General features: G+C 48.6%; 109 protein-coding genes and 1 pseudogene (1 of these 110 running past the window's edge). 83 read left to right on the forward strand and 27 right to left on the reverse strand.

Annotated features, from left to right (window positions below; translation table 11 throughout):
- Positions 1–441: 441 nt before the first annotated feature.
- From ybeY to S2091_RS04070, 6 genes are all read right to left on the reverse strand, one after another.
- Complete coding sequence (ybeY, locus tag S2091_RS04045) at positions 442–906, reverse strand: rRNA maturation RNase YbeY (protein WP_105530527.1); 465 nt, start codon at positions 904–906, stop codon at positions 442–444.
- A complete protein-coding gene (locus S2091_RS04050) occupies positions 890–1,957 on the reverse strand; it encodes a PhoH family protein (protein WP_243405311.1) in 1,068 nt (355 codons plus the stop codon). The genes ybeY and S2091_RS04050 overlap by 17 nt, the downstream gene beginning before the upstream one ends.
- 6 nt (positions 1,958–1,963) lie before the next feature.
- Positions 1,964–3,298 carry a tRNA (N6-isopentenyl adenosine(37)-C2)-methylthiotransferase MiaB gene (gene miaB / locus S2091_RS04055; protein WP_105530528.1) on the reverse strand — a complete coding sequence of 445 codons (1,335 nt, stop codon included), beginning with the start codon at positions 3,296–3,298 and terminating at the stop codon, positions 1,964–1,966.
- A gap of 53 nt (positions 3,299–3,351) precedes the next feature.
- Positions 3,352–3,744 (reverse strand): hypothetical protein, encoded by a 393-nt coding sequence (locus S2091_RS04060; protein WP_105530529.1) that lies wholly within the window; start codon positions 3,742–3,744, stop codon positions 3,352–3,354.
- A gap of 304 nt (positions 3,745–4,048) precedes the next feature.
- Complete coding sequence (gene pgi / locus S2091_RS04065; RefSeq protein WP_105530530.1) at positions 4,049–5,701, reverse strand: glucose-6-phosphate isomerase; 1,653 nt, start codon at positions 5,699–5,701, stop codon at positions 4,049–4,051.
- Between the two features lie 65 nt (positions 5,702–5,766).
- Positions 5,767–6,315, reverse strand: coding sequence for a 5-formyltetrahydrofolate cyclo-ligase (locus S2091_RS04070; RefSeq protein WP_165794903.1), 549 nt, complete (start codon positions 6,313–6,315; stop codon positions 5,767–5,769).
- Positions 6,316–6,741: 426 nt separating this feature from the next.
- Between S2091_RS04070 and S2091_RS04075 the strand changes: the two genes are divergently transcribed.
- The 5 genes from S2091_RS04075 (at position 6,742) to S2091_RS04095 (ending at position 13,674) form a co-directional block, all read left to right on the forward strand.
- Positions 6,742–8,688 carry a lytic transglycosylase domain-containing protein gene (locus S2091_RS04075; protein WP_105530532.1) on the forward strand — a complete coding sequence of 649 codons (1,947 nt, stop codon included), beginning with the start codon at positions 6,742–6,744 and terminating at the stop codon, positions 8,686–8,688.
- Positions 8,689–8,743: 55 nt separating this feature from the next.
- Positions 8,744–9,430 carry a glutathione S-transferase family protein gene (locus tag S2091_RS04080; protein WP_243405327.1) on the forward strand — a complete coding sequence of 229 codons (687 nt, stop codon included), beginning with the start codon at positions 8,744–8,746 and terminating at the stop codon, positions 9,428–9,430.
- 126 nt (positions 9,431–9,556) lie between these two features.
- Entirely contained in the window at positions 9,557–10,717 is a 1,161-nt protein-coding gene (locus S2091_RS04085) for a tRNA nucleotidyltransferase/poly(A) polymerase-related protein (RefSeq protein ID WP_105530534.1), read from the forward strand.
- A gap of 26 nt (positions 10,718–10,743) precedes the next feature.
- Entirely contained in the window at positions 10,744–11,376 is a 633-nt protein-coding gene (locus tag S2091_RS04090) for a GNAT family N-acetyltransferase (protein ID WP_105530535.1), read from the forward strand.
- A gap of 348 nt (positions 11,377–11,724) precedes the next feature.
- Entirely contained in the window at positions 11,725–13,674 is a 1,950-nt protein-coding gene (locus S2091_RS04095; RefSeq protein WP_105530536.1) for a sensor domain-containing diguanylate cyclase, read from the forward strand.
- 25 nt (positions 13,675–13,699) lie between these two features.
- Here S2091_RS04095 and S2091_RS04100 read toward each other — a convergent pair whose 3' ends face one another.
- Positions 13,700–14,221 carry an Lrp/AsnC family transcriptional regulator gene (locus S2091_RS04100; protein ID WP_105530537.1) on the reverse strand — a complete coding sequence of 174 codons (522 nt, stop codon included), beginning with the start codon at positions 14,219–14,221 and terminating at the stop codon, positions 13,700–13,702.
- 124 nt (positions 14,222–14,345) lie between these two features.
- On the opposite strand from S2091_RS04100, the gene hppD reads away from it, so the two are divergent.
- The 5 genes from hppD to S2091_RS04120 all read left to right on the forward strand — a co-directional run bounded on the left by hppD (position 14,346) and on the right by S2091_RS04120 (position 18,314).
- Positions 14,346–15,458, forward strand: coding sequence for a 4-hydroxyphenylpyruvate dioxygenase (gene hppD, locus S2091_RS04105; protein WP_105530538.1), 1,113 nt, complete (start codon positions 14,346–14,348; stop codon positions 15,456–15,458).
- 171 nt (positions 15,459–15,629) lie between these two features.
- On the forward strand, positions 15,630–16,502 hold the full coding sequence (phhA, locus tag S2091_RS04110) for a phenylalanine 4-monooxygenase (RefSeq protein ID WP_105530539.1): 873 nt from the start codon (positions 15,630–15,632) through the stop codon (positions 16,500–16,502).
- Positions 16,503–16,607: 105 nt separating this feature from the next.
- Positions 16,608–16,967 (forward strand): hypothetical protein, encoded by a 360-nt coding sequence (locus S2091_RS04115; protein ID WP_105530540.1) that lies wholly within the window; start codon positions 16,608–16,610, stop codon positions 16,965–16,967.
- A gap of 211 nt (positions 16,968–17,178) precedes the next feature.
- Positions 17,179–17,316, forward strand: a complete 138-nt coding sequence (locus S2091_RS23955; protein ID WP_165794904.1) for a hypothetical protein — start codon at positions 17,179–17,181, stop codon at positions 17,314–17,316.
- 281 nt (positions 17,317–17,597) lie between these two features.
- On the forward strand, positions 17,598–18,314 hold the full coding sequence (locus tag S2091_RS04120) for a hypothetical protein (RefSeq protein ID WP_105530541.1): 717 nt from the start codon (positions 17,598–17,600) through the stop codon (positions 18,312–18,314).
- Positions 18,315–18,407: 93 nt separating this feature from the next.
- Here the strand turns inward: S2091_RS04120 and S2091_RS04125 are convergent, their stop codons facing one another.
- Positions 18,408–18,779 (reverse strand): polysaccharide biosynthesis C-terminal domain-containing protein, encoded by a 372-nt coding sequence (locus S2091_RS04125; RefSeq protein WP_105530542.1) that lies wholly within the window; start codon positions 18,777–18,779, stop codon positions 18,408–18,410.
- 947 nt (positions 18,780–19,726) lie between these two features.
- Here S2091_RS04125 and S2091_RS04140 point away from each other — a divergent pair.
- From S2091_RS04140 to S2091_RS04175, 9 genes and pseudogenes are all read left to right on the forward strand, one after another.
- Positions 19,727–20,305 carry a hypothetical protein gene (locus S2091_RS04140; RefSeq protein WP_105530545.1) on the forward strand — a complete coding sequence of 193 codons (579 nt, stop codon included), beginning with the start codon at positions 19,727–19,729 and terminating at the stop codon, positions 20,303–20,305.
- 44 nt (positions 20,306–20,349) lie between these two features.
- Complete coding sequence (locus S2091_RS04145; RefSeq protein ID WP_105530546.1) at positions 20,350–21,741, forward strand: MATE family efflux transporter; 1,392 nt, start codon at positions 20,350–20,352, stop codon at positions 21,739–21,741.
- 101 nt (positions 21,742–21,842) lie between these two features.
- Positions 21,843–22,223, forward strand: a complete 381-nt coding sequence (locus tag S2091_RS04150) for a hypothetical protein (RefSeq protein WP_105530547.1) — start codon at positions 21,843–21,845, stop codon at positions 22,221–22,223.
- 105 nt (positions 22,224–22,328) lie between these two features.
- A pseudogene (locus S2091_RS04155) lies at positions 22,329–22,970 on the forward strand (FMN-binding negative transcriptional regulator).
- A gap of 241 nt (positions 22,971–23,211) precedes the next feature.
- Positions 23,212–23,661, forward strand: a complete 450-nt coding sequence (locus S2091_RS04160; protein ID WP_105530548.1) for a hypothetical protein — start codon at positions 23,212–23,214, stop codon at positions 23,659–23,661.
- 106 nt (positions 23,662–23,767) lie between these two features.
- Entirely contained in the window at positions 23,768–23,971 is a 204-nt protein-coding gene (locus S2091_RS23795; RefSeq protein WP_133166856.1) for a hypothetical protein, read from the forward strand.
- 89 nt (positions 23,972–24,060) lie between these two features.
- The gene (locus tag S2091_RS04165; RefSeq protein ID WP_105530549.1) at positions 24,061–24,978 is read left to right on the forward strand and encodes a hypothetical protein; all 918 of its coding nucleotides are present in this window, start codon (positions 24,061–24,063) and stop codon (positions 24,976–24,978) included.
- Positions 24,979–25,040: 62 nt separating this feature from the next.
- On the forward strand, positions 25,041–25,712 hold the full coding sequence (locus S2091_RS04170) for a LysE family translocator (RefSeq protein WP_105530550.1): 672 nt from the start codon (positions 25,041–25,043) through the stop codon (positions 25,710–25,712).
- A gap of 32 nt (positions 25,713–25,744) precedes the next feature.
- Positions 25,745–26,989: a cation:proton antiporter gene (locus S2091_RS04175; RefSeq protein WP_105530551.1), complete on the forward strand. Its 1,245-nt coding sequence runs from the start codon at positions 25,745–25,747 to the stop codon at positions 26,987–26,989.
- Positions 26,990–27,021: 32 nt separating this feature from the next.
- Here the strand turns inward: S2091_RS04175 and S2091_RS23800 are convergent, their stop codons facing one another.
- Positions 27,022–27,285, reverse strand: a complete 264-nt coding sequence (locus S2091_RS23800; protein ID WP_133166857.1) for a hypothetical protein — start codon at positions 27,283–27,285, stop codon at positions 27,022–27,024.
- A 502-nt stretch (positions 27,286–27,787) separates the two neighbouring features.
- Between S2091_RS23800 and S2091_RS04185 the strand changes: the two genes are divergently transcribed.
- The 21 genes from S2091_RS04185 (at position 27,788) to S2091_RS04285 (ending at position 53,179) form a co-directional block, all read left to right on the forward strand.
- On the forward strand, positions 27,788–31,540 hold the full coding sequence (locus tag S2091_RS04185; protein ID WP_105530553.1) for an EAL domain-containing protein: 3,753 nt from the start codon (positions 27,788–27,790) through the stop codon (positions 31,538–31,540).
- Between the two features lie 147 nt (positions 31,541–31,687).
- The gene (locus tag S2091_RS24415; RefSeq protein ID WP_105530554.1) at positions 31,688–32,785 is read left to right on the forward strand and encodes a hypothetical protein; all 1,098 of its coding nucleotides are present in this window, start codon (positions 31,688–31,690) and stop codon (positions 32,783–32,785) included.
- A 128-nt stretch (positions 32,786–32,913) separates the two neighbouring features.
- Positions 32,914–33,285 carry a VOC family protein gene (locus S2091_RS04195; RefSeq protein ID WP_105530555.1) on the forward strand — a complete coding sequence of 124 codons (372 nt, stop codon included), beginning with the start codon at positions 32,914–32,916 and terminating at the stop codon, positions 33,283–33,285.
- Positions 33,286–33,367: 82 nt separating this feature from the next.
- Complete coding sequence (locus S2091_RS04200; RefSeq protein ID WP_105530556.1) at positions 33,368–34,138, forward strand: substrate-binding periplasmic protein; 771 nt, start codon at positions 33,368–33,370, stop codon at positions 34,136–34,138.
- 24 nt (positions 34,139–34,162) lie between these two features.
- Entirely contained in the window at positions 34,163–34,672 is a 510-nt protein-coding gene (locus S2091_RS04205; protein WP_207769614.1) for a cupin domain-containing protein, read from the forward strand.
- Between the two features lie 16 nt (positions 34,673–34,688).
- Positions 34,689–35,414 (forward strand): substrate-binding periplasmic protein, encoded by a 726-nt coding sequence (locus S2091_RS04210; RefSeq protein WP_165794905.1) that lies wholly within the window; start codon positions 34,689–34,691, stop codon positions 35,412–35,414.
- 73 nt (positions 35,415–35,487) lie between these two features.
- Positions 35,488–35,958, forward strand: coding sequence for a GNAT family N-acetyltransferase (locus S2091_RS04215; RefSeq protein WP_207769615.1), 471 nt, complete (start codon positions 35,488–35,490; stop codon positions 35,956–35,958).
- Positions 35,959–36,113: 155 nt separating this feature from the next.
- Positions 36,114–36,971: a DNA-methyltransferase gene (locus S2091_RS04220; RefSeq protein ID WP_105530786.1), complete on the forward strand. Its 858-nt coding sequence runs from the start codon at positions 36,114–36,116 to the stop codon at positions 36,969–36,971.
- Positions 36,972–37,368: 397 nt separating this feature from the next.
- Entirely contained in the window at positions 37,369–38,106 is a 738-nt protein-coding gene (gene minC, locus S2091_RS04225; protein WP_105530559.1) for a septum site-determining protein MinC, read from the forward strand.
- Between the two features lie 42 nt (positions 38,107–38,148).
- Positions 38,149–38,964: a septum site-determining protein MinD gene (gene minD, locus S2091_RS04230; protein WP_105530560.1), complete on the forward strand. Its 816-nt coding sequence runs from the start codon at positions 38,149–38,151 to the stop codon at positions 38,962–38,964.
- Between the two features lies 1 nt (position 38,965).
- The gene (gene minE / locus S2091_RS04235) at positions 38,966–39,232 is read left to right on the forward strand and encodes a cell division topological specificity factor MinE (RefSeq protein ID WP_105530561.1); all 267 of its coding nucleotides are present in this window, start codon (positions 38,966–38,968) and stop codon (positions 39,230–39,232) included.
- 266 nt (positions 39,233–39,498) lie between these two features.
- Entirely contained in the window at positions 39,499–40,188 is a 690-nt protein-coding gene (locus S2091_RS04240; protein ID WP_105530562.1) for a response regulator transcription factor, read from the forward strand.
- A 43-nt stretch (positions 40,189–40,231) separates the two neighbouring features.
- Positions 40,232–41,893, forward strand: a complete 1,662-nt coding sequence (locus S2091_RS04245; RefSeq protein ID WP_105530563.1) for a FecR domain-containing protein — start codon at positions 40,232–40,234, stop codon at positions 41,891–41,893.
- 21 nt (positions 41,894–41,914) lie between these two features.
- Positions 41,915–44,323 (forward strand): CHASE2 domain-containing protein, encoded by a 2,409-nt coding sequence (locus tag S2091_RS04250; RefSeq protein WP_105530564.1) that lies wholly within the window; start codon positions 41,915–41,917, stop codon positions 44,321–44,323.
- Positions 44,324–44,396: 73 nt separating this feature from the next.
- The gene (gene hemA / locus S2091_RS04255) at positions 44,397–45,674 is read left to right on the forward strand and encodes a glutamyl-tRNA reductase (RefSeq protein WP_105530565.1); all 1,278 of its coding nucleotides are present in this window, start codon (positions 44,397–44,399) and stop codon (positions 45,672–45,674) included.
- 92 nt (positions 45,675–45,766) lie between these two features.
- The gene (gene prfA / locus S2091_RS04260) at positions 45,767–46,846 is read left to right on the forward strand and encodes a peptide chain release factor 1 (protein WP_105530566.1); all 1,080 of its coding nucleotides are present in this window, start codon (positions 45,767–45,769) and stop codon (positions 46,844–46,846) included.
- Positions 46,847–46,900: 54 nt separating this feature from the next.
- Positions 46,901–47,380 carry a disulfide bond formation protein B gene (locus S2091_RS04265; protein WP_105530567.1) on the forward strand — a complete coding sequence of 160 codons (480 nt, stop codon included), beginning with the start codon at positions 46,901–46,903 and terminating at the stop codon, positions 47,378–47,380.
- Positions 47,381–47,565: 185 nt separating this feature from the next.
- Positions 47,566–48,429 (forward strand): peptide chain release factor N(5)-glutamine methyltransferase, encoded by an 864-nt coding sequence (gene prmC, locus S2091_RS04270; protein ID WP_105530568.1) that lies wholly within the window; start codon positions 47,566–47,568, stop codon positions 48,427–48,429.
- 62 nt (positions 48,430–48,491) lie between these two features.
- Entirely contained in the window at positions 48,492–50,780 is a 2,289-nt protein-coding gene (locus S2091_RS04275; protein WP_105530569.1) for a patatin-like phospholipase family protein, read from the forward strand.
- 36 nt (positions 50,781–50,816) lie between these two features.
- A complete protein-coding gene (locus tag S2091_RS04280; protein ID WP_105530570.1) occupies positions 50,817–51,125 on the forward strand; it encodes a GIY-YIG nuclease family protein in 309 nt (102 codons plus the stop codon).
- 311 nt (positions 51,126–51,436) lie between these two features.
- Positions 51,437–53,179 carry a DUF885 domain-containing protein gene (locus S2091_RS04285; RefSeq protein ID WP_105530571.1) on the forward strand — a complete coding sequence of 581 codons (1,743 nt, stop codon included), beginning with the start codon at positions 51,437–51,439 and terminating at the stop codon, positions 53,177–53,179.
- Between the two features lie 110 nt (positions 53,180–53,289).
- Here the strand turns inward: S2091_RS04285 and S2091_RS04290 are convergent, their stop codons facing one another.
- On the reverse strand, positions 53,290–53,565 hold the full coding sequence (locus tag S2091_RS04290; RefSeq protein ID WP_105530572.1) for a type II toxin-antitoxin system RelE/ParE family toxin: 276 nt from the start codon (positions 53,563–53,565) through the stop codon (positions 53,290–53,292).
- Positions 53,565–53,822 (reverse strand): prevent-host-death protein, encoded by a 258-nt coding sequence (locus S2091_RS04295; RefSeq protein WP_105530573.1) that lies wholly within the window; start codon positions 53,820–53,822, stop codon positions 53,565–53,567. Before S2091_RS04295 ends, S2091_RS04290 begins: the two co-directional genes overlap by 1 nt.
- Positions 53,823–54,024: 202 nt before the next feature.
- On the opposite strand from S2091_RS04295, the gene S2091_RS04300 reads away from it, so the two are divergent.
- The 4 genes from S2091_RS04300 to S2091_RS04315 all read left to right on the forward strand — a co-directional run bounded on the left by S2091_RS04300 (position 54,025) and on the right by S2091_RS04315 (position 58,358).
- On the forward strand, positions 54,025–56,376 hold the full coding sequence (locus tag S2091_RS04300; protein ID WP_105530574.1) for a Tex family protein: 2,352 nt from the start codon (positions 54,025–54,027) through the stop codon (positions 56,374–56,376).
- 338 nt (positions 56,377–56,714) lie between these two features.
- Positions 56,715–57,026, forward strand: a complete 312-nt coding sequence (grxD, locus tag S2091_RS04305) for a Grx4 family monothiol glutaredoxin (protein WP_105530575.1) — start codon at positions 56,715–56,717, stop codon at positions 57,024–57,026.
- 22 nt (positions 57,027–57,048) lie between these two features.
- A complete protein-coding gene (locus tag S2091_RS04310; RefSeq protein ID WP_105530576.1) occupies positions 57,049–57,645 on the forward strand; it encodes a UbiX family flavin prenyltransferase in 597 nt (198 codons plus the stop codon).
- Positions 57,646–57,752: 107 nt separating this feature from the next.
- Positions 57,753–58,358 (forward strand): hypothetical protein, encoded by a 606-nt coding sequence (locus tag S2091_RS04315; RefSeq protein ID WP_105530577.1) that lies wholly within the window; start codon positions 57,753–57,755, stop codon positions 58,356–58,358.
- Between the two features lie 10 nt (positions 58,359–58,368).
- Here S2091_RS04315 and S2091_RS04320 read toward each other — a convergent pair whose 3' ends face one another.
- Both S2091_RS04320 and S2091_RS04325 read right to left on the reverse strand, forming a co-directional pair.
- A complete protein-coding gene (locus S2091_RS04320; protein WP_105530578.1) occupies positions 58,369–60,468 on the reverse strand; it encodes a tetratricopeptide repeat-containing diguanylate cyclase in 2,100 nt (699 codons plus the stop codon).
- 39 nt (positions 60,469–60,507) lie between these two features.
- A complete protein-coding gene (locus S2091_RS04325; protein ID WP_105530579.1) occupies positions 60,508–62,598 on the reverse strand; it encodes a tetratricopeptide repeat-containing diguanylate cyclase in 2,091 nt (696 codons plus the stop codon).
- A gap of 463 nt (positions 62,599–63,061) precedes the next feature.
- On the opposite strand from S2091_RS04325, the gene S2091_RS04330 reads away from it, so the two are divergent.
- From S2091_RS04330 to S2091_RS04350, 5 genes are all read left to right on the forward strand, one after another.
- Positions 63,062–63,850, forward strand: a complete 789-nt coding sequence (locus S2091_RS04330) for an ABC transporter substrate-binding protein (protein WP_105530580.1) — start codon at positions 63,062–63,064, stop codon at positions 63,848–63,850.
- The gene (locus S2091_RS04335) at positions 63,847–64,308 is read left to right on the forward strand and encodes an oxidoreductase (protein WP_105530581.1); all 462 of its coding nucleotides are present in this window, start codon (positions 63,847–63,849) and stop codon (positions 64,306–64,308) included. The genes S2091_RS04330 and S2091_RS04335 overlap by 4 nt, the downstream gene beginning before the upstream one ends.
- Positions 64,309–64,425: 117 nt before the next feature.
- Positions 64,426–64,881, forward strand: a complete 456-nt coding sequence (locus S2091_RS04340) for a MarR family winged helix-turn-helix transcriptional regulator (RefSeq protein WP_105530582.1) — start codon at positions 64,426–64,428, stop codon at positions 64,879–64,881.
- 170 nt (positions 64,882–65,051) lie between these two features.
- Positions 65,052–65,477: an organic hydroperoxide resistance protein gene (locus S2091_RS04345; RefSeq protein WP_105530583.1), complete on the forward strand. Its 426-nt coding sequence runs from the start codon at positions 65,052–65,054 to the stop codon at positions 65,475–65,477.
- Between the two features lie 46 nt (positions 65,478–65,523).
- Complete coding sequence (locus tag S2091_RS04350) at positions 65,524–66,537, forward strand: alpha/beta hydrolase (protein ID WP_423828228.1); 1,014 nt, start codon at positions 65,524–65,526, stop codon at positions 66,535–66,537.
- 176 nt (positions 66,538–66,713) lie between these two features.
- Here S2091_RS04350 and S2091_RS04355 read toward each other — a convergent pair whose 3' ends face one another.
- Both S2091_RS04355 and S2091_RS04360 read right to left on the reverse strand, forming a co-directional pair.
- On the reverse strand, positions 66,714–67,256 hold the full coding sequence (locus S2091_RS04355; protein ID WP_105530585.1) for an RBBP9/YdeN family alpha/beta hydrolase: 543 nt from the start codon (positions 67,254–67,256) through the stop codon (positions 66,714–66,716).
- 69 nt (positions 67,257–67,325) lie between these two features.
- The gene (locus tag S2091_RS04360; protein ID WP_165794906.1) at positions 67,326–70,034 is read right to left on the reverse strand and encodes a TonB-dependent receptor; all 2,709 of its coding nucleotides are present in this window, start codon (positions 70,032–70,034) and stop codon (positions 67,326–67,328) included.
- A gap of 434 nt (positions 70,035–70,468) precedes the next feature.
- Here S2091_RS04360 and S2091_RS04365 point away from each other — a divergent pair, with 434 nt between their 5' ends.
- The 6 genes from S2091_RS04365 to S2091_RS04390 all read left to right on the forward strand — a co-directional run bounded on the left by S2091_RS04365 (position 70,469) and on the right by S2091_RS04390 (position 74,588).
- Positions 70,469–70,894, forward strand: coding sequence for a DsrE family protein (locus tag S2091_RS04365; protein WP_105530587.1), 426 nt, complete (start codon positions 70,469–70,471; stop codon positions 70,892–70,894).
- A gap of 215 nt (positions 70,895–71,109) precedes the next feature.
- The gene (locus tag S2091_RS04370) at positions 71,110–71,622 is read left to right on the forward strand and encodes a TlpA family protein disulfide reductase (protein WP_105530588.1); all 513 of its coding nucleotides are present in this window, start codon (positions 71,110–71,112) and stop codon (positions 71,620–71,622) included.
- Positions 71,623–71,682: 60 nt separating this feature from the next.
- Positions 71,683–72,621 carry a DUF1684 domain-containing protein gene (locus S2091_RS04375; RefSeq protein ID WP_165794907.1) on the forward strand — a complete coding sequence of 313 codons (939 nt, stop codon included), beginning with the start codon at positions 71,683–71,685 and terminating at the stop codon, positions 72,619–72,621.
- A gap of 33 nt (positions 72,622–72,654) precedes the next feature.
- Positions 72,655–73,440, forward strand: a complete 786-nt coding sequence (locus tag S2091_RS04380; protein WP_105530590.1) for an energy transducer TonB — start codon at positions 72,655–72,657, stop codon at positions 73,438–73,440.
- 15 nt (positions 73,441–73,455) lie between these two features.
- Entirely contained in the window at positions 73,456–74,178 is a 723-nt protein-coding gene (locus S2091_RS04385; protein WP_105530591.1) for a MotA/TolQ/ExbB proton channel family protein, read from the forward strand.
- Positions 74,178–74,588 (forward strand): ExbD/TolR family protein, encoded by a 411-nt coding sequence (locus S2091_RS04390; RefSeq protein WP_105530592.1) that lies wholly within the window; start codon positions 74,178–74,180, stop codon positions 74,586–74,588. The genes S2091_RS04385 and S2091_RS04390 overlap by 1 nt, the downstream gene beginning before the upstream one ends.
- 106 nt (positions 74,589–74,694) lie before the next feature.
- On the opposite strand, the gene S2091_RS04395 is transcribed toward S2091_RS04390, so the two are convergent.
- Positions 74,695–75,513 carry a HipA domain-containing protein gene (locus S2091_RS04395; RefSeq protein ID WP_133166858.1) on the reverse strand — a complete coding sequence of 273 codons (819 nt, stop codon included), beginning with the start codon at positions 75,511–75,513 and terminating at the stop codon, positions 74,695–74,697.
- 338 nt (positions 75,514–75,851) lie between these two features.
- Between S2091_RS04395 and S2091_RS04400 the strand changes: the two genes are divergently transcribed.
- The 25 genes from S2091_RS04400 to S2091_RS04525 all read left to right on the forward strand — a co-directional run bounded on the left by S2091_RS04400 (position 75,852) and on the right by S2091_RS04525 (position 102,816).
- Positions 75,852–76,034, forward strand: coding sequence for a hypothetical protein (locus tag S2091_RS04400; protein ID WP_105530594.1), 183 nt, complete (start codon positions 75,852–75,854; stop codon positions 76,032–76,034).
- On the forward strand, positions 76,031–77,503 hold the full coding sequence (locus S2091_RS04405; protein WP_105530595.1) for a coniferyl aldehyde dehydrogenase: 1,473 nt from the start codon (positions 76,031–76,033) through the stop codon (positions 77,501–77,503). The genes S2091_RS04400 and S2091_RS04405 overlap by 4 nt, the downstream gene beginning before the upstream one ends.
- 317 nt (positions 77,504–77,820) lie before the next feature.
- Complete coding sequence (locus S2091_RS04410; RefSeq protein ID WP_105530596.1) at positions 77,821–79,599, forward strand: diguanylate cyclase; 1,779 nt, start codon at positions 77,821–77,823, stop codon at positions 79,597–79,599.
- Between the two features lie 86 nt (positions 79,600–79,685).
- Positions 79,686–80,453, forward strand: coding sequence for a VOC family protein (locus S2091_RS04415; RefSeq protein WP_165794908.1), 768 nt, complete (start codon positions 79,686–79,688; stop codon positions 80,451–80,453).
- Between the two features lie 279 nt (positions 80,454–80,732).
- Positions 80,733–81,110: a hypothetical protein gene (locus tag S2091_RS04420; protein ID WP_105530598.1), complete on the forward strand. Its 378-nt coding sequence runs from the start codon at positions 80,733–80,735 to the stop codon at positions 81,108–81,110.
- A 510-nt stretch (positions 81,111–81,620) separates the two neighbouring features.
- On the forward strand, positions 81,621–82,997 hold the full coding sequence (locus S2091_RS04425) for a pyridoxal-phosphate dependent enzyme (protein ID WP_105530599.1): 1,377 nt from the start codon (positions 81,621–81,623) through the stop codon (positions 82,995–82,997).
- A complete protein-coding gene (locus S2091_RS04430; RefSeq protein WP_105530600.1) occupies positions 82,994–84,178 on the forward strand; it encodes a trans-sulfuration enzyme family protein in 1,185 nt (394 codons plus the stop codon). Before S2091_RS04425 ends, S2091_RS04430 begins: the two co-directional genes overlap by 4 nt.
- Positions 84,179–84,938: 760 nt before the next feature.
- Positions 84,939–86,390: a MocR-like pyridoxine biosynthesis transcription factor PdxR gene (gene pdxR / locus S2091_RS04440; protein WP_105530602.1), complete on the forward strand. Its 1,452-nt coding sequence runs from the start codon at positions 84,939–84,941 to the stop codon at positions 86,388–86,390.
- Positions 86,391–86,871: 481 nt separating this feature from the next.
- Positions 86,872–87,312, forward strand: coding sequence for a DoxX family protein (locus S2091_RS04445; protein WP_105530603.1), 441 nt, complete (start codon positions 86,872–86,874; stop codon positions 87,310–87,312).
- Between the two features lie 57 nt (positions 87,313–87,369).
- A complete protein-coding gene (locus S2091_RS04450; RefSeq protein ID WP_105530604.1) occupies positions 87,370–87,801 on the forward strand; it encodes a carboxymuconolactone decarboxylase family protein in 432 nt (143 codons plus the stop codon).
- A gap of 58 nt (positions 87,802–87,859) precedes the next feature.
- Positions 87,860–89,611, forward strand: coding sequence for a class I adenylate-forming enzyme family protein (locus tag S2091_RS04455; protein ID WP_105530605.1), 1,752 nt, complete (start codon positions 87,860–87,862; stop codon positions 89,609–89,611).
- A gap of 16 nt (positions 89,612–89,627) precedes the next feature.
- A complete protein-coding gene (gene paaA / locus S2091_RS04460; RefSeq protein ID WP_105530606.1) occupies positions 89,628–90,587 on the forward strand; it encodes a 1,2-phenylacetyl-CoA epoxidase subunit PaaA in 960 nt (319 codons plus the stop codon).
- Positions 90,580–90,861, forward strand: a complete 282-nt coding sequence (gene paaB / locus S2091_RS04465; RefSeq protein ID WP_105530607.1) for a 1,2-phenylacetyl-CoA epoxidase subunit PaaB — start codon at positions 90,580–90,582, stop codon at positions 90,859–90,861. The genes paaA and paaB overlap by 8 nt, the downstream gene beginning before the upstream one ends.
- Before the next feature lie 47 nt (positions 90,862–90,908).
- Positions 90,909–91,628, forward strand: a complete 720-nt coding sequence (paaC, locus tag S2091_RS04470; protein WP_105530787.1) for a 1,2-phenylacetyl-CoA epoxidase subunit PaaC — start codon at positions 90,909–90,911, stop codon at positions 91,626–91,628.
- The gene (paaD, locus tag S2091_RS04475) at positions 91,622–92,128 is read left to right on the forward strand and encodes a 1,2-phenylacetyl-CoA epoxidase subunit PaaD (RefSeq protein WP_105530608.1); all 507 of its coding nucleotides are present in this window, start codon (positions 91,622–91,624) and stop codon (positions 92,126–92,128) included. Before paaC ends, paaD begins: the two co-directional genes overlap by 7 nt.
- 22 nt (positions 92,129–92,150) lie before the next feature.
- Positions 92,151–93,230 carry a 2Fe-2S iron-sulfur cluster-binding protein gene (locus S2091_RS04480; RefSeq protein WP_105530609.1) on the forward strand — a complete coding sequence of 360 codons (1,080 nt, stop codon included), beginning with the start codon at positions 92,151–92,153 and terminating at the stop codon, positions 93,228–93,230.
- A 53-nt stretch (positions 93,231–93,283) separates the two neighbouring features.
- Complete coding sequence (locus tag S2091_RS04485; RefSeq protein WP_105530610.1) at positions 93,284–94,477, forward strand: MFS transporter; 1,194 nt, start codon at positions 93,284–93,286, stop codon at positions 94,475–94,477.
- 78 nt (positions 94,478–94,555) lie between these two features.
- A complete protein-coding gene (locus S2091_RS24245; RefSeq protein WP_207769619.1) occupies positions 94,556–95,785 on the forward strand; it encodes an iron-containing redox enzyme family protein in 1,230 nt (409 codons plus the stop codon).
- Between the two features lie 64 nt (positions 95,786–95,849).
- Positions 95,850–97,145, forward strand: a complete 1,296-nt coding sequence (locus S2091_RS04495; RefSeq protein WP_105530611.1) for a 3-deoxy-7-phosphoheptulonate synthase — start codon at positions 95,850–95,852, stop codon at positions 97,143–97,145.
- Complete coding sequence (locus S2091_RS04500; protein WP_105530612.1) at positions 97,142–98,704, forward strand: AMP-binding protein; 1,563 nt, start codon at positions 97,142–97,144, stop codon at positions 98,702–98,704. Before S2091_RS04495 ends, S2091_RS04500 begins: the two co-directional genes overlap by 4 nt.
- On the forward strand, positions 98,698–100,254 hold the full coding sequence (locus tag S2091_RS04505) for an anthranilate synthase component I family protein (protein ID WP_105530613.1): 1,557 nt from the start codon (positions 98,698–98,700) through the stop codon (positions 100,252–100,254). The genes S2091_RS04500 and S2091_RS04505 overlap by 7 nt, the downstream gene beginning before the upstream one ends.
- Entirely contained in the window at positions 100,245–100,859 is a 615-nt protein-coding gene (locus S2091_RS04510; RefSeq protein WP_105530614.1) for an anthranilate synthase component II, read from the forward strand. Before S2091_RS04505 ends, S2091_RS04510 begins: the two co-directional genes overlap by 10 nt.
- Positions 100,860–100,926: 67 nt before the next feature.
- Positions 100,927–101,373: an acyl-CoA thioesterase gene (locus tag S2091_RS04515; RefSeq protein ID WP_105530615.1), complete on the forward strand. Its 447-nt coding sequence runs from the start codon at positions 100,927–100,929 to the stop codon at positions 101,371–101,373.
- Positions 101,373–101,762 carry a RidA family protein gene (locus tag S2091_RS04520; protein WP_207769620.1) on the forward strand — a complete coding sequence of 130 codons (390 nt, stop codon included), beginning with the start codon at positions 101,373–101,375 and terminating at the stop codon, positions 101,760–101,762. Before S2091_RS04515 ends, S2091_RS04520 begins: the two co-directional genes overlap by 1 nt.
- 163 nt (positions 101,763–101,925) lie before the next feature.
- Positions 101,926–102,816, forward strand: coding sequence for an alpha/beta fold hydrolase (locus tag S2091_RS04525; RefSeq protein ID WP_105530617.1), 891 nt, complete (start codon positions 101,926–101,928; stop codon positions 102,814–102,816).
- Positions 102,817–102,824: 8 nt separating this feature from the next.
- Here S2091_RS04525 and S2091_RS04530 read toward each other — a convergent pair whose 3' ends face one another.
- From S2091_RS04530 to S2091_RS04540, 3 genes are all read right to left on the reverse strand, one after another.
- On the reverse strand, positions 102,825–103,826 hold the full coding sequence (locus tag S2091_RS04530; protein WP_105530618.1) for an MBL fold metallo-hydrolase: 1,002 nt from the start codon (positions 103,824–103,826) through the stop codon (positions 102,825–102,827).
- Between the two features lie 183 nt (positions 103,827–104,009).
- Complete coding sequence (locus tag S2091_RS04535; RefSeq protein ID WP_105530619.1) at positions 104,010–104,771, reverse strand: LytR/AlgR family response regulator transcription factor; 762 nt, start codon at positions 104,769–104,771, stop codon at positions 104,010–104,012.
- Entirely contained in the window at positions 104,759–105,841 is a 1,083-nt protein-coding gene (locus S2091_RS04540) for a sensor histidine kinase (protein WP_105530620.1), read from the reverse strand. The genes S2091_RS04535 and S2091_RS04540 overlap by 13 nt, the downstream gene beginning before the upstream one ends.
- 411 nt (positions 105,842–106,252) lie before the next feature.
- Here S2091_RS04540 and S2091_RS23805 point away from each other — a divergent pair, with 411 nt between their 5' ends.
- The gene (locus S2091_RS23805; protein ID WP_133166859.1) at positions 106,253–107,218 is read left to right on the forward strand and encodes a collagen-like domain-containing protein; all 966 of its coding nucleotides are present in this window, start codon (positions 106,253–106,255) and stop codon (positions 107,216–107,218) included.
- A 67-nt stretch (positions 107,219–107,285) separates the two neighbouring features.
- Here the strand turns inward: S2091_RS23805 and S2091_RS04555 are convergent, their stop codons facing one another.
- The 5 genes from S2091_RS04555 to S2091_RS04575 all read right to left on the reverse strand — a co-directional run bounded on the left by S2091_RS04555 (position 107,286) and on the right by S2091_RS04575 (position 111,312).
- Complete coding sequence (locus S2091_RS04555; protein WP_133166860.1) at positions 107,286–108,284, reverse strand: COG3904 family protein; 999 nt, start codon at positions 108,282–108,284, stop codon at positions 107,286–107,288.
- A 23-nt stretch (positions 108,285–108,307) separates the two neighbouring features.
- The gene (locus S2091_RS04560; RefSeq protein ID WP_165794909.1) at positions 108,308–108,721 is read right to left on the reverse strand and encodes a response regulator transcription factor; all 414 of its coding nucleotides are present in this window, start codon (positions 108,719–108,721) and stop codon (positions 108,308–108,310) included.
- A 118-nt stretch (positions 108,722–108,839) separates the two neighbouring features.
- On the reverse strand, positions 108,840–109,487 hold the full coding sequence (locus tag S2091_RS04565) for a response regulator (RefSeq protein ID WP_105530624.1): 648 nt from the start codon (positions 109,485–109,487) through the stop codon (positions 108,840–108,842).
- Positions 109,484–110,605 (reverse strand): PAS domain-containing sensor histidine kinase, encoded by a 1,122-nt coding sequence (locus tag S2091_RS04570; RefSeq protein WP_105530625.1) that lies wholly within the window; start codon positions 110,603–110,605, stop codon positions 109,484–109,486. The genes S2091_RS04565 and S2091_RS04570 overlap by 4 nt, the downstream gene beginning before the upstream one ends.
- A gap of 272 nt (positions 110,606–110,877) precedes the next feature.
- Positions 110,878–111,312 carry a helix-turn-helix domain-containing protein gene (locus tag S2091_RS04575; RefSeq protein WP_105530626.1) on the reverse strand — a complete coding sequence of 145 codons (435 nt, stop codon included), beginning with the start codon at positions 111,310–111,312 and terminating at the stop codon, positions 110,878–110,880.
- 94 nt (positions 111,313–111,406) lie between these two features.
- Between S2091_RS04575 and S2091_RS04580 the strand changes: the two genes are divergently transcribed.
- Positions 111,407–112,294: an MFS transporter gene (locus S2091_RS04580; protein WP_105530627.1), complete on the forward strand. Its 888-nt coding sequence runs from the start codon at positions 111,407–111,409 to the stop codon at positions 112,292–112,294.
- Between the two features lie 90 nt (positions 112,295–112,384).
- Here the strand turns inward: S2091_RS04580 and S2091_RS04585 are convergent, their stop codons facing one another.
- Positions 112,385–112,978 (reverse strand): TetR/AcrR family transcriptional regulator, encoded by a 594-nt coding sequence (locus tag S2091_RS04585; protein WP_105530628.1) that lies wholly within the window; start codon positions 112,976–112,978, stop codon positions 112,385–112,387.
- A gap of 128 nt (positions 112,979–113,106) precedes the next feature.
- Here S2091_RS04585 and S2091_RS04590 point away from each other — a divergent pair, with 128 nt between their 5' ends.
- Positions 113,107–114,138 carry an MDR family NADP-dependent oxidoreductase gene (locus S2091_RS04590; protein WP_105530788.1) on the forward strand — a complete coding sequence of 344 codons (1,032 nt, stop codon included), beginning with the start codon at positions 113,107–113,109 and terminating at the stop codon, positions 114,136–114,138.
- A 98-nt stretch (positions 114,139–114,236) separates the two neighbouring features.
- On the opposite strand, the gene S2091_RS04595 is transcribed toward S2091_RS04590, so the two are convergent.
- Both S2091_RS04595 and S2091_RS04600 read right to left on the reverse strand, forming a co-directional pair.
- The gene (locus tag S2091_RS04595) at positions 114,237–114,956 is read right to left on the reverse strand and encodes a hypothetical protein (protein WP_105530629.1); all 720 of its coding nucleotides are present in this window, start codon (positions 114,954–114,956) and stop codon (positions 114,237–114,239) included.
- 204 nt (positions 114,957–115,160) lie between these two features.
- Positions 115,161–115,343 carry the 3' end of a Fic family protein gene (locus S2091_RS04600; RefSeq protein WP_243405312.1) on the reverse strand. The gene runs 945 nt beyond the window's last position, so only the last 183 of its 1,128 coding nucleotides appear in the window; the start codon falls outside the window, past its right edge; the stop codon is at positions 115,161–115,163.

A 115,343-nucleotide genomic window follows, 5' to 3' on the forward strand; every position in this document is an offset into this window, starting at 1 on the left:
AACGTAAGTCCATAGTATTGGCTGTATTCCAGGTCATAATGGCGGCTCCGATTGGACATCATTCTTGATGCCCAATAGTGTTACCTATGTCCTGATACAGGTGTTACCCATGTCTCACGTCTATACACTTCGCCAAAAAAGGTAACCCAAAAAAGGCGACCACGCTATTTCGGAAACCCCGATTATTTTACGAATAAATGGGAAAAGTTCGAAACTCGCTGCGCTCAAACAGCGAACCTTTCTGATCCATTTATTCGTAAAATAACCGGCCGAACTAGAAGTGGGGGTAGGTCAAAAGCAACGTCAAAAGCAACGTCAAGAACAACGTCAAGAACAACGTCAAGAACAACGTCAAGAACAACGTCAAGAACAACGTCAAGAACAACAGCAACACATACAAACTTCAACCATCACCGTGCGCAAAAAGAAAAAGCCGATCCGTTATCGATCTTCACCAGCGTATGGATTATCCACTCCAAGCGTTGCCAAAATCTCCGCCTCCAACCCTTCCATCTCAACCGCCTCCTCCTCATCCTCATGATCATAACCCTGCGCATGCAACACGCCATGAACAATCAAATGCAGCGCATGATCAGTAATAGATTTATGCTGAGCTGAAGCCTCCTGCTGGAGCACATCAGTACAAAGAATAATGTCAGCCTGAGTAGTCTCAGCATCCATATCTTCGGTATAAGCAAAGGTCAACACATTAGTCGCGTAATCTTTACCCCGATATTCACGGTTAAGAGTCTTACCTTCAACCGCATCCACAAACCGCAACGTTAATTCAGCCGGAGCAAACAAAGCCGCTTGCACCGCACTTTTCAACAACGCCTTAGTCAACTGCTTTTGCAAACGTTTATCAGGAAATTGCAGCGTCAATTTCAGTTTAAATTTTTCTGCCATTTTTACTTACCTTAGTTGGCGCAAGGCTAATTGTAGTATTCATTGCCGAAGCATTTTCATAAGCATCAACAATCCGTGCGACCAACGGATGGCGCACCACATCGATGCTACTAAAACGAGTGAAAGCAATCCCGCGCACATCACTTAACACGGTGTTGGCATCAACCAAACCGCTTTTTTGACCGCGCTGTAAATCAATTTGCGTTACGTCGCCGGTAATCACCGCTTTACTACCAAAACCGATGCGGGTTAAGAACATTTTCATTTGTTCCGGCGTGGTGTTTTGTGCTTCATCCAAAATAACAAACGCATGGTTTAACGTGCGGCCGCGCATATAAGCTAACGGGGCAATTTCTATCGCCTGTTTTTCAAACATTTTTTGGGTACGGTCAAAGCCTAATAAATCGTATAAGGCATCATACAAAGGCCGTAAATACGGATCTACTTTTTGCGCTAAATCACCGGGTAAAAAACCTAAACGCTCACCAGCTTCTACTGCAGGGCGGGTTAATACAATACGCTTTACGGCGTCGCGCTCTAATGCATCTACCGCACAGGCCACTGCCAGATACGTCTTACCTGTTCCGGCTGGACCTATACCAAAAGTCACATCATGTTCCATGATGGATTTCAGGTATTCAATTTGATGCGGGGTACGCCCCCGTAAATCAGTGCGACGGGTTTTTAAGATGGGGCTAATAATTTCCGATGGTGCGTGGTTACTAACATCACTAACCTTACTCAAGATGGCTGGCAATGCCGCTGAAGCAGCGCCGCCGCCCTGACTACGTTGTTCGACCAACGCCAGTTGCACTTCATCCACTGAAATGATTTTTTTGTTGGAATTGTAAAATTTTTCCAACAATTCAACGGCTTGCTCCGCGTTGCTGCCACTCACAATAAATTTATCGCCGCGCCGAAATAAAGACACATCCAAGGCCGCAGAAATTTGCCGCAAATTAGCGTCCATCGGGCCGCACAAGGCCGCCAATTTAGTGTTATCTAATGGCTGTTCTGGCGAGAAGGTTAAAACATCGGTCTTATTTTTCACAGATCTTTACACCGCTTCGGTAATAAGCTCGCCGCGCAGCGAGAAGTTGTAACTCTGGGTGATCTTTACATCAACCAATTGACCGATCAATTCTGCTGGACCAGCAAAATTAACCACCCGGTTATTTTCAGTACGGCCTTGTAATTCATTAACATCTTTAACCGTTGGGCATTCCACGAGTACAGTTTGAACACTGCCAATCATCTCGGTGCTGTAACGTTTTACGTTGTCGTTAATCACCGCTTGCAAGCGATGTAAACGCGCCAGTTTTACTTCATGTGGCGTGTCATCTTCCAAATTAGCAGCTGGCGTGCCAGGACGCGGGCTGTAGATAAAACTAAAACTATTATCAAATCCAATGTCGTCGATCAGTTTCATCATGGCTTCAAAATCAGCGTCGGTTTCACCGGGGAAGCCAACGATAAAGTCCGAGGAGATCGACATATTAGGACGCACAGCACGCAAACGACGCAGCACTGATTTATATTCCAGCACGGTATAACCACGCTTCATCGCGGACAAGATTCGGTCTGAGCCGTGTTGTGCGGGCAAATATAAGTGATCCACTATTTTTGGAATCTTAGCGTAGGCGTCAATTAAGCGCTGGGTAAATTCTTTGGGATGACTGGTAATGAAGCGTATCCGTTCAACGCCGGGAATTTCTGCGGTGTATTCAAGCAGCAAGGCAAAATCGGCGATTTCGCCGTCCGCCATAACGCCACGGAAGGCATTCACGTTCTGTCCCAGATAACTGATTTCCTTAACGCCCTGCGCAGCCAAGCCAGCGACTTCGGCCAGCACATCTTCAAACCGGCGAGAAACTTCTTCACCACGCGTGTACGGCACCACACAATAACTGCAATATTTGCTGCAGCCTTCCATGATAGAAACGAAGGCAGTCGGGCCGTCTACTTTGGCCGGTGGCATGTGATCGAATTTTTCAATTTCAGGGAAGCTGATATCGATTTGCGATTTACCGCTAACGCGTTGCTGATCCAGCATTTGCGGCAAACGATGTAAAGTTTGTGGACCAAATACTACGTCAACATAAGGAGCACGTTTAACGATGGCAGCACCTTCTTGCGATGCAACACAACCACCTACGCCAATAATTAATCCTGGGCGTTTGAGCTTTAATTCGCGCAGCCGGCCTAAATCGGAAAAGACTTTTTCCTCGGCTTTTTCACGTACCGAACAGGTGTTGAGCAAGACAACGTCGGCATCTTCCACGTTATCGGTTTTAATCATTCCGTCGGACAGATTGAGGACATCGGCCATTTTGTCCGAATCGTATTGATTCATCTGGCAACCGAAGGTTTTAATAAAGACTTTTTTTTGCATGAGAGGGCTTAAGAAAACGGTGCTAATTACAGAATCTACTGAATTTATATTCGTTAATTTGCGGATGTGGGAGTAGGGCTTGGAAGAGGAGTCGCAGGTTGTGGTCCCGCAGAATATGCCTGTACTTCATCTTTAGTGAGTATCCAAATACGCTCAATTTGGCCTTGGCTATTTTCTTTGTACAAAATTTGCACATCGGGGCCAGATAACGACATTGGCTGGACAATCACATTATGATGATTGCGAATTTGCGCTCCGGCCGTTAATTGGCGCACGTTGCCATCAATAACGATAGCAGGATTGGCTGAGGGGCTAAAGGTACCTAATTTGGCATTGACCGGCAGCGGCCGATCAATAGCGTAACTAGTTGCACTCAACATTAATCCGAGCAAAAATAACCCGAACACAAGCTTGAAATGAGCAAATTTTGAGGTGCTGGCGCGCATACGGAATCCGGAAATTAACGAAGGAAATCAAAAGGTTAAGCGGCGTAGTTTACCATATTCACGGCGTCAATTTAAACTGCTTGCGCTGTGGATGCTTTACTTGCAAGGCACGGATAAATTTTAAAGAGGGAGAGGGCGTCTTCATATACTCCCTCTATTTTTTTAAATTTTTAACGTATTTAATGGGTTTCCCATCGATATAAATTCATTTTTTTAACAGTATATTTTAACAATCGTTATAAATCAGCGCTAATACTACAAAAAAATTAAACTATATGCCGGAGTATTTTAAAAATAAAACTTATCACTTGCCAGCAGCGCGCACCTTAGCAATCAACCCTGCTGTCGAACTGTCATGCGAAGTGGCCGTTGTTCCAGAATGTAAATCACCCTCAATCGCTTTCGCTAACACCTTCCCCAATTCCACGCCCCACTGATCGAAACTGTTAATACCCCAGAAAAACCCCTGCACGGCCACTTTGTGCTCATACAAGGCAATCAGCGCGCCTAAACGCATCGGGCTGAGCTCATCTAGCAAAATCGTATTGCTTGGACGATTACCGGCAAAAATGCGGTGCGGTAGCAATAAGGAAATTTGCTCATCAGACATGCCTTGCGTCTGCATTTCAGTTGTTACTTGCTGCGCAGTTTTACCACGCATTAACGCTTGCGACTGCGCAAAACAATTCGCTAACAACATCAACTGATGCTCTGCCAAATGATGCTGCGGGCGTAATGCGGCAATAAAATCGACCGGCGTAATATCGCTACTTTGATGTAAATGCTGGAAATAAGCGTGTTGGCCATTTGTGCCCACATCCCCCCAAATAATCGGGCCGGTGGCAACATCCACAGTCTGGCCGTGGTGATTAATACGCTTCCCATTACTTTCCATATCCAACTGTTGGAGGTAATTAGGGAAAGCGCGTAAATCATGGTGATAAGCAGCAATCGATAAGCTGCCGCAACCTAATAAGTCACGATTCCAAATACCTAGCATGGCCAATAATATCGGCATGTTTTGCTCGATAGGCGCTTGCTGAAAATGCACATCCATGGCATGCGCACCGTCCAGCAATGCCCGGAAATGAGCAAAGCCAAGTGACAGAGCAATCGGCAACCCAATCGCCGACCAGAGTGAATAACGACCACCTACCCAATCCCAAAATCCAAAGCGATTTTCCGGCGCAATGCCAAACGCTTGCACTGCGGGCTGATTACTGGACACTGCGACAAAATGGCGCGATAAATCGGCGGCACTAAAATGCTGCAAAAACCAGGCACGCGCTGAATGCGCATTGAGCATGGTATCGGCGGTGGTGAAGGTTTTGGATGAAATAATAAACAGCGTACTAGCAGGATTAACCTGACTCAATACCGCATCCAATGCATGTCCGTCGAGGTTCGAAACGAAGTGGCTTTGTATCCCTTGATGGGCAAAACTACGCAATGCCTGGCATACCATTTTAGGGCCAAGATCTGACCCACCGATGCCGATATTCACCACATCGGTGATGACTAAGCCGCTTGCGCCACGCCATACGCCACTGTGAACTTTTTCAACAAAAGCCTGCATTTGCGCTAAAACCATGTGAACTTCGGCGTTAATGTCGATGCCGTCAATGCGTTGCGGGGTATTTGAGGGTGCACGTAAAGCAGTGTGTAAAACGGCACGCTGTTCAGTGAAGTTTATTTTTTCGCCGGAAAACATGGCGTCACGTTGTAACTCCACTTGCTGTTGACGTGCAAAATCGCACAGCAATTCCTTGGTGGTTTCTGTAATTCGGTTTTTAGAATAGTCTAAAAAAACACCCGCAGCAGACAGCGAAAACTGGGTAAAACGATCACTTTGCTGATCAAATAAGTGACTTATTTCCAGCCCTTGCTGATGCATTTGTTGTTGGTGAAGCTGTAATTGCTTGTAGGCGGGGGTATCAGACAGGGGGGTAAAAGACATCACGTCACTTTAAAGATTTAAAAAATAATTCGCAGACTATAGCTGAAGTGCCGCAAATTAAGCAATTAGTAATCGGTAATCATGCTGTCCATTGCTATATCGTGTGGCATTATTTCTAACTCACACAAAGAAATTCGATACGCTATGCCGATGGCTTTGGGTTTTGGCTTTGCCGCCAAAGTACGATCATAAAAGCCGCCGCCATAGCCTAAGCGGTAACCATCGGCGGTGAAACCAACGCAAGGGATAAATAACACTTCGGGCTGCACTACCGGTGCAGTTTCTAAGGGAACTAACACACCGTAGCGGTCTTTCATTAATTCGTCACCCGGCACCCACTCTGAAAAAGTTAAGGCATGATCTTTTACCGGTGCGGATGGTAATGCAAGTTTGACGCCAAGATCGGTTAATAGCGGATACACCCCAAACAAACACGGCTCGGCCTGAATTGGGCTATATATTCCAGCGGTTTTGATGGAATGCGCTTTACACCAGGCAAACACTTGTTCAGCAATTTGCATGTCCCATTTATTTCTTAGTTGCACGCCGATAGAGCGTCTGGCGGCGATCAACGCCGCGCGTTGAGCAGTTCTATTCATATTTTTTATTTTCATATTGCGTCCAAAATTATTTATGCATAGGCGGCATAAACTGTGCGGATCAAGCTTTATATTCCGCTCATCCCTACGGGTTAATTTACGCATTCATCTGAATTAACGGACTATTTCAGCATCAAATTAAAGCTCGCCTGGCATTTTCTATGCTGCACTGCAGCTAAAAATGCTCTGTATTCGATACAGGGAGACATTTATGCAGCGCATGCCTATTGCTGAAATATAGCTCGAAGCATATAGAATTATTTACTCGTCGGCTATGCCCTATTTAGGGCATTTTTAGCTGCTTTCATGCAAATTAATTTGCCAACTCAATTTTTCATGCTAAGCAGTGAGTCACTGAACAACTTATTAATGCTAAAGTCTCTGTTATTCTTGAAGCTACTCCATACAGAGACACCCCACGCATTTTTACCACTTGCCCACATGCCAAAACTAAATATCTGCACCAAGATCCTTGTCTCTTCCTTAACTATGTTGATTATTTCAACAAGTTTTGCCGCGCTAGGTGCCGAACTATCCGGTGATGATCAACGCTTTTTAGCTTTGCGCGATGCAGCATCGAAAGAAGACGGCGCTCGCGCTGTGACCTTAGCTAGCCAGTTATCCTCTTACCCTTTGGCATCATATGTTGATTACTACCAATTAAAAGCCCGTTTACGCAGCGCCAATGAAAGTGAAATTACTGATTTTTTAACACGCTATAACGGCAGCGCTATCGCTGACCGGCTCAGAAATGATTGGCTGATCTTGTTAGGCCGACAAAGTAATTGGGCTATGTTCGATGTGCAATACCCACAATTTGTATTGAATGACGACACCCAACTGAAATGCTATGCCTTGCTTTCCAAATTAAAACAAGGGCAAAACGTAGCCAATGATGCGCGTAATTTGCTGACTTCAGCCAAAGTGTACGGTGAAGGTTGTTATCCCTTATTTAGCAATCTGGTGCAAAGCGAGCAATTTAGCAGTGCCGATATGTGGGCGCAAATTCGCTGGGCGGCAGAGGCAAATTCCACCGCAGTTGCCATCCAGCTAGCAACATTGGTTAATCTCGACAAAACCGCCAAAGCGCTTGATAAAACAGGCAGTAAATTAGAAGCGGAATTTTCAAGACCATTGGCAAAAACAGCCGACGCGCATGAAACCGCTCTGATTTTATTGGGCCGTTTAGCAAAAGCTGATCCCGATAAAGCTGTGGCAGCACTGGCTAAAATCAATCGGAGCTTAACTGACTCTGAACGCGCCGTTGCGTGGGCACAAATTGCCCTCCCCTCGTCACAAAAATTGCTGCCTGAAGCGGCTGATTATTGGAAAAAAGGTGACGATGCAGCGCTGTCATTAGACGGTTACCAGTGGCGGGTGCGCACTGCGTTACGCAATACCGACTGGTCTCGGGTCAAAACCGGCATTGAAGCCATGCCGCCATCGCTGCTATCTGAATCGGCTTGGACATATTGGCTAGGACGCGCTTATATGGCAGAAAATAAACCGGCTCTTGCCCAACCGTTATTTCAGAGTATCGTTAATCAAACTAATTTTTACGGTCAGTTAGCACTCGAAGAAAGTGGCCTGCAAATCACTATTCCAGCAACGACTCCGGTACTACCTGCGGATCTGGCAGCACTATCCAGCAACGCGGGCTTACAACAGTCCTTGCAATTTTTCGGCATGAACTTACGCTTTGAAGGCACCCGCGAATGGAATTGGCAATTGCGTAAAATGTCGGAACGTCAGCTATTAGCGGCCGCCGAATTTGCCCGCCAAAATGACTTATTAGATCGCATGGTCAGCACTTCCGACCGGACTAAAACCATCGTCGATTTTAATCAGCGCTTCCCAACTCCGCACAAAGATGTCATCTCCAAAACCAGCGATGAATTAGGCCTGGATATGGCTTGGGTATATGGCTTAATTCGACAGGAATCGCGCTTTATTTTAGCGGCAAAATCCAGTGCCGGTGCCTCTGGTTTAATGCAAGTTATGCCGGGCACGGCGCGTTATGTCGCAAAAAAACGGAAAATTGATAATTTTGATGCCACTAAAGTCAATGATATTGATACCAATATTGTGCTTGGCACGCATTATCTGAGCATTGTTTTAGCCAATTTAAATGGTTCGCAAGTATTAGCTAGTGCCGGTTACAATGCCGGCCCAAATCGATCACGAGCATGGCGCGCCAGCTTGCCAAAAACAGTCGAAGGTGCCATTTTTGCGGAAACAATTCCCTATCCTGAAACACGTGATTATGTAAAAAATGTATTATCTAACGCTACCTACTATGCGGCTCTTTTCCAACAGACACCGCAGTCATTAAAAGCGCGCCTAGGTAGCATCAGTCCTGCCCCAGACGATCTGACACCATCCAATTAATAGGGTTAACAAGAGAATTAAAATGCAAAACATTGAAAATTCACCGAATACCGATATGGACGCTGAAGTTTCCAGCGTTTTAGAATACGCCAGAAGAGCCGAATTAATTTTAGTGATTGGCAACAAAAATTATTCTTCCTGGTCAATGCGGCCATGGGTGGTTTTGGTAGCTTTTGACATTCCATTCAAAGAAATCCGGATCTTGCTAGATCAGCCGGACACCACATCAAGAATCGCTGAATACTCCTTAGCTGGCCGGGTTCCAGTGCTAATTGATGGCGATCTCACCGTGTGGGATTCTCTGGCGATTTGTGAATATTTGGCCGAACAATACGCCGACAAAAAGCTCTGGCCACACAATGTCGCCGCGCGCGCATCAGCCCGCAGCATTTGCGCAGAAATGCACGGTAGTTTTAATGCATTACGCGCTGCCATGCCGATGGATATTCGCTCTCGCCATCCAGGCGAAGGACGCACCCCGCACGCGCAGGCCGACATTGGCCGGATTACTGAAATTTGGGAAGAATGCTTATCTAAATACGGTCATCATCAATTTTTATTCGGTGAATTTTCGATAGCCGACGCTTACTTTGCGCCGGTTGTGATGCGCTTCCATAGCTATGACGTAGTTTTGGCACCGGCTTTGCAAGCTTATATGGAACGCGTGATTGCTCATCCAGCGGTGGCACGCTGGATACTCGAAGCCAAAGCCGAAATTGAATCTTTACCCGATCACCAATAACACTAAAAATACCGACATGAATAGGACTTACGCAAAATTGTTTCAGCAAGGCACGCCGACGAAGGCAGTACAACGTGTACGACAAGGAGTGGGCAACGCCGCTGAAGCGGTTTTGCGTACGTCCCTATGAAGATTTATCGCGTCGGCGGCGCAGTCCGTGATGCCTTGCTGGGCTTACCAGTTAAAGACATTGATTACCTGGTGCTGGGTTCCACTCCCGAGCAAATGGTCGCGGCCGGATTTACTCCGGTTGGCAAAGATTTTCCGGTCTTTTTACATCCAAAAACTCAGGCCGAATACGCACTGGCACGCACCGAACGTAAAAGCGCGCCGGGCTACCACGGCTTTGTATTTCATTGCGCACCAGACGTCACGATAGAGCAAGATTTACAGCGCCGCGACTTAACGATTAACGCCATGGCAATCGCTGAAGATACCGGCGAAAGTGACGCATTAAATAGTGTCATTATTGATCCATTCGGCGGGCAGAAAGATTTAGCAGAAAAAATATTTCGTCATGTCTCAGCGGCGTTCTCAGAAGACCCAGTACGGATCTTACGGGTTGCGCGCTTTGCTGCACGATTTAACGAATTTACGGTAGCACCGGAAACCATACATTTGATGCGCGCAATGGTCACAGCCGGTGAAGTTGATGCGCTTGTGCCTGAGCGCGTCTGGCAAGAAATTGCGCGCGGATTAATGGAGGCCCAGCCATCACGCATGATGCTGGTATTGCGTGAATCTGGAACGTTGGCGCGCATCATGCCGGAGCTGGATGCAATTTGGGACGACTCAGGATCAGAGTCAGAATTAGGCATGCTACAAATCGTCGATAATACGGCGCAACGTGGACTATCATTAGCAGTGCGCTGGGCGGCGCTGTTATCCGATTTAGCTGGCACCGCCAATTTAGCTCAGCAACTTTGCGCACGCTTAAAAGTGCCCACCGAAGTCCGTGATATCACCTTGATGGCGTTGCGCGAACAAACCCAGATTGAGCTTGCGATAACACTGACAGCCGAAGCTATTGTGCAATTATTTGAACGCTGTGATGCGTTTCGCAGGCCAGCACGATTTATTGAAATGCTGCAAGCGGCCCTTTGCCGTCAAGTTACCTGGCCAGCTCCGCAACTAGCCTATTTAGAACATGCATTAGCGACTGCGCAAGCTGTGCCAAGTGGTCAGATTGCACAAGCTACGGCGCAACTTTTTCCTAAGCAGCCGCAACAAATTGCAAGCGCAATTGCTGCTGCGCGGGTGGATGCAATCCGATACTTTACTGATTAATTTACAGATTAAGAAAGTGAGGGCTTATGAATAATCCTCCATCCAATCATCGCACTGTGCTGGTTAAGGAATTATCTGCACGCCATCGCTCACGCGTTTCACATCATTTTTCATCACTAGATCAACACGACCGAATACTGCGTTTTGGTACGCATTTATCCAATGAATCAATCAGTAACTATGTCAAAGGGATTAATTTTGAATTGGATAAAGTATTTGGCGTCTTCAGTTACAGCTTTCGTTTAGTCGGCGTTGGTCATTTAGCGTTTGTACCGCGCGCTGACCGTCCGTTAGTCGATGGTGTAATTCAAAAAGTGGCAGAATTTGGTGTATCTGTGTCAAGTAATGCACGGGGATTAGGGATAGGCTCCAAGTTGTTTGAGCGGGCAGCAATTCACTGCCGCAACGCCAACGTCACTACCTTGTATATGCACTGCTTAAGCTCAAACCAAACCATGATGCACATCGCAAAAAAAGCAGGCATGGAAATTCATCGTGATTATGGCGAAGCAGATGCTTATTTAACCGTACTGCCCGCCGACCCTGGCAGCGTGATACAAGAAGCCATGCAAGAGCAGGTTGCGAGTCTTGATTACTCGCTGAAAGCAAACACCAGTTCCGTGCTGAATTTTTTAGGGTTTGGTAAAAAGAAGAAATAACAGTGCCAAAATGCTCAAAAACACGTCATTTTTGTGTAATTCCTCTATTTTTAACAAAATTTAACGTATTTAACGATTTTCCATGCGGCAACGTATAGCTTTTTCTATAGTATATTTATAGCCTGATACAAACATTTTGGCATACGCCGTTTATTTGATTTTTATACTAGAGTATTCTGAAAAATAATGTCCACTACGTTGCGATTAACCCGCGCTTAGAGTGAGCCAATAGCAACAGTTTCAGTACTTCCTCAGAATATAAAGAAGGATAATAGACAATTTTATTGAATTAGTGCAACATTGTTTGTGCACGGCTCGCCCAAGCACCCTCGGCAACCCCGCCCATCAATGGCTCCTCTATTAAGTCTTCTTATAGCCTTGAACACCCACCTCAAAAAATACACTTATTCTTTGCGCCAATTTCTAGCGCTACCGTTTCTTGCGCTGTTTTTTTTAATGGTCGCGGTACTGGTCGGCATGTTTTTTTATAACAGCGTGTCGATGGGTCGACAGATGGAGCAGCAGTTAGCGCTGGTTCTGAATGGTCGGGTTAATCTTTATTTAGGTCAAATTTTTTCCGAACCGGTCACCGCTGTCAATACCATTAACCGCTTGTATCGCTCCGGCAAATTAAGGTCAGGCGGAGTGGAAGATCAAGCGCGACAAATCGCCACCGTAATGTCGACCTTGCCAGAACTCACCGTGTTGAACTTTGGTCTTGAAGATGGGCGCCATATTGGCGTCAATCGCAGCCTGAATAACGGCGCGCTGCATACTTCCGTCGTTATGTCTTCAGCAAAACCTTATCGGGATGTGTATTCCGTTACGGAAGATGGACAACGTGATTTATTTATCTTTACTGATCCAAATCCATTTATACCGAGCATGCGGCCGTGGTACCAAAGTGCAGTACAGCATGGCAAAGCATCCTGGTATCCGATTTATCGCTATGTCGCCAGCGAAATTGCCGATGTGATCGGTAATTTCGGCATCGGCTATTCGATGCCTGTGTATGACGAAAAAGGGAAGCTATTTGGCGTCATCAACAGCGATATCGCCTTAGGACAAATTAGTCGCTACCTCAGGTTGTTGCCTTTAGGCGAAGGCGGCGTTGCCTTCATTGCCAATGACCAGAATCAGCTGATTGGCATATCTAACGATACGCCGCTGTTTCGGAAACAGGAAAATGTGAAAGAAGGAGCAACTAACTTACAACTGATTCACTTTAATAATAATGACTCTCCGTTGATCCGTGCAGCAGGAGATCGGTTATTACAAAGCGGCGTAGGTTCCAGCTATTTAAATTTAAATGGCGCGAACTACGTGGAGGATGTACGCGAATTTAAAACCAACAGCGGCCTGACACTAAAGGTCGTGGTATTGCTACCGGAAACGCAATTTTTCCCCGCCATTCAATCTGATATTAAATCCATGCTGATCTTTGTCCTATTCGCCCTGGCGATCGGCGTAGCGCTGGTATTCATCGTCGCATTCCGCCTGAGCAAACCCATGGTGCAAATCACCCACTGGGCCGAACAACTGGCGCAAGGCAATTGGGAGCTATTAAGAAAAACTAATAATAAAGGCATGCGCGATTACCCAATCAAGGAAATTCGACAGTTACGTAAATCCTTTGCCGACATGGCTGCCAGCCTGCACGAAACCGTGGCAACGCTGGAACAGCGGGTCGCCGAGCGCACCGCCGAACTGGAGCTGGTGAATAGCAATTTATCGGAATTAAGTAACACCGATGGACTGACTGGTATACCCAACCGGCGCAAATTTGACGCCGTATTAGCCAACGAATGGAGTCGCGCTACCCGCACAGGGCAACCGTTAGTTCTGGCATTAATTGATATTGACTGGTTTAAAAAATATAACGACCATTACGGCCATTTAGCCGGAGATGATTGCCTGCGCAATGTGGCTAACATTCTCAAAGCTAAAATTCGCCGCAGTAGCGACTTGGTGGCACGTTATGGCGGCGAAGAATTTGCGATTATTGCGCCAGCTATTAATAAAGCCAATGCCGTTGAAATGGCGAATCTTATTTGCAGCACCTTAGCTGAAGCGTGTTTACCGCATGCCATGTCACCGTTTGAGGTCATCACGGCCAGTATCGGGGTTGCGTTAATTGTTCCGACCGTAGAAATTAACCCTGAAACATTAATACAAGCCGCTGACGAAGCGCTCTACCACGCTAAAGATAGCGGGCGAAATCAGGTGATTTGCGCGGAAATTGAAATCGCCGGTGAAGAGCAGTTTTTTGAAACGGAATTTAAATTCGAGCAAAGTTAATGTCACATTATTTATGTAACATTACTTAGCTCGAAATTTGAGTGAGCGGCAAAGCTGTGGTTTCTTTAATCTGACTCAGCGCAAAGCTCGATTTCACATCCAATACCGCCGGATGCCGCAACAAGGTTTCCATCATAAAGCGTGAGAAATGATCCATGTTTTCCACGTGCACACGCAATAAATAATCCATTTCACCGGTCATCGCATAACAGGCCACAATTTCCGGCCATTGCGCCACCGACGCAGCAAAATCAGAGCGCGGGGAACTTGCTGAAGTGGCTCTGCCCAGCGTCGAGGCCGGCGCATCGCTATGCTTTTCAAGCCGCACGTTCACATAGGCCAACAAGCCTAAACCGATTTTGCTGGGATCTAACAACGCCACGTATTGACGTATCACACCAAGTTCTTCCAAGCGCTTAATACGACGCAAACACGGCGAAGAAGACAAGTTAACCCGCTCTGCCACTTCCTGATTACTGAGTCTGCCATCCGCCTGCAAAATGGCCAAAATTTTACGATCAATTTTATCTAAAATCATGATTGGCATTTTTAGCTAATAAAAGCAGATTATACGCATTTAAATTGCTCAAATTCATCATAAAAACAGATATTTTGGAATTTTATAGCGTTTTATGCGGACTATACTGAATGATCTTATACGGGAGACTTTCATGGAATTTAAAGGCTGGGAAAACCCAATGGGGACCGATGGTTTCGAGTTTATCGAATACGCCGCACCCGATCCAAAAGCACTAGGCGCATTGTTTGAGCAAATGGGCTTTATGGCCATTGCACGGCATCGTCATAAAGATGTGACCTTATATCGCCAGGGCGACATCAACTTCATCATCAATGCAGAACCAGATTCATTTGCGCAGCGCTTTGCCCGAAAACATGGCCCTTCAGTTTGCGCATTTGCTTTCCGCGTAAATGACGCAGCAGCAGCCTACAAACGCGCTTTAGAATTAGGCGCATGGGGCTTCGATAATAAAACCGGCCCAATGGAATTGAATGTACCTGCTATCAAAGGTATTGGCGATTCACTGATTTATTTTGTAGATCGTTGGCGCGGTAAGACCGGCGAAGCTGGCGCAATTGGCGACATCAGCATTTACGATGCCGACTTTGTAGCTATTCCAGGTACACCGCTCAACCCGGTTGGTCACGGCTTAACTTACATCGATCATTTAACCCACAATGTACATCGTGGCCGCATGAAGGAATGGGCTGAATTTTACGAAAACTATTTCGGTTTCCGTGAAGTCCGTTACTTTGACATCGAAGGCAAAATGACTGGATTAAAATCCAAGGCAATGACTTCACCCTGCGGAAAAATCCGGATTCCTATTAATGAATCTTCCGATGATAAATCGCAAATCGCTGAATATTTAGACTTGTATCACGGCGAAGGCGTACAACATATTGCGCTTGGTAGTGACGACGTTTACAGCTCAGTTGCCAGCATGAAAAAAGCTGAAGTAGCGTTCCAGGACACTATCGAAACCTACTACGATTTGATTGATCGTCGTTTGCCAGGTCATGGTGAAAACTTAGCCAGACTGCGTGAATTGCGGATTTTGGTCGACGGCACCAGCACTGAAACCAAGCGTGAATTATTACTGCAAATTTTCACACAAACCGTCATTGGCCCTATTTTCTTTGAAATTATTCAACGTAAAGGTGACGAAGGTTTTGGCGAAGGTAATTTCCGTGCCTTGTTTGAATCTATCGAACTCGACCAAATTCGACGTGGTGTTTTAAAAGAAGAACCGGCTAAAGCCTAATTATTTCTTGTCGGATCTGATGTGCATTGCAGACGGTATTTTTCAGGACTTACGAAAAACCGCTCCAGCGGCGTTACGCTCTCCTTGCTGGAACAATTTTGCGTAAGTCCTTTTTCTATTAGAATAGGGTCTGCAATTTTTTTAAATTTAAGCTAAACCAAGACCACAATCATGCAAGATTCAAAATTAGACTTTTTTGCAACCGTAGCTGAAAAATCAGACGGCGCTTCCTTGCGCGGTGACTACGCTGATATTTCTGAAGACTATGTCGTCAAGCAAAACTGGGCAGCTTACACTGCAGAAGAACACGCGTTGTGGCGCAAACTGTATCAACGCCAGGCGGCATTATTGCCAGGTCGTGCCTGTGACGAATTTATCGTTAGCTTAAATGCGCTCCACGCAACAGATGGTATTCCTAATCTGGAAGCCACCTCCAAAGCGCTGTTTGAAGCCACTGGCTGGAGCATTGTTGCGGTTCCCGGACTAATCCCAGAACTGGCATTTTTCACCCATTTAGCTAATCGCCGCTTCCCGATTACGGTCTGGTTGCGCAAGCCGGAAGAATTTGACTATATTGTTGAACCGGATATTTTCCATGACTATTTTGGCCATGTTCCGCTGTTATTCAATCCGATTTTTGCTGACCATATTCAGGAATATGGCAAAGGCGGATTAAAAGCGATGCAACTCGGCGGCTTAGACCAATTGGCACGTTTATATTGGTACACAATTGAATTCGGTTTAATACAAAGCCCTGAAGGCTTGCGCGTATATGGTGCAGGAATTCTGTCCTCTGGCGGTGAACTTACCTATAGCTTAGAACCGTCAAGCAGTCGCCATATTGCGCTGGATGTTGAGCGTTGCATGCGCACACTGTACAAAATAGATTCATATCAAGAAACCTATTTTGTGATTCGCGACTTCAAGCAGTTGTTTGAAGATACAGCTCCCGACTTTACACCAATGTATCAACGCATTAAACAGCAAGAACCGTTGCCAGCCAATAGTTTGCTTGATGGTGAAATTGAATTACTGAATACCTAACTATCCACTAAAAAAGCAACAGTCACGTCAAGAGTCATTTCCATAGGGCAAATTTTGCCTATAATAATATGCGGCAACATTGTGTTGCCGCATCAGGAGATGACCATGAATATCAATTCAAAATCCAATCAAGCAATCGCTATCAACGCTGTCCACGATAATGCACGCCTCGCTAAATATGTTTTAGCTGGCGCTGTCCTTGTATGCGCAGGCATAACTACCTGCCACGCAGCAAACTCCGGTGTCATCACGTTTATGGGAAGTATTGCGACAAATTCATGTTCGCTTTCCAGCGGAAATGTGCCGCAACTCAGTAAATGTGAAGCCCATGTTGCCGCCAGTACCAAAGTAACCAGCTCGACCTTGACGCCGGTAAAAGTGACTGAAACAATCCATACTGACACAGTAAAAAATAGCGATGGGCAAACCGTCCCAAGAAAAATTATTTTTGCAAACTATAGTTAATTACGAAGCTTGGGTGTGAAAACGATGAATACATTCATGCCCAAATTCATTACTTTCGCACATTAAGTTAATCTACATCATGATTGGTTAGCATTAGCTACTCTATGTTTCGTTTCCCATAGGAACCCTAGTGACCTTATGTCTGTAGTCTCATGAAAAAAACAGTCAAAGCACCCTATGAAGCGATTTGTCCAATCAAAGGAAATAAGCAATGTGGCTGAGACAAAAAGATGTTAAACAGAATGATGAAGATGTTTTTATTCAGCAAAGCCCTGTTGCTCCGCTACCTAAGATTTTTTCAATAGATATTGCATTACATCAAGCTAAGTTATTGACAGACTGTAGCTAACTTCCTCCCCTCAGATTGATTCACACTTAAACCGTGCCGCACCAGTAACGGCTCGATTGTCAGGTCACGTCACGATCAATACTCGACACTTTATAGATTTCAAGACATAGCTTGAATTCCACTTTAATTTCTAGCATCAATGATGATGTACTCAACAGCTATCTCAACTTAACACGCAATAAATGCAAATGGGCGCAAGATAGCATTGAATTACTTTGCAAAATTGACATCAATAGTAAAGGGCGACTTATACTAATTGTAATTTTTTGAATAAAATAATTATGAATATTCTTGACTCAGTAAATTACCAACTGGTCTCTCCAAAAAATTTCTCCGCAGAGCAAAAACAGTTTGTTAATAAATTTAAAGAAACTACCTGCTTAATTTCCTCGCAAGCCGACATGATTTTAGGCGCAAAAGATATTCATTCAAGGCATTTTATTTCCACGGATGCCTATGCAAAACTCGTTGCGTTGCCGAACGGGTATGAAATCACCGACAGGTTTGATCGTGACATGCCCTGTGAAGGGACTGCACAGTTTGCTGACTGTTTTATTGAAGAAGATAACGCACTGTTGAATTCGGGCGATTTACATCAAAAGAAATCCACTCTCAATGTGCATGAATATAGTGGTGGAATACAGGCACTTGTATTCAATAAACACATCCTGAAGCACCTCCCCTCTCAGTCAATTTTAGGCACTGTTTATAGCGCACACGAAATTGAAATAACTAACTTTTTTAAGCTTATGCCAAATTACATTGAGGAGTTTGGTATTGGGTGTAGCATCGAAAACGTTACTGGTACATTGAGCGTTGGAGATAAGCTGCTAACAGATTATGAGCATGAAGTCTGTTTTTTAATAATGATGAATTGGGATTTCAAACAAATCGCTAATTTTATGAATAAGCATCGACCAAAACCCAGACTCCGAGTTGCCGATACCATTCACAAATGCAAAAACAGAATTTGCTACAAGCTAGGATTATTTGACTGAAATACTATTTATTTTCGAGATAAATTAATTGATATCGGGATACATCGAAAAATGCCTAAATAATTTTTTAGTCACTTGATCGGCTCTAGTCACTTATAACAAAAAACGATCTTCATTTAAATGGCTTTCGGGGCAGCTAAACATCAACACAAGCTTTGTATTTCCGGTATTTTTTAATTGGTGAAGTGTGTTTTCCTGGACAACAAAAGATTGATGATGGTACACATCAACTTTAGTTAGCGCCTTACTTCCCACATCCACCAATGTCATTTCTCCGCTTCCCTGAATGATGTGGTAGTGCTCATTACCTTTTTTATGGTAATGAGCATTGACTGATTTGCCAGGATCAATAGACGTTAAATACGTACTTAAGAACGCATCCCCCGCAAGCTTGGCAATTTTAATGCCGACAGTTGAGTCATAAATACACGTGTCTAGCGCGGTGTTCCAGTCGGTTAAATTCATTAATAGTGATCCTTAAAAAATAAATGGCCATAGGTCGTTTGGATAGCTGTAGCTGAACTTAGCATAACAAATGAGTAAAAACAATGTGGTTTCATTTTTAGTATTTTCTCTAATTATTTTGAATTTTTCAGGTTCACACTTTATTTTTAATTAAATTCATTCTCACTTTTTCCATTCCGCATTTTATTGCTGCACCGCCCTTATTTTAAAAAACGGTTAGTCCAATTTTGTGGACTAACATTCTTTGCGTAAGTCTCGTAAGCTGCCATAACTTCCAAATTAATTTGAAAGCAGTTGCCAAAGATCGTTTTCAGCGAAAGTGCAATTTGAGTCAAAAATTTAGTCGATGTTTTAACTCCGCGATAAATAACCGTTAAAGCAATTAGTGCGAACGCGGTCAACGTGAACGGAAATTTCCATTGGCAGCATTTTTATCGGAGGTCGTCAGGTGATACATAGTGAGTCAAGTACTTTGAAATCTTCAGTAGGTCCCAAATTGCCGACGGTGTGCATTGCGAACGCAATCGACACGCTTCGTTTGACAATCTTTCGTGCACCTACCGAAGGAGATCGGGAACGCATCCACAACTCCAACTACCCTCAACAGGACCAGGCAGTTTTCTGGCGCCCACTGGACAAGCTAATCGTTTCCGAAAGCCCAATTGTTGGCTTTGACTGGGTTACGCAAATGCTAGGTATCAAGAAGGCGAAGAATATCTGGCCGGAGAATAGTTGTGGATCATTGTTTAAGGACGTTGTCACGAGCAAAAATCTTCAAATGGAGATTTCTGAGTGGTGCGCAGACTCGGGGGGATTCGAGCTGATCGTGCACACAACCACACCAGAAACATGACCTATGTGTGTTCGATGCTGTTTGGGCGGCCAACTGAGTTAATCGGCAATTTTGTACATCCCGCACAAATGCAAGAAACTTGGTATTCATCCCAATGAAGATTACGGCTGATCATGCATGGACTGATGCTCTGACGCAAATAAGTGACCTTGGGCGCGCTCGTGGTGTGGAGGTGTCGCTGCACACACACTTCAATCACCCAACAGAGATTACATCCTTCGTAGTACAGGCATCTAACACGCTCTTTTCACGTGGTGTTATGGTGCGCAACCAGACTGTGCTCTTACGTGGAGTCAACGACAATTCCCAAACACTGGGAATGCTAGTCAAGCGCCTAGGTGACCTACACATCCACCCTTACTATGTCTACTTATGCGATCCTGTATTGGGAATCGAAGACATGCGGGTTGATGTGGCCACAGCTTGCCGTCTAGAGAAAGAAATCCGCGGCTTAACCGCAGGGTACAACATGCCGGCTTTTGTGGTGGACGCGCCAGGTGGTGGCGGAAAACGTCTAGTGCACAGCTATGAAGCTTACAACGCTGATTCTGGTTTGGTTTCATTCGCTGCGCCGGCCGTCAAACGCGGAAAGCTATTTCTTTACCCAGATCCTCTGCACACATTGAGTCCGGCTAATCGTCAGCGATGGTTTGACCCGGAAACGGCACGATAGATGGTGCTGGCCGCTGCACCGGATGCGAACTGGTCGCTTCGTCAATGACCTTTCGGAAGCGTTCAATTTCAGCAGCATCGCACGCTCGTCACTGGGAAGCAATTGCTGATCTCGTGCGAACCTTGGTCATCGGTGCCTTTCCGATCATTAGCTTCTACCTGGCAGAGGTTGCTATGTCGTTGACTGACGCTGCTTTTGTAGGCCATATCTCAAGCAAGGAATTGGCCGCTGTTGGCTTATCAATGGGATCGCTGTTTCCGCTACTGTTTGGTGCCATTGCATTGGTTTCCACCGGTGGGATTTTCGTCGCAGAGGCGCAAGTCAATAAGAATCACTTAGAAGTCAAGAGCTCACTGGATCTGAGTCTGTGGACATGCATTCTCTTCTCGCCGCTGTTAATGTTTGGCGGCGCAATGCTACCAGCATTGTTCGAGATTACGGGGCAGGATTCGTCAATTGTGAATCTCAGCTCGCAATATTTGAACGTTGTTATTTGGAGCATTCCTCCGATTCTTGGTTTTAGTGTCTTTCGAACTTTTGTAGCAGCGCTAAATAAAAACAGTATCGTGTTTAGCGTGAGCCTGGTCGGAGTTGTACTCAACGCAGTACTGAACTACATTCTTGTGTTCGGCAAGTTCGGCGCTCCTGCCTTAGGCATCGTTGGTTCGGCTATCAGTACAACAGTATCATCGGCCATTATGTTGGCTCTCATGGCACTGTATTGCGCACGTCGCCTCGATTATCGTTTTTCTCTATCTACCTACAGTGTAGTTAAAAGTTTTGCTGCGTTAGAGTTACTTCGATTGGGAGGGCCAGCGTTCGGGATTGGATTGATCGAAAGTAGTCAGTTTGGCATCGTGACCATTCTTGCAGGACAGTATGGCGTCAACTTCCTTGCGGCAACAACCATTGCCATTTTTGTCAGTGACCTGTTTATTGTTATTGCGTTGGGTTTGGGGGACCAACTGACCGTCGACATCGCTGCTTTTGCAGCTTCTGGAGATCGCGTCAGTTGCCGCAAGCTCGCTATTGCTGGCATCGGGCTAATGACACTGACGTGTGTTCCGATGGCTGCTGCATGCATTTTCTATCCTAACGTACTTGTAAGTATGTTCTTAGACAGTTCCAATGTGGATGCTGCGTCCGTGTTGAACATCTCTCAAGAGCTCTTGGCTGTACTTGCTGTTTTTCTTTTCGCCGACGGAGCTCAGGTTGTGCTATCACGAAGTTTAAAAGGACTCCGCGACACGCTAGTTCCCATGTGGATAGCTGCGACAGGATATTGGATTGTGGGTATTGGCGGTGGGTGGTGGCTTGCGAATCGCGCGGAATGGGGCGGTATTGGTTTATGGTATGGGCTAGCAGCTGGTCTTACGCTATCGTCCGTTGCGATGGGCTTTCGAATGCACTTCAAAGTTAAATCCACGGAGATTTAAATTCGATATTTTAAAAGTATAGTCGTGCTAATACTATTAGCGCTCTGCCATTACTAATTGAAAGGAAATATCATGTCAAAAACATCGTATTATTCACTTTAATGCTACCCGCTTTTCTCAGTTATGCAGCCGATGACATTGAAGAGGTGAGAACTCAAGCCACAAAACAGTATTTGCAAGAACAAGGCTTAATTTCCGGTTACCTGACCGGCTCCAGTGTCGGCGGCAATGCGCCGATGATGACAATGCAGTCCACGATAGGTAGCGGAATCGGCAAGCCGCTATTTTTCGCTGCGCTTCAGAATAGCTCAGCCGGGCATGCCGTCTTCGCATCGATGCCTATCATTTTATTGATACTTGCCATCTCCGGTGGCGCACGACAGGGGGAAGAGTCTGATCTGGTTCGATACGGCCTACTCATGGTTGGACTCGTCGCTATTGTTATCGTTTTGACGGCGATGGTACTAGTCTTTTATTGTTAACCGAAAATTTCCAGCTAGACGTAGCCGCATGCTTTCTTTTTGCAAACAAGAACATGTTGCGACTGCTTTGCATTTCAATAGTTAGTCTTTCAAGAGGAAAATGCCATGCACGTTCCAAAACACTTTGAAGAGCGAGATATCAGCGTTCTTCACTCACTCATCAGGTCGCACCCTTTGGGTACTTGAGTTACCCAAGCTGACGGTGCATTGATCGTTAACCACATTCCGTTTCTGGTTGACGCGACCCGTGGCGAGTATGGAACTCTTATTGGCCATGTTGCTCGGGCCAATTCGATTTGGAAATCATTTTCGAGTGAGATCGCGTCCGTCATCATTTTTCAAGGACCTCAGGGCTACATCACGCCATCTTGGTATCCGAGCAAACACAGACATGGCAAGGCCGTGCCTACCTGGAACTATACCGTCGTTCACGCCCACGGCATTCCTCGCGCCATTGAAGACAAAGACTGGCTCCTGCAACATGTCACTACGCTAAGCGACCTGTATGAATCAAAACGAGCTATGCCTTGGAGAGTCTCCGATGCACCGTCAGAGTACATCGACTCCATGCTTAATACCATTATTGGCATTGAAATTCCCATCAACGCTGTTGTCGGCCAGTGGAAGATGAGTCAAAACAAACCGTTGTCAGACAAATTGGGCATCATCGAAGGCTTGCATGAGCATGTCGATGAAAATTCGCAGCAGATGGTGGCACTCGTGAAACGGGGCAACCACAAAATTTAGGTAAGTTTTGGTAACCCTCAAGGTACCGGGGGCAAGTTGCTGCACCGGATTTTCTTCCGCATGTAATACGCCATGTTGTTTCAGAAGTTCTGGCGATAATTTCCGGCTATCTGACCGGTTCCGATACATAGTTCCAAGCCCGAAAGATATGCATTCAAGGCATTTTATTTCCACGGATGCCTATGCAAAACTCGTTGCGTTGCCGACAGGGTATCAAGTCACCAGTTGATTTGATCGTGACATGCCCTGTGAAGGGACTGCACAGTTTGCCGACTGTTTTATTGAAGAAGATAACGCACTGTTGAATTCGGGCGATATACATCAAAAGAAATCCACTCTCAATGTGCATGAATATAGTGGTGGAATACAGGCACTTGTATTCAATAAACACATCCTGAAACACCTCCCCTCTCAGTCAATTTTAGGCACTGTTTATAGCGCACACGAAATTGAAATAACTAACTTTTTTAAGCTTATGCCAAATTACATTGAGGAGTTTGGTATTGGGTGTAGCATCGAAAACGTTACTGGTACATTGAGCGTTGGAGATAAGCTGCTAACAGATTATGAGCATGAAGTCTGTTTTTTAATAATGATGAATTGGGATTTCAAACAAATAACAATGCGTATTCACTGTCACTTTACCCCCCTCCTTTTATTGCAGTGCTCCTTGTTTTTTACAATCAGCTAGTCCAATTTTGTGGACTTATATTCTTTGCGCAAGTCTCGTATGCTGCCATGACTTCCAAATTAATTTAAAAGAAATTATCAAAGGTCGTTTTCAACAGGAGTGCAATTTGAACCAAGAATTTAGTCGTTATTTTAGCTCTTGGATAAATTATAGATTGCCAGCAAGAAGAGCATTGATTTTTTGTGCGATGGTGATGTTTGGCGCAGAAAGTTCAGTCATCGCGGCTAATGTCCTTGGTGGCAACAACAATAGCAACATCAAAAACGGGCAGCGCCGAGCAGCTGCATGTTTGGCAGAAAGTACGACTTAGACTAAATGAATTTTAGTTTTGAACGATGGGTCCACTTTAGTGGACCGCAGTTAATTTCAGTTGGAATATCTAACCTGTGAGAGTACGAAATGAAAATGATTAATAAAGACTTTATTGTGAGCGAGCAAGATATCGCCTCGTTTCAAGACCGGGGCTTCCTACTACTAAAGAAATTCTTTAACGAAGACATGATAGCTTACCTGCAGCGACGCACAAGCGAACAAATTGCCGCGCCGACCGATAAATACCAAAGTGGATTTAACCGCCTCGCCTTCGATATGTTTGAAGGCGACCAACAGATCGATGATCTGCTGCAGGACCCAACTTACCGGAAGACCGTGCTAGCACTGACCAAGCGCAATCTGCTGTTCACCCAGTCTATCGGTTTCGAGTTGAAGAAAAACACCAGTGCGGGTTTCCCTTGGCATATTGGTACCCAGAGCTTCGGCTATCATCGCGCCGAAGATTTCGGCTGCACCATCTGGACGCCGCTGGCACCAATCGATACAAGCAAGCAGCGCAGCGGCATGGCCTATACGCCCAAGAACATTATTTCGGGCGAATTCATGTACAACAATGTCGACCCGGCCGTGTTCGATTGTCTAGAAAAACGCGCGAATTCCGGGCAGAAAGTGGAAATGGCAGAGTTCATGGAATTGCGTGACGGTCCGCTTAATGCTGTGGCCATGAAGACGCTGCTCGATTATTTCTGCGTAGAAGATGATTTTGAGCTGGGCGACGCGCTCATTTTCGATAAATATGTCATTCACCGCAGCGTCATGCTGGAAGTGGGTCCACTGGAATTGCGCGCAGCCTTCGTCATGCGTTTTGTCTGCGAAACTTCGCAATACGATTACAAGCGCGCCCATAGTCTTGAAATACCGCGCAAATATTTTGGCTACGCCGGTCCTACAAAGTTTCACTTGGAAGTTTGCGAGAGCGATGGTGATCTGATTAAAAATAGCCCACTTTTCCCCGACCGCGAAAAGCGCTTGATCGCCGCATAACCGATGACCTAATCAACCATGTTCGCGAGAATCGCGAACATGGCCGGCGGGATCGCAAGTGTATGCCAAGTTATGACTCACCCATTTTCTACCTCAGGAATATCGTGAACGGATTTTTTACCTATATTTTAATCGCCAGCCTGACAATCGCTAGTCCTGGCCCCGGCATTGTGTTATCGATTAGCAACTCTCTGAAATACGGACTGAAGGGCGCATTCCCCGGTATCGTAGGTGTAGCGGGAGGCATGTTCCTAGTGGCCTTGGCGTCGGCCACCAGCATGGGTGCCTTGCTGGCATCTTCCGTCACTGGATTTGCCATAGCCAAATCGATCGGGGCCGCCTACTTGATTTACCTGGGAATCAAGCTGCTGCGCTCCTCTTCAATCAAGCTCAAAGGCGATAGCGGCGAAGTTCCGCTGCATCGTCCTAGTACAGGCGCGCGCTTCAAAGAAGGGATTATCTTGACCGTGTCCAATCCCAAGCCAATCATGTTCTTCATCGCGCTGTTTCCTCAATTTATCAATGTAGCTTCGCCGTATGTCACGCAGTTTCTGTTTCTGTCGTCTACTTTTTGCGTGCTGGTGTTTTTGATTCATTCGATTTACGCGATGTTTGCCTACGCTATCAAGGCCAGAATCATGTCGGCCGGCGGGTTTACCATTATCAACCGCATCGGCGGCACCTGCTTCCTGCTGTTCGCTGGGCTGATCTTTTACACCACCAAATTCAGCTAGCGACTCACAAGGCACCGCCTGGGAAAACCATCATGACCGATCTGTTCTTTGCCGCCGTCCTTGTGTTTGTCTGCGTCCCCACCGCATTGAGTCGGCTACTGCGCATCGAACGGATATTTCCATTAGTATTTCTACAACTGGTGTTCGGCCTGTTTTTGAGTCAGAGTGGCCTGCTCGGCTGGCTCAAAACGCAGCACATCGACTTCCTCAACGGTTCGCTCGGTTTTTCGCTACAGGGATTGGGTTGGCTTGGCGTTGTGATAATGATTGCGCTGGCTGGTGGCGATTCGATGTCCGGTACGCGCAACAGCAAGGCGTGGTACTTCGTACCCATCAGCGTGGTCGGCTTCAGCGTCACCTGCACTCTTGGCGGCCTAGTCGGCTATCATCTGGCCACGCTGTACCCTGGAGTAGTTGGCAGCCAAGCCACGCCGCTGCGCAGCGCGTTTGCGCTAGGCGTGACCTTGTCGGTCACTGCGCTGCCGGTACTGATTGCAATTTTACGCGACACTGGACTGGCCGCTAGCACCGTTGGTAAACTGGCGGTCAATTGCGCCATGCTCGACGACATCTGGATGTGGCTCGGCATCGCGCTGATCCTTTCGTTCGACTCGACCAACGGCCACGTGGTGAGGATATTCCCGCTGCTGGCCGGCTATCTCGTCCTAATGCTGCTGGTGCTGCGACCAGTGTTGCGCCACCGGTATGGCTCAAAGTCGGCGACCAGTCTCAATGTAATCTTGGTATTTGTGTCCGTGATCTGTTTCTCCGCAATGCTGACTGATCTGATCGGCCTGCACCCCCTGTTCGGTGCTTTCATCGGTGGTGCGATCTTCCCTCAGCAGGTATTGGATCAGTGGCGCGAGTCCTTGACGAGTATATGTCAAGTATTGCTCCTACCATTCTACTTCATCATGACAGGCATGCGCCTGCAATTCGATATCAGCGACCAAGCTTTCTGGCTCTTGACTACGATCGTCACAGCTACAGCGGTGGCGGGGAAATTCATCGGCGTGGCACTGGCGGCGCGCTGCAGCGGTTTGCCGTGGCGCGAATCAAGTATGCTCGGCTGTCTAATGCAGTGCAAGGGTTTGATGGAACTGATTGCCATCAACATCTTTTTCGATACCAGGCTGATCGGCCCCAAGATTTACTCTGCACTGGCCATGATGGCATTGATCAGCACGCTACTTACCGTGCCGGCGATGACCATTATCAGTCGCGTGCGCCGAACAGCGACGCCGTGCCCCACCATAGACGCAGCCAAGCAAGTATGATGCCGTCAAGGACGCGATGCGCTGATAGCAGATCAAAAAATGGCTGCACTCGGCCTGATGACCGCCTTGATTAGTTGCTGCGTATTCCCTGTGTTTGATGCGGTGTCAGCCGCGCTGGTAGCGGAGCCCGAAAAACGCATCCGTGCAGGGCTGCATGGCATATTGATCGGAACGGTATTATCCATTTGCTTAATTGCGTTGAACTGAGCCGGTGTAGTTGAATTAACGGGCGTGTTGGCTGGCATTATTACGACGATGGTTTGTCTGCTGGTATTCTGTAAAGGTCGCATCATCATGCCGCCATGGGCTGCTATTGCTCCCTATGGGACTTTGTTTGGCTTGGTCTTCATCACTAGCATACTCCTACTGCGTGGCGTCCAGCTCTCAACCGTTGCAATCACAGATGGAGGTGTGAGCTTCGCACCGTTAACCTCACTAGGAATCGCCCTGGCAGCCACCTTACTCATTTTAATACCTAGAAAATTCAGCACCAAAAATAAACAAACCGATTAAATAATACGTGCTCAAAATAAGGGTCAATGAGTTTCATAACCGCTATATGATGATATTTCCTTTACCAATATCTTGACAAATACGCGCATAAAAATTATTTAATATCAATTCCAATTAAGCGATCATTTATGCTCCTTTCACCAAATAAAATTCGTGTTGTTTATTGCCTCAAGGGTATTTATTTGAGGCAACATTCGTTTATACTGAATTATTAAAATTTGTAACCACGAACATACTCTAAACCTATTGCATTCCTAACTCGTTAACTTTTATTGCCAAATCTACATGACAGATCACTTTTTGGACTTGTTTGCGCTAGATGAAGCCGTAACAGCGCTAGATGTCCACCTATCACGGGTAGACGGTACGCAGCGTATTTTTGCTGTGGTGGCAATGGCTTGGCAATTACGCCAACGCGATTACAATCGCTCATTACTTTTGGCAAGCGAAGCAGAAACTCTTCTGCAAACCGCCGACATGGATGAAACCGAAAAGACCCGCTGCAAAGCACGGGTTCGATTAATCCGCGCCGAGTTCAAAACCTTGGGTGCCGATTTGGATGGCGGTGAACACGAGATCAATTTGGCACTGGCGCTATTTGAAGCGATCAATGACAAATTAGGGGAAGGTGATTGCCAATGGCTACTCGCTTACATATGGCAAGATCGGGGGCGTTCGCAACACATTGATATTCACCTGTCGCTGGCCTTACAGCATTACCAACTGGCCAATGATCTCATTCGCGTTGCCGCAACCCAAGCGCGCAGCATGGCACGCGCCGCGTTTAGTGACGCTGCCGCTACAGCAATTCAATTAACTGAATTATTTCCTGACCCAGTACATCTGCACGACTCGATCCTTACCTGGATATTGACTGCGCGCGCAACGGTTGCCGCATTAACTGATGACCCCGGTGCCGCAATCAAACTCGATTTGCAGGCATACCAGGCGGCACTCAACTCGGGGCAAATTCGACATGCGCTGATCTGTGCTGCCAATGTGGCCGAAGATTTTTCCACCTTATCCGATCTTGATTCTGCACTCGAATGGGCCGAAAACGCCTTATCGCTAGCACGCACGACCAATTGGCCGTACAACAACGGCTTAGGTTTAATGCAGGTTGGCGATGTATTGCGCCGGCTTGAGCGGTTTGATGAAGCGGAAGCTTTCTTGCTCGAAGCAATCAGTCGTTTAGAGACAATGCCCAGGTCACGCGGGCATATCAATGCACTCAACCATCTCGGCATGCTGGCACTCGATATGGGTGACTTTGAAAAATCGCTCAGCTGGTTTTTAAAAATTGAACAAAACATTGAAGCACAGCGCGACCGGGATCAGTTAATCATCATGACACGCGGGCAAGCCACAGCCTTGTTGCGACTTGGGCGTAAAGACGAAGCCGCGGTGAAAGCCGCAGAAGCACTTGAGCTAGCCAATGCACAAGGCAGCGCGGATGAGCAAATCAAATCATTGCGGGTACTGGCAGAATTACATAGCAACTCAAATGGTGTTAAATCAAAAAATATGGCGCAACCAAGTGCTGCGCTACATTATCTTGATCAGGCAGTAAAAATTGCCAAAACCATTAGCGGCTATAAGGTTTCTTCTGATTTATTAAATCAAATTGCCAATGAATATGCCACCAACGGCGATTTTCGATCTGCCTATGAGGCAGGATTAGCGGCAACTGCAGCACGTAATAATTCGCGGCTTTCAGAAGCACAAAATCGTGCCATCGCGATTCAGGTACGACGCGAAATGGACCGCACACGTGCCGAAACGGAACAACATATTAAACTGGCGGCGGCCTTACAAAACACCAATTCAACCTTAGAAACCTTGGGCCTGATCGGGCGCAAAATTACGGCTAGTCTGAATTCACAAGAGGTACTAGAAGCACTGCACCACCATGCGGATGATTTATTAGATACATGGTCCTTCATCATCTACTTGTTCAATGAAGATAAATCAAAACTGCAGGTCGCTTTTGCCGTTGAAACAGGCTTAACCAAACCTTTCCCTTTTTATGAAGTGTCGGTTGATAACCCGACTTCGCTGTCAGCACGTTGCGCCCGTGAACAGCATGAAATAGTGATTAACTCCGCACTTGATCAAAGCTCACACAGCATCATTCCGGGAACACAAAAAGCCACTAGCTTATTATTTGCGCCGCTCATGGTTGGTCAGCGGATGTTGGGCGTTATGTCGATTCAGTCGCCTAATGAACATGCTTATGGTGAACGCGAATGTTCGATTTTCCGCACCTTGTGCGCTTATGGTGCGATTGCGCTGGATAACGCCGCGGCGTATAGCGCAGTTGATGCGGCACGGGAACGCTCGCTGATTCACGAGCAGGAATTACGCATCGCAGCAATTGCGTTTGAATCGCATGAAGGCATGTTTATTACCGATGCCAAACAAAAGATTTTAAGAATCAATAGCGCGTTTTCAAACATTACCGGCTATTCATCGGAAGAGATGCTTTTGCAATCTCCCAGCATGTTTAAATCGCCGCAACACGATGATGATTTTTACCGGATGGTGATGCAAACCGTTAAGGACACTGAAACTTGGCAAGGTGAAGTTTGGACGCAGCGTAAAAACGGCGAAGATTTTCCACTCTGGCTTACCGTCACAGCGGTGCGTACTTTTGAAAATGTGATCACCAATTATATTTTCTCCCTGGTCGACATTACCGATCGCAAATTAGCTGAAGATGAAATCCGCAGCCTCGCCTTCTACGACTCACTGACCAAACTACCAAACCGACGGCTATTAACAGAGCGCCTGAAACATGCGTTGGCAACCAGTTCACGCACAAAAAAAGAAGGCGCATTATTATTTATTGACTTAGACAACTTCAAAAAACTCAATGACACACGCGGTCATGATGTCGGCGATTTATTGCTTGAATTAGTCGGGCAGCGTTTATCGCTTTGTCTGCGTGAGGGAGATACCGCGGCGCGCTTAGGCGGCGATGAATTCGTGGTGCTGCTTGAAGAATTAAACGAAGATGCAAGTCACGCAGCAGACTTGGCTGAACTGGTTGCACTGAAAATACAATCGGAACTGAATCAGCCGTATTTATTAAAAGGGAAAACCCATCACATCTCGCCCAGTATCGGCGTCACGTTATTCCAGTCACATGATGTGAATGTGGATGACCTTCTTAAACACGCCGACCTTGCTATGTACCAGGCTAAAGATGCGGGCCGCAATACCATTCGGTTCTTTGATCCTGAAATGCAAAAAGCCGTCGACAGGCATGCTGCATTAGAAGCGGATTTACGTCAGGCGTTAGAAAGCCAGCAATTTGTACTGCATTACCAAATTCAAATGGATAGCAATGATCAGATCATCGGTGCAGAAGCGCTGATCCGTTGGAATCATCCGGAACGCGGCATGGTGTCGCCATCTGAATTTATTTCGGTAGCGGAAGAAAATGGGCTCATTTTACCGCTCGGCGATTGGATATTAGATACCGCCTGCAAACAATTACATATCTGGTCGTTACACCCGGACACTGCGCATTTGTCGTTGGCGGTCAATATTAGTGCACGCCAATTCCATGATGCGCATTTTGTTAACAACGTCATGACGGCTCTCCGAAGCAATAACGCGGATCCCTACAAACTAAAAATCGAACTGACAGAAAGTTTATTGCTGAAAGATATCGACGCCGTTATTAGCAAAATGCGTGAGTTGATGCTGAATGGCGTGCGTTTTTCATTAGATGATTTTGGGACTGGATACTCGTCGCTTGCCTACTTAAAACGTTTGCCGCTTGAGCAGTTAAAAATTGATCAAACTTTTGTGCGTGATATTTTTATTGATAGTAATGACTTAGCTATCGTGCGTGCCATCGTTACTCTTGGTTTGAGTATGGGGCTGGGGATTATTGCTGAAGGCGTGGAGACTGCGGAGCAACGTGAATTCTTGCAGTCTTGTGGATGTAGTATGTTTCAGGGGTATTTATTTGGTAGACCAACGCCTGTGGAATTGCTTAATTTTAATAAGAAAGTTTTGGTGCATTCGTAAAAATTCTAGACCGACTAGAACATCCCCATATAAAAATAATGACCTAGAAAAATCTTACATTTCATTACGTTTTCTCAGAATAGTTTCATGTGAAAATCAGCTAAAAATTGCTTTTAATTCACAGTTACCCTATACGGAGCGACCAGTATGAAACGTCGATTCAATCAAATTACATTATCCCGTTTTACTTTAATTTTCCTAATCACCATCAACCTTGTCGCTTGCGGTGGAAGCTCTTCTCCGAGCAGTACTAGTGCAGGAAGTACGGGTACTGGTAGTAGCGGCACGGGCTCAACCAGCTCAAGCTCATCGTCATCCTTGGTTTATGCCAATTTGCAACAGGCCAGTTTAGGCGTAGGTGCTAGCTTGAACGGTGCCGTTCCATTTCCTGCCGATAATGCATGGAACACGAATATTTCCGGCGCACCAGTCGATCCGAATTCGGATGCACTTATCGCCAGCATTGGCATTAACACCGGCTTGCACCCAAATTTCGGATCGGCGTTGTGGGATGGCGCACCAAATGGCATTCCCTATGTGGTGGTGAGTTCTAGCCAGGCATTGGTTCCGGTTAACTTCGCGGCGTACCCAACCGAGAGCGATCCGGGTCCTTATCCGATTCCAGCCAACGCGCCAATCGAAGGTCAACTTGTGAGTGGCGCAGCCTTTGGCGGTGATCGACATGTGCTGGTTGTCGATCGCGATACCAATCGCTTGTATGAAACATATAATTCGTACCCAAATACCAACGGTAGCTGGACTGCCGATAGCGGCGCGATTTTTCATCTTGATTCCGATAATGTGCGTCCCACTGCCGCGCTCGGCTGGACCAGCGCAGACGCGGCAGGTTTGCCGATTTTCCCTGGATTGGCACGCTACGATGAAGTGGGTGCCGGTTTAATTGCCCACGCGTTGCGGTTTACTGTCGCCAACTCGCGGCAAGCCTATGTACCGCCTGCCAATCATTGGGCCTCCAGTAGTACCAATCCCAATTTACCGCCGATGGGGATGCGGGTCCGCCTCAAAGCGTCGTATGTCATTCCAAGCAGTTTCAGCAAAGATAGCCAAGTGATACTGCAGGCGCTCAAGACTTACGGTTTGATCGTTGCCGACAACGGCTCGAATTGGTATATAACTGGCGCGCCCGACGCCCGCTGGAATGACAGCGCGTTGGTGAGTGAGTTGGGCAGTGTCCTCGGCTCAAACTTTGAAGTAGTACAAATGACTGGGTTAGTGACTCCGTAGTAAATTAATTCAACAGTGGCGCATTGCATGCGTAAATATAGCTTTACTTATTATTTTGTGGCAGCATACCAATTAGTTTCCCCCTGTTAAGCTATTTCATTTCAATCGCTATTTAAAGGAGGTTTCAAATGAGCAATCAACTTGTCTGGGTTGACATACCTGTCACAGACCTTGACCGAGCAATAAAATTCTACTCAGCGGTACTTGGTAGCCCAGTAAGCAAAGAGGGCGGCCCAGGTTTTATATTTGGGTTATTTCCTCACTCCGACAACGATGTGGGAGGCTGCCTGTATGTACCTGATGCAGACAATGCACCGTCCAAGGTTGGCCCGCTTATCTACCTGAATGCCGAAGGGCGCTTGATTGACGCCGTTAAAGCTGTCGCGGCAACGGGAGGTAAAATAATTCAGGACACACACCAAATCGGCCCCTACGGTTTTCGCGCTGTCGTACTCGACACGGAAGGCAACAGAATTGCGCTACATGCACCAACCGCCTGACAAGTTGCATTTGGATCGACATCTACTATCTTAACTATATGTGGTGCAAGTAATCGGTGCGCTTTATAGTCCCAGGAACTCAATGATGTCTCAGATTTTAAACGTAGTAAAAATATGCATTATATGTACTGTTTTTTCTGCCTTGCCTGCACAGGCTGAAGAGCTAGTCGTGTACGGCGGTGAAGCATTCCAGCCGCTGATTTATTTAGATAGTGAACAAGCGGCTGGCATCTTCCCCGCGTTATTTCAACGCTTATCCAAAAGCACGGGCGACACCTATAAACTTGTGTTGTTACCCTGGAAACGGGCCATTAGTGAGTCGGCCGCAGGAAAAGGTGGTATCACCAGTTTTACCTGGACTGAAGAGCGCGCAAAACTCTATGATTTTTCAGAGCCTGTGTATAGAAATACGATTGAATTAACCGTACTAAAAAACAAAGCTTTTAAGTTCAATCAGCTGACTGATTTGACAGGTAAAATTATTGGCATACCACTTGGCTCAAGCTTTGGTGATGCCTTTGATAAAGCGGTTGCAGATAACCTGATTACCTCGGACACGGACCCCAGTCAGGTGTCGCGTTTGAGGAAATTACTAATAGGTAGAATTGATGTTGCCATCATCGGTGAAAGAGCTTTAGAGCAAGCGATCCGATCCGATCCTGTGCTACTTGCCAATCAAAATAAATTCACCGTCCTACCTGTTCCATTGACACAAGACTGGCTATACTTAGCCTTCCCAAAAACTATGCACAAACTGCCTGCACTGCAACGCTTTAATCAGGCATTAATCGCTCTAAAAAAAACCAAAGAATATCAACAGATTATTGACGATAATTCTTTTCACTCGCATTAAAACCTGGACAGCGGAGAGTGCACCGTGAGTATAGTAAGTAAGCCAGCAAATTCCATGAATTCTGAAGGTGTTTTTGAACCTTTTCCAATCGCGGACGTACCTTGGGAAGAGTTCGCAAAAGGCCAACGCTTTGGCATGCGCTTCCAGCATTTGAGTTCTTATGGTGGTGCGACCCAAATCGGTGTTGCGAATGAAGTTTTACTGCCCGGAAAACAAGCCAATCCCGCGCACTATCATATGCTGGAAGAAGAGCACGTTTTCATACTCGAAGGCGCGCTTACACTACGTCTTGGGGATAAAGCCTACATCATGTCAGCAGGCCAATATGTGTGCTTCCCTGCCGGCCAAAAGCAAGGTCATGCACTGTTTAATCATACCGACGTAGCTTGCCGGTACCTCATCATCGGCAATACCCAAGCTAACGATGTGGCTGTGCACACTGAGACGGGTAGAGTGGCTGTGAAACTAATGGGAGTGGGGTATTCCGGGACTGCGACGATGGACTATTGGGATAGTATGAATATCGATGAGTGAATTACGGGGCATGACAATGAGAAACAAACAACTACTAGTGCTATTGCCAGTGCTGTTTTGTGCTCAAGTTCTTGCTGCACAACCTGCTATTGTATTTGCAGCCTCAACGGACAACGCAATGCCTTTGGCGGAATTTCATAACAATGCACTCGACTCTGGAATACTGAAGGAGTTAGGTGAAGCAATCGGCCATGAACTCCATCTGGCAACGCTCTTTATCTCATTACCACGCAATCGTCTTGAGGCCGCATTGATCTCAGGAGAAGTGGACGGAGCCTGCTACATTCGCCCGGAATGGGTTGAGGCGCAATTAAACTGGAGTCAGCCCTTAATTCCGAATGAAAATTTACTGGCAACCAACCCAACATTACCGCAAACAATGGCGTTAAAGGATGTCTCGGGTAAAACGCTCGGACTGGTCGTAGGTTATAAATATCCAGAACTGGATGCAGCTCTAGGCTCAAACTATCGACGTGACGATGCTCCCGACATGCTTCATGTTATTAAGAAGCTGTTGATAGGTCGTGAACTCTATGCCGTTGTTGATCGCTTGAGCTTTGAGTACCAAATCACCAAGTATCCCCAACTAAAACAGTTTTCAACCTTAACCATCTCAACATTTCATACCCCTTGCGGATTTTCGTTAGCCAGCAAAATTCCATTTACCGAAATAGACAATGCAATTAACAAGTTGATACTGGATGGAACCATCGATCACATCCTGACACGCTATCGCCAATAGGATCAAAACGCAAAAACGGCATCAACAAATTTACTTCTAATTACGTCCTCAACACCGCAAACCAATATAAACAATGATTTCTGAAAATAAAATACTATCCCCTATTACGATTCGCCCCATCGAACCGAGCGACTTTGTTGCATGGAAGCCTTTATGGGATGGCTACAACGCGTTCTATGGCCGGCAAAATGAGACGGCGCTTCCTGCTGAAGTAACTGAGGTAATTTGGCAAAGATTCTTCGACCCAATTGAACCTGTGTTTGCACTCGTGGCGGAACTGGATGGCAAGTTGGTCGGCTTAAGCCATTACCTATACCATCGCAGTACCACGAAAATAGAAATGGTTTGCTACTTGCAAGATCTGTTTACTGATCCATCCGTGCGAGGCCGTGGAGTCGGGCGCTCGTTAATTCAAGGCGTCACGGAAACTGCGCGTAGCGCAGGCATAAACCGCGTTTACTGGCATACGCATGAATCAAACTCAGCTGCTCGTCTTTTGTATGATCAGGTCGCCAAGCACACTGGCTTTATTGTCTATGCCTGAGTTCGGTGAAACTGTGATAATAAGTGCCTTACAGCAATAGCAGCTGCTTTTAATCATCAAGCCAGCCCATCAATGATAAAATCCCAGCTCTTTATTACCCTGAATCAATGAACAGATCCAGCTTCAAAGCTAGCCTGATTCTTCCCAAAGCGCCGATGAGCCACTATATAAACACTGTTTTTAATGAAGATGCGCTTGAGGGCTTCAAACGGATTCCTGATGCAAGCATTGATTTAATCATTGCCGATCCGCCGTACAGCTTAGGCAAAGATTACGGCAATGAATCAGACAAGCTGGCGACCGGCGACTATCTGCAGTGGATGGAAAACTGGATCGATGCAGTACTGCCGAAATTAAAACCTAGCGGCAGTTTCTATATTTTTTTGACCTGGCGTTATTCTCCTGAAATTTTTGTCATGCTGAAACAGCGTATGCAAATGATGAATGAAATCATTTGGGACAGACGCGTTCCGTCCATGGGCGGCAGCGTACGCAGCTTTTCTTCGGTGCATGACACAATAGGTTTTTTTGTGAAAGAAAAAGGCTATTATTTTGATCTGGATGCAGTGCGCATTCCTTATGATGCCGTAACCAAAAAAGCCCGTTCACGTTCGATCTTTGTTGGCGCAAAATGGTTGGAAGTCGGCTACAACCCCAAGGATTTATGGAGTGTTTCAAGAGTACATAAAAGCGATCCGGAACGCGCTGACCATCCCACCCAAAAACCGTTAGAAATTATAGACCGCATGATCCACGCGTCCTGCCCGCCCGGCGGTTTGGTGCTAGATCCTTTTATGGGTAGCGGCACAACAGCTGTATCAGCGCAACGTTGTGGACGTAACTTTGTCGGTTTTGAATTAAATTCCAGCTATTGCGAGATTATTCAACAACGTTTAGCTGCACCGGAAGCGCAATTAGTCATGCGAAATAATCATCCTACTGAGCCGATTCGGGCTAAGGTGAAAAAAGAGCGCATCATTAAGAAAGCGCCCTCTTCGCCACAAGCTTCGTAATGTGAAGCAACTATTTCAAAAAATAGAGGGATAGTTGAATGCAGCTCATTTCCATTGAAAATTCCCGATTTTTTTGATTTATGTCACATCCACGTAATACAACTCCGCCAAAATCTAACCTAACTAACGTACATGCAACGGATATGCATGACGCAAGCTAGGTGGGAATGATTCGACTCAGGTCGATTGCCCTAATCGCTGTCGATGACAGTCGATCACTCCACCGACCACTCCCTCACTACCAAACCCCTTAAATTGCAGTACGGCAATATCCCTCCCCGCTTACCCAATACACGCCAACAACAGGCAATACCACACGACTAAATTTGTTACTAATTTTGATGGTTTTCGGGTGATAATGCAGCAACATTGATTTCTTCTCAGATAGAACATCTTCATGCTTTCAAAAAATCAACGCAAGCCAATTGAAATTAAAATTTCTACCGTCGTCGCTATTGCGGTTATTTTGTTTGACGCCGATTTAACGATTTTAGAAGCCGCAATAAAAGAACTTACCGCCAATTCCAGCGATTATTACTCTGAAGAATGTGCCGTCATTGATGTTGCCAACATTGATTGCACAGATCTCGACTGGGCCGCGTTAATTAAGCTGTTAAAAACTAATGGCATTAACCCGGTTGCGGTGCGTAATGCCCCCGCATCTAGCGAAACTCAGATTTCCCTATTAGGGCTGAGCATTGATCTTGGCAGCAAGACTGCACCACTCGCTGAAGTTGCCACTGCGCCTATTCCTGCCCCCACTCCAATTCCTACGCCCATCACAGCAAGTTCACTGCCCCCCATGATCATTGATACACCGGTGCGCGGCGGGCAACGTATTTACGCGCGTGGCACGGATTTAATCATTACCGCAGTGGTCAACAGTGGCGCGGAAGTGATCGCCGATGGCAGTATCCATATCTACGCTCCGTTACGTGGCCGAGCTTTGGCTGGTGCCAGCGGCAACACAGCGGCGCGCATTTTTACGCTGAGTTTGGAGGCGGAATTAGTTTCCATTGCCGGCATTTATCGGACTTTTGAAAACGGTTACCCATCTTTGACGCCAAATGCCCCATTACAAATAAAGCTAAATGGCGATAGAATCGACGTCGTTTCTATTCAGATAGCTAAATAAGTTGCCTAAGTAAATTAAATCGTTATTCCAAAGGAGTCTTTTGTGGCAAGAATCATCGTTATCACTTCTGGCAAAGGCGGCGTTGGTAAAACCACGTCGAGCGCCAGCTTTGCAACTGGACTGGCGATGCGCGGACATAAAACTGCCGTGATCGACTTTGACGTTGGCCTGCGCAATCTTGACCTGATCATGGGTTGCGAGCGGCGTGTTGTGTATGATTTAATTAATGTAGTCAGCGGTGAAGCCACTTTGCGTCAAGCACTGATCAAAGACAAACATTGCGACAATTTATTCATCTTGCCCGCGTCGCAAACGCGTGACAAAGATGCGCTCACTGAGGCTGGCGTTGAAAAAGTGTTAAACGACTTAATCCATATGGATTTTGAATTTATCATCTGCGACTCCCCTGCGGGGATTGAACATGGCGCAATTATGGCGCTGACGTTTGCGGATGAAGCGATTGTCGTGACCAATCCGGAAGTCTCTTCAGTGCGTGACTCTGACCGTATTCTTGGCATCATCCAAGCCAAATCACGACGCGCACAAAATGGCGGCGAACCGGTAAAAGAACACTTGTTAATTACCCGCTACTCGCCAAAACGCGTCGAACAAGGCGAAATGTTGTCGCATGTCGATGTACAAGAAATTTTACGTATTCCATTGATCGGCATTATTCCTGAATCCGAAGCGGTATTACACGCTTCCAACCAAGGTAACCCGGCAATTCATATCAAAGGCAGCGATGTTTCTTTGGCTTACGAAGACGTGGTCGGGCGCTTCTTAGGTGAAGAACTTCCATTACGATTCATGGATTACGAAAAACCGGGCTTATTGAAGCGCATTTTTGGAGCGAAGTAATATGGCCTTACTATCCTTCTTATTTAACACAGCCAAACCAAAAACGGCATCGGCTGCTAAAGAGCGCTTGCAAATCATCATCGCACGCGAGCGTAGTGGCCGTTCCGGTTATGATTTTTTACCGGCACTGCATGCCGAATTAATCGCCGTCATTTCCAAGTACACCAAGGTAGATCCTAAAGACATTACCTTGTCGCTAGACCGAAAAGGTGATTTAGAAGTACTGGATGTGAATGTCGTGTTACCAGAAATAGAACTGCGCAGTTAATTCAATCAAACTATCTACCTCTATTCTCTCCCCGGAAGCTGCACTCAGTACCCTCATGTGGTTTCCGGCGATCACCGCCCCCTTCCATGCCACAAAGTTGTTTATCAACAACAAAAACGGCGAACTTGGCTAACTTTTAATGATAGTTCACAAAAAGTTGACAGGTATTTTACAATTATGTAACAACTTAAGCTCACAATTAGCCGCTAATACAAATACACAAGCTTAGGCATTTTTATACAAACATTGCTTTGCGGAACACTACTATGAGAATTGCAGTACTTGAAGACGACACAAACCTGCTGGAGTTAGTATGTTCAATACTTAATTCTGCCGGACATAGTGCACATCCCTTTAGCAGTGGCAAAGAAATGCTGCATAACTTGCGCCGTGAAAATTACGACATGCTGATATTGGATTGGCAAGTACCTGACTTGAGCGGCACCGAAGTCATGCACTGGGTTAGGGAAAAGCTCTCATCGACCATTCCAATTCTGTTCATGACAAGCCGCTCTGGCGAAGATGATATTGTGGCTGGCTTAGCGGCAGGCGCAGATGACTACATGATTAAGCCAATACGCCGCAGTGAATTGGTAGCGCGAGTGCAAGCGCTGTTGCGACGCGCTTATCCGAATCAACATATGCCGGAACATCTGGAATTTGGCCGCTACATATTTGAAACCCGCTCAGCGCGGCTTTCCTTGTCTGGTCAATTTATCGACGTAACGCAAAAAGAATTTGATTTGGCGTTACTGTTATTCCGCAATTTGGGACGGCCTTTATCACGCGCGTATATTTTGGAAGCTGTCTGGTCACGCGACATTGAAATTCCATCACGCACCATGGACACCCATATTTCACGGGTGCGCAATAAATTACAATTGCGGCCTGAAAATGGCTTCCGGCTGGCACCGGTGTATAGCTATGGCTATCGCCTGGAACAAATTCCGGACTAATGAATTAAGCAGAATGCAGCAATCTACATAAAGATAATTGACGATGACTATAGTTACTTTTAAACGGTTTATTTTCCTATTCGTATTGAGTATTAGCTTAAGCAGTTACGCACAACAACCAGGCGATGTCGTCGTTGGTAAAAGCGACATTACCTATTACGCCAAACAAGGCGACACACTAATTTCCATCGCGCAAACATACACCGAAAAATCAAGCAATTGGGCGCTACTAGGCAAACGCAATCGCATCGGTAATGACCGCGCTATTCCGATTGGTACGGGTATTCAGATTCCGTTTGAATTACTACGCGAACTCACGATAGAAGCCAAAGTGGTTGCCTTTTCTGGCGAAGCCACCTTAAACAATGGCAGCGCAACGTCGCCGATTACAATTGGTGCCATCGTGCGTGAAGGTATGGTCGTCAGTACAGAAAAAAATGGCTTTGCCACGATAGAACTGCCAGATCATTCACGTATTTCAGTACCATCCAACAGCCAGGTTAAATTCAGCAAACTACGTGCCACGGAATATGCCAATAGCCCAAAAACAGAACTCACCTTATTAACTGGCCGGGTTGAATCCAGCGTGACTTCACTGAAGAACAACAACGGCCGTTTTGAAGTGCATTCCCCCTTAGCAATTGCGGGAGTACGCGGCACCCATTTTAGGGTGGAAGCAACGGAGCATCAGGTGGCCACTGAAGTGTTAGAAGGAAATGTAGCAGTTGGGCAAACGGTGCGCCCTAACGCAATTACCCTGCCAGCCGGCAAGGGTGACATTGTGAATGCCCAAAAAGTAGGCGAGGCGGTTGCATTGCTGCCAGCGCCTACGCTAATCGGCAACTATGCTTTGCAAGAACGAATTCTTGTGCAATTCAAGGTCGTAAAAATGGACGAGGCAAAATCATATCGAGCTCAAATCGCACTGGATAATAAGGCAGAAAATTTGATTCAAGAAGGCGTTTTTACTGAACCCCACTTCAAATTTTCCGACATCGCTGATGGCAATTATTTTGTTCGGATCAGTGCAATTGATGCACTTGGATTAGAAGGATTTTCCAACATTATTCCGTTTAAATTAAAAGCACGCCCTGAAGCGCCATTTAATATTCAGCCCAAGAAAAAATTACGTGCCGAGCAAGTTGATTTTTCATGGAGTGAAGCAGCCGATGCCGCTTTTTACCATCTGCAAATTGCCAGTGACGCTGAATTTCAACATCTGCTGCAAGACCATCCCAAGCTAAGCGCCACCCACTACAGCGCCGACCAACTTCCTATCGGTCATTTCTTCTGGCGGGTAGCTTCCATAAGCCAAAAAAACGGCGTGGACGACCACGGCCCTTTTGGCGATGTAGAAAATGTGGAGTTGCTTGCACCGACAAAAGATTTACCGCCATTTAAAGACTCTGGTGGAGCCACAATGAACTTGAGCTGGTCAGCGGAACCGGGCCAAACCTTTGTGCTTCAAATGAGTGATGATGCGGCGTTTACACATCTGATTTTAGATCAGCAATTACCTGCGCCAGAATTTAATCTGCCGCGCCCAAAGCCGGGAATTTATTTTATTCGGGTTAAAGCGATTGATGCTGACGGCTATGTCGGCGCATTTTCAGGCACCCAAACCATTACCATTTTTAACCTCTTAACATCGAGCGACGGTTCACCTGTACACAGTTTGGATGGCGTAGTTCATATTGGTTTTTAAACTACGCCAAGATAACAAAATATGAAATCCACCAAGCAAATTCAACATATTGTTCGCTATGAGTGGTTGATGTTGGCGCTGGCATTAACAGTGCTTGCGGCATGCCTGGGTTTTCAGCATGGTTTAGGACGGCTTGACCTGCTCATGTATGACAAAGCAATTCAACTCAATCAGCAAGCTGCGCGGAACGACATCATCATCGTTGCGATTGATGACTACAGCATTGCACAACTCGGTAAGTGGCCTTGGCCGCGCGCGCGTCATGCGCAATTATTAGAAAAAATCAATCAGGCCCAACCGACTTCGATTGGGCTTGATGTGATATTTAGTGAGCCTGAATCCGGCTCCGACTCAAATGGTGATGCAGAATTTGCGCACGCCATGTCCGATAACAATCGCACCGTATTACCGATTACTTTGGAAAATAACGGCGCGGGCTTAGTTATCACCCAACCATTTCCAACTCTAGCCACGGCAGCGCGAGCGCTTGCACATATCAATTTAGAAGTGGACCCCGATGGATTTACGCGCAGTATTTTTTTACGCGAAGGCCGTGAAAATGCATGGGTGCCGCATTTCAGTTTAGCGCTATATAACATCATTAAAAAACGCGCCATCGATGACTATAGCGACTTACCCAGCACGTCCAATAAACAGTTGAATACATCATCACCAAATAGCTGGCTACGTAACTCTCAATTTTACATTCCCTTCTATGGCAATCAAGGTCACTTTAAATCGGTGCCGTATGTGTCAGTATTACGCGGTGAAGTACCGGCACAATTTTTTGCAGGTAAAAATGTATTGATCGGCGCAACTGCCGTTGGCATGTCGGACGCTTACCCGACTCCCGTTTCCGGAGTCGACGGTGCCATGCCTGGAATTGAGATTAATGCCAATATTTTAGCCAGCCTGTTAGATGGCAGATCCATCATCATGGCATCGCCAGAACTATGCGCTGCGTACTCTGTCATTCCGGTCTTAATTGCGTTGTTTGCTTATCTATTACTGTCACCCAGACTGGCGCTCAGTTGCACAATTTTGTTATTTCCCCTGACTTTGGTTAGCAGTTTTCTTGCCCTCAAATCAGGAATCTGGCTGCCACCAAGCGCGGCGCTCATCGTATTAATTATCGCCTACCCGTTATGGAGCTGGCGGCGACTTGAAGCGGCAATTCGTTATTTGAACATTGAAATTTCACGCCTCAATCAAGAGCCTAGCTTGCTGCCTGAACCTCTTCAAAAAACAACACCGAATAAGCAAACCAGCCTCTTCACCGATGCATTGGCACAACGTATTTCTTCGATGGAAATTGCCGCCAAACGGGTACGTGATTTGCGCCAGTTTGTCACCGACAGCTTGCAAAGCCTGCCCGACGCAACCATCGTTACCAGCGTAGAAGGCCACGTCATTTTAAGCAACCAACCGGCGGATGCGTATTTTAATAGCCTGGGTAATAAAAACCTTGCCGATGCACTGTTGCCGTATTTATTTTCGACGATGTTAAGCCCGCGCCCGCTTGAGCAAGCGGCTACCCATACCTTTAGCTGGTGGCATTTACTCGATCTAAGCAAACGTGAGTTAATGAAAAACGGCATTGAAGTCAGCGATACGTTAAAGCGCGATTTAATCATTAAAAGCGCGCCGTGCACCAATGCAAATAAAGAGCACATAGGCTGGATAGTCGGCATTATTGATATCAGCACAATCCGCCAAGCCGAGCGCGCCCGTGACGAAACCTTGCGATTTATTTCACATGACATGCGCGCCCCGCAAGCCTCTATTTTGGCCTTGCTCGAACTTCAACAAGAACCTAAATCTGCCTTGCCACAACCAGAGTTTTTAGAGCGCGTTGCCAAGGCGGCACAAGTTACCTTAGGCCTGGCAGATAATTTTGTGCAATTGGCGCGCGCGGAAACTGAATACTATCGACTTGAAGTGGTTAATACGCAAGATATTGTGATGGATGCCTGCGATGAAATGTGGAGCCTCGCCAAAACCAAGCAAATTCAAATCAATACCGTTGTTTCCGATGAATGCGCTAATGACGAAGCCTTAATTAATATTAACCGTTCATTAATGACCCGCGTGCTGACTAATTTACTCTCGAATGCGATTAAATATAGCCCTGAAAACACCACCGTTACTATTAGCATCGATAAGAAAATTGAATTTTTAAATAATAGGGTGATTATCCAAATTGCCGATCAGGGGTATGGCATTACACCGACCGATCAGCTTAAGTTATTTCGTCGTTTTCAGCGCTTTGCTGGCGCAAACCAACCTAAAAATGAAGGGGTCGGCCTAGGCCTGGCGTTTGTCAAACTCGTATTGGAGCGGCATCAGGCGCATATCAGTTTGACAAGCAAACCCAATCACGGCACGACCTTTACCCTTAGCATCCCGGCATATTCTGAGATCCCAAGTTGAAATCAAGCGAGTCGCGTTATAATATAAGGCTAAATATGCTACGAATCGTCGTAGCATTTATTACCAATAAAACATGCAACTGCTTGCCGTCGGCCTTAACCACACTACTGCCTCACTCGCGCTACGCGAGAAGGTAGTATTTGCGCCTGACAAAATTGGTCAGGCGGTGTTGGCGGCGCGCCAATTTTTGTATCGAAATAACGCCTCTGCCAATACGGCTGAAGCAGCAATTTTATCTACCTGTAATCGCACCGAGTTGTACGCAGCGTGCAAAATGCCTCATCCGCTTGACGCAGCAGCCCATTTTTTAGCCGATTACCACCAACTTCCTTACGCCGAATTACGCCCGCATTTGTACGCGTTACCGCAAGATGATGCAGTACGTCATGCGTTTAGAGTCGCATCCGGGTTAGATTCGATGGTGTTGGGCGAACCGCAAATTTTGGGTCAACTCAAAGATGCCGTGCGCCAGTCCGATGAAGTGGGCGGCTTGGGCACTTACTTACATCAATTATTTCAGCGTACTTTTTCCGTTGCGAAAGAAGTGCGCAGCAGCACAGAAATCGGTGCGCATAGCGTTTCGATGGCCGCTGCGGCAGTGCGTTTAGCGCAGCGTATTTTTGATGATCTCACCGAGCAGCATGTGCTGTTTATCGGCGCCGGTGAAATGATTGAACTTTGCGCCACGCATTTTGCCGCTCAAAACCCAAAATCGATCACCATTGCCAACCGCACATTGGAACGCGGCGCAACGTTGGCGCATCAATTTAATGGCCGCGCAATTCGCTTAGCCGAATTACCCGATCAATTAGCTCATTTCGACATAGTCATTTCATGTACCGCGTCTACCTTACCGATCATTGGCTTAGGTTTAGTTGAACGCGCCATTAAAGCGCGCAAACATAAGCCAATGTTTATGGTTGATTTAGCGGTGCCGCGTGATATCGAAGCCGAAGTGGCCCGCTTAAATGACGTGTTTTTATATACTGTTGACGATCTTGGCAACGTGGTACAAACCGGTATTGAAAGCCGCCAATTGGCAGTAGTAGAAGCTGAAGCGATTATTGAAACCGGAGTGCAATCGTTTATGCACTGGATAGATGGCCGTGCTGTGGTTCCCGTTATTCAGGAGCTGCATGAAAACGGCGAGGCAATGCGTTTGATGGAACTGGAACGCGCCCGCCGCATGCTGGCTAAAGGTGATGATATTGATGTAGTACTGGAAGCACTTTCCAAAGGCTTAACCGCCAAATTTTTGCACGGCTCGCAACAGGCTCTGCACAAAACCCACGGCGAAGAACGCGCTCAAATAGCCGCGCTACTTCCGCAATTATTCCGCACCAAACGTTAGCTGGATTCGCTTCCAGAACAACCCGTGTTTGGCATGCACTAAATAATGCCACCCAATCAAATCTAATACCGATTCAATAAAGAGGAACCATCTTGAAACCTTCGATGCTGACCAAGCTCGACCACTTAGCCGAACGGCTGGTTGAAATTAACCAATTATTGATGCAAGAAGGTAGCACATCCAATATGGATAACTACCGTAAGCTCAACCGCGAACATGCTGAATTGACGCCGGTTGTGGAGCTGTATCATCGCTACCAGCAAACGCAACTAGACATAGATTCAGCGCAGGAAATGATGTCTGATCCGGACATGAAAGAATTTGCGCAAGAAGAAATTGCCAATGCCAAAGCGGTCATGGAAACCCTGGACGGCGAATTGCAAACGATGTTGCTGCCGAAAGATCCTAACGACGAACGCAATATTATTCTGGAAATTCGCGCTGGTACCGGCGGTGATGAATCGGCCTTATTTTCCGGCGATTTACTGCGCATGTACACGCGTTATGCCGAACGCAATCGCTGGCAGGTTGAGATGATGTCAGAGTCACCTTCCGACTTGGGCGGCTATAAAGAAGTAATTATCCGGATTGCCGGTTTGGGTGCCTATTCCAAGCTCAAATTTGAATCCGGCGGACATCGCGTGCAGCGTGTGCCAGCGACCGAAACCCAAGGCCGGATTCACACCTCAGCCTGCACCGTTGCAGTGATGCCCGAGGCAGATGAATTAACCGACGTCATTATTAATACTTCCGATTTACGGATCGACACCTTCCGCGCCTCCGGTGCCGGTGGTCAGCATATTAACAAGACCGATTCGGCGGTACGCTTAACCCATATGCCGACCGGAATTGTGGTCGAATGCCAGGATGGTCGCAGCCAACATCAAAATAAAGCCCAGGCGATGCGCGTGTTAGCGAGCCGTATTATGGACGGGCAACTGCGCGCCAAACAAGCCAAGGAAGCCGCTACGCGTAAAAGTTTGATCGGCTCAGGTGACCGCAGCGAGCGAATTCGCACGTATAATTTCCCGCAAGGCCGGATGACAGATCACCGAATTAATCTCACTTTATACAAGCTTGATTTTATAATGGACGGCGATTTAACCGATCTGACTAATGCGTTATTGGCGGAACATCAGGCGGAGTTATTAGCGCAACTGGCTGGCAATTAAGCTGTTGCAGAATAAAAGTACATTCAACATATACTATTTAATTAAGGTTGCTTTATGAAGAAAACACAAATCGCGTTACTGATTACTGCCATTGCCAGCCTAGCGATCGTCGGCGGTGCCTTGTATTTCCAAATTGTTGAACGGATGCCGCCATGTCCGTTATGCATTATCCAGCGCTATGCTTTTATTCTGTTAGCAATCGGTAGTTTAATCGGCATGGCCGGCCCTGCTTTACTACGCAAAATCGGCTGCTGCCTCGGCTTGTATGCCTCCATTAGCGGCGCAGGCGTGGCGCTGCATCAACTGTATGTCATTGCCCATCCAGATATTAAATGCGGTATTGATCCGGTTCAAACTGCGGTAAATAGCTTGCCCTTTGCGAGCTGGTTGCCGACGGTGTTTTCTGCCGAAGGTTTGTGCGGAACGCCTTATGATCCATTTTTTGGACTCGTATTGCCGCAATGGTCGTTGTTGTGGTTTGTGGTGTTTACCGTGGTGTTGCTGCTGGTGTTATTTAAGAGTAAAAAGCAATAATCTGATGCGTAGGGTGGGCACGGTTTTGTGCCCACGCGTAACAGTAAATAAACAACGGATTTAATTTACGAATAGTTTTGATCGAAAATAACGCGTGGGCACAAAACCGTGCCCACCCTACGCCAATTTCAATCAAAGAATACTCTGGGATTTTCACGTAACCCCACCCAACTCAATCCAAATACATGTCCCAACACAGCATCGCCAACCTACTCAACAGCACAACCGCAGCAGGCACGTTGCCCGCATTAGAAACGCGTTTGCTAATGATGCATGTGTTAAATAAAACCCGTATTCAATTAATTACCCAAGCCGATTACGAGCTGTCTGACTCCGAATTAAACGCGCTGCAACTGCTCATTGACCGTCGCGTGCAAGGTGAGCCAATCGCCTACTTAATCGGCCAACGTGAATTTTTTGGCTTGATGTTGCAAGTCACTCCCGACGTATTAATTCCTCGGCCAGATACTGAGTTATTAGTTGAACTCGGGCTGCAGTACGCGCCGCCTAATTCCACTGTGCTCGACCTTGGTACCGGCTCTGGTGCGATTGCAATTGCACTTGCCCATCAACGCGCCGATTTGCAGGTTTGGGCTTGCGACATCAGCCAGGCCGCGTTGGCGGTCGCACAGAACAATGCCGTTACTCATCAATGCAAAATCACTCTATTGAAAAGCGACTGGTACGCACAATTACCAGACATGCAGTGGCAAACCATTGTTTCCAACCCGCCGTATATTGTTCAACATGACCCGCATTTAAGTCAGGGTGATTTACGCTTTGAGCCAATCAATGCGTTGACTGACCATGCGGATGGTTTATCGGCATATCGCCAGTTAATTGCCGGAGCCGTCTCGCGCTTAACCGAAGATGGCTGGCTGTTGCTCGAACATGGCTACGATCAGGCGCAGGCGGTACGTGCTTTGCTCACCGAGCATCAATTCATCAACGTACAAAGCTGGTGTGATATTGCCGGCATCGAGCGGGTATCTGTTGGGCAACGCCACAGCATCCCCTCACCGACATTTTTATCAAAAATACCAAACTAAGCCACGCAACCCGTATTTTTCTTGTACAGTAACCATTCTTTTGAATTGTCTACCAGGATTCCATGCGCTATTTCATCGCCCTTTTTATCGTGCTTTTGAGCTTAGCTTATTTTCCTGTAGTTGCCCAAGAAAATACTCCTGACATTCCAACTAAATCCAATCCTAAAATTTGCGTCGTCTTATCCGGCGGCGGTGCGCGTGGCTTTGCGCATATCGGCGTTTTAAAATATCTGGAAGAACAGCACATTCCTGTTCATTGCATAGCAGGAACCAGCATGGGTGCAGTGATCGGCGGGCTGTACGCATCCGGCATGTCGGCCAACGAAATTGAACAACGCCTCAACGAAATTAAATTAGGCGATGTCGCTTTGGATATTGTCGACCGGCGCAAAATTTCTCAAACCCTACGTGAAGATGATATTAACTACCCGATCAGCGGCACCTTCGGCTTAAGCAAAAACGGCGTAACCTTACCGCTAGGCGCAGTACAGGCGAATCAGTTTTTAGAACTGCTGCACAATTGGACTGCGCATCTTCCGCCCGACATCGCGTTTGACCAATTACCAATACCATTCCGCGCCGTTGCCACCGATTTAGAAACCGGTGAAATGGTAGTGTTTGACAAAGGCCCCATCCACAATGCAATACGCGCCAGTATGGCCGCGCCGGGTGTTTTTGCACCGATTGAAATTAATGGCCACTTATTAAGCGACGGCGGTTTAGTGCGTAATTTACCCGTCGATATTGCACGCAGCATGGGCGCCGACGTCATCATTGCCGTCAACATTGGCACGCCATTATTACCCCGCCAAGACTTGCAAAGTTTTTTCAATATCAGCAAACAAATGGTGAATATCCTCACCGAACAAAACGTCAATGAACAAAAAAAAATACTACTACCTACCGACGTTTTAATTGATCCTAATTTAGGCGACATCAATTTTATGGATTTCCCGCGCGCGATTGAAGCCGTCGACATCGGCTATAAAGCAGCGCAGTCTATGCACGACAAACTGGCGCTGTTATCGGTCGAGCCGGCAAGCTATTCGGCACAACTCAAAGCGCGAACAATTCCGGATTTACATCCAATAACCATTGCGTTTGTCGATGTGCATAGTAAAGGTAAAATTCCGCCCGACGATATCCGCCGTCAACTGAATATCCCGATCGGCTCTATCTACAATGCCGAAGACATTAACAAGCGTATTACCCCATTAATTAATTCCCGCAACTTTGATAGCGTGGTGCATTCCTTAGTACAACGCGACGGTGAATATGGAGTACAAATTGATGCCACCGAACGCAGCTGGGGACCCAACTTTGTTCGCGTAGGCTTAGCAATGAGCACCGGTTTTGACGGCGTTAGCGGCTTTGAATTGCAAGTGGGGCATCGCTTGCCAGCAATCACCGACAGCGGCCTGGAATGGCGCAATGACCTTCAGTTTGGCTACGCCTACGGCATCCGCTCCGAACTACGCCAACCGCTGATTGTGCGCGAAGGCATGTACGTCGCGCCGTATATCAACGCGCAAATGAAACCGCTCAATCTGTATTCCGATAACACCCGGGTAGCCGAATACGCCATGCAAACATCGCAAATCGGACTCGATCTTGGCATACCGATCGGCGCCAATGCCAGCCTGGGCGAAATCCGCACTGGCTTCTTTGCAAGCCACACGGATTTGCGTCCTAAATTAGGCGGTTTAGTGACAGAACAATCCGACGGCAATACCAGCATAACCAGCTTACCCTGGGGGAAAACGGATGAGTTTGCGCTACATACCCGCTTCACTATTGACCAGCTCGACACCCCAGTTTTCCCGCGTGACGGTTATCGACTTGGCGGTGAACTAATCGCCGGGCTAAATCGAACCAGTAGTGACTCAAGCACTCTGGATACGCATAACGATTTACGCGGTTTTCAACAAGCCACTGTCGACTCCACGTGGGCCGACAGCGCCGAAGACCATAGTATTAATTTAAGCATGCAAGCTGGCGCACGCTATCAATCCGGTTCGCCTATCCCGGGAGTTGGCTTATCGCTTGGAGGCTTCCAGCGCTTAACCGCTTACCAGCCAGATCAATTCATCGGCAATTATTTGGTTTACGGTAACGCCACGTATTTATTCCGCGCCGTGAATTTTGGCATGGCCGGCGAAGCCGCCTTTGTCGGCACATCATTAGAAGTCGGCAATGCCGGCAATTTCAAATCTGACTTCCAGTTAGCCAATTTACGAAAAAGCCTGAGTGTCTTTGTCGGCGCCAATACCTTCATGGGCCCAGTTCATTTTGGTATAGCGATTGCCCCGGCCGGTGCGTTTAATTTGTTTTTGCAATTGGGACGGCAATAATTAACAAAATGAGTTAAATGCGAAGGCCAGGGACTAATGAAAGCTCCTGCAATATATTTGTTAGCAAACCAGCGCAATGGTACCTTGTACATCGGCGTCACTTCTGATTTGATACAAGGGGCCTGGCAACATCGGGAGGGAATAGCGCAAGGTTTCACGCATCAACATCAAGTTAAAACGCTGGTCTGGCACGAACAACACGAAACGATGGAAAGTGCAATCACGCGCGAGAAAGCACTCAAGAAATGGAACCGGAAGTGGAAATTACGCCTGATTGAGAAATTCAATCCTGAATGGAAAGATTTGTGGCTCGAAATCACGGGGCAGGAATCATCATCCCATTAAACATCGCCATTCCAACAAACAGCGTCATCTCCGAGTGCTTTAGTCGGGGATCCAGCGCCCTTCCCCCTCGTGCAAAGCACGACTGACCAGACACTATTCCTCTTGTGCAGGTACTCACATCGTTAAAGGGACACAGGACACACAATACCTTGAATGCTAGATTAACGAGCTCCTGGATTCCCGCCTACGCGGGAATGACGTTAATGGAAGGTATGAGGGTGCAATCATTATTATCTTCATCACATCAGCAACCCGCTTTGCTTCAAAGACCATTTTAGTTAAAATGCAGTCTGACATTTCCAGGGAATAATATGAAAAAAATAATAAGCAGCATCGCCATAGCACTGGCGTGTACAGCGGCGTACGCCAACACCCCACAACTAGACACCTTATTTGAATCAGACTGGCAATGGACGTTAAGCCACTCGCCGGAAACAGCCACCACCTTGGGCGACAACCGCTACAACCATAAGCTCTCCAATACCAGCTTAGCCGCCGCGCGCGTCTACAACAAACATCAACAAGATATGTTAAAAGAAGCGCTTAAAATTAAGCGCGACAGTTTAAGCGGGCAAGAACTGATCTCCTACGACCAGTTTGTGCTGGAAAAGCAGCAAGCAATCCGCGCCGCTGAGTTGTATCCCTACACAGTACAGCCCATTACACAAATTGATGGCTTGCAAATTACGTTACCAAGTCTGGTATCGCAAACCCCGTTTAATAACGCCTTTGATTACCATAACTATTTAGCGCGCTTGCATGCGATTCCCGCTTACGTGGATGGCATTATTGAACAGCTTCAAGAAAACATGAAAACCGGCTGGGTTGCCCCAAAAGTTATCATCGCACCAGTTCCAGGGCAGCTACATGATTTACGTCTACATTTAGATGAAAGCGAATTTGGTACACCGTTCCATCACATTCCAGCCAATGTTCCACGCCCTGAAGTATTTGCCGCACGCGGTAAAAAAGAGTTGTCTGAGCACGTGGCACCAGCGTTATTAAAACTGGAAAATTTCCTCATCACCCAATATTTGCCAGCCTGCCGCGACAGCATTGCTGCATCCAGCCTGCCAGCCGGAATGCCATACTATGATTTCATGGTTAAAAATGGCACCACCACCGATTTAACTGCACAACAAATTCACGACATTGGTTTGACTGAAGTAGCGCGGATTAAAGCAGAAATGCAAAGAGTCATGGATCAGGTTGGCTTCAAAGGCAGCTTTGCTGAATTTACGGTTTTCCTGAATACCGACCCACGTTTTTTCTACACCAATTCTGATGATTTATTAAACGGTTTCCGCGACATCATCGCGCACGTTTATCAAGTCTTGCCGACCATGTTTGCCCATCTGCCTAAAGCGCAAGCCGAAGTCAAACCGATTCCGCTATTAGGTTCCGAACAGCAGCCCGCCGCCTATTACAATCCCGGTCCGGATGATGGCAGCCGCTCAGGTTATTTTGCGGTCAACGTCTCCAACTTAAATACCCGCGCCAAATGGGAAATGGAAACGTTAACGCTGCATGAAGCAATTCCTGGCCACCATTTACAAATCAGTATCGCTAAAGAAGCGACCGACTTGCCTAAATTCCGACGCAACGGCTGGTACAACGCGTTTGGCGAAGGCTGGGCTTTGTATTCCGAAGGCTTGGGCTATGAAATGGGCTTTTATAAAGACCCTTATTCCAAATTCGGCAATTTAAATGATGAACTCTTCCGCGCTGCGCGTTTAGTAGTGGATACCGGCATTCACGCGTTAGGCTGGAGCCGTGAACAAGCAATTACATATTTAAATGAAAATACCGCCAACCCGCCGAACGACAATCAGGTAGAAATTGACCGCTACATCGCCTGGCCTGGACAAGCGCTGGGTTACAAAATCGGCCAATTAAAAATCAACCAGTTACGCGCCAAAGCGACTACTGCATTAGGCGATAAATTTGATCTGCGCGCCTTCCACAACGCCGTCATCGACAATGGCCCGATCCCGTTGTCGGTACTGGAAACGCAGATTGATTTGTGGATTAGTCAGCAGCAAGCGAAGCATTAATAAGTCAATGCGGTATCAATACAAGTAAGCACACTTTTGTGTCACTCGCATTGATACCGTCAAAATCGTCATCCTCGCGCAGGCGAGAATGACGTTAATATGTAGTCACTTTAATACACCCGATCATGGTCGCCCACATCCACGGGAATAATCATGGTCTCTGTTATCAGCAGCTCCAGCGTAATCCGATAACTTAAATTAATCGAAACAGAATGCAACCCAGTTAAACGACCTTGCAGAGGGTGCAAGCGTAATGACGGATGATGTGGATTTGCTTCCAGCAATTCTAAAGTTTTAAGGTATTGTCGGGCCAGCTCTGGATGCTGTTTTAGAAATTTTTTAGCACGACGCTCATAGGCTGCCGTGAACCGCAATGTATAACTCATCAATCATCAGCTAACAAGCGCGCCACATGTGCGTCCGCCGAGCCATCTACAAAACGTCCCGCCGTGACATCGGCACGGCTTTCTGCCAAGGCCGCTTCTAACTCACATTCACGCAAGTGATTGTAATGATCTAATTCCATCACCACAAACCGAGCATGGCCACGCACTGACACAATCGCCTCAGTATGGTCTTGCAAAATCGCCTCAATCGCAGCAATTCCCTTGGTTTTTAAATCATTGGCAGTAATGTGTGGCATAGCTGGCTCACCTTGTTAGAATAATGCGATTAATTATACGCTTAATCACATTATTAATAGCATGATTAATGATGTGATAACTACCTCTAAAAGTACTGTATTTCAAGAAAGATCTACTCTTTCAATTAGCACCTGTCAAGACTGGCGCAATTGCTCAAAAACGGTATGATCTGCGCTTGTCTCTTTTTCCTGAATTGTTTGTATGCTGCCTTCCATTGAACAACGTTTAGCCGTTGAATTAGTCGCCAAGCCTCAGCAGATCGCTGCGGCCATTACTCTGTTAGACGAAGGTGCTACGGTGCCGTTTATTTCCCGCTATCGTAAAGAAGCCACCGGCGGGCTGGACGACACGCAGTTGCGCTTGCTGGAACAGCGTTTATCTTATTTGCGTGAACTGGAACAGCGCCGCGAAGCGATTGTTAATTCAATAACCGAACAAGGCAAAATGACGCCGCTGTTGCTGGACGCGATCATGCACGCCGAAGACAAAACCGGCCTGGAAGATTTATATCTCCCGTACAAAATCAAACGTCGCACTAAAGCGCAAATTGCTCTCGAAGCAGGCTTGTTGCCATTAGCGGAGGCCTTAATTGCTGACCCGACTTTAGTGCCGGAAGAAGCAGCCACAGCATATTTAAAAGCGCCGTTTAAAACCGACGCCGGTGACAATCCCGGCGTAGCCGATGCCAAGGCAGCGCTGGATGGCGCACGTCAAATTCTGATGGAACGCTTTGCCGAAGACGCCACGTTATTGCAGCAATGCCGCGCCTATTTGCAAGAGCACGGTATTGTGGAATCACTAGTGATTGAAGGAAAGCAAGATGAAGGCGCAAAGTATGCCGATTATTTTGCGTACACAGAATCCATTATGAGCATTCCATCGCACCGCGCTTTAGCGATTTTGCGCGGTCGTCGCGAAGAAATGCTGAATGTAGTTTTGCGCCTGGATACTGAAGAAGAAAAACCGAAATGGGATGCGCCATTAAACCCGTGCGAAGGCCGGATTGCGCACTTTTTCAAGATCAGCAATCAAGGTCGTGCCGCCGATAAATGGCTGGCCGATACCGTGCGCTGGTGCTGGCGCGTGAAGGTGTTCATGCATCTGGAAAGTGAATTAATGGGACAGTTGCGTGAGCGCGCTGAATTGGAAGCCATCAACGTATTTGCACTGAATTTAAAAGCCCTGTTATTAGCCGCTCCTGCGGGTCAACACGCAACGATGGGGCTTGATCCGGGCTTGCGTACCGGCGTTAAAGTGGCGATTGTCGATGCGACCGGAAAAGTGCTGGAGTACAGTACCATTTATCCGCATCAACCGCGTAATGACTGGGACGGCTCCTTGCACACTTTGGCGCAATTAGCGGCCAAACATAATGTGTCATTAATTTCAATCGGCAATGGTACAGCTTCGCGTGAAACCGACAAGTTGGCACAAGATTTAATCAAGCTGCGCCCTGAATTAAAACTACGCAAAATTGTGGTCTCGGAAGCCGGTGCTTCGGTGTACTCAGCATCTGAATTTGCGTCGAAAGAATTGCCTGATTTAGATGTGACTATCCGCGGTGCGGTGTCGATTGCACGCCGCTTGCAAGATCCATTGGCCGAGTTAGTCAAGATTGATCCTAAGTCGATCGGGGTCGGACAATACCAGCACGATGTGAGCCAAAGCCAGTTAGCTAAATCATTGGATGCGGTAGTGGAAGATTGCGTGAATGCGGTCGGCGTGGATGTAAATACCGCTTCGGTCCCGTTGTTGGCGCGCGTGTCGGGCTTAAGCAATAGCGTGGCGCAAAGCATTGTCAATTACCGTGACACGCAAGGCCGTTTTGATTCCCGCGCTGCGTTACGCAAAGTGCCGCGTCTGGGCGATAAAACATTTGAACAGGCAGCCGGATTTTTGCGCGTGATGGATGGCGAATCACCACTTGATGCATCCGCTGTGCATCCCGAATCGTATCCGTTGGTAGAAAAAATTCTGGCCGATTTAAAGCGTGACGTGAAGAGTGTGATTGGTGACGCCGGTTTGTTAAAAACCCTGAATCCAGCCAAGTATGCCGACGAAAAATTCGGTGTACCAACTATTAGCGATATCTTAAAAGAATTGGAAAAACCGGGCCGCGATCCACGTCCTGAATTTTCCACCGCAACCTTTAAAGAAGGCGTGGAAGAAATCCGCGATTTGCGTCCCGATATGATTTTAGAAGGCGTTGTTACCAATGTTGCGGCATTTGGTGCGTTTGTCGATATCGGCGTGCATCAAGACGGCTTGGTACATATTTCGGCACTCTCCAACACTTTTGTAAAAGACCCGCACACAGTCGTTAAAGCTGGACAGGTCGTGAAAGTGAAAGTGTTGGAAGTCGATGAAAAACGCAAACGGATTGCGCTCACCATGCGCCTGACTGACAGCGCGCCACAACCGGGCGCACAGCCTGTGCAACGCGCTGACCGTGATGATGCAAAACGGTTATCGCAGCATCAAAAACAACCAGCGCAGGCAGCAGCACCGGCGAATAGCGCGATGGCAGCGGCATTTGCCAAGTTGCGGTCGTAATTAAACTTACTGCACGTCAGCGTCATCCTCGCTCAGGCAGGGATGGCGCGTTTTCAATTAAGCATATCGGAGCATTGTTTCAACAAAATCAAGCTGTCGCCCAAATTCTCTATTGAGCTATTAATATACTGTCAAAAAAGTTACTTTTAATCGACGGAAAAGCCATTGGATACGTTAATTTTTAAAAAACAGGGACGTATGAAAAACACAAATTTTCCTCTTTTTTTAAGCTAAATCCACTCAAATCTCCCCCTCGCATAGACATCAGCGTCAGCACGCAGCAGCGTATTTCTCTATATAATGTCGACATTAATTTTGCATTTTTTAGGAACAATCCCATGAACGACGTACAAAGCTGGATTAAAGAAACCGTAACTAACAACCAAGTTGTGTTGTTTATGAAAGGCACTGCCCAATTTCCGCAATGCGGTTTTTCTGGTCGCGCTGTGCAGATTTTAAAAGCCTGCGGCGTTGAAAATTTGGTTACGGTCAATGTGCTGGAAGATGCCGACGTTCGCCAGGGCGTTAAAGATTTTTCAAACTGGCCAACCGTTCCGCAGCTGTATGTTAAGGGCGAGTTTATCGGCGGCTCTGACATCATGGGCGAAATGTATGACTCCGGCGAATTAAAAGCACTGATCCAAGCCTAAGCCATACACGGCACACTAACTAGTGACTTCCCCAAAAAGCCCACCGCCAGCACGCTTGATTGTCGCCATTACCGGCGCAACCGGCGTGGTGTATGCGGTGCGCTTGTTAGAAGTGCTACGTGCCACCACCGAAATCGAAACCCATCTGGTCATTTCTGAAGCCGGCTTAATGAGCTTGAATCAGGAAGTTGGCATGAAGAAGAAACAACTTGAAGCGATGGCCGATGTGGTCTACAACGTGCGCGACATCGGCGCGGCAATTGCCAGCGGCTCGTTTCAAACCATGGGCATGATCATCGCGCCCTGCTCAATGAAAACATTAGCCTCGGTTGCGCTGGGCTTATCAGAAAACCTGATTTCCCGCGCTGCGGATGTCACGTTAAAAGAACGCCGCCGCCTAGTCTTAATGGTGCGTGAAACACCATTTAATTTAGCTCATTTACGCAATATGACGTCGGTCACGGAAATGGGCGGCATCATCTTCCCACCGCTGCCGAGCTTTTATCAGCATCCCGCCAGCATCGCTGAAATGGTCGATCACAGCGTTGGCCGGGTACTTGATTTATTCGCCATTCCGCATCAGCTCACGCCGGAATGGCTGGGCTTAAAAGCCAGTTAATTAAAACTCATTCAAACTCAATCCAGCTAATCCAAGCTAAAACAATTCGCGCTATTTGCTTTGTTGATGTGGTCAGCCTATCCTGTAATTAGTTACGGGAGCATCGCATGACCAAGGTTTTTTTCCCCGTTATTTTATTACTCACAGTCGCATCGTGCGCCACGGATTCACCTCAAGTCGCGGGTCCGGTTTCGACACAAGATCGCCTCGGCAAAGCCTTTGTTTCTCCGCTTAATGACTTGAACATAGTGCAAACAACGATTCCTCCCGTGATTACGGAAGCGTTAAAAAATCCATATCAAATTCCTGCCAATATTTCATGTAAAACCATCGCCGAGCAAGTTCGCTTACTCGACATAGCTTTAGGTGCAGATTTAGATGCGATAGTCGTCACGGAGAGTACCACCCAGCTAGAACAAGGCGGAGCGTTTGCCCAAGATGAAGCCGTTGGCTCCATTGAGCGAACGATACAAGGTGTGATTCCGTTCAGGAGCTGGATCAGGAAATTTAGCGGCGCAGAAAAACGTTCTAAAGAATTAACGGCAGCGATTGCTGCCGGCGTGGTGCGGCGTGCTTTTCTTAAAGGAATGGGACAAGAACGTCGCTGTGAACCTCCTGCCGCGCCTTTAAAACGTCCCGCTGTGGTTCCGGCATCAGCAACGACAACACCCGCTACTCCTCCCGTAAAGCCACCCACTCTTACCGTCAAATAGGCTCTGGCAATTAGCCCTGCGAGCCGGGTTCAGCCACAATGTCGCTTTGCGGCGGCCCGGCAATTTGCTCGATGGTGATTTTTCCCTGCTTGATCGAATTTTCTAAATCGCCCTGCAACAATTCATCAAATTCTTCTTTTGGCACATCCACTTTCTTGATACCAATCGCTTGATTGCGACCGCGAGTTTTAGCCATGTATAACGCCGAGTCAGCAAGATTGAGTGATTTTTCCCAATTCAAATCCACTTCGCTTTCTGCGCCTTGAGGTAAGGAAATGTAGCCGGCAGAAACCGTCACTTGCAATATATTCTTACCATATACAACGGGTTTTCCGCCCACGCTAACCAAGATCCGTTCAATCACTTGCTGCAGATTTACAATCGGTATGTGATTTAAAAAAATGAGAAACTCCTCACCGCCCCAGCGCATTAACATATCTTTTTCACGCATGACAACGGTAAGTCGATTACTCAATTCAATCAATACCTTATCGCCTGCTGCATGACCAAATTTATCATTAATACGTTTGAAGTGATCTATGTCCAGCAGTACCAAAGCGTGTGACAAACTGGTGTCTGCGGGAGTACGCCGATCAGTTATTTGCGCTCGGAATTGCATCGCTTCGTGGAAGGCGCGCCGGTTTAATAGTCCGGTTAATGGGTCCCGGGTTGATTGTTGCGCCAACTTCAGATTGGCTTGTTCGAGATTGTGGTTGGTCTCTCTCACTTTACGATATAAAAAAAGTATGGTGAGTGTGATTGATACGGCAATCAAACTAGCGAGAATTGATATGACGCGTTGCAAACTTTTATTATTAATTTCCACACTTTGCAAACGCGTTTTTTGCTCTAAAACTTCGATTTGTTTTTCACTTTGAATCGCATCGTACTTGGCCTTCATTTCTGACACGGTGCGATTGCGTTCTTTGCCAAACAACTCCGTGGTTAAGGCGATCTGATCTGACTGCGCTTTATAGGCTTCACGATACATGCCGGCTTTTTCATAGGCCGATGCCAACTTCCCCAACACCATTTCAATATCGGGTTTTGCATTCGCCTTGCGCATCGAATCAATACCAAGATTCACTTCGGCAGCACCTGTTTGTACTTCGCCCAAACCCATGCGACACAGGCCGATATTGACATGCGCATCGGCAGTGTCTGAACTGTTTTCCAATATTTCTGCAAGTAGCAAAGTTTGTTTCGCATATTGCAAACATTCCGTGTAATGCCCCATCCGATAAGTCACATCGGCTAAGTTGTTGACCGCCACAACCTCAGAGCGCACATTCGAATTTCTACGGGCATAATTCCGCGCTTCTTTATACGCGCTCATGGCATCGGCATATTTTCCCTGCGCCCCATATGCATGACCGCGATTAATCGCCAAGGTATCCATCTTGCTTTTTGCATCGACGCTTAACGCCAACTTGGTCGCCTTAGCGTTATATTCCAACGCCAATTCAGGGTTTTTAAGGCTGAGATATAAAATACCAATATCGTTCAACACCACGATGCGCATCAATACCGCGTTCCGCCCTCCTTCTTCCAAGCTATCCATCGCCACCAATTGATGTTGCAGTGCCGCTTCAAAATCGCCCAAATCTTGATAAATGCTGCCTGCCACACCATTAATGCGGTTGGTCACTTTGTTCACATTAACGTTTTTTGCTAATAACAGAGCCTGCTCGATAGTCTCTTTGGCCTGATCCAGTTTTCCATCATTTTGTAAAAAAACAGCCTGGAAATTTAACGCCATCGCGCTTGACCAATTATCATGGTAGCGCACCCCCAACGCACTTAAATCGGCATTCTGTTTGCGTGCGGGTACTGACTGTTCATTTTTAATATATAAGTCAATCAAACCAATCAAGGCATCGCGTTGATCTTCCAACTTGGCATCAGCTGGCAGCTGATTCTGAAGCGCGATTAATTGTTTTAATGATTCTTCTTTTTGAGTTTCAGATAAATCTACCAAGCGGTTAATTTCAGCTTGTACAGGGGTAGGGTTGGCGTCGATAGCATACGAAGTAGTCGCCCAAAAGCATAACAAGACAAAGCTGATTAAACAAACATGACTAGAAAAATAGTTATCGCCGTAAATACGCATGTCGATACAATTCCCCAATTTAACTACTGATTCACTACATCAATGCTCTACCATCGCTTCATGTTGTTCTGGCCCCGCAATTTGCTCAATGATGACTTTGCCTTGCTTGATCGAATTTTCCAAATCTCCTTCTAATAAAGCATCGAATTCTTCTTTTTTTACATTCACGACTTTAATACCGATAGCCTGATTCCGACCACGAGTTTTAGCCATATACAACGCAGAATCAGCCAGGTTGAGCATTTTTTCCCAATTCGGATCCACCTCACTAGTATCACCCTGCTGCAATGAAATATAGCCCGCAGAAATGGTGACCGGCATCGTATTATTTTCAAAAGGCACTTGCCTGCCACCCACGCTAATCAATATCCGCTCAACGACTTGAGGAAGATTTGCGGTCGGAATATGGTTCAAAAATACGAGAAATTCCTCACCACCCCAGCGCATCAACATATCTTTGTCGCGCATGACGTGTGTAAGCCGCTTACTCAATTCGACCAACACGCTATCACCAGCCGCATGGCCATAGTTATCATTAATGCGCTTGAAGTGATCAATATCCAGCATTACCAGTGCATGCGGCGGCGGAGTGGTAGTACCCAACGAGCGTCGCTCTGTTATTTGGGTGCGGAATTGCATCGCATCGTGGAAGGCTCGCCGATTTAGTAGGCCGGTTAACGGATCGCGGGTAGATTGGTGCGCCAATTTCACATTGGCTTCTTCTAAATTGCGGTTAGTTTCTCTCACCTTCCGATACAAGAAAAGAATAGTCAGCGCAACTGCTATTGCAATAATGGTGGAAAGTGTCGCGATGATTCGTTGCAGGCCTTTATTTTTGATTTCGACACTTTGAACCTGATTTTTTTGCTCCAGCACTTCGATTTGTTTTTCCCGTTGGCTGGCATCATACTTGGCCTTTAATTCTGACACGGCCCGATCCCGATCAACCTGAAACAATTCCGTCGACAAAGCCAATTCTTCCACAATAGCCTTGTACGCATCGCGATACATACCCGCTTTTTCGTAGGCGGTTGCCAATTGACCCAACACGCTTTCAATATCAGGTTTTGCATTTGATTTACGCAATATATCAATACCCTGATTAACTTCGCCGGCTCCCAGTTGCACTTCGCCTAAGCCCATGTGGCAGAGCCCTAGATTAACGAGACCGCTCGCTTTCAGCCCGCTATTTCCGATTTTCTCCACCAATTGCAACGTTTGCTTTGCATACTGTAAACACAAAGAATAGTTATCCAATCGATACGCGGCATCGGATAAATTATTGAGTGCGGTAGCTTCGCTGCGCCGATCAGAAAGCTGGCGTGCAATTGCCAGGGATTCCGTATAGGCTTTAATCGCATCGGTCAGTTTCCCCTGTGTGGAATAAGCATAGCCACGATTACCAGCCAGCATGCCCAACATAATTTGGTCATCCATTTTTTCTGCTAACCGAGTGCCCTTGCTGTAATACTCCAACGCCATTTGCGGATCTTTAAGACTTAAATACAAATTACCAATATTATTGAGGGCATTAATCAGCTGCAAATCGTCATGCCGACTACCCTCCTCCAAGGCATCCATTGCGGCCAGTTGATATTGCAAAGCTATTTGAAAATCACCCAATGCACTATTAATAACCGACGCCGTACTATTGACCCGGCTTGTTAATCTTTTTACGTTAACAATTTTTGCTAACTGCATTGCTTGCGCATTCACCTTCTTGGCTTCTTGCAGCTTTCCTTCACCTCTTAATATAGCCGCCTGAAAATTCAATACCATCGCATTCGACCAGTTGTCGTGATAGCGCTGCCCCAAAGCATTCAGCTCCGCGTTCAACTTACCCGCGGGCTCATTTTGATCATCATTAAGATATAAACCAATCAAGGCAATCAACGCTTCGCGCTGATCTTCTAATGCCGTGTCCGCAGGTAAGCTACGTTTAAGCTCGCTTAACTGCTTAATCGACTCAGCGACCTGAGTTTCAGACAAATCCTGCAAACGGAAAATTTCAGATTGGATAGGTGAAGGTTGGGGGTCAACAGCCTGCGTCGTACCCACAAAAAGACATAGCAAAACCAGACCGGCCAAACAAGCCCGTAGAGAGGAAAACCTATCAAGGTGTATTTGCATGTGATGCAACGCCCTAGTTACACTTAGTTGACTAATCTCGCACACATACAAAAATAGATAAAGACCAGCGAGTGAGCACAAACCGACGTGATGAATAGCCCTACCTTACCTTCAAAATTACCATTGGGAAATATTTAGTATGAAAATCTGTTGCTATAACAGCGTATTCCCCTAGTTATTTGGCAGCATTATTTTCAACCTACGTTACCAAAAGAGCACTCTGGCAACTTTTATCACCAGCCGGGGGCACATTTTTTATGGAACAACGTAAGTTGTTTATTATTAATTCTAGTTAAACCGAGTAGATTATCAAGGTAAATCCCGTTGATTGATGGCAACCCCGTAGCAGTGACAAACCAAAAAAGAAGGTTATATAACAAACTTGTTAAGGAAATTTTATCTGCTAGAGTATTTATCAGTGGCTCGTCATTGCTGTAATAAAACCCTCCCTAACTGAACTTTCATGAAACACAATTCGATTTTCAAGATTATTGCGGCGTTATCCGTAAATTGTCTTTTGAGTGTTTCTGTCACCCATGCACAATCCGTGCTACACATCGCATCGGACGATTGGTGCCCCTACATCTGTGCTCAAAATGGACACCTTACCAGTGGCTATTTGGTTGATGTTGCTACACAAGCCATGCTGATAAGTGGTTATCAAGTCGAGTCAGCACTGATCCCCTTAACACGCGCAATGCATGAAGCCAGCACGGGCAGTATTCAAGGAGTCTATGCGCCGCCGATTGATGACCGCTTACGCCTGAGCATACCTATCGCTTATTCACGCGCCTGCTTCTACACGCTTGCTGAACAGACCTGGCGCTATCAGGGCATAGCGTCCTTGCATAATGTCGTGGTCGGCATCGTTGGCGAATACGGTTATGACGACAATCTCATGGATGCCTATGTCATCAAAAATCAACATAAACATTTGCTAATTGATACGTCATTTGGTGAAAATGCCGGCCTGAGTAATCTAAAAAAGTTACTAGCAGCTCGCTTTCCTGTCATGCTAGAACATGAGGCGGTAATGACAATGTTAGCGAAAAACCTCGGTGCTGAATATAAGATCAGACAAGCCGGTTGCCTGGAACATGCTTTACCGCTGCCCATCGGCTTTACCAAAATGGATAGCCATAACGAAGATTGGATCCGCGCACTAACATTAGGTATTCAACAATTGGAAGCCAGCGGCAAATTGGCCGAACTACGCCAGCATTACCACATACCTGAGATCAACACAAAATGAACACTGCTCATCAAAACTGGTTCGCTGGCCTAAAATCATTAAGTCAATCCGACTTCCCAAAGAAGTGCGCCTGTTGTGGGCGAGTCTACCAATCCGAAGAGGATTATTTTCAAGAAACCAAGGCAATTAGAAATGCACATACCGGCTTAAAGGTCGCTCAAGACGATGATGATGGTTTATTAGTCGAACTTTTTCGCAATTGCGTTTGCGGCTCTACGCTGTTAGCGTTTTTTTCAGACCGGCGCGATCAATCCGACGCCGGAAACATACGCCGTAAATTATTTGATGAAGTATTGGACTACATTGTGCAAACGGGCGTTGCACCAATAACTGCGCGGACAGAATTGCTACGGGTTATTCATGGAGAACAAAGCGACATGCTGGAGCTTTGGCATGCGAAGATTTTAGCTGCAGAAAAAAATGGCGGCTTGATGACATTAATCAAGTCACAACAATAGCGCTGATCACCATTCCTTAGCCATCTGACATAGCGAATTGAATTCAATTCAAAGTTATTTAACAAAATAAAATAAAAATAGCTTGCAATTAAATAGCTCACTATATATTATTTCGACATGGAAACGAAATCACACAAAATCAATCAAGTCCCTCAGTTAGATGGGCAGCTTTGTTTTGCTTTATATTCAACATCTTTAGCAATGAGCAAGCTGTACCGCAAACTGTTGCGCAAAATGGGAATCACCTATTCTCAATATTTGGTTTTGATGGTTTTGTGGCAGCGCGATGAACTAACGGTCTCCGATATTGGTGCGCACTTGTACTTGGATTCAGCAACACTGACCCCTTTGCTAAAACGCATGGAAGCTTTAGAGCTGATTACTCGGGAACGTGCTGCAAACGACGAACGCCAGGTTATTATTTCACTGACTAAAACTGGTAACGCAATGAGAAAACAAGCAGCTGAATTACCGAACTCGGTGCTGTGCGCAATTGAATGCATGCCGGAGCAAGCCATTGATCTTAAAATGCGACTGGAAGCGTTGCGTGCATCATTAATGAAAAATGCTTGATGTTGTAGTGTCGAGCTTTTTTTTATTTTAAATAAGTAGTGTACTATTTAATAGTTAACTACATATAGCTTGTGCAGTTTGAGCCAAGCATTTTTAAATGGGATCAGAACGATATCTGGTTCCAACCCGAACAGCCCGGTTTGGCTGGAATACCTTGAAAGGAACACATCATGAAAATAGCAACAATTCTTTATCGCGCTTACGCAAAAGCAACCGGTGGCCGCGATGGTCGTGCAGTATCTTCCGATGCTGTACTGGACATTAAGTTAGTGACACCAAAAGAACTCGGTGGTGCTGGTGGCGCAGGCACAAACCCTGAGCAGTTATTCGCGGCTGGCTACTCTGCCTGCTTCCTAGGTGCGATGAAATTCGTTGCGGCCCGCGACAAGATCGCCATCCCACCTGACGTTGCAGTTGACGGTAGTGTCGGTATCGGTGCAATCGCCACCGGTTTCGGTATTGAAGTTGAGTTGAGGATCTCATTACCCGGCCTGGATCGTGCCGTAGCGGAAGACTTAATCGCTAAAGCGCACATCGTTTGCCCTTATTCTAATGCCACCCGCAACAACATCGACGTCACGTTAGTGTTGGTTTAATTACGCTTCACCCCACCCTTTTTGGAAAGAAATAGCCATGAAAAATATGAACAAAGTATTCGCCGCAACGGCAATCAGCCTCACTATCGGAAACGCAATGGCCGCCGCAGGCAGCCCGGGTGTAGAACACACTACGCAAGCTTTTTTAGAAGCTCTGGAAACTGGCTTCGGCACACCGTTTGAACAACTATCACCGGCGGAAGCCCGCACTAAATTTGACGGCGCGCAAGCCGGTGTGAAATTAGTTTTACCCAAAGCGGATGTATCGGAAAAAATCATCGAAGTAGACGGTGCCGCAATCAAGTTGACCATAGTTCGGCCAGCTGGCGTAACTAAAACTTTACCGGCTTTTATGTTCTTTCATGGTGGCGGTTGGGTGTTAGGCGATTTCGCAAGTCATGAACGCTTAGTGCGCGATCTAGTTGTTAATTCCGGCGCGGTCGCTGTTTTTGTTAATTACACGCCGTCTCCTGACGCTAAATATGGTGTCGCGATTAACCAAGCCTATGCAGCTACCAAATGGGTAGCGGAACATGGAAAAGAAATCAATGTCGACGGTAGTCGCTTAGCGGTGGCCGGTAATAGTGTCGGCGGGAATATGGCAACAGTGGTCAGCATCATGGCCAAAGAACGCGGCGCTCCGAAGCTACGTTTCCAAGCCTTGTTATGGCCAGTAACGGATGCAAACATGGACAATGCATCGTATCAACAATTTGGCGAAAATCATTTCCTTACTAAAAGTGCGATGAAATGGTATTGGGATAATTACACGTCAAATCTTGAGCAGCGCAATGAAATTTACGCGTCGCCACTGCGTGCAAGTTTAGCGCAATTACAAGGGCTTCCACCTGCTTTGATCGAAACCGCCGAGTTTGATGTCTTGCGTGACGAAGCTGAAGCATACGGGCATAAATTGGATGCTGCCGGTGTCGAAGTCACAAGCATGCGCTATAGCGGCATGATTCATGATTTCGGTTTATTGAATGTACTTAGCCAGGTTCCAGCAGTACGGTCGGCCATGCGACAAGCCGGGGAAGAGTTAAAACAGCATTTGAAATAATTTGTTAAGCCATCGCCACTGCCAATTAAATAGCGCACTATTATATTGCTTACTATTTTACTGGCAGTGACTTTTTCGAGAAGCAGTAATGAAGTATTTAAGCATCTGATGCCTTTTATTGATTTGCATCTGTACCAACTTAGGTCGCAGCGTGCAGTCCTATGTAACCGGATGGCCTAACCCCTGGCAGCAGATATCAACCGCTGAATCTGCAATAATCCAAATTCCCAGTGGCCCAAATCAGACTCCGCATTGATATGCCCCAACGCACCAGCATTCACGAATTCGCTACCCCATTGGCTTGCCCAGTAGATTGCCCGGTCCGAAGCCATCCAGGGATCGTCGGTACTGCCGACTACAATCGACGGGCAGTGCAAGCGTGCGCCCAGTAATACCTTTTCCAAGCCAAACTTCTCCGGATCAGCTGGCGCAACCAGCAAGGCGCCAATTAAGTTCGGCGCCCCGGAGTTGGCGCAATGAACAGTCGCAAGACATCCAAAACTATGTGCGGCGATCAGTGTCGGGCGATTATCGCTAAGCAGACTTTGACGCAATTGCTCCGACCAGACCAGCAGTTCAGGCGTATCCCAGCACACCTGCTCAACTCGTTCAAAATGCGGATAACGCAATTGCCAATGCGTTTGCCAGTGCCCCGGACCGCTGTTATTCAGCCCGGGGACGATTAGCGTGCGCAAAGGTGAAAAAACATTCTCTCCCATTTCAGGCTACCTCCCTTTCCAGAGCGACGCATTCAGTAACGGAAATGCCAATTTCGATTACTGAGATTATCAAATGCTCGCGCGCAACACAAGGCCGACATAACGACGATCGCCCGGAGTAGCCGTCACTGCACTTGTGGTGCTATAGGCGTCGATGTTAGTAACATAATGAGTATCTGCAAGGTTCTTCCCGACCAGGGTCAGCTCAAACTTACCACCCGGGCTCTGAATGCCGATGCCCCCATCGATAATACTGTAGCCACCTTGCGCACCAACAGCAGACAACCCGGAGTTGTAATTTGCGCTGCCTCGATAAACGGCATTACTAAATGTATGCAAATAGTAAGCGCCGACCAAAGGGACGCGGTAATCGAAGCCAACGTTGGTGCTGAATCTTGGCGCAAAAGGTAATTCTTTTCCGGTAAAGTTGCACTGTTGAGCCCCTCCTGGAGCGCCGGATATTTCGGCCGGGCATGGCGCATCAGCAAAATTAGAATAAAACGCTTTGTTATAAGCACCGCTAAAGTTGAAACGCAAACGCTCAGTTGCGGCGTAGGACCCATCCAATTCCAGACCCTGCAAAGTTACTCCGGCAACATTACCTAAATATGTACGGTAGGTTGTAGTTTGATTCTGTGCCGTTAAAATCGGATCAACTACAGACAGATTTTGCTGATAGTCGGTGATTTTCGTGTGATAAATATTGGCACCAAGGATTAACGCGTGATTCAATTGAGTGGTCTTAAATCCCAATTCAAAATCAAGGGCTTTTTCCGGCGCAACGTTTTGCGGCGTCAGTGTCGTCGTATTAAACTCAACTGCACCAGACTTCGCTCCATACCCGGCGGACGTGTATAACAGTGTATTTTCACTCAGCTTATAGCTCGGATTGATCAGCCATGCATACGATGTTGCGTTGATATCCTGTCCATTGACGAAACCTAAGTTAACATCCTTGGCACTGAGTATCCCTTTAGTAGCGGCGATTTGCGCTGCTGTTGCGCCACTGTATTGACCGCCAACGCCATTACCAGTAGCACTCAACGTCGTGGCTTGTAAATTCGACGGCAGTGCTGAATTGTCCTCAATCACATTACTATAATTGTTGGTCTTGGTCTCTGCGGTACGACGCAGTCCTAACGTTACGGTTGCTTGTTCCGTAAAATGCCAGTTCAACTGACCAAACTCGGCAGCACTTTTTGTATCGGGATGCGTTGTGGTATTTACAAAAAGCCCACGCAAGGAATCTTGTAATAGTTTAGTGCCAACGCCGCTACTGGATAAGGAATTGTATTGCGCATTCGTTGCGTAAAACGCCCCTGCATCCGATCCATAAAGCGTTCGATCAGTAGAGTCGACCGTCGAATTAAGAAAATATACGCCAGCGGTATAGTCAAGCGTCTTACTGACCGTCGAATTTACATGGAACTCCTGAGAAACCTGCTCCTGCTTGATGATTGCGCCATATTGACGAATATTAAATGGATCCCATTCGGCGTTATGGGCATCGAACAACGAATTACGGTAGGCAGTGATCGAAGTAAAAGTCACATTCTCAAATGGTGTCCAATTGACGTTGGCAGATACGCCACTCGTCGCACTCACTGTCGGCAAAGATCCAACATTCACCACCTGATTCCAATTGCCTAAAAGAGGTTGGTAATCACCGAAGTACGACCGGGAGAGACGGGATGAAAAAGTCGTTCCGCTACCGGCCGTTCTCGAAGCACCATCGGCGAAGGTAGTCGGTTCGCCGATCAGCGGTGGATCGCCAAAAGGAACCATCTCATCCGACCGTTGGCGGTCGATGCTCAAGCGTATCGACAAATCGGGAGAAGGCAGTAGCAGGAATTGAATACGGCCACCAGCACGGTCGCGATTCCCAAATGTTTCATTGGTGTGGTCCGGTGCAATGTCCTGAAACGGGCCGTTGCGCTTTTCGCTAAAAACAGAAAGCCGGTAAGCCAATACACCATCCTGTATCGGGCCGCCTATCGTCGCCTTAGCGCCGATTTCATCGTATTCACCCGCAGACAACTGTACTGTTGCCTCCGGCTTAAAACTCGGGTCCTTGGTAACTATATTAACGACGCCAAGCGTCGTGTTTTTTCCCATCAATGTACCTTGCGGTCCGCGCAGCACTTCGATGTGATCAAGATCATCAAAGTTACCCCAAGAACCTGCGATGAATGCGCTAGGAACTCCGTCAATAACGACACCAACACTAGGCTCCAACGCATCATTGGCGGTATTTTTTCCAACGCCTCGTATGGAAATACTGGTTTGTCGCGCATTCGGTGCCTGCACCAAAATATTGGGCGTGAGCTTGGCAAAATCTTGTATGGTCACTGCGCCATCACGATCAAGCATCCTTCCGCTCACTGCCGATACTGGGATAGGCACATCTTGCAAATTTTCTTCACGTTCGCGTGCCCGCACAACAATCTGATCAAGCGTCGGCGCATTGTTATCTTCAGCAGAAGCATTGGGTGTTGATGCGACGGTGCTGGTTTTATTTTCATCCGCTTTGCTGATCGACGCATCGACAGGGTTCAATGCTTTTTTAAGCTCCTCAACCTCTTTACGAAGGCGTATATTTTCGGCCTGCAAGTCGCTCACCGGCGGCTCTTCCGCGGCGAAGGTGTGGCCGCAGGAAAATATTGAAACAGCACCTATTACTGACGCTGCACCAGCGCGAATTTTCATACTTTTTGACGCTACCGCTCGGCTGCCTTTCGTACCGTGCAATACTGACTTCAATGTGTAGCCCTTCATCATTCCCATCCCTCGTAAGTGAAATATTAAAACCAGTTCGCGTGCTAAAACCTGATGTAGGCACGTCGCTCCATTTAACGACGAAACGTTTTCTATGGCCGACTATAACAATTGATGGCTTACAAAAAACGTCAATGCTAGCGCTCGCTTACTGCAATGTGAACGAATCAAAACATGTTTATATATGCGCAAATGAACTAATAAAAATTAGGGCTACCAGAATGTGCGGAATGGATGATGAAATAGATTTTAGAATCACGATTCGTATTACAAGAATGGGATTTGACTAGTCATTTTTTGCGTCGTTATGCGAAAACCAAGCAAGCTAATTTGAAATGATTTCTTCACACATCGACTGCAGCCTACTAATCTTCCTGGCATGCATTCCAATGCAAAGAGCTTGATCGAAATTATCAAAACCTACAGGAAATCAAAACATGAAAATCATCCGTATCTTGCAATCATTTTTTATTGCGCTTGCTCTTATTTCCTCCACTACTGCCTGGGCGTCTGGCGCAACAGTGGTCTACCACATAGACGACAGCGCGAACGCGCGCATGGTATTGGGTAATGTGACCAACCACCTGATTGCGGCACCGGATACGAAAATTCATGTTGTCAGCAATGGCAAGGGAATCGAATTTTTACTAGTTGATGCACAAGACAGTAACGGGAAACCTTACGCGCCCGCCATCCAGGCACTGGCCGCGAAAGGAGTCGCATTCAAAGTATGTCGAAACTCATTAAATAGTCGCAAGCTTGGCGACAATGCCGTGATAGCAGAAGCAACGATCGTTCCGGCGGCTGTTGCTGAGATTGCCCGCTTGGAAATTGACGAAAAGGCCGCGTATATAAAACCTTGATGCGTAAAACCGTGAATTGGTACGGCCATTTACGCATTGCCTGATTCGAATTTAGCTTTTCTATTAGCGATAGTTGAAACTCAAATAAGCTGCAACGAAATGATTCGTTCTCTCAATGATGGACGTTCGCTATTCTTCTTATCTAACTTTCGTTCACTGCTGTTTTCTATTATTTGCTAGTCGGTGGCGATCACGTTCAAAGGTATTGGGATTAGATGAAACTGAACTATATTATTTTGATGATGGCGCTCGGCGTCCCCGCACTGCAGCCTTTTGAGGTTTTTGCCGCCAACAGTGCTTTGACTGCATTCCCATCCACATCGCTTCCCGACGTGGACGGACGGGCGCATAACTTTAACGAGTGGGGAGGGAAAATTCGCGTAGTCAATTTCTGGGCAACCTGGTGTGCGCCGTGTCGCAATGAGATTCCGCTTCTATCCGCTATAAGCCGGGAATGGCATGCAAAGGATGTAGAAGTTATTGGCGTAGCCATTGATGGATCTGATGACGTACGTGCCTTTATCAATGAAGCCAAAATTGCTTATCCAGTCTTGTTAGCGGAGCAACAGGGACAAGGGTTGATGCAATCAGGCGGTAATGCAATGGGCGCCTTGCCATTTACGCTATTGCTAGACCGACGCGGCAATATCATCCAACGCCATGCGGGAGTTCTCGACGCCAGACTTTTGAAACAGTGGCTGGCGGAAGCCACGGCAAAGCCAAAGTAGACCAGCGATAAAACATTCGCCGGTATTTTGAAACCATTTATTTACATTAGGGAGCATATCTTGAAAATTATTCCATCATCTCTGATTTCGGCGCTTGTAATCGGGCTGACACTGTGCGCATCAACTTGCGCGGCTCCGGGGGACAACTACATCACTTCGCTAGACGCATGGCGTAAGCAGGCCGACGAAAAAATTCGCTCAGAAGATGGCCCGCTATCGGCAATCGGGCTGTATTGGCTTCATGACGGCATCAATAAAGTTGGCGCATATCCGAGCAACGAAGTAGTGCTGCCGTCTAGCTTGGCGCCCACGAAGGCAGGCATTATTAAAGTGGATGGCCCAACAGTCACCTTTGATACGGTCGACAACGTGGTTGTAGCAGTTGACGGGCAAGACACCAAACACGTTACATTGCAAAAAGACGGAAAAATTGACCAGAACAATTTTAAACTTGGTCGCCTCAAATTTTCCTTCGTCAACCGCGAACTCGGATTAGCAATCAGAGTTACCGATCCAAACAATGCGGCACGACGGGATTTCCCTGGGCAGCAATGGTTTCCGGCCGATGAGAGTTGGGTGCTAGAAGGGCATTTCGTACCATTCGACGCTCCTAAGACCTTGGTCTATGAAGCAGCCACCGGAGGCACGCGTACCGGTATTAGCCCCGGTTATGTAAGCTTCAACCATGACGGGCACGAATATCGACTCGAGGTTCAAAAAACCTCAGAGACCAGCTATCTGGCATTCTTTTTTGATGCATCCACCGGCAAAGCAACGTATGCAGGTGGACGCGTAGTACCGATCGAAAAGCTGACCGGAGACCTTGTCAAACTTGACTTCAACAAGGCGTTCAACATGCCGTGTGCCGTGTCCGCTTTTTTCAATTGCCAGATCGCTCCGCAACAAAATCATCTGACGGCACTTGAGATACCTGCCGGTGAAAAAAAGCCATTGGTCAGAGTACAGCGTGTTGCCAGTGCGCCTGACTACATCAAATAGCGCCAAGTAACTAGCAATCAATCAGGAGGAGTTATGACTACAATGACTTTTGCAAGCATTCATGGCGCACCACGCCGTGCTGCGGCTCGCAGAATTTATACTACTGCGCAGCGTTTCGAATCGACATCGACTCCTCCTGCAGCAGCAGTCGCGGTTATTGGCAACGTAACTGATGCCAAGCGATCACGCGATCAAATCGGCTTAATAGCAACCGTTGGTATCGTGATTGCTCTGCATGCGGCAATCATTACCATCGTCAATCAGTCGGTGGAAACTGCGCCAATTCCAAGCAAAGCGTCCATGCTTGCCGTTGATATTGCTCCTCCACCACCACCGCCGCCGATAATAAAACCAAAACCGTTACCGCAAATTGCCGCGGTAAAACCAGTAACTCGGCAACCGTCCACCTCGGTGCCCACAGTGCCGAGCGTAACCGAAACGCCAGCACCATCTGCGGAAACCGTCCAAGTGGCAGTAGCAACACCCTCAGTACCTGCACCTGCCCCGACGCTCGCACCTGCACCTGCGCCAGAACCTGTTACCGAGCCGCGTGGTTACGCTGGTTACCTGAACAATCCCGCGCCGAGTTATCCGTTAGCGGCACAAAAGCACGGTTTACAGGGCAAAGTCATACTCAAAATTCATGTTCTTACCAACGGTCAGCCTGACAATATCAGCGTCGCTAAATCGAGCGGCTATGCCATTCTCGACGAAGCTGCCGTCAAGGCAGTTACTGCATGGATTTTCGAACCGGCCAAGCGTGGGCAAAAACCTATCGATGGTTGGGTCAACGTGCCAATCAATTTTAATCTCTCCTAAATTTCATCACACACCATGACAGATCTCTATTTAAATCTCATCGCCCAAGGCGCGATATATGCGTTGGTTTTATTTTCTATCATTACCTGGATTTTGATCTTTACCAAAGGCGTTCAGCACTGGCGACTGGCACGCCATAATCGCACTTTCTCCAAACAATTCTGGAGTGCCAGCAGTCTCGATGCTGCCGCTGCGCTCACTGAAATCGCCAGTCCGAAATCAAGGCTGGCTAGTGTCGGCTTCAACGCTTTGTTCGTCAATGAAGGTGGCAGCGTCAGTCACGATCTGGAACATAGTTGGGATAGGCAGGAATTGCTGGAGCGTCATCTACGGCAACAAATTCAAAAAGAATATCAATCGCTAGAAAGCGGTTTGGCAGTACTTGCATCGATAGGCAGCACGGCACCGTTTGTTGGCCTGTTCGGAACGGTGTTCGGCATTATCCATGCACTGAGTGCAATCGGCAAAAATGCTTCGGCCAGCATTGATGTGGTGGCAGGCCCAATCGGCGAGGCGCTGGTGGCGACCGGTGTAGGTATCGCGGTCGCAGTCCCTGCGGTTCTTGCCTACAATTTCTACGTCCGCCGACTGAAGGTCACTGCTGCGGATCTGGATAACTACGCGACCGATTTCGTTAATTTGGCACAGAAAAATGGCTTCCGAGTTGCCAGAAATTCGGCACGCAGTACGCAGACAAAAGTGCAGGGAATTGCCAGCATTGAAGGAGCGTTCGCATAATGGCATTTTCTACTGGAAATAATAGCGCCGAAGTTCTCAGCGAAATCAACATCACGCCGCTGGTTGATGTGATGTTGGTGTTACTGGTTACCTTCATCATCACAGCTCCGTTACTCAATAACGCGGTGCACATCAATCTTCCGAAGACAGCTACCACCGCGCCACCAAACGATATAAAACCGGTAACGGTGAGTATTGACGGTAGCAACCATGTATTCATCGACAAGCGCGAAGTGAACCTGACAGCGCTTGAATTTGAATTGCACGAGCTAGTTGCTCACAATCCCGATCTGAGTCTGAGTCTACAAGCTGATGAGGGCGTCCCATATCGATCAGTCGCGAAAGTCATTACGAATATCCAGCGCGCCGGAATCAGCAAGCTATCCGTATTGACTGCAACAGGAGGCTAGTAATTATTTAAAATTACTTGGGTGCTTAGTAGAGTGATGATTCAGGAAACTATCAATAATCTTTGTATAGCAAAATCAGGATAGGGATAGGGATAAGCATCAGCCACTAAGCATTGGTTGCGCCAACATTTAAAGCGCGCATCGTATTCAAATGACGATCTGCAATGCCCTGTTTGAATTCTCTGGAAATGCGAGGATCATTCAATACGTCAGTCCAAAATTGATTAGCCATTTCATAGCACCGTTGCAGATGTATCAATTCAAGTCTGGCGCCCAAATTAGGCACCCACTCGCGTTCGACAATTTCGCCGTGCGCATTTGGTCGATATAGCATCGGCAGCATGTCATACACATCAAGCAACTGGTGACGTCCATTGAACGTCCACGCCAGAGCGATGTTTCCATGATGCTTGTCGGTGTTACCAATGAGTGTGCCGTAAAGGTCAAGAATTTCAACTGTCTCTATGTCCTTCTCGGAAAGATGTCCAAGACGGCCAAGCTCACGGGAAACCGTAGTCCAGTTTTGATCCAACATGCCAAGATCGCCGTCTAGTGCAGAGAAGGTCGCCATTGGGCGTCGCCCTCTCAGCCCGACTCTGTCGAATCGGACCACCTCCAAGAACACACGTCCTCCGGCTTCAATGAGTGAAGTTTTTGCTGCAGCAATTTGGTTGCGCGCAAGGACCTCAAGCGCCAAGTGTTCGCAGATAAGTAAGTCGCCCCAACGACGACCGTTTAGCGTGTCAACTTTAGGGGAAAATTTGACGATGACATGTTCGAATAATTCGTGTTCACCACTACGCTGAATCACTGCGGTAAACTTCGGCTGCTCGCCGCCGGCAGAGGAACCGGGTGATTCTCCTTGCATGGCATGTTCTGCCATTTCGGGATACCGAACAGCGCGTTCAACGTCAGGTATGAGCAACTCCAGTACCTTGGCTATATCTGAGAGATACCTGGCATACGACTCGTTCCCAAATATGAATTGGATAGTGAATAGATTTATGAATGATAAAATAACAGCATGATTGAAACGTCGCGGCAATGTTATTAGCTCAGGCTTAAAACGCAATTAGGCGCAACAAATATTGCACATGAGGAATTAATCTATCCTTACTAATTTCTGCAAAAGAATTCAAAACGTTTCCCAAGACTACCTATTAAACCGCAATGACCTGCGCTGGTCAGGCAACCTTTCTATCATCACTTCACAGGTATTTCGGCATACAGGCTGACTAAATCAACATATCTGAAGGAGAACATATGAGTGAAGATGTACTGGATGTGGAAACCATCGATGCCTGCAAAATGGGTATTGGCGCACAAGCTTTGATCAGCAGCAGCACCAATGCGCCGACTATCATGAACGCTGAAAGAGCCGTAGGCGTAGTCATGCCAGCCACCCAGTACTACTCAAACTGCGTCGATAATTTGGAGAAATCATGAACGACACCATTCACAAATTAACGACAATTTTTGCCTTGCAAAAAGACGCTTGCTTAGCCACGCCGTATCCCCAAGAGGCTCAGCGCAAGAACAATCTCAAGGCGTTGCGCATTGCGTTACTGCGCTACCAAGATCAATTGACAACGGCAATGAGCGAAGATTTTGGGCGTCGTTCGGAATTTGAATGCAAAATGGTCGACGTTTTAGCACCGGCTTTGCAGGTCGACCATGCGCTGACCAATCTACGGCGTTGGATGAAACCGCAACGACGCAAAACGGACTGGCTATTTATTACCAATAGCGCCAAAGTAGTTTATCAACCCAAGGGCGTTGTTGGTGTGATTGCGGCCTGGAATTTTCCTGTGATTGAGGCGGTGGGTCCGCTCATTACGGCACTAGCTGCCGGCAACCGTGTGATGATCAAAATGTCGGAATTCTCACCGCGATGCACAGAGGTTTTGCGTCACATGTTAGCGGAAATTTTTCACGAAGATCAGGTTGCGGTTTTTGGTGGTGGCGTTGAAATAGGCCAAGCATTTTCCAATCTGGCGTTAGACCACATTGTCTTTACCGGATCGCCCGCCATCGGTAAAGAAATCATGCGTGCCGCAGCAAATAATCTGACGCCAGTGACACTGGAGTTGGGTGGTAAGTCGCCGGCAGTCGTCGCGGATTCCGCTTCAATCACTGCCGCCGCCCAATCAATTGCACACGGCAAGGCGTTCAACAGCGGTCAGGCATGTGTTGCCCCTGATTACGCGCTCGTACCTAGAGGCCAGATCGACGAATTTGTTTCTGCCGTTGTGACCGCGTTTAAACACATGTATCCCGACCCCGTAACTGATCTGCAGTACACCAGCATGGCTTCCGAACGGCATGCGGACAGAGTGCGGGAATTATTGGACGATGCAGTTGCCAAGGGTGCCACAGTAATACCCTGCGGCGTAGGCAATGGCGGACGTATCGTTCCACTGCAAGTTGTGACCGGTGTAACGGACGATATGCGCATCATGCAAGAGGAACTATTTAATCCCATTTTGCCTGTAATAGCCTACGATTTAATGGAAGAAGCGATCCACTACGTAACCTCTCGCCCACGCCCCTTGGCTTTGTATTATTACGGTCGAGACCGCGTCGAGGCAACGCGATGGACGCGTGATGTTCACTCTGGTGGCATGACGATAAATGACTGGGCATGGCATGTATTTCAATGTGATTTGCCTTTTGGTGGCAGCGGCAATTCCGGGATCGGAAGTTGGCGTGGCCCGGAAGGGTTTCGGGCGTTGTCACACGCTAAGGCCGTGTTCACCGAACAACGCTGGTTTCCAGCGAGTTTTTTTCGCCCGCCCTACGGAAACCTGATTCAGCAAATGTCACTGAAAATTTTTCTAGGCGATGCCGATTCGTCCTTGGCAGAACACAATCCAGACATCATGGATCAGACGACTTATGCAACGAAAACAGAATGAAATTTGCAATTCATTTTCTGTAGCCAATCCAACTACATATTCAAACTTATTACGCTATTGAATCAAGCTGATCCAAAAAACTGTTGGGTGAGAACCTGAGCCAACTTACCTACAACGTCGAGAGAATTATTGAAAAAAGAAGCCATTTCTTTGAGTATTCTCTCAATCAAAAATTAATGAACTTGAGTCGTTTTTAGATTTGACAAGCGCTATGCAAGGGTATCAAATGACTCTGGTGTTGCCAGGCTGCACCGCTGACGGATCGCTTATGAAAATTTCAAGGAAAATTACTACCGGCATTGCGCATCGCATAAATCATGAAAATTTTCCAATTATTGCTCGCACCCGCCGTGGCATTAATGGGGCGCCTGCGTTACCCCTATAAATTCGCCACGATCGGCTTATTGGGTGTTGTCGCCATCGTCTACCTGTTTCTGGTTCTGACGTCGCACTTGCAAGCTTCGATGGATACCGGGCATCGCGAACAACTTGGCGTGATGCTCGACAAGCCTTTATTGAGTCTGGTGCAAACGATCCAGCAGCACAGAAGCTTGTCCGTCGCCTTGCTCGGCGGAGTAAAGAGCCTGACGGAAAAGCGCATAAACAAGGCAACTGAGATTCATGAGGTAATCACTGCGGTCGATCAAGTCGTGGTCGCGCACGGAGCGGAATTAAATGTTTTAACGGATTGGCAATTGGCAAAGGCACATTGGGAAAACATCCAAGCGAACGGCCTTCAAATGAGCGCCCGAACCAATCGCGATACGCACACGGCGGTGATCAAGGAATTGCTCTCGATGGTTGCCAGAATAGGAGACAACAGCTTCCTGGTTCTAGATCCCAACGCCAATAGCTACTACTTGATGGATGCCGCTACCAACAAGCTTCCGGCAGCGTTGGAAATTGTCTCTCAGCTCCGCGCTCACGGTGCAGAAGTACTCGCTACGAAGTCTTTGGATGAAACAGGGCGCGTCGAATTTGTTGGAGAGGTTGCCGTACTGCGTTCCAAGCTTGAAGAACTGGACGCTGCCTTGCAAAGAGTCGCCGCGTCCAACCCCAAGGTTGCGCCACGCATTAATCAATTCTTGCCCCCGTTTCACGCTTCAATCAATGATGTGCTGAAAATAGTTACCGACGACATTCTAAGCGCCAGATTTACGGCGGATACCGAACAATTTATCGAGAAAACAACGACTGCAATTGATCGCGGCTATGCCCAGTCTCAAGAATTATTATTACCGGTGTTACATGAATTATTAGAGACACGGATCAAACAAATGCAACACCAGTACTTTGAGAGCGCCATATTGGCTGGCCCGGCTTTCTTGATGCTCTTCATTTACCTCGCCACTGGCGCGTATCTGGCCGTCATGTCCTCAATAGAATCGCTACGAGAAGGTGCCGACCGAATGGCCGAAGGAGATCTCATTACGCCGATTGCACTAGCAACGAAAGACGAACTTCGACACGTAGCCGTTAGCTTCAACCACATGAGCGAGCAGCTCGCACGCCGCATCAAAGACGCACAGCAACACTCAACGGAACTGGAGGCACTCAATTTGATGCTGAAATCGTTGAGCGCCACAGACGGCCTGACTGGCATTTCAAACCGCAGACACTTTGATGAGGCGCTCGCGACGGAGTGGCAACGCGCAGCGCGGCTCAAACAGCCCATAACATTAGGGATGCTGGATGTGGACTGGTTCAAGAAATACAACGACCAATATGGTCATCTGCTCGGAGATGAGTGCTTACAGCGTATTGCGAAAGTTTTAGCGAATAGCATTGCTCGTACCGGCGATGTTGTTGCACGCTACGGTGGCGAGGAGTTTGCTTTCATCGCATTAAATTGCGATAGTAAGCAATCGCAGTTAATTGCGAATAATATTATCAAGGCAGTAGAGGCATTGTGGCTACCGCACCAGATGTCGGAATTCGGCCATGTAACGGTTAGTATTGGCGTCGCCTCCATTATTCCGAAGGCCGGCGATGCAGCCCATACGCTACTGAAAGCCGCCGATGATGCCTTGTACACGGCAAAGGAATCGGGGCGTAATCGTATCGTAATTGCATCGTTTGATTCAACACCAGAGTAACCCAGAAATTGCCATCGACAGCATCACGCATTTGCGTCGATTCTTTGAGTTTTTGTTCAACCCAGCACAACCTAAGGAGAATGATTATGACAAGTAATTTTATTTGGTATGAGCTTTTAACAACAGATATTGATGCGGCAGCAAAATTTTATAGCCATGTGGTCGGTTGGAAAGTCGTAGATTCAGGCCAGTCAGAAATGGACTATCGCATTTGGATGGCGAAAGAAGACGGCATTGGCGGACTGATGTCCATTCCCGCTGAAGCAGCCTCGAGTGGAATGAAGTCTTGCTGGTTTGGTTATATTAACGTACCTGATACAGACAAAGCAGTCGCCGAAATCATCGCAGCGGGTGGACAAGTGCAATGGCCCGCAACGGATATTCCCAATGTTGGCCGTATAGCACGAATGTCTGATCCGCAAGGCGCGGGGTTTTATGTCATGACACCCTTAGGCACAGGCAAGAGCGTAGCTTATGCTGAAGGCGTACCTGGTCATTGCAGCTGGAACGAACTTCGCACTAGCGATGGCGCAGCAGGACTAAAGTTTTATTCCAAACAGTTTGGCTGGACGAACATCAGCAACATGGACATGGGACCGATGGGTACCTATCACGTTTTTAGCGCAAATACTGAAGGGGATATTGGCGGAGTAATGACGATGTCGCCTGAATGCCATAGCCCTTCCTGGCTCTATTATTTTTGCGTTGACAACATTGATGCCGCCATGGCGCGAGTGGTTAGTGCCGGCGGTGTTGTTACCAATGGTCCGCACCAAGTACCTGGTGGCGGCTGGATTATTCAGGGCGTTGATCCACAAGCTTGCAAGTTTGCACTCGTTGGGCCGAAGGTTTAAGTATGTCAATCACCGCACATTGGTGACGTGATGCACATAGGTTCCGAGGGGGGATCTCCCCCCTTTTTTTAATCACATGAAACAAAAATATGGCATTAATAAAAACGCATTTTTAAAGCTATCATTCAGGAAAATTTGATTGCAATAAAGTGTTCTAAATTACTCAAAATTATTCGCCTACTTTATAGTTTTTTAATACCGCATTAAATTAATTATAGAAAGTTTTTACAGCAATCTCATTAACCTAGATTCATAGTTTTTAACATTGGGAAAACAACTATGAATCTCGTCCATGCACCTGCTACAAAAAAATCAATTGCAGATTTTGATGACGCACCTATCTATCAAACTCAATTTAAGTTTATGTCGGTCAGCGAACACTTAAATCGCATTGTTCAACGAATAAAAAACTTCAACAATAAAACATCTAATCAAAATAACGAACAACCTGAGCGTTGCTCCATGCTGTACTTCTCTGTTGACGCAAAACGCATCACTGAAGCACGTCGCCTTATTATTTCCATGTGCAGAGACAAGCTGATATTTATGCGCGTCAAACCCATGCAGCACGCAACGACGATGCAGGTTGAGTTATTTCTTAAAACATCGGTAATGCAACACGTGCAAGAAATGATGGAATCAAGTTTTCAATGTTGAAATAATCTTAGAAATGACCTGAAATTCAACTCCGTTAATACGAGTTGAATTCGAGTACAAAGTTAACTAAAAATCAGCGGTATAAAACATCAACTATTTCCTCGCTATACGCTTGTCAGGAGAAACATTTTGCACAAACATTTAAAACATTCCATGCCAAGACGCGGTGTATGGGCAATGCAAATAAAGAGCACCGCTCCAACATCGCGATTTAACGTAATTAGGACGAGGCACTATCGCTATGCAATCGTATCGCTCTGTAAAAGTCTATTCAGATAGATATTGCGCCAATTTAAAAAACACATGTAATTGCTAATGCCTATCAATAGGCCTCCCGAACCTTCAACAAAAAAACCTTTCCTATAGTTGAATTTCGTATAAAGTTATTTAGCATTATTCGTATCGTCGCTTCAACCTCTTCATTACCATGATCAACCTTTATTGACGGCATATCGCTCACAAGTCGATTGTTTAAAAATAAGGCCTTTAGATATTTTATAAAGAGATCTCATGAAAAACACCACCCAGCCAGCCGTACTCGAACAGATCGGCAACACACCCTTGATACAGGTAACGCGGCTTGATACCGGGCTTTGTCAGCTGTTCCTCAAACTCGAGTCACAAAACCCCGGCGGATCAATTAAAGACCGCATCGGGCTGGCGATGATAGAGGCGGCTGAAAGTGACGGGCGTCTGAAGCCCGGCGGCACCGTGGTGGAAGCGACGGCGGGCAATACCGGCCTGGGGCTGGCACTGGTGGCACGTGCAAAGGGTTACCGTGTGGTGCTGGTGGTGCCGGACAAAATGTCGACAGAAAAAGTGCTGCACCTGAAAGCGATGGGGGCCGAAGTGTATTTGACGCGTTCCGATGTTGGCAAAGGGCATCCGGAATACTATCAAGACTATGCAGCACGTCTGGCCGGCGAAATCCCCAATTCATTTTTTGCCGATCAGTTTAATAACCCCGCCAATCCCAAAGCCCATGAAACCACCACCGCTCCGGAAATCTGGGAGCAGACGCAACATAATGTGGACGCTATCGTCTGCGGAGTAGGCTCTTCCGGCACGATTACCGGATTGACCCGCTTTTTCCGTAAACATCAACCCGAACTGGAATTTGTACTGGCCGATCCGCAAGGTTCTATCTTGGCCGAATACGTCGAAACCGGGCATGTTTCCGACACCAGCGGCTCATGGCTGGTGGAAGGAATCGGTGAAGATTTTATTCCGCCGATTGCCGATTTGTCCGGCGTCAAAAAAGCCTACACCATCAGCGATCAGGAAAGCTTTGACACCGTGCGTGAATTATTGCGCGCCGAAGGTATTTTGGCCGGTTCCTCCACCGGCACACTGTTGGCGGCAGCACTGCGTTACTGCCGCGAGCAAACCGAACCGAAACGGGTGGTGACGTTTGTGTGCGATACCGGCACCCGTTATCTTTCAAAAATCTATAACGATTACTGGATGATTGATCGCGGCTTAATCACCCGCACAACCTATGGCGATCTTCGCGACTTGATAAGCCGCCGCTTTGACGAAGGTGGCGTCATCAGCGTGTCTAAATCCGACACACTGATCACCACATTCAATCGAATGCGCAATGCCGAGATTTCACAACTACCAGTGATTGAAGCTGGCAAGGTGGTAGGAGTAATTGACGAATCCGATCTGCTGTTGAAAATTGCCGATGATGCAGTGCGGTTTCATAGCACGGTTGATACAACCATGACGCACAAGGTTGAAACGCTAACGCCTGACAGCAGTTTAGAAGAATTACGCTCAATACTAGATCGTGGTTTGGTCGCGATTATTGCTGATCAAGGTCATTTCTATGGCTTGATTACCCGCATCGATTTCTTAAACTATTTACGCAGAAAACTATCATGAGCTCAACAGATAAAACCAATAACACTCAGTTTGCAACGCGCGTCATTCATGCCGGGCAATCGCCAGACCCAAGTACCGGCGCAATCATGCCGCCGATATATGCCACGTCAACCTATGTGCAGGAAAGTCCGGGCGTTCATAAGGGACTCGATTACGGCCGTTCACATAATCCAACGCGATGGGCGCTAGAACGTTGTGTGGCAGATCTGGAAGGCGGGTCGCAGGCATTTGCGTTTGCTTCCGGTTTGGCTGCCATTTCCACCGTGCTGGAAGTACTTGAGACCGGCTCACATATCGTCGCGGGCGATGACATGTATGGCGGCACTTTCCGCCTGTTTGAGCGGGTGCGCCGACGCAGTGCCGGACTACGTTTCAGCTACGCCGATCTCACCAATCCTGAAAATCTGCTAGCTGCATTACAGCCTGATACTAAAATGGTGTGGGTAGAAACACCGACGAATCCAATGTTAAAACTGGCCGACCTATCTGCTATTGCCGCCATATGCCGTGAGCGCGGCATCATCAGCGTGGCGGACAATACCTTTGCCAGCCCATTCAACCAGCGTCCGCTAGAACTCGGCATTGATGTTGTGGTGCATTCCACCACCAAATATTTGAATGGCCACTCCGATATCATCGGTGGTATTGCTATCGTAGGTAAAGAATCGCATCATGCTGGCTTACAAGAGCAACTTGCGTTTTTGCAGAATTCCGTCGGTGCTATTGCCGGGCCGTTCGACTGTTTTCTGGCGTTGCGCGGAGTAAAAACACTGGCATTACGTGTCGAGCGCCATAACCAGAATGCGCTGGAACTTGCACAGTGGCTGGAGCAGCACCCCAAAGTCGCCAAGGTGTATTACCCCGGCCTGAAGTCGCATCCACAGCACGCTTTGGCGTTGCGTCAGATGGATGGATTCGGCGGGATTATTTCGGTGAATCTAAAAACCGATCTGGCCGGATCACGTCGCTTTCTGGAGCGTTGTGAAATTTTTGCATTGGCTGAAAGCCTGGGTGGAGTAGAAAGCCTGATTGAACATCCAGCCATCATGACGCATGCAAGCGTTCCACCACAACAGCGTGCGGCATTGGGTATTAGCGATACATTAATACGCCTGTCCGTGGGAATTGAAGCTCTGGAAGATTTACGCCAGGATCTGATTAATGCGTTTGATGCCATTTAGGATCAACGATTGCCGGCTGCCTCGGTGGTATCAGAACTCTGATGCTACCGAGACGCTCACCAGTGTCTCACCTCAATGAAAACGCACCGTTCCACATGCAAGCTGCACCCTGATAGGTACGGAGAACGCCCCATCCATGCGCGGTTCGCATTGCAGCTAGCGTTAGCCTAGTCTCGCTGAACCCAGAACCGACCTTTTCAGCACTCAGAAGAAAATCTGCTCTATAACTGAGCCAAAGATACGAGCTACATTTAGTATAAATATTCAGATAAATTAAAAGTAGTAAACCCATTGCAGCAATGGGTCTCTGTGGCTCGTGATGGAAAGGCATTAGACTTTTCCCCGCCGACAGGTTCCGGCGCATGGACATCAGATCAAGGTGTGTCAAACCAACTACGCAAAATGCCCTATTTATGGCATAGACAAAGTAATAAGCATATAGTATCTTGCAAAATCTTTATATTGAGCAACATACAGCAGGCGATGAATTAAATGTTTACTCATTAAAAACATCTTTAGCTGATTTGGATTATTAAAATAAAACATCGTCGCCCTATGTATTAATCCTTACCAAAGCACACTACACAAACTGGGACTCTATGTATTTTTTTAAGCATATTCTGCGATTAATATCCCAGGAAAGCGTGCATCGGTTTGCCGTGGCGCATACGCCCGTAAACGAGTATCGCTCTGTACCTGAACGCGCCTTCGCGAAGGGATTTTTCCTCCCACATACTTTCCACGCTAATCAGGCAACACTATGCATTTAGGTGGCATCGAATCACTGAAAACTATCGTCCGTGATAGCGCTGAACCGCTATATCGGCAGATTTACAATCGCTATCGGCAAGCAATTGCAAATGGCTCGCTGGCGCCCGGCGCGCGCGTACCTTCAGTACGCACCCTCGCCAGCGAATTGCAGTTGTCGCGCAATACGGTGGAAGTGGCCTATGACCTGCTCATTGGCGAAGGCTATCTACTGGCCAGAGGACAGGCCGGCACCATCGTCTCGCCCGACATTGTCCCGCAAAAAGTAAAAAATGCCATGGCTCAGCCCAGCGCGCCCATCAGCGGCGCGACGTTCTACCATGCACCGGGCGAGCAAAGCCCAAAACCATTTCAGCTCGGCTTGCCCGCGCTTGATCTGTTCCCACACAAGATCTGGTCCAGTCTGACGGCCAAACAATTGCGGCTGCAAAGCCAGTATCTTTCCTATCCTAATCCGGCCGGTTACCAGCCGCTGCGCGAGGCGATTTCAGCCTATCTGCATATTTCGCGCGGACTCGACTGCACATCGGAACAAGTATTTATCGCACCGGGCTACCGCGGTGTGATTTCCCTGATCGGACGCACTTTGTTGCAACCTCTTGATCAGCTTTGGCTGGAAGATCCGTGCTTTCCGCCAGCGCGCTATCTACTGGCCGAACTAGGCGCGCAGATCGTGCCGGTGCCAGTTGACCAAGACGGGCTGATAGTGGCGCAAGGACGCGCGCGCGCACCGCATGCGCGCTTCGCGCTCGTCACACCGGCCCACCAAAGTCCGCTCGGTGTGACGCTGTCAATGGAGCGCCGACTGGAATTATTAGCATGGGCCGAGCAAAACAATGCCTGGATCATCGAAGACGACTACGACAGCGAGTATCGCTACGAAGGTCGCCCACCACCGGCCTTAGCCAGTCTCGATGAAGCCGGCAATGTGCTCTATGTTGGTACGTTTAGCAAAGTACTCAGTCCAGCTCTGCGACTTTCTTACGTGGTCGTGCCCAAGACGCTAATCTCCCGCTTTAACCAGACTTGCGGCAAGATGCACGACGGCTGTCCTTTGCTATTACAAGGGGTGACCGCCGACTTCATCAACGGGGGATATTTCAGCCGGCACTTGAAAAAAATGCGCCATGCCTATACCCAGCGCCGACAGATCGTCATCAGCTCCATGCGAGAAGTATTGGGTGAGCGCTTGCAATTTTCCGCGCCCGCCAGCGGCTTAAATCTGCTGGCGCGCCTGGACGCTAACGAAGACGATGTGAAGCTGGCACAGCAAGCCAAACGCCAGAATATGGCCGTCGAAGCCTTGTCTGCACGCTGTCTAGATACGCCTTGCGGTAAAGGCCTGTTGCTAGGCTTTGCCAATATCGCCTCAAGCCAGCAGGCGCTCACGCTCGCCACCCAGTTAAAGCACAGCCTGGAGACCTCGGGCAGCATTGTTGAGTAAGTCAACTCACACACATCACAACATCATTTAAGAAACTCATGGGATGGAGGGAGCCGACAACGGCGCTCCGATGTCCCAGGCAGTTTTATATAAACAGCCCGATGCGAAAGTAGTCGTTCCTTCACACCGCACCGCATCGTAATACTTTCCATCGCTGGCGACACGCAACCCAACAATCACATACAACGCATTGCCACAGCAAAATCTGCGGCGTGGATCATAGCGTCTGCATTAAGCAGAATGACTAATTTCACTATGTCAGTGTTTGTAAAAATAGAGCGGAAAAAAATGACAGCTTGATGACTTCATTTTGATTTATCAAACTACGCATGTCATGGTCGAACAATCCAATCTTGCCCCTTAAGTAAATCCTAGTGCGTCGAGTAGAGTGTCACTCAAATGTGAGACTGAAACGCACATGAAGAAGGCCACCCATTTAACCTTTTCTTAATTAAAGACACGCCAGATGAAGGAGTTGAAATTGACAGAAGAAAATTCTTGGAAAGCAGCATTGTATTTTTCTCGGATTGCGTTGGCAGCAGCTTTCCTTTCTGCTGTTGCAGACCGTTTTGGCTTATGGGGCAAGATGGGTGAACTGGGCGTTTCTTGGGGGTCGATGGCGGGCTTTTATCCGCATGTCGCAAAACTGTCGCCCTGGTCGCCAGCTGCCTTTATTCCGGCACTGGCCTGGTTGATCACCATCCTCGAAGCGCTGCTCGGCATTTTCCTGCTGCTCGGTATTCAAGTACGTAAAACAGCCTTGTTCAGCGCCCTGCTCTTGCTACTTTTTGCAATGAGCATGATGGCATTTCAAAGCCTTAAGTTGTCATTGAATTTTAGCGTTCTTACTTGCGCTGCCTGCGCCGTGTTCGTCTACTTGGCAAGCAATACCCAAGCACGCGAATTTGGCAGGGCGCGCTAATTGCGATGTTATTCATCGCGTTTTTTCCATTAAACAGTGTGATATCAGGAGTTATTTATGAGCAATCTGCGTCTACCTTATAACGAATTGTCCCCCGAGTTACTCAAAGGATTCCGTCAAGTCAAAATTGAATTAGAAAAAAGCCCACTCGGTTTGCCGCTGATCGAATTGGTCTATATGCGTATTTCGCAAATCAATGGCTGTTCCTACTGTTTGAATCTGCATGGTGAATCTCTGCGCAAACATGACACCCCGCAACGGCGCATAAATGAATTGGCCGGCTGGCGTGTCAGCGTGCAGTTTTCCGCTAAAGAAAAAGCTGCGCTGCAATGGACTGAAGCATTGACGCATGTGTCGACAACTAACGCGGCCGATGCGTTCTATGAACCGTTAAAGGAACATTTTAGCGACGTTGAAATTTCCGATCTCACGTTCGCCATTTCGTTGATGAATGCCTTCAATCGTTTGGCAATCGGCATGCGCCAGTAAAGTCTGATTGCGCATGGAATGTTTTTTTCGTTTGATTATTTGTGAATTGGATGGGTAAATGGATATCGCTGTGAGATCTGAGGCTTGGGCCAAACTGTACAACGACCCTGAACTGGGTGCGGGCAATTTTCTGTTCAAGGCTTTTGACGCCTATACAGATACGGAAAGCATTTTTCTGCATCTGGAAAAGCCGTATATCTCGCCCTCCGGCGCTTCCCATACTTCCTTCAGTTTAAATACCTTGTGTGAAGTTGTTGCTCAATTGGCCGCATGGTATGTGCAAAAAGACGTCAAACAGGGCAATTACGTCTGCCTGTATTTGGGCGATGGCATTGCCTCCTTCTTACACTTTCTGGCCTTGAATAGTCTCGCTTGCGTGCCGGTTTTGATCAACGGCAATCTGCGGCCAGATATAGCGGCTCTGTATGCCGACCTTAATCGTTTCTCAGTCTTTGTACATGATCGCGAAACCGCCACGCGCTGGCAACTCGACGCAGTTTTTGGCGCAACGCGCCGGCTCGATGCCGGGTTCAAGGAAGGCGTAGTAGTGCCGCTGGCCGATTTGTGCAAAGATCTTTGGCCGGCACCACGCCATGCCGATGACACCATCATGATTTGCCATAGTTCTGGCACCACCGGTGTGCCAAAGGCAGTGCTGTTCGGGCATGCGCAATTTTTTAATGGCAAGCGCGAGCGGCTTCAAAGCTTTGTTGAAGATCCGAGCGACAAACTCGCTACCGCTATGCCGACCACGCATGCAGCCGGTATCAGTTATCTAATGACGGCCGTCCTGCTACAGCTTCCTACCTTGTCCTTGAATACGCAAACCGGCCCGATGGTGGCTACTCTACTGGCGAGCTTTCAGCCGACGATCGTAACGGCATTTCCCCAGACCTATGCTTCATTTGCCGAGGCGGGGCTGCCCGATGCTTACTTCAAGTCGATACGACGTTTTTACAATACCGGTGATTCCGCCCACGAGGCGCATATCGCTCAATTACTACGCTTGGCACCGGATGCGCGCTTTACCGATATGTTCGGCGCTTCTGAATTAGGCATGTCCCAATTTTTCAAGGTTTCCACCGTCGGCTCTACCACGTCGGTACGTTCAGTTGGCAAACCGGCCGCCTATGCGCATTGCGCAATTCTGGCCCCGGACGGCAAGGAACTACCCGATGGCACGCCCGGCTATTTTGGCGTGCACTCACCCACCGTCACGCCTGGCTATTATGGACAGCCGCACTTAACTGCAATGACAACACTGAATGGTTATTGGCTGACTAGCGACGTCGGCCTCCGTATGGCCGATGGTGAATTTATCCATCTTGACCGGGCGGTTGATGTCGTCGATTCTTTTATTATCGGCAAACCAGCCTACACCCTATTACTTGAAGAGCACCTGCTCAAACTACGGGACATCTTTGATGTAACGGTAGTGGGTATTCCACGCGGGCCGACTCGCGAAGAGGCGCTGCTGATATTAGTACGTCCAAATGCTGCCGCTAACGCCATCTCGGCCGAACAGATATTGCGACATACATTGCAATGCTATCCATTCCAGGGAATGGCTTCATTACCTGAATATTGCGTCTGCATTGGCATACTCGAGCCAGACTTCGTACTGCCTCTGGGTTCAACCGGCAAAGTGCTCAAGCGCGTTATTCGCGATAATTTCTGGGCCTGGCAGCGCGAGTTCGATGAACAGCAACGCGATAAATTAGGCGAGCTGTTGTGGAATCAGGATGCGGATCTATCGCTCCTGCCAAGCCTGCCTGCGCGCTCATTGCTCGAATACGTGATGACGGCCTGATGCTATGAGTGCCGTGATGAACGATAACATGCCGTCGCTGGAGCAAGCCTTCCAGCAACAAATAGATAGTAAATGCAAGGTCGAGCCTCAAGACTGGATGCCTCCCGCCTATCGCCAAAGTCTGACCCGGCAAATAGCGCAGCATGCACATTCAGAATACGTCGGCATGCTGCCGGAAGCAGCATGGATTACGCGCGCACCCACCTTGCAGCGCAAATCGATCTTGTTAGCGAAAGTACAGGATGAAGCCGGGCATGCCCAGTATTTGTACGCCGCTCTCGAAACATTGGGCGTTGGGCGTGAACAGGCCTATTTGCAATTGCTGAACGGAGCAGCAAAATATCTCAACATATTCAACTATCCAGCCATGAATTGGGCCGACGTTGGCATGATCGGCTGGCTCACCGATGGCGCAGCAATTGTCAACCAAGTGCCACTTTCACGCAGTTCGTACGGGCCATATGCAAGGGCAATGATACGCATCTGCCAGGAAGAAAGTTTTCACCATCGGCAAGGCTTCGATTTAATCAGAACGATGACCGAGGGCACACCGCAGCAACGTCAGATGGCGCAGGATGCACTTGACCGCTGGTGGTGGCCGACCTTAATGGTGTTCGGCCCTCCCGATGCCGACTCACCGCATTCTCAACGTTCTATGCAGTGGGGCATCAAATTGTTTTCCAACGACGAGCTGCGCCAAAAATTCATCGACCAAACGGTCCCGCAGGTTCACTACCTGGGCTTGCGCGTACCTGACCCTTGTTTGAAATTAGACCGCGAAAGCGGCCACTACAAGATTGGCCCGATCGATTGGGACGAATTCAAACGCAGCATTAATGGCCAAGGCATGTGCAACCAAGATCGCATTCAGGCTCGCAACAAGGCGTGGGAAGACGGCAGCTGGGTGCGGGAAGCAACCGCTGCCTACGCCGACAAACAAGCCGCTTTAAAAACTGAAGGGAACGTCAATGTCTGATGCGCAATTATGGGAAGTTTTTGTACGCAGCCAAAACGGTTTGGCGCATCGTCATATCGGCAGCGTGCGGGCCAGCGATGCGCAATCGGCATTGCAGCATGCGCGTGATGTCTATATGCGACGCGGCGAAGGCATCAGCATCTGGCTGGTTGCGTCCAAGTATCTCGTGATCAGTCCGCCCGATGAGCGCGCTGCATGGCTAGCTTCGTCTGAGGACAAAGGGTTCCGACTGCCGACTTTTTTTTCCGTACCAGAAGGAGTGCAATACCTGTGAATGCCGTAGCCGAATCGAATGAGCAGTTAAGCCAATACCTGCTACGTATGGGAGATAACTGCCTGATATTGTCGCAACGTCTATGCGGTTGGACGGGCCACGGCCCGACGCTCGAAGACGATCTGGCACTGAGCAACGTTGCGCTGGATTTACTCGGACAAGCCCGCCTTTGGCTTGACTACGCCAGCTCCTTGCATCCAACGAAACGCAGCGAAGATGCACTGGCATATTGGCGCGATGCCCATGAATTTCGCAATCTGCTATTACTTGAGCAACCGAACGGTAATTTCGCCGATACTCAGGTGCGCCAATTCTTTTTCGACAGTTGGCATTTCCTGGTGCTGACTGCCTTGTCGAACTCGACAGATGAAAAGGTGGCGGCCATCTCGACCAAAGCCTTGAAAGAAGTGGACTACCACGTGCGGCGCAGCAGCCATTGGATGCTCAGGCTCGGCGGTGGAACCGAGCTTAGCCGTTCAAAGCTAATTCTGGCGCTGGAACAGCATTGGAACTATGTCGGCGAGCTGTTCGAAATGGATGAACTGGAACAAGAAATGCACGCATGCGGCATTGGTTGCGACTTGGGCGCGCTGCATGCCGAGTGGCTTGCTTACGTGAACGATGTGCTGGGCAAAGTAGAACTTGCGCTACCTTCGCGCACACCATTTCAGTCCGGCGGAAAACGCGGAAAACATGGGGAGCACCTGTTATCCATGCTAATGGAAATGCAGTATCTGCAACGCGTCCATCCGGGGGCGCAATGGTAAATCAGCAAGCAAGTACTGAGCGCATCTGGGAATGGTTATCCGGCATTCCCGATCCGGAAATGCCCTTTCTGTCGATCGTCGATCTTGGCATTGTGCGCGACGTGCATTGGGAAGAAGAACAGTTGCGCATCGTCGTCACGCCGACCTATAGCGGCTGCCCGGCTAAATCACACATCGACGCCAGCATTCGCAATACCTTACTCGACCGCGGCATCGAACACCTCGCACTAGAAACACGGCTGTCACCGGCCTGGAGCACAGATTGGCTTGGCGATGTAGCCAAAGCCAAACTGCTGGCGGCTGGAATCGCACCGCCGATGGCATCCGAAGTTCCTATGCGCAAACTCGAATACCGTGCCTGGTCAATCGCTACGCCAAGTTGCCCGCTGTGCGGCTCGGCGTCGACCACCGTACGCGGCGAATTTGGCTCAACCTTATGTAAGTCGTTGTATGTGTGCGGTGACTGCGCTAACCCGTTCGAACACTTCAAGTGTTTCTAAATTTTTCATAGAGCGAGCTATCGTGCCACAATTTTTTCCATTGACGATTTCGCACGTGCAGCATGAGCCTGGCGATGCTTTGGTGTTGACCTTGGCAGTCCCCGCAGACTTGCGCGAGCATTTTACATACATCCAAGGGCAGCATTTGACCTTGCGCGCCTATATTGACGGCAAAGAAACCCGGCGTGCTTACTCGCTCTGCAATGCGGTGGGAGAGCCGTCGCTGCAACTGGCAATTAAGAAAGTGGCTGGTGGCGCATTTTCAAATTGGGCTCATCAAACCCTGCAACGCGGCACTCAGATTGATGTCATGCAACCGGCAGGGCACTTCAATACGACGCTAGATGCAAAGCACGCGCGCCACTATGCCGGTTTTGTCGCAGGTAGCGGAATCACTCCTTTGCTGTCGATCATTAAGACCAGCTTGCAACAAGAACCGGACAGCCGCTTCACGCTGGTTTATTGCAACCGCACGCTGTCGTCCATGCTCTTTCGGGAACAGTTGGCCGATTTAAAAGACCGCTTTCCGCAGCGCCTCTCTCTCATTTATTTGTTCACGGCTGAGGCGCAGGAGATCGAATTACTCAACGGGCGATTAAGCACCGAGCGCTGCCGGGCATTACTGCAGCACTGGCTGCCGTCAGCGTCAATCGACTATGCCTTCGTTTGCGGCCCAGCCGCGATGATGCAAGCCGTCGCGGCTGCGTTGAGCGAGGCTGGGTTGCCGGACGAGCGGATTAAGCTCGAATATTTCGCCGCTGCCGGTTCAACAATAACTCCCGATTCTGCGCCAGCTCAAACCGAGAGTTTGACGACCCTGACCAGCGCTGTCGAAATGACCTTGATCGTGGATGGCGTACAACGCCAATTGCGGCTCGATAAAGCGGTAGACAACATCCTCGATGCCGCCCTGGAAGCGGGTATCGACCTTCCCTATTCATGCAAAGGCGGGGTGTGCGCAACCTGCCGTTGCAAGGTGCTGCAAGGAGAAGTCGCGATGACAGGAAACTATGCACTCTCAGCGAACGAACTGGCCGCAGGCTATGTACTAAGTTGCCGCAGCCGGCCGCTGACGCGCCGTTTAGTGCTCGATTTTGATTAGGCATCAAGCTCACCATATTTTGAACAATATAACTATAGAGATGAGGTAGGACAATGAAAGACACTACGGGTTTATCACGCTATCAGCACTGGCTGTTTTGCCTCGCCACCGGGTTTTCGGTAGCGGCGGTCGTGTACCACCAGGCGATGACGCAGATGATTGCGGCCAGCTTCCAGGTGCCAACCACTTCGCTGTGGGATTTATCGGTCGCCACGCAGTTTGGCTATGGCATTGGCTTGATCCTGGGTCTGCCCTTGGGCGATATGGTCATGCCACGCAAGTTGATCCCGACGGTGGTGACCAGCCTCGGTCTGGTACTGCTACTGGTGGGCGTATCGTCAAACTTGGCCGCAATGACGGCGCTATGTTTTCTGGCAGGTGTCTTGTCAATTGGAGGGCAGCTATTGATCGCATACAGCGCCAAAACCGCCGCGGCCACTACCGCTGGCCGACCAAAGATCGTCGACAACCTGCTTTCAGCCCTATTCGCTGGCCTGCTGCTGGCGCGCGTACTGGGCGGATGGGGTGCTGAAAAAATTGGCTGGCGTCAGGTTTATTTGCTGGCTGGCGGCGTGACCGTGCTCCTAGGTTTGTCTTTATTTTATAGCGTGCGCCGTCAAACCCAGATCGACCCTAACTTGCGCTACGGCCAGATGCTGCGGCGGCAAGCGCAATTGTGGCAAAGCCTGCCGGAACTGCGGCGTCTCGCTTTGGTCGCCGCCTGCTTTTTCGCTGCCTTAAACGGTATCTGGGCCAACCTGGCTTCCTTAACCCATAGCTCCCTGAATTGGAGCGCGTCTCAAACCGGCCTGCTCGCATTTACCGCCGTGGTAGCACTGTGGGCGCCGGCGCTAGTACGCCGTTTGCAGCAGCGGTTGCACTGGAGTGGTGTCATCGTCTTGCTGGGATTATGTATGGGCGCAGTGTCGCTAGCTGGCTATTGGTTCGGCAGCAGTGTGTTCATGATCATCATCTTCCTGATCGTATCCGATGTCAGCGTACGTTCGGTTCATGTGATTTCCCAAGGCAAGGTTCTAAGTATCGACCCTGCTGCTGCATCGCGATTGAACAGTTTATTTATGACCGTATTTTTCATTGGCGCAGCGTTGGGTTCATGGCTGGGTGGTATCGCAGTGCGCCATTTCTCCTGGGCTGGAATGTACCTGTTTCCGCTCGTTTGCGCTCTGCTGGGAGTGCTGTTGCTCCGCATACGGGACGGTCAATTGTCCTTTTCCCGCGCGCTTTAAAGAGGTAGCGCGCGGGTTTTTTTTATCGATGTCCCAATTCGTCCTGGACGATTTAAATTTTAAAAGAAAGAGGAATGTATGACGCTATTAATGGAAACCGAGGCAGTCACAATACTGCAAAGCACGGCACCGGCCGGCATGAGTTTGATGTGGAATAACTGGCTGCAAGAAGACGCCTTGCAAGACCTGGTGCAGCATCCGCTGTTATTAGCTTTAGGTCGCAACGAGGCTAGCCTTGGCGTGCTCAAAACTTTGCTGGTGCAGCATAGTCATTATTCACGCAACTTCACGCGTTATCTGTGCTCGCTACTGGGGCAGTTAACCGAAGCCAGCGACATTATGGCCCTGCTTGAAAATCTGCGTGAAGAAATGGGCGTGGACGGTATGGGCGACATGACGCATGCCGAGATGTTCCAGCGCACCTTGCGAATTGTCGGTGTAACGCCGGACGAGCATGCAGCGCTGCCAGCGACCACGGCGATGGTGCAGACGATGATGGGCTATTGCCAGTCGAACGACCCGTTGGCCGGACTGGCCGCTATGTGCCTGGGTGCAGAAGCAATCGTCCCGCTGGTCTACCGTCCGATATTGCAGGCATTGCAGCACTTTGGCTACGGCAAAGACGCCACAGAATTCTTTAGATTGCACATTGAAGAAGACGAAGATCACGCTATCACCATGCTGAACATTTTGCGCCGCTTGACCCTCGACAAACCGGAACGGCGTGAACTGGCAATTCAGATCGGGCGCGAATTAATCGGCAAGCGAGTGGCCATGTTCGATTCAATCTGGAACAACGTCCAAAACAGCAGCGCAACACCGGCCGCCAGTACGCTAGCACCAGTGAACGGCACGCGATTTTCCTCAGCCGATTTTGGCAACGTGCCAGCCCGCTTAAAAGTGACTATGCCGGAACGGTTGAAGCATCCAATGGTCATGCAAACGAACAATGCTGCCGATCAAGCCTTCTCTTCCGATCGCAAGCACAAGGTTCATATCGTCGATCTGCCGACCAATACCATCAGCATGACCATCGGACGCCTCGACGTGGCCGAGTCGACACGCTTACATCGGCATAACTACGAAACCGTCATGTACATACTCGCCGGCAGCGGCTATTCAGTGGTCGGTGAACGCCGCGTCCCGTGGCAGGCTGGCGACGCCGTCTATATACCGGTCTGGGCTGCGCATCAGCATGTTAATACCGGTGATGTCGAATGCGCCTACCTTGCTTGCGAAAATGCCCCGCTGCTGCAAAACCTTGGCGGCATTGCGTTACGCGAGGAACTGGGTGCGCTAACCACCTGAACACTTATTTGAAGATGGGCAATGAGCGAATTTTTCTTACTACATTAAATAGGAAGTGGCGCAAATGTTCTCTAACCGCACACCATGGAGCCCCAGCAGTTGGCAATCCATGTCGCAACGTCAGTTGCCTCACTATCAGGACGACGCTGCGTTGCAGCAGGTATTAGCAAGGATTCAAAGCTATCCGCGTCTGGTGGCCATAAGTGAAATCCGCCGTCTCACCTCGCGCATGGCAAGGGTCGCACATGGGCGTGGCTTTATTTTGCAAGGTGGTGATTGCGCCGAAAGCTTCTCTGATTTTTGCCCGAAAATCATCCGCCAGCATTATCATCTTCTGCAGCAAATGGCAGCGATGATCGGCGCGGCAAGCCATCAGCCGGTGGTGCGCATTGGCCGCATCGCAGGGCAGTACGCCAAGCCGCGCAGTAGTGCTATGGAATGCGTCGCTGGGCAGGAACTGCCTAGCTATCGCGGTGACATGATCAATGGCGCGGAGTTCCAGGAGCAGGCGCGCCAGACCGATCCGCTGCGCATGGAAACAGCTTATTTCAAGGCCGCCGGTAGTCTTAATTACTTGCGCAGTTTGAATAGTGAAGCCAATGCCAGCAGAGCGGGAAGCTACTTCACCAGCCACGAAGCATTGCTGCTGCCGTATGAACAATCAATGCTTGAACAAGATGCAATGGGTAATTGGTATTGCGGCTCCGGTCACTTTTTATGGATCGGCGAACGTACCCGGGCACTGGATGGCGCCCACGTCGAATTCTTGCGCGGCGTGTGTAATCCGATTGGCGTCAAGCTCGGCCCGACGGTAAGTCGCGAAGAGCTGATACGCCTGATCGATGTGCTCAATCCGTTCAATGAAGCCGGTCGACTTACCTTGATCGTACGTAATGGCGCGGCCCATATCGATCGCTTACCCAAACTGCTGGAAGCGATTCAATTGGAAGGCCGCGAAGTTTTATGGATGTGCGACCCGATGCACGGCAACGGCATTCAGACAGCGGACGGTATCAAGACCCGCGACTTCGCATCGATTCAAGCTGAATTAAATGGCTTTCTTGATGCCCATCGCAAAATCGGCACCCATCCCGGAGGCGTGCATCTCGAATTGACCGGTTTGAACGTCAGCGAATGCCTCGGCGGCCCGTCAAAAGTGAGCGAAGCCGATCTGGCGACCGGCTACCTGAGCGCTTGCGACCCCAGATTAAATCCGGAACAAGCCATGGCGTTGACGGCGACTCTGGTGAACCAGCTCGGCTTGGCGTCTGAGCGTGCAACAAGTCCGATTGCGCCTAAAGCACAGGTCGGCTTGCCCGCCGTTCATGCTCAGCACCTGGACTGGGAGAGCCGTGTATGACGAACATCAATTTAGCCGCACATTTCATTGTCAGCAAGCGCAAATCCGATGCGCTGTGCTTTGTCGGGCCCGATATATCACTGAGCTATCGGCAGCTAGACTGTGCGGTTCGCTGCCAAGCACATTGGCTTGAGCAGCAAGGTGTGCGTGCCGATCAACGCATTGCCATTGGCTTGGATGACGGTGCGGAATTGGCCGTGCTGTTTTTTGCAGCATTGGCGCTTGGCGCCCTGCCCTTGCTAATCAATCCTCGGCTTGATGCGCCAGCCATGCGCCATATTTTCGATGATTCCGATCCGGTAATTGTATTCGGCCAGCACGAGCAAAAAACAGTCTTAACAGAGGTAATCGCTAGCGCAGCGCATCCAACCCACCTTCGCTTGATCAAAGCGGGTATGCATCGGGATTGGATCACGCCAACGGCCGAAGGCTCAGCATGGAATGGCTTTTTAATGCGACCGCTTACTGCACCGGCCTTCATTCAATATACGTCCGGCACCACTGGTCAAGCCAAGGGCGTGCTGCACAGTGCCGCATCCATCATCTCCTCTTGCGCTGGCTTCGCCGCTGGCCAGTTGCGCATCAATTCCAGTGATTTGCTGTATTCCGTGCCCAAAGCATTTTTTGGCTATGGCATGGGCAACAGCTTGTTCTTCCCCCTTTATTTGGGTGCATGCGCGTTGCTCGATCCAGCCTGGCCCACGGCCGAACTGGTCGCAGCCAACCTCAAACGCTACCGGCCCAACGTGCTATTCGCCGTGCCAACCATGTACCGTTTGCTGCTTGAGGAAGGATTGCAGCCCAGCAATTGCTCCTTGCGTCTGGCTTTTTCGGCTGGTGCGCCTTTGGCCGAATGCATCAGCGCGATGTGGCAGCAACGCTTTGGCTTCGACCTGCACGATGGAATCGGTGCCACTGAGCTATGCCATGTATTTGCTACGACCTACCCAGACCGACTGCGCCGAGGCAGCGTTGGCCGGATGCTCGACGGCTGGCAAGCCCGCATTGTCGATGAACAAGGAGCGCTGGCGGCCGACGACGAGCCAGGCGTGCTGCTGGTAAAAGCACCGTCGATGGCGCTTTGCTATTGGAGAAGACCGCAAGACGATGCGCTTAAATTCGTCGACGGTTGGTATCGCACGGGCGATCTATTTACTACGGATAGTGACGGCTTCCTGTATTTCCATGGCCGCGAAGATGAGCGCTTCAAAGTATTCGGGCGCTGGGTCATGCCGAGCGAAGTCGAGTCCTTGCTCTCGCAGCATGCAGGCGTACTCGGCGAGTGCTATTTGGTGCCTGGACGCGACGCAACGGGGGAAGATCGTCCGGTGCTGTACATCCGCGCGAATGACGACTTTGAACAACAGGCACGCTTTGCCCTGGCGACTCTAAAAACGCATCTGGAGAGTTTCAAGTATCCGGCCAAAGTACTGCCACTGGAAACATTACCCATGACCGCTAACGGCAAGCTCAATCGGCGTGCGCTGGCAAGTCAGGCTAGCAACGCTTTGCAAGCAGTAATGCCGACGCAACACGAAGAGAGCGATTTATTATGTTGAATCAAGAACAATTTCTCGAATACGGTAAACAGGGTTTTAATCTGGTGCCGCTGTGGCAAATACTGCCGCTACCTCCCCAATTGGAAGCGCTTAGTCTTTACCGTGTCTTGTGCATGCAAGGTAACGATTATCTGTTCGAAACGGGGCAGTGGGAGGGCGGGAATTTTCAGCGCCACTATTCCATCATTGGGCTACCAGCAGCCGAGCGCATCGAGATCGGAGAGCATTGGTTCAAGCATATAAAAGAGGGAGAAATCATACAGGAGCTCAGCACGAGCGAACCCCTGGACGAACTGGAACGTTTACTGGCTAGCTTCAGAGTGCCGCAAATTGCAGCACTACCGCCATTTTCTGGCGGCTTGTTCGGCTACTTCGGATTCGAAACCACTCGCTTGATCGAGCCACGCCTGGCGCGCCAACCGCGCAAACCGTCCGGGCTCGACGTGCCTGATGTGGTACAGCTAGTCAGCAAGGAATTGCTGGTATTCGACCATCGCCAGTCGCAACTATTTTGCATCGTGCATGACGATCCTGGCGTTGCCGACAGCTATTTACGCACGCACAATCGGCTCTATGCCTTGTGCGAACACGTGCTACATAAGATGACAGAGATCGCTACAAACTTTCCTGCGCAAACATATGCGCCAAAGACTACTACGCACGCCGCGCCAGCGCTCCATGATGAGCTTACTTACGCATTTCCCCGTGCGCAATTTGAGCAGGCGGTGGGAGCCATCAAGACATATATCGCGGCTGGCGACGTGATGCAGGTAGTGCTGTCGCAACGCATGAGCCGCTCCTTGTCTTGCGACGCGCCGACCCTATATCAAGCGCTACGCAGCTTGGGTCAGACGCCGTACAGTTACATCGTCGATCTGGGTCAATTTCAGGTGGTGGGTGCCTCGCCAGAAATGCTGGTGCAGCGCCAAACCAATACGATGACCAGCAGGCCGATGGCCGGTACCCGCCGACGCGGTGCGGATGCCTCGGCCGATCTCCAGCTCACACAGGAATTGCTGGCCGATCCTAAGGAAATCGCGGAACACATGATGCTGCTTGATTTAGCCCGCAATGATCTGGGGCGCGTGGCCGAGGTCGGCAGCGTACAGGTCAAGAATATTTTGTCGGTCGAATATTTTTCCCACGTCATGCATATCGTCTCGACGGTGACTGGTTTGGCACCATCACAATTGAGCGGCCTCGAAGTGTTCAAGAGCACCTTCCCGGCCGGCACCCTCAGTGGCGCCTCGAAAATTCGTGCACTTGAAGTCATCGCCCAACTTGAACCGCATGCACGCGGAATCTACGGTGGTGCCATTGGCTGCATGGACTGGCACGGCGGAGTAGATCTTGCCATCGCCATCCGTACTGGCGTTCTCCAGGCAGGGATCTTGCAGGTTCAGGCCGGTGCCGGGGTGGTGCAAGATTCCGTGGCCGAACGTGAGTGGCAAGAAACGATAGAAAAGAGCCGGATGATGCTGCTTGCAGCGCAATTGGCTCAAAGTTGGCAGCAAGAGATGACCGTTCTGGAGGACCCCGCATGCATTTAATGATAGATAACTACGATTCGTTCACCTATAACGTCGTGCAGTACCTGAGCATGCTGGGCGCCGAAATCGAGGTTCGGCGCAGCGATCAAATCAGCCTGGAACAGATCGATGCCATGGCACCGCAATCGCTCATCATTTCGCCGGGCCCGTGTTCACCGACAGAGGCGGGCATATCTATTGCCGCCATCCGTCATTTTGCCGGGCGCTTGCCAATACTGGGAATCTGCTTAGGACATCAATGCATCGCGGCAGCCATGGGTGGACAGGTGCGTCGCGCCGAGGAAGTATTGCACGGCAAAATCTCACCGATCCAGCATGCGGGCGATGGCTTGTTTGCCGGTATCCCACAACAAGGGTTGGTCGGGCGCTACCATTCATTGGTGGTAGACGCTTTGCCGCCAGAGTTGCTCGTCACGGCACGCGCCTTACGGCCCGATGGCAGCGAGGGAGAAATCATGGCTATGCAACACCGCCACCTTCCTATCTACGGCATGCAATTTCATCCTGAATCGGTATTGACACAGCACGGTTTGGGCATGCTTGCCAACTATATGCGCATCGTCACGCAGTTCGAGCTTGAGGGCGGCACTCGCATTCATATCTAATTTTATTTAACGAAGCGCAGGCCGGCAGGTCTGTTCTGAACTACTGCTTTTAATCTACGAGGATTTCATGCGTATTACTTGTTTTGAAAAAAATTACCCGATCCGATTTTCTCATTGCGATCCGGCCGGTATTGTTTATTTCCCCCAGTATCTGGTCTTAAGCAATTGGCTGGTCGAAGACTGGTTCACAGAAGGATTGGGTATTGATTTTTCCCACTTCATCTGTGCCCGGCGCTTGGGGCTGCCGATCGTCAAGCTCGAGAATGAATTCCTGGCTCCGTCGCGCCAGGGCGAGTTACTCACGTTTCGCTTGGAATTACAGAACCTGGGGCGGCGCTCACTGGAAGTGTTGATCAGCGCACGGTTTGGCGACCAGGTCCGGATGCAGAGCAAGCAGGTAATGGTAATAACTTCGCTAGAAAGCGGCAAATCAATTGTTTTCCCCGATGACGTGCGGCAGCAGCTGCAGCGGTTTACAGAACAGACAAAACTAACAGAAATGGTGGCTTCATAATGCAAATCTTACAACCGCCCGATTGGGTTCGTCCACGCGGCTATGCCAATGGTGTCGTAGCCAAGGGAAGTTTAGTCTTTACCTCCGGCCAGCTTGGATGGGACGGGCAAGGTCAATTCCAAAGCGAGCGCTACGCGGATCAGGCGCGCCAAGCTTTACAAAATATTGTGACCGTACTGGCGCAGGCCGGAGCCAAGCCGGAACACATCGTGCGCCTGACCTGGTACGTGACTGACCGTGCGGCCTATTTAGAACAGGCTAAAGAGGTGGGGCAATCGTATCGGGAGTTGATCGGCCATTTTCCAACCATGAGCGCGTTTCAAGTGAGCGCCTTAATGGTCGACGGGGCCAAGGTTGAAATCGAGGCGACAGCCGTAATTCCCGATTAAATTAGTCCGTGATCACGAGGCTGCATTTTAAATGTGTTCGGCGAATTCCTGCTGATACAAAGCCTACGCACATGAACAATAGAGAGCATTGGGGTCACATAATTTCCTGCATGCTCATTCATAAACATAACGGTGCAGTTCGCCATGCTGAAGAGGTTAAGGTATGTACACAAACAACAAAACCAGCGCAGTATCCGGCCAACCGTGGTGGGCTTTTCCTACCGAAACCACAACACTGCGCACGCAAGATTTCGGCGGCTACACGGTTGCTGTGCGTGGTCCGACACTAGAAGAATATATCGACGGGCCGAACGTATTTCTCGTGCATGGCATGGTGGACTCAAGCGATACCTGGGATGCATTGTTACCAGCACTCTCACACTGCAACATCTGGCGCCTTGATCTGCCCTGGTCCGGTCGTGACGGTGTATCTTGGCCTACCCTGCAACCAGCGCTGAAATGGTTGCAGGCGGCATTGGCGCTGTGCCCGATAAAACGCGGTATCTTCGTCGGCCATTCGTTCGGTGCCACGGTGTTATTGGATTGGTTGGCTACAGATCCGACGGCGCGCCAGATGGCCGACGGTATGCTGTTGTTTGCACCTTTGTATTGTGATGCGCAGCGCCCAGTGTCATGGCCCGATTTTGACCTGTTCGCACGCGGCGTCCAGTATCGCTTTGAGAAAAACTTGCGCATTCGGATGGGCTGTGACGTACCAAGCGACGCAACCGTGTGTGCGATCGCAACGCAGCTCAGTGAACGTTTTTTGCCGGACGCCATGCTAGAACTATTTCGCATCTTTCTCTCAAGCCGTCACTGGGAATTTAAGCAGTTGCAATTACCAGTGAAGTTAGTCATTGGGGAAAAGGAAAACCCCATTACACGCCACAACATCAACGAAATGATCAACAGCCTCCCCGGCGCTGAGTGTCACACTTTGGCCGGGTGCGGTCATTACAGCATTCACGAACAACCTGCCATGTTGCGTGCTTTGCTTTCCGAGTTCCTGGTACGCGTTCGTATGCCAGAGAGCTCGCATGCTTTACGAATGTAGGCGATACATCAGTGGGTCGATCCAAGTAAAACCAGAGAATCCGGTGCGGCCAATGTCAGGAATGGCGGCACGAAAAGCTGGTCCTGCATAATAAAAGAACCGTAGTGCGTGTAGAAATGGTTGAAGTGTTCGACAGCCTCGGGTAACGCCATCAGATCTTTCTTGGTCAATGGAAGAACGTGTTCGTTGGCATGCATGGTCGCTCCCCAAGAAAACGTCTCCCCAGCATCATTGATTTCAACGTGCCCTCCCAGTACATAACTGACAAGGTGTTGACTTGCAAAAGCAGCCATGCGGCGAGCACTGGCAAGATCAGCCTGCTTGTCGTTAATCAGGAGACGCCCCGGCATAAGAAAATCCCCCGAAAAAACCAGCGCTGTGGTGCGATCGTAGAATGCCACGTGCGTCTCGTTGTGACCGGGAGTCGGAATCACATCGACAATACGGCCACCAAGGTCAATGTGGGCTTCGCCATTGGGCCAGTCGACAAAACCGAAATACGTTTTCACGCTATCGATGTCGTGACCAATCACCTCTACGTTTGGCAAACCCCGGAACTGCACGTCGCCCTCACGATGGTCACTGTGCCGGTGGCTATGAGCGACAAGCAAGGGCAACGTGAGCCCAGCTTTTGCCGGCAAGAGCCGCAATACGGTTTGCGCGAGCGGCATTTTTTTAGGGTCAGCAACATCACCGGTATCAATTAAAAGAGCCCGGGTTGAGCCAATAATGAGATACATAAAAGGTGCTTCATCGGTCACACACAGGCTCTCTCGCAAGACATAAGTCGTGGCATCGAACTGCCTGATTTCCAGAGGTGGCGGCGGGTTGTGATCACAGTCTGAAGCGCCCGGGCTGAACTTAGTTGTTAGCAGCAATGGAATAACATCCTGCGCCTGGCAACTGAGTGTAGTAAACAGTGCCAGCATGACCAACGCCAACATAGTCCGGCACCACGTTGGGCGGATTGGACGTGACAGGGTAAAAAAGTGAGGTGTGGCGGTTTTCATTGCGTCTTCCTTGCGTTGTGGAATGCGCTAACTCTAGCAGTCTGTGGGAAGAAACCAGAAGCTGCGTGCCGAAGATTCGATGAATCGACAATGCGCTGCGCCAGATCGAAGGTTTAGCACGACGAAGTTTTTTGATTTGTGCAGAATTTCGGCGCGGGGGTTATCTTTAGAAACCACATTCCGCTAGTGGCGATTACGCCCCAATAGCCAGCTGTCGATACGGTCAGCACACGTGCGGCTGGATCGATGCTCAGAACCATCAACAAGCGTAATCAAGAACTCGCGGTTTTCAAGGCGGCGCAATTCCATCACACGCGATTTTTGCAGGATGCGCGAACGATGGATTCTAATGAAGCGCGCCGGATCAAGACATTCTTCGAATGAGCGCATGGTTTCGCGCAGAAGATGCAGACGGCCTTGCACATGTAGTTCGCAATAGTCGCCCGCTGCGGCAATCCAGTCGATATTTTCAGCGTCGACAATCTGAATACGCGTCCCGGTCTGTACGCGGAAGTGCGTAGCATACGGTGAACTCTCGCCTTTTAACACTTCAATCATTTTCTCTGCGGAGCGCAAGCGCTGGGAGGTTTCGAGCAGTGCACGGGCACGCTCGAGAGCGACGTAGAAGCGTTCATCGTCTATCGGTTTGACCAAATAATCCAATGCCTGCACGTCAAATGCGCTCAGTGCATGCTCATCGTACGCGGTCAGAAAAATCACCAGCGGGAGATGCTCCTGATCGAGCTGCCTCATCACTTCAAGTCCGTTCAACCCGGGCATTTGGATATCTAGAAACACCAGATCGGGATTCTCGGCACGAATCTTCTCGACCGCAGAGATTCCGTCACCGCACTCCCCGATCACGCTAATGTCAGAGAAGCGCAGCAAGCGAGCACGAACACCCCGTCGGCTCAGAGGCTCGTCATCGACAATCAAGACTCGCACAAGATCTCCTGCCGGGGATTGACTGGCTTCACCAATGGGATCTCAATCTTTATGCAGCATCCGCCATGCTCCGGCCAGGTCAACTCAAGTTCATGGCTGTCTGGATACAGCGTCTGCAACCTTTCGCGGGTATTCGCGAGGCCAACCCCCAACGAAGCGTGCTTCACAGGAACCACCACCAGATCGCGATGGCCGGAATTCTCAACAATGATGGATACGCGCCCTTCAGCAGACACCGCCGCGATTCGGAGCCAGCCTCCATCGATTTGCAAATTGATTCCATGCTTGATGGCGTTCTCAACCAGTGGTTGCAACAGCATGGTCGGCACCGTGGCATCCGTGACCGCGTCATCAATGTCAATATTGATCTGCAAGCGTTCACCAAACCTGACCTTCTCAATGTCGAGGTAGCGGTTCACCAGCGTTATCTCTTCAGCCAAGGTATGACTCAATGCACCGTCAGAATCGAGAGTGCTGCGCAACAGTTCGGCGATCTGGCTCAGCATACGGTTTGCGCCGCTACCATTGCCCTCTGCCACCAGAGTCGACACCACATTCAGGGCATTAAACAGGAAATGCGGGTTGAGTTGATAGCGCAGTGAGTTCAGACGAACTTCGCGCAATGCCTGTTCGGCCAGAATGCGGCGTTCGCGCTCGTCAACCGAGTGGCGCCACTGTTTGATACTGAAATAAAGACTGCACCACAGAAATAGAATCACCGTAATCTGAAGGCAGTCGGTCAACCAGTTTATCCATTCGAGGGGCCGGATATCCGAGATCCCGAGCTCCACGACCAGAGCTCCAAATGCACCCGCGCAGAGCGACCAGACGAAAGCACGAGCCTCAAGCGCCAACCACGAATGTTGTTTCGCGATAGCAGAACGGCACAGCCGCCACAGCACGCAACTTTCGATAAATGCAACGCCGACATAGATAGCGTTCCCACGCAACATACCGGGCGCGCCAATGACAGGAATCATGGCGATTAGAATCAGCAAATAGAGGCTGGTCCAGCCTATCGCCTGAAGTTGCCAGAAATTGGGGAAGTTGGATGCACGGGGTTGACTCATAGTAACGCTATTTTATTCTGTTGACTTCCCCTGTGCAACGCAGTTCATCGTGCCATGCGCTCACTCTGGCGCGGAGCCCCTAGCATTACTTCACGTCGCCTCCTCGCGGCTGGAACCACCAATCGAAACTTGCGTTTCGGCATTAAGTCTTTCTACGTTTTTCAGAAAATAAAAAAGCCCCATCGATAAGAATGTCGATTCAAACATATTGGTTGGCTTCGCGGATAGTCTCCTACAAGCAATAACTTTACCGAATATTTCAACGATAAATTCCGTTATGTGCATCACCGAACAGAGTTGGTTGTGCGCTCGGTGTAGCTTGGATTGCGAATCGTAGCGCGCACTGACGATTTCGAGGTCAATTTCTTATACAAGTGCGCAATTTTAGCTACTCAAATTAAAGGAATTGCCATGAAATCCACAATGATAAAAAGTACGCTATCGCTAGCGATAATCGGACTATTCGCCGCAGGGTGCACTAGTACTCCGCCGCACGTCGCAGAAAACAACTATGTACAGCAACCAGCACCCATCAGTTACGTCGGTCCTCCTGGGGCGACTGGCGCTACTGGTGCGCAGGGTATACAGGGTGAAACCGGTGCCACCGGCCCTACTGGTCTCGCGATGGCTGGTCCAACAGGTGCGACGGGTGAGACCGGCGCACAGGGCATGCAAGGTCCTGTTGGCGAAACGGGTGTTGAAGGCAGAATGGTGGTGGGGCGTGCTGGTCCAACCGGAGCAACCGGCGCGACCGGCGCACAAGGGATGACCGGTGATACCGGAGCACAAGGTTCCAGCATACCAGGGCCTGCAGGTGCAACGGGCGCTACCGGGTTAACCGGTATTCAGGGCGTAATTGGAAGCAGAGGTCCTGAAGGTCCGTCGCGTGAAGGTCCTGCTGGTCCGGCTGGCGCAGTCGGCGCCACTGGCGCGCAAGGATTAGTTGGATCTACTGGGGCTCAAGGTAACACTGAAACGGCAGGTTTATCTGGGCCGACTGGCGCTACCGGTTCTACTGGCCCACAAGGTGAGGTCGGTCAGACTGGCGCGCAAGGCATGGGCGGTTCTACCGGAGCACTCGGCTATACCGGTACCGGCGCTCAGGGCAACTCAACACCATCCTGGAATTACACGTTTAAAGGCAATAGCGACGATACTCAGAAGTCAGACGACGGCAAAACGCAAGAGATTGTGAGCTATATGAATCAGAATCCATCTTCACAAATCACGATCAACGGTCCGAGCAATCGTTATGTGCATAGCGTTATAGAATCCCTGACCGATGCCGGAGTGAAAGAATCCAGAATCCACCTCGGTCCACTCACCGACTCGACGCAGGATAATGGTCACCGGGTTGATGTAATAATCAGTAACTAATCATCGTCATTTCAGGTGATTGAAGAATGCCAGGCCCTAAGCGGCACTTTCACTACGGGCCTGATAATTAATGATTCGTTCGAAAAGGTTGAACGACCTGCGCATCTGCCGTAGCCTGCACCATTGATCCGTCTGTCCGTCCGGCCTCAATCAATTCAGATTTCGACATGCTGGCCAGACTATCCGCAGCACTTTCTGCTGCACTTTCATTTGCTGCTGTTATTGCTGTTTCCTGCACTCTGCCTTCGCATCTACCCTGACCTGCGTCAAGAAATGCGCACGTCGGTGCACGCGCTTTGCGCTGCAGGTAAGCGAACATGGTTAAATTGAGTCGCCGCGCTGAGGCTGCATCCAGCCGGTCTTCGGACGATGGACTGATTCCTTCCAAATAAAACCGTTTCAGATCTGCCGGGCTGACCACCTGCACAGATTCCGGGGGAACCAGCATGATCGCTTCATACAATGAAGAGGGGAAATCCAGCTCCTCGACGAAGTTCTTCAACGTACTCTCCAAATGGCGAAACTGGTCGAGGCGTGAAGATGCATCCTGAGTGAACGGAAAAAACGGACGATGAATGCCGAGCTGTCCTGCCACACTGCGGCGTTCACCTCCCATGAATGCGAACACACATGCACTCATACAGCGGTCATTCTTGCCAACGATAGTGTCAATGCCCAACGCACGAAGCTGCCGCCCGAGTTCCATCCCCGCATCAATATCGCCACCATTACTGGAAAACCATATCGTGTTGTTGGCAATTTTTTGTTTGCCGCTTTTAATCAGTTTTGCCATAATTTCTGCGCTCTCCACGTCGCGGTGCGTGACCTCTCCGGAAAGAATTACCCGCACCTCTTCGGCATGCGCTGTCGCTCCACCCCTTGTGTAGAGAATGTCGGACGGGTTACTGTATTTCTTGATCGGCGACCAGCGTTGTTGGCCGTCTACCTGCTCAACGCTACGAAAAACCAGTTCGGCATGCACGGAGAAACCGTGCAACGCGAGCACGAGGAACAGGATAAATGCAGGTATTGTGCCTGGCTTACGTAACGCATTTACGTTGAACATAGTGGTCAAACTCCAGTTGTTGATCATGATTCAATTCCTCTGTGCATCTCGGCAATCGGTACTACGTCGCAACTGTGCTTGCAAAGCGCTGTTAGCAGATTAATGCAAGCTTCGCTGCCCTTGGTTTTGTCGAAAAAGTAATGAGCGCCAAGTGCCATGCACCTGGCTTGGTATTCGCGTTGCACAAAGTTCGTCAGCACGATCGTCGTGATATCGGAATACATAAAATTGATATGTTCGATCAACGTCAAGCCACTACCGCGTTTAAGTCGAAGATCGATGATGGCGATGTCTGGTTGAACCTGTTGAAGACAGGTTCGTGCATGGTCCTCGTTGTCAGCCTGGGCCACCAACACGGCGTTTGGAATGGCATTAATTAACGTACCAAGCCGCTCACGCAAGATCAGAGAATCTTCAATCAGGAGAATTTTCAACATCGTCATCAGCTCGTTAATATCATTAACGTGATGCTACGCCGGCCGATTTTTGGGCGATATCAGCAGAGGGAGTGACTAGCTGTAGGAATTGCCCTACAGCAATTAGATCAGACGGAAATCAGGGAATGGACGAATCGTCCACCAGGCCGTGTTTCAGCCCATAGCGTATTAGTTCAGCGACACTGGTCATTTGCATTTTTTGCATGACGCGAGTCTTGTAGGTACTGACTGTCTTGGCGCTTAGGTTGAGCCGCCTGGCAATGTCGTTGATGCTGCTACCGGCAGCTATCCGGCGAAAAATCTGAAATTCGCGTTCCGACAATGAGGCGTGAAGTGGCCGCTCATCTCCGAGTATCAAACCGAACGCAAGATCAGCGGCAACTTCCGGGCTGATGAAACGCCCACCTGATGACACCGCGCGTATCGCACTGAGCAACTGCTGCGAAGCGCTGTCCTTGCAAAGATAACCTGCCGCGCCAGCGCGAATAGTACGGACAGCATATTCACCCTCTTTATGCATACTGAGGACTAAAATTGGCAACTTGGGCTTTTCTGCTTTGATTTGTTTGATCAGCTCGACTCCGCTCCGACCGGGCATCGTCATATCGAGTAACAGCAGGTCGCACTGTTCACTGCGAACGCTTGAAAGTACTTGGAAACCGTTGCTGGCTTCTCCTATAACAATCATATCGCCTGCAGTAGACAGAATCTGCTTCAACCCGTCACGCATCAGGGTATGGTCATCGGCGATCAGGATACGAATCATGGCGAATCGTTTCTGGGGATATTCACTTCGATGTGGGTTCCTCGCCCCGGTGCGCTATCGATTGCAATTCGTCCGCCCAGCATGTTGACGCGCTCCTTCATGCCAAGTATGCCAAAGGTTTTTCTTTCATCGGTCAGCTCAGTCGGCAAGCCGATTCCATCGTCGGCTATCGTCAGCAGCAAGCCGTTATCGCAATCCTGCAATGCCACCATGGCATGCGAAGCCTGTGCGTGACGGGCGATATTGGTTAGCGCTTCCTGAACGATTCTGAAAATTGCCGTCGATAGATATTTATCCAGTCCATAGTCCTCGCGATCCAGCAACAGATCACAGGGTACGCCGAACCGCTTGGTAAAACTCCTCGCGTAGCTAGTGATCGCGGCTTCAAAGCCAAGGTCATCGAGCATACCAGGACGCAGCTCTTCGCAAATCAACCGCGTTGCGTCCACCGTTCGAATGATCACTTGATCGATTGCATCGAGCCGCGCAGCAATTGCCGGATCACTGGTCGCTAGTTGGTTCGCTAGCCCGTTGAAATCGATCCTTAATACCGTTAAGTTCTGACCCAACTCGTCGTGTAATTCGCGGGAAAAATGGGCACGGTCTTCCTCACGCGCCCGTTGCAGAAAAATCGATAGCTGATGCAAATGTGCCTTGCTTTCAATGAGTTCGCGCTCAACCTGTTTGCGTTGGGAGATGTTTCGGATGTTGCACTGAATTACCTTAATATCTTCACATTCATACGTATTACTGACGAATTCCACCTCAATGAGCTCACCTGATTTTGTCTTGAGAGGAAGGTCTTCGTACCTGACATAACCTGTTGTTTGCAGTTCTGCAAACATATTTTTGCTTTCAGCAACATCTGCAAATGAACCGACTTCCCATAATTTTTTGCCGAGAAACACGGCATGCGAATATCCCAGCATGTTGATTAAATAGGGATTGACGTCTTCGATCTGGGCGGTATCCGCGTTAAGCAAAAGTATCCCATCCTGCGCGGTTTCAAATAGCCGGCGGTAGCGACTCTCGGATAACCGCAATGCTTTAAGCGAACTAGCATTGATCGTATTTATCGCAGCGATCCGTTTTTTGGGAGAATTGGAAGAGATTTGCATGTTGGAGAACCCTTTAAGGCAGGCACCTGTCGAGCCGAGGTTGAACCACGAGTGTCATCCAGATCGACCGGTTCGGCCCATTTGAAAAAATCGAAACGACACCGTCCAACGCGAAAACCTGGCGATGATCCACGTTATAGCCACACGTGTTGTCGGGCGGCTCTTACGTAGGTTGGTCTCAAATTTGGTGATTGTCTGAGCGGTAGCGCACATTGATGTCAACATTTCGTTATATCAACGTTAAGGCAAACGCGTGACCACATGCTGCGCGCCTAAACCAGCTTTGATCGCGGAGCCTTCTTTTTTGGTGCGTCAATGACACCGACTGCGGCAGCTCGCATGAGGCGACGAAAAGTAGGGCATTCAAAATGGTTTGGCGCTGAGCAAGCCGCCGCGTGTCGCAAGCCATCGCGCATAGCACTCAGTTTCTGAATCGTAGAGTCGATTTCTTCTGCCTTGGCGTTAAGCGCCGCACGGTTAATGGTAGGTTGCCCATCTGCTACAAACATGCTCTCGATCTCTTCAAGTGAAAAACCTGCGGCACGTCCCAGGCCGATGAGTGCCAATCGCTCCAGCACGTCGGCGGCAAAAAGTCGCCGCAAGCCTTTCCTGCCGATCGAGGTAATCAGTCCTTTTTCCTCATAAAAACGCAATGCCGAGCAGGAGATGCCGGAACGCTTTGCTACCTCAGATATATCGAGCCCCATAAATCGCTTGACCTCAAGTTGACTTGAAGTTGAATAATAGCCTTTCAGTTCTCGGAGCACAACAATCAAACCCTAAACATTGAAGGAAAAAACCATGTTAAAACAAGAAGTTGCAGAACCCAGCACGGCTAATATCGCAGGTGTTTCCCAGACGCCGTCAGTTCGCTTAGCGTTAGTCGGTCTTTCGTTTTCCATGGTGTTGTCTTCCCTTGGCACCAGCATCGTCAATGTGGGATTGCCGACGCTGGCACAAGCATTTAGTGCGTCATTTCAGCAAGTGCAGTGGGTTGTCATCGCCTATTTGCTCGCTATTACCACGCTCGTCGTCGGCATCGGCCGCCTTGGAGACCTAACCGGGCGCCGCAGACTACTGCTGGCCGGAATTGCTCTCTTCACCGGCGCTTCGGTCGTGTGCGGTATCGCATCCGCGCTCTGGTTACTCATTGCCGCGCGCGCCATACAAGGTCTCGGAGCCGCCGCCATGATGTCATTGTCACTGTCCTTTGTCGGCGATTTAATGCCTAAGGAAAAAACCGGCAGTGCCATGGGACTACTCGGAACGATGTCTGCAATTGGCACCGCGCTTGGCCCCTCGTTAGGCGGAATTTTGATCGCACGGATCGGTTGGCAAGCCATATTCCTCATCAACCTGCCCTTGGGCATCCTTACCTTTTTACTTGTGCTGCGTTACCTGCCGGTTGACCGACATAATCACAAAACAATTAGGGGCGGTTTTGACAAGACAGGCATGCTGCTTACATTAACGCTTGCGGCCTATGCACTGGCAATGACTGTGGGGCGGGGTGATTTTGGTTTGCTCAATCTAACACTTTTAGTAGCAGCGGCTATTGGAGTTGTCGGATTCATGCGCATCGAAGCAAGGGTATCAACACCCCTACTTCAATTAAAAATGTTCCGTAACCTCGCGCTAGCTTTTGAACACTTCTGCGACTTCACGGTTTTTAAATTTATCCATGGTTAATGTCATCCTGAAAGGTTTGGCAATTTCTACCCACGATCTGTATATCAACGACTAGCTAATCAATGTATAAATGTGAGACCTGATTCTGGATTACCCAGATCGATCACGCAAATAAGCCCGAACCATTTGACCGAGCTCCGCCTTCAACGCAGGCGAGTCAAGTTCTCCGTGCCGGGCCGCGGCATGAACCACGCCTTCGACCGCTGCTGCAAGCACCCGTCCAGCCACATCATCACGTGCACTACTATGCTTGCCCGAACTCGCCGTGATCAGATCCCGATAACGTCCCTGATATTCACTTTTAAACTCCTCATAATTCCATTGCCCGGCAAATGGCACTTCTTCAAGCAAGATGCGATGCAAGGCTTGGTTGACCGAATGAACTGCGATAACACCATCAATCAGGCGAGTTACCCATTGATCAAGTGTTGAAATTTGCCGCCCGTTACCGGAGACAGTAAGCGCCGCGAGCACAGCGTCAAGGTGCCTCTGCCGAATCTCTTCGGCAAGTCCGAGCTTGTTGGGGAAATACTGGTAAAGCGACCCAATGCTGACACCGGCTACATCAGCAACCTCGCTGGTCTTGAAACGCGCCCAGCCACGCAGTGCCAATACGCGAGTGGCGGCTTCAATAATGGTATCCACCATGATCTGTGAACGTTGTTGGCTTGGTGCTTTGCGCATGATTCTCCGTCGAAATAGAACGCGAATGGGCAAACTCGCGACGCAACGATAAAATGCGATTATATGCTCGCATTTCAAAACATGCGATGTGCAGCCTGATTTTTTTCACATCTGACTTGGAGTTAACCATGATCGTGCACCCCCTAACATCCCGCGAAGTCAAACTCGCGCGACGGCCCGATGAAACACCCCGCCCTGAACATTTTGAGATCGTAACGTCCCCGATGCCACGCCCCTCCGCACAAGAAATTCTGGTGCGCAATCGGTGGTTTCGTATCTCGATTTCCGCACGCTTAATGATGAGTGCCGGTGCGGAAGACATCAAAGGCATTCCGTTTCCACCGATCAAACCCGGTGATACGCTGGCCGATGGAGCGATCGGCGAAGTGGTCTCGGCACCATCCGAAAGCGGCTTACAGCCCGGCGACTTTGTTTCGCATCATTGCGGCTGGCGCGAGTACGCGGCGGTTCCGCTGAACCAATGCGTACTTCTGCCTTCAGGGCCAGTCAATCCGGTGGCGTATCTTGGGCACGGCTGGACAGCCTACGCCGCGCTGACCCGCGGTGTTCAAGTGCGGCAAGGTGACACGGTTTTCGTCTCCAGCGGTGCAGGTGCTATCGGATCAATGGCTGGACAAATCGCCCGCAGGCTCGGTGCCGCGCGCGTCATCGGCAGCACCACTTCCCATACCAAAGCCGAATGGATGAAAACAGCCCTCGGCTATGACGCAGTCATCGTCATCGGCAGCACGCCAATTGCCGAACTGTTGGCCGATGCAGCGCCGGAAGGTATTGATGTCTATGTAGATATAGTAGGTGGCGAGCATTTGCAGGCTGCGGTAGAAGTCGCCCGACAGGGAGCGCGCTTCGTACTGCTCGGCGCACTGACTGCCGAGTTAGCTGCCAAGGGCGCGACGAAAGTTGCACCAGTGGAGCTCGATTCGTTTCAACTCATCATCAAGGGCATGACGCTGCGCGGCTACAGCGCCGACAACGATCCTGACGCGTTCAATGAATGGCTTCAGCACCTCGATGAATGGCAACAGGACAATGGCATCCACCTAACCTCCTCAAAATTCACCGGGATCGAGAGTGCGCCGCAAGCGTTGCATGAAGCTTGCCTGGGACGACTCAAAGGATTGGTGTACGTGGAGTTATAGGCACAGCTCAGGGGGATTGAAGTATCTTCCCCCCCATTGAATCACCTTGTAGTTACATCACAAAATCGGGAGCCAAGCGCAAAGGGATCAGGCCCAAGTTAATTAGAGGTGGTGATTATGGCTTCCTCAAAAAACGTATTGAGGCTACGGCGCTTGCCGAAGTGCTCCTGCTCCGCAGGGCCGGGGCAGCAATTGTTTGCGTTCTCTATGGTGAGTGTGTCGGTGAAGGGAAAATAGACGGTTGTTCCGCTTTTTCCACAATACCGAAGTGCGGGGCGCAATTTGTCGTACTGAATGACAGGGTTCTTGGCTTCAGAGATATTACATACCTCAATAGTTTTTTTACTAACCAAGGCATCCTTGGTAAAAGTCTTTACATGGACAGCGACAAATAAATCATCAACGCTTTTCCACTCAAATAAACCTCTCACATGTTCCATATGCGTACTCAGAACAACACTGCTCGCAATCCAGTTGCTACTGGCGGTGTTGTAAAAGACGAAATCGATATGACCTGCACCTGACGAGTCGTTTGTCGCATCCAAAAATGGCAATGCAACAGTCTTACCTTCAGCAGTCGTAAGGCTGTATTTGTAATCTGATGAGGCCACAGAATTCCTAAGCCCTTCTATGGTCGATACAACTTCTACGTGTTGCGTTTGTTGCAGAATGATTTGAGTTGGCTCTGGGCTGCCCGATGTGTAGATCAGTTCAGGCTTTAATGTGCGATCAGGTAGTTTTGAGGCGCATCCGCACAGCACTGTAGAAAATATCAGGATCGCAGTCACATGCGGTTTATTGTATTTTTTCATGGTCATGATGGAGAGAGAAATTTTAATTGTTACTGCGCATTCCGGCGAACGTGACCGCTCATTCCGCTATCGCTGCGCAGCTATAGCAGCAACACGCAAGGATGAATTCCTGGAATGGAATAGGATTGTTTATGAAAGACTGTGCCACCGTAATTTATTTAAATCGTCGGTAGCATTACACAAAGGAGGGGATTCACGGGTAATAGCAATTCAGTCAGGACTTGTGGCAGCTTCGGGATAGAGTTCAGGAAACAAGAATTGAAGGGAGTCAAGCGGCAACCCAAAACGCACAGGTCCAAGGGCAGTGTCGCTAACAAGCAGTCCGGTGGCCAGTAGGCGTGACAACAACGAACGGGCGGTACGATCACCTAAGCCGCTTATTTGCGTAAATTC

It is taken from the genome of Solimicrobium silvestre (genome assembly GCF_002976435.1).
In the GTDB taxonomy this organism is placed as follows: domain Bacteria; phylum Pseudomonadota; class Gammaproteobacteria; order Burkholderiales; family Burkholderiaceae_D; genus Solimicrobium; species Solimicrobium silvestre.

Excerpts from the sequence above, each read along its gene's own strand:
- S2091_RS04405 (WP_105530595.1), top strand. The coding sequence starts at position 76,031 with ATGAACGACACCATTCACAAATTAACGACAATTTTTGCCTTGCAAAAA.
- S2091_RS04485 (WP_105530610.1), top strand. The coding sequence starts at position 93,284 with ATGAAAGACACTACGGGTTTATCACGCTATCAGCACTGGCTGTTTTGC.
- S2091_RS04590 (WP_105530788.1), top strand. The coding sequence starts at position 113,107 with ATGATCGTGCACCCCCTAACATCCCGCGAAGTCAAACTCGCGCGACGG.
- S2091_RS04355 (WP_105530585.1), bottom strand. The coding sequence starts at position 67,256 with ATGGGAGAGAATGTTTTTTCACCTTTGCGCACGCTAATCGTCCCCGGG.
- ybeY (WP_105530527.1), bottom strand. The coding sequence starts at position 906 with ATGGCAGAAAAATTTAAACTGAAATTGACGCTGCAATTTCCTGATAAA.
- S2091_RS04290 (WP_105530572.1), bottom strand. The coding sequence starts at position 53,565 with ATGAGTTATACATTGCGGTTCACGGCAGCCTATGAGCGTCGTGCTAAA.
- S2091_RS04160 (WP_105530548.1), top strand. The coding sequence starts at position 23,212 with ATGCCCTGTGAAGGGACTGCACAGTTTGCCGACTGTTTTATTGAAGAA.
- S2091_RS04245 (WP_105530563.1), top strand. The coding sequence starts at position 40,232 with ATGACTATAGTTACTTTTAAACGGTTTATTTTCCTATTCGTATTGAGT.
- S2091_RS04345 (WP_105530583.1), top strand. The coding sequence starts at position 65,052 with ATGAAAATAGCAACAATTCTTTATCGCGCTTACGCAAAAGCAACCGGT.
- S2091_RS04285 (WP_105530571.1), top strand. The coding sequence starts at position 51,437 with ATGAAAAAAATAATAAGCAGCATCGCCATAGCACTGGCGTGTACAGCG.
- S2091_RS04360 (WP_165794906.1), bottom strand. The coding sequence starts at position 70,034 with ATGATGAAGGGCTACACATTGAAGTCAGTATTGCACGGTACGAAAGGC.
- S2091_RS04100 (WP_105530537.1), bottom strand. The coding sequence starts at position 14,221 with ATGCCAATCATGATTTTAGATAAAATTGATCGTAAAATTTTGGCCATT.
- S2091_RS04520 (WP_207769620.1), top strand. The coding sequence starts at position 101,373 with ATGCAAATCTTACAACCGCCCGATTGGGTTCGTCCACGCGGCTATGCC.
- S2091_RS04495 (WP_105530611.1), top strand. The coding sequence starts at position 95,850 with ATGTTCTCTAACCGCACACCATGGAGCCCCAGCAGTTGGCAATCCATG.
- prmC (WP_105530568.1), top strand. The coding sequence starts at position 47,566 with ATGTCCCAACACAGCATCGCCAACCTACTCAACAGCACAACCGCAGCA.
- S2091_RS04325 (WP_105530579.1), bottom strand. The coding sequence starts at position 62,598 with ATGCAAATACACCTTGATAGGTTTTCCTCTCTACGGGCTTGTTTGGCC.
- S2091_RS04415 (WP_165794908.1), top strand. The coding sequence starts at position 79,686 with ATGACAAGTAATTTTATTTGGTATGAGCTTTTAACAACAGATATTGAT.
- S2091_RS23805 (WP_133166859.1), top strand. The coding sequence starts at position 106,253 with ATGAAATCCACAATGATAAAAAGTACGCTATCGCTAGCGATAATCGGA.
- S2091_RS04075 (WP_105530532.1), top strand. The coding sequence starts at position 6,742 with ATGCCAAAACTAAATATCTGCACCAAGATCCTTGTCTCTTCCTTAACT.
- S2091_RS04085 (WP_105530534.1), top strand. The coding sequence starts at position 9,557 with ATGAAGATTTATCGCGTCGGCGGCGCAGTCCGTGATGCCTTGCTGGGC.
- S2091_RS04540 (WP_105530620.1), bottom strand. The coding sequence starts at position 105,841 with ATGAGTCAACCCCGTGCATCCAACTTCCCCAATTTCTGGCAACTTCAG.
- S2091_RS04185 (WP_105530553.1), top strand. The coding sequence starts at position 27,788 with ATGACAGATCACTTTTTGGACTTGTTTGCGCTAGATGAAGCCGTAACA.
- S2091_RS04575 (WP_105530626.1), bottom strand. The coding sequence starts at position 111,312 with ATGGGGCTCGATATATCTGAGGTAGCAAAGCGTTCCGGCATCTCCTGC.
- S2091_RS04585 (WP_105530628.1), bottom strand. The coding sequence starts at position 112,978 with ATGCGCAAAGCACCAAGCCAACAACGTTCACAGATCATGGTGGATACC.
- S2091_RS04525 (WP_105530617.1), top strand. The coding sequence starts at position 101,926 with ATGTACACAAACAACAAAACCAGCGCAGTATCCGGCCAACCGTGGTGG.
- S2091_RS04125 (WP_105530542.1), bottom strand. The coding sequence starts at position 18,779 with ATGAATTTAACCGACTGGAACACCGCGCTAGACACGTGTATTTATGAC.
- S2091_RS04215 (WP_207769615.1), top strand. The coding sequence starts at position 35,488 with ATGATTTCTGAAAATAAAATACTATCCCCTATTACGATTCGCCCCATC.
- S2091_RS04530 (WP_105530618.1), bottom strand. The coding sequence starts at position 103,826 with ATGAAAACCGCCACACCTCACTTTTTTACCCTGTCACGTCCAATCCGC.
- pgi (WP_105530530.1), bottom strand. The coding sequence starts at position 5,701 with ATGTCTTTTACCCCCCTGTCTGATACCCCCGCCTACAAGCAATTACAG.
- S2091_RS04240 (WP_105530562.1), top strand. The coding sequence starts at position 39,499 with ATGAGAATTGCAGTACTTGAAGACGACACAAACCTGCTGGAGTTAGTA.
- S2091_RS23800 (WP_133166857.1), bottom strand. The coding sequence starts at position 27,285 with ATGATGATGCGACCTTTACAGAATACCAGCAGACAAACCATCGTCGTA.
- S2091_RS04400 (WP_105530594.1), top strand. The coding sequence starts at position 75,852 with ATGAGTGAAGATGTACTGGATGTGGAAACCATCGATGCCTGCAAAATG.
- S2091_RS04115 (WP_105530540.1), top strand. The coding sequence starts at position 16,608 with ATGAATATCAATTCAAAATCCAATCAAGCAATCGCTATCAACGCTGTC.
- S2091_RS04430 (WP_105530600.1), top strand. The coding sequence starts at position 82,994 with ATGAGCTCAACAGATAAAACCAATAACACTCAGTTTGCAACGCGCGTC.
- S2091_RS04140 (WP_105530545.1), top strand. The coding sequence starts at position 19,727 with ATGAAGATTACGGCTGATCATGCATGGACTGATGCTCTGACGCAAATA.
- S2091_RS04195 (WP_105530555.1), top strand. The coding sequence starts at position 32,914 with ATGAGCAATCAACTTGTCTGGGTTGACATACCTGTCACAGACCTTGAC.
- S2091_RS04330 (WP_105530580.1), top strand. The coding sequence starts at position 63,062 with ATGAAACACAATTCGATTTTCAAGATTATTGCGGCGTTATCCGTAAAT.
- S2091_RS04200 (WP_105530556.1), top strand. The coding sequence starts at position 33,368 with ATGATGTCTCAGATTTTAAACGTAGTAAAAATATGCATTATATGTACT.
- S2091_RS04300 (WP_105530574.1), top strand. The coding sequence starts at position 54,025 with ATGCTGCCTTCCATTGAACAACGTTTAGCCGTTGAATTAGTCGCCAAG.
- S2091_RS04390 (WP_105530592.1), top strand. The coding sequence starts at position 74,178 with ATGGCATTTTCTACTGGAAATAATAGCGCCGAAGTTCTCAGCGAAATC.
- S2091_RS04080 (WP_243405327.1), top strand. The coding sequence starts at position 8,744 with ATGGACGCTGAAGTTTCCAGCGTTTTAGAATACGCCAGAAGAGCCGAA.
- grxD (WP_105530575.1), top strand. The coding sequence starts at position 56,715 with ATGAACGACGTACAAAGCTGGATTAAAGAAACCGTAACTAACAACCAA.
- S2091_RS04370 (WP_105530588.1), top strand. The coding sequence starts at position 71,110 with ATGAAACTGAACTATATTATTTTGATGATGGCGCTCGGCGTCCCCGCA.
- S2091_RS04090 (WP_105530535.1), top strand. The coding sequence starts at position 10,744 with ATGAATAATCCTCCATCCAATCATCGCACTGTGCTGGTTAAGGAATTA.
- S2091_RS04095 (WP_105530536.1), top strand. The coding sequence starts at position 11,725 with ATGGCTCCTCTATTAAGTCTTCTTATAGCCTTGAACACCCACCTCAAA.
- hemA (WP_105530565.1), top strand. The coding sequence starts at position 44,397 with ATGCAACTGCTTGCCGTCGGCCTTAACCACACTACTGCCTCACTCGCG.
- S2091_RS04265 (WP_105530567.1), top strand. The coding sequence starts at position 46,901 with ATGAAGAAAACACAAATCGCGTTACTGATTACTGCCATTGCCAGCCTA.
- S2091_RS04315 (WP_105530577.1), top strand. The coding sequence starts at position 57,753 with ATGACCAAGGTTTTTTTCCCCGTTATTTTATTACTCACAGTCGCATCG.
- S2091_RS24415 (WP_105530554.1), top strand. The coding sequence starts at position 31,688 with ATGAAACGTCGATTCAATCAAATTACATTATCCCGTTTTACTTTAATT.
- miaB (WP_105530528.1), bottom strand. The coding sequence starts at position 3,298 with ATGCAAAAAAAAGTCTTTATTAAAACCTTCGGTTGCCAGATGAATCAA.
- S2091_RS24245 (WP_207769619.1), top strand. The coding sequence starts at position 94,556 with ATGACGCTATTAATGGAAACCGAGGCAGTCACAATACTGCAAAGCACG.
- hppD (WP_105530538.1), top strand. The coding sequence starts at position 14,346 with ATGGAATTTAAAGGCTGGGAAAACCCAATGGGGACCGATGGTTTCGAG.
- S2091_RS04280 (WP_105530570.1), top strand. The coding sequence starts at position 50,817 with ATGAAAGCTCCTGCAATATATTTGTTAGCAAACCAGCGCAATGGTACC.
- minE (WP_105530561.1), top strand. The coding sequence starts at position 38,966 with ATGGCCTTACTATCCTTCTTATTTAACACAGCCAAACCAAAAACGGCA.
- S2091_RS04560 (WP_165794909.1), bottom strand. The coding sequence starts at position 108,721 with ATGTTGAAAATTCTCCTGATTGAAGATTCTCTGATCTTGCGTGAGCGG.
- S2091_RS04380 (WP_105530590.1), top strand. The coding sequence starts at position 72,655 with ATGACTACAATGACTTTTGCAAGCATTCATGGCGCACCACGCCGTGCT.
- paaB (WP_105530607.1), top strand. The coding sequence starts at position 90,580 with ATGTCTGATGCGCAATTATGGGAAGTTTTTGTACGCAGCCAAAACGGT.
- S2091_RS04320 (WP_105530578.1), bottom strand. The coding sequence starts at position 60,468 with ATGCGTATTTACGGCGATAACTATTTTTCTAGTCATGTTTGTTTAATC.
- S2091_RS04505 (WP_105530613.1), top strand. The coding sequence starts at position 98,698 with ATGTTGAATCAAGAACAATTTCTCGAATACGGTAAACAGGGTTTTAAT.
- S2091_RS04420 (WP_105530598.1), top strand. The coding sequence starts at position 80,733 with ATGAATCTCGTCCATGCACCTGCTACAAAAAAATCAATTGCAGATTTT.
- S2091_RS04580 (WP_105530627.1), top strand. The coding sequence starts at position 111,407 with ATGTTAAAACAAGAAGTTGCAGAACCCAGCACGGCTAATATCGCAGGT.
- S2091_RS04170 (WP_105530550.1), top strand. The coding sequence starts at position 25,041 with ATGCCAAGTTATGACTCACCCATTTTCTACCTCAGGAATATCGTGAAC.
- S2091_RS04565 (WP_105530624.1), bottom strand. The coding sequence starts at position 109,487 with ATGATTCGTATCCTGATCGCCGATGACCATACCCTGATGCGTGACGGG.
- S2091_RS04425 (WP_105530599.1), top strand. The coding sequence starts at position 81,621 with ATGAAAAACACCACCCAGCCAGCCGTACTCGAACAGATCGGCAACACA.
- S2091_RS04500 (WP_105530612.1), top strand. The coding sequence starts at position 97,142 with ATGACGAACATCAATTTAGCCGCACATTTCATTGTCAGCAAGCGCAAA.
- S2091_RS04145 (WP_105530546.1), top strand. The coding sequence starts at position 20,350 with ATGACCTTTCGGAAGCGTTCAATTTCAGCAGCATCGCACGCTCGTCAC.
- S2091_RS04150 (WP_105530547.1), top strand. The coding sequence starts at position 21,843 with ATGCTACCCGCTTTTCTCAGTTATGCAGCCGATGACATTGAAGAGGTG.
- S2091_RS04335 (WP_105530581.1), top strand. The coding sequence starts at position 63,847 with ATGAACACTGCTCATCAAAACTGGTTCGCTGGCCTAAAATCATTAAGT.
- paaA (WP_105530606.1), top strand. The coding sequence starts at position 89,628 with ATGAACGATAACATGCCGTCGCTGGAGCAAGCCTTCCAGCAACAAATA.
- S2091_RS04220 (WP_105530786.1), top strand. The coding sequence starts at position 36,114 with ATGAGCCACTATATAAACACTGTTTTTAATGAAGATGCGCTTGAGGGC.
- paaD (WP_105530608.1), top strand. The coding sequence starts at position 91,622 with ATGGTAAATCAGCAAGCAAGTACTGAGCGCATCTGGGAATGGTTATCC.
- S2091_RS04555 (WP_133166860.1), bottom strand. The coding sequence starts at position 108,284 with ATGTTCAACGTAAATGCGTTACGTAAGCCAGGCACAATACCTGCATTT.
- S2091_RS04365 (WP_105530587.1), top strand. The coding sequence starts at position 70,469 with ATGAAAATCATCCGTATCTTGCAATCATTTTTTATTGCGCTTGCTCTT.
- S2091_RS04275 (WP_105530569.1), top strand. The coding sequence starts at position 48,492 with ATGCGCTATTTCATCGCCCTTTTTATCGTGCTTTTGAGCTTAGCTTAT.
- S2091_RS04570 (WP_105530625.1), bottom strand. The coding sequence starts at position 110,605 with ATGCAAATCTCTTCCAATTCTCCCAAAAAACGGATCGCTGCGATAAAT.
- S2091_RS04175 (WP_105530551.1), top strand. The coding sequence starts at position 25,745 with ATGACCGATCTGTTCTTTGCCGCCGTCCTTGTGTTTGTCTGCGTCCCC.
- S2091_RS04210 (WP_165794905.1), top strand. The coding sequence starts at position 34,689 with ATGAGAAACAAACAACTACTAGTGCTATTGCCAGTGCTGTTTTGTGCT.
- paaC (WP_105530787.1), top strand. The coding sequence starts at position 90,909 with ATGGGAGATAACTGCCTGATATTGTCGCAACGTCTATGCGGTTGGACG.
- S2091_RS04250 (WP_105530564.1), top strand. The coding sequence starts at position 41,915 with ATGAAATCCACCAAGCAAATTCAACATATTGTTCGCTATGAGTGGTTG.
- S2091_RS04120 (WP_105530541.1), top strand. The coding sequence starts at position 17,598 with ATGAATATTCTTGACTCAGTAAATTACCAACTGGTCTCTCCAAAAAAT.
- S2091_RS04515 (WP_105530615.1), top strand. The coding sequence starts at position 100,927 with ATGCGTATTACTTGTTTTGAAAAAAATTACCCGATCCGATTTTCTCAT.
- S2091_RS04295 (WP_105530573.1), bottom strand. The coding sequence starts at position 53,822 with ATGCCACACATTACTGCCAATGATTTAAAAACCAAGGGAATTGCTGCG.
- S2091_RS04165 (WP_105530549.1), top strand. The coding sequence starts at position 24,061 with ATGAAAATGATTAATAAAGACTTTATTGTGAGCGAGCAAGATATCGCC.
- S2091_RS04450 (WP_105530604.1), top strand. The coding sequence starts at position 87,370 with ATGAGCAATCTGCGTCTACCTTATAACGAATTGTCCCCCGAGTTACTC.
- S2091_RS04410 (WP_105530596.1), top strand. The coding sequence starts at position 77,821 with ATGAAAATTTTCCAATTATTGCTCGCACCCGCCGTGGCATTAATGGGG.
- S2091_RS23955 (WP_165794904.1), top strand. The coding sequence starts at position 17,179 with ATGTGGCTGAGACAAAAAGATGTTAAACAGAATGATGAAGATGTTTTT.
- S2091_RS04385 (WP_105530591.1), top strand. The coding sequence starts at position 73,456 with ATGACAGATCTCTATTTAAATCTCATCGCCCAAGGCGCGATATATGCG.
- S2091_RS04510 (WP_105530614.1), top strand. The coding sequence starts at position 100,245 with ATGCATTTAATGATAGATAACTACGATTCGTTCACCTATAACGTCGTG.
- S2091_RS04340 (WP_105530582.1), top strand. The coding sequence starts at position 64,426 with ATGGAAACGAAATCACACAAAATCAATCAAGTCCCTCAGTTAGATGGG.
- pdxR (WP_105530602.1), top strand. The coding sequence starts at position 84,939 with ATGCATTTAGGTGGCATCGAATCACTGAAAACTATCGTCCGTGATAGC.
- minC (WP_105530559.1), top strand. The coding sequence starts at position 37,369 with ATGCTTTCAAAAAATCAACGCAAGCCAATTGAAATTAAAATTTCTACC.
- S2091_RS04455 (WP_105530605.1), top strand. The coding sequence starts at position 87,860 with ATGGATATCGCTGTGAGATCTGAGGCTTGGGCCAAACTGTACAACGAC.
- S2091_RS04350 (WP_423828228.1), top strand. The coding sequence starts at position 65,524 with ATGAACAAAGTATTCGCCGCAACGGCAATCAGCCTCACTATCGGAAAC.
- S2091_RS04060 (WP_105530529.1), bottom strand. The coding sequence starts at position 3,744 with ATGCGCGCCAGCACCTCAAAATTTGCTCATTTCAAGCTTGTGTTCGGG.
- phhA (WP_105530539.1), top strand. The coding sequence starts at position 15,630 with ATGCAAGATTCAAAATTAGACTTTTTTGCAACCGTAGCTGAAAAATCA.
- S2091_RS04595 (WP_105530629.1), bottom strand. The coding sequence starts at position 114,956 with ATGACCATGAAAAAATACAATAAACCGCATGTGACTGCGATCCTGATA.
- S2091_RS04070 (WP_165794903.1), bottom strand. The coding sequence starts at position 6,315 with ATGAAAATAAAAAATATGAATAGAACTGCTCAACGCGCGGCGTTGATC.